We start from the raw sequence: 112,569 nt of genomic DNA on the forward strand, positions 1-112,569 counted from the left end.
CGCGCCGGGCAGGCCCGCGGCTTTCACCCGGTCATCAAGATCCTCCAGCCCGCCAACGGTGCGCGCGACCGCCACCACATGCCAGCCGCGCAAGGCCAGCTGTTCGGCCATGGCGGAACCCAGACCGCGCGAGGCGCCGGTGATGAGGGCGATTTTCTGGGACATGGACGGCTCCGCTGGCTGGTGTCGGAAGCGGGGGTTTCACACCCCCGCACCCCCGTGGGATATTTTTGCCAAGATAAAGGGGGGCAGGGTCGGGGCGGTTATTCTGCCGCTTTCATCTCGAAGCCCTCGGCGATCTTGTCAGAGGGGGTGACAGGGTAGTCGCCGGAGAAGCAGGCATCGCAGAATTTCGGGGCAAGCGGGTCGCGGCCCGCCGCCTCACCGGCGGCGCGGTAGAGGCCGTCGAGCGAGATGAATTTGAGGCTGTCGACGCCGATCCAGTCGCGCATCTCATCCTCGGACATGGTGGCGGCGAGGAGTTTCGAGCGTTCGGGCGTGTCGACGCCGTAAAAGCACGGCCAGGCGGTGGGGGGCGAGGCGATGCGGAAGTGAACCTCGGCGGCCCCCGCATCAAGGATCATGTCCTTGATCTTGCGGCTGGTGGTGCCGCGCACCACCGAATCGTCAACCAGGATCACCCGCTTGCCCTTGATCAGCGCGCGGTTGACGTTGAGCTTCAGGCGCACACCCATGTTGCGGATCGATTCCGTGGGTTCGATGAAGGTGCGGCCCATGTACTGGTTGCGGATGATGCCCATGGCATAGGGGATGCCGGATTGCTGCGAGTAGCCGATGGCGGCGGGCGTGCCGGAATCGGGGACCGGGCAGACCAGATCGGCATCAACAGGAGCCTCGATCGCCAGTTCCATGCCAATGCGGTGGCGGGTCTCATAGACCGACTGGCCGCCGATGATGCTGTCGGGGCGGGAGAAATAGACCTTCTCGAAGATGCAGAACCGCGATTGCGCCGGGTGGAACGGGCGGGACGAGATCACCTTGTTGCCCTCGATCACCACCATTTCGCCGGGGTCGATCTCGCGCACGAAATCGGCGCCGATGATGTCGAGCGCGCAGGTTTCCGACGACAGCGCCCAGCCGGAATCGCCAATGCGGCCCAGCACCAGCGGGCGCACGCCGAGGCTGTCGCGCACGCCGATCAGCTTGGTGCGGGTCATGGCGACGACGGAAAACGCGCCTTCGCAGGCGCGCAGGGCGTCTTTGATCCGCTCGGACAGGTTCTTCTGGATCGAGCGCGCCATCAGGTGGATGATGCATTCGGAATCGGAGGAGGACTGGAAGATCGAGCCGCGCTCGATCAGCTCTTTGCGCAGCGCCGCCGCGTTGGTGAGGTTGCCGTTGTGCGCGATGGCGCAGCCGCCCATCGAGAATTCGCCGAAGAACGGCTGCACGTCGCGGATCGCGGTCGCGCCCTTGGACCCGGCGGTGGAATAGCGGACATGACCGATGGCGAGCTGGCCGGGGAGCGTGTCCATCACGTCGGCCTTGGTGAAGTTGTCACGCACATAGCCGAAGCGGCGGGCCGAGTTGAAACCGTGTTCGGGGTGGTAGGCGACAATGCCGCCCGCCTCTTGCCCGCGATGTTGCAGGGCGTGCAGGCCAAGCGCGGTGAAGTTTGCCGCATCGGAGACGCCGATGACGCCAAAGATCCCGCATTCCTCCTTCAACTTGTCATCATCAAAGGGGTGGGACAGGAAGGGACGCATGGGGCTGCTCCATCTGGGTCAGATGCGCCACCCTTTACGGCATGGTCACGCCAGTGTCACGTGCATTGCAGCAGATTGACGGTGCCAATTTGCTGCAATGCGGCGTCAGGCGTGGCCGGATCAGTTTCCGGCAGGGGTCGGTTCGGCGGTGGGCGTGGTGGCAGGCACGGCGCAAGCGGCGGTCAGGTCGTTGTAGCGCGAGACGATCCAGCCCGGAGCGTCGGCGGGGATGGTGCTGTCGATATTGGCCTGAAAGCTGGCGAAGACCTTGGCAGAGCGGGAATTATCGACCATCGGGATGGTGTTGGCGGCCACCGCGCGGTCGTAGACGATGAAGGCCACCGCCACCAGAATCACGCCCCGCGCCACGCCGAACAGAAAGCCGAGCGCCTGGTCGATGCCGCCGATGGCAGAGCGTTGCACGACGCTGGAAAACAATGGCGTGAACAGCGCCGCGATGACCAGACCGACCGCGAAGACGAGCGCGAAGGCCCCGATGATCGACAGCTCACAACTGTCGCCGAGGAAGTCGCCGACCACCGGCAGTTCCTTGATCAGCGGCTGGGCTGCGGGCGCGAAGATGAAGGCCAGCACGGCGGCCCCGATCCAGCCCGCGATAGCCATCGCCTCGCGCACAAGGCCGCGTGAATAGGCAAGGATCGCAGACAGGACAATTACGCCCGCCACGATTCCGTCTACCAGAGTAAAGCCTTCCATTCATCCGCTCCTTTGTGCCGCGTCAGCCTGCGCCGAACATCTCGCCGACAAAGGCGGTCAGGTCGGGCATCTGACGCAGACGCATATCTGTTCCGCCCACGGTTTTCGACCCCGTGGGCAGGGTGGCCTGCTGAAAACCAAGTTTCGAGGCTTCTTTCAACCTGTTTTCGGTCTGCCCCACCGGACGCAGCGCGCCCGACAGCGAGATTTCCCCGAAAAGCACCATGTCTGGCGGAATTGCCACATCCTCACGCGCGGAAAGCAGCGCACCGGCGACGGCCAGATCGGCGGCGGGCTCGTTGACGCGCAGGCCCCCGGCGACATTGAGGAACACATCAAGGCCGGTAAACGGGATACCGCAGCGCGCCTCCAGCACCGCGAGAATCGTCGACAGCCGCCCCGAATCAAGCCCGACCACGGTGCGGCGCGGGGTGCCGAGGGTGGAGGGCGCGACCAGCGCCTGAATTTCGGTCAGCACCGGCCTTGTGCCCTCGATGCCCGCGAATACGGCAGAGCCGGGGGCCGGGCGGTCGCGGTCGGACAGGAACAGCGCCGAAGGATTGGTCACCTGTGCCAGACCATTGCCGGTCATCTCGAACACGCCGATTTCATCGGCGGGGCCAAAGCGGTTTTTCACCGCGCGCAGGATGCGGAACTGATGGCCGCGCTCGCCCTCGAAATAGAGCACGGTGTCGACCATGTGTTCGACCACGCGCGGGCCGGCGATCTGGCCATCCTTGGTGACATGGCCCACCAGAATGACCGCCACGCCGCGCTTTTTGGCGAAGGTCACCAGCTCGTGTGCTGCGGCGCGGACCTGAGACACCGAACCGGGGGCGGCCTCGACCGTATCAAGCCACATGGTCTGGATCGAATCGATGATCGCAAGGGCGGGGCGTTCGGCATCCAGCGTGGTCAGGATGTCGCGCAGGTTGGTTTCGGCGCCAAGGCCGACCGGGGCATCCTGCAGGCCAAGACGCTGGGCCCGCATGCGGACCTGTGCCGCCGCCTCTTCGCCGGAAATATACAGGACTTTCAGGCCGGTACGGGCAAAACTTGCGGCGGCCTGCAACAGCAGCGTGGATTTGCCGATGCCGGGGTCGCCACCGACGAGGATGGCAGAGGCGGGCACCAGCCCGCCGCCAAGCACGCGGTCCAGCTCGTCTATGCCCGATGAGGCGCGCGGCGGCGGGTCTTCTTCGGTGGCAAGGTCGGTGAGGTGGATGGCGCGGCCCTTGTGCCCCAGCGATTTGGGGCCAGCGGAAAGCGGGGCCTCCTCAACGATGGTGTTCCATGCACCGCAGGCGTCGCAGCGGCCCTGCCATTTCTTGGAACTGGCGCCGCAGGCGGTGCAGGTGAAGCTGGAGGAGGATTTGCTCATGCGTCTGACTAGCGCGGAACCGGGGCGGTCTTCAAGCCTGCTGGGCCGGGTCAGCGTGGCCGGTCAGCTCCGGTCCGGACGATGGGACAGAAACAGACTGAGCAGAATGCAGGCCGTGAACAGATAGAGGCCCCAGGCCGCCTCGACCGTGGCCAGCCCGACGCCTTTGACCACGACGATGTAAAGCGCGATCAGGAAGACCTCGGCCATGGCCAGTTTTCCCAGAAGCCGCAGGCCGGGCAGGGCGCGGGAAGACATCAGCCCGAAATCAATCAGCGCCAGCCCGAGCGTCTTGGCCATCGGTGCCACGATCGCCATGACCGTGACCACCAGCGCCAGTGCCACATCACTGGCCCAGAGCGATTGCAGCCCCGTGATCACGGAAATCTCGTCCAGCCCGAACAGCGGCAACAGGCCCGCGCGCAACAGTGGCGCAAACCACGACAGCGGGAACAGGATCAGCAAGCTGAGGTTGAGCCATTTCATGGCCTGTCGTCATGGTCTTGTGTCGCGCGGTCAAGCCTCTTTCTGCGGTTTGGGCAGGCTGACCACGTTGACGTCGCGCGCGTCTTCGATATCGAAATCATAGCCGAGGGTGGGGAGAATCTCTTTGAGATCGGCCTCCAGCCGGCGCAGCTGGGTTTGCGCCTGGCGTTCCTCGCGGTCGACATCCTGCATCCAGCGGCGCAACTCGTCACAGGTGAGGCGGGCCGCGGCGAGACGGTCGGTCAGCGCATGCACCTCTTCCTGACGCTGGCGCAGGAACAGGCGGGCGCGGGCGACCTTTTCGTCGGAATAGGCGCGCGCCAGGTCGCGGGTCTCATGGCTCATCTGCGCCGCCATCTGCAGCAATTCGGGTTCCAGATGCCCAAGATCGGGGTGGTTGCGCAGATGCTCCATCCGGGCGCGGACCGAGTCGAATTCGGCAGACAGCGCAAAGACACCGGCGCGGTCGGAGGCATGGGCGAGCCGGTAGGCGCGGGCGACATCCTCGATCCCCATGGCAAAGCTGCGGTGCGAGCGTTCAAGCCGGGCCATCCGGGCATTCGCGGGCAGGTAGATCAGCAACAGCAGCGCCAGCAGCGTCAGCGTGAGCTGCGCCCACATGCCCGCCTGTGCAACCGGGGTGCCGCCAAGCGAGACCGCGATCTGTGGCCAGGGCATCCAGCCGATGGCAGCGATGACGCTGGCCCCGACGAGGCCGACAGCTACGGCCAGCACCACGGCCTGCGCCAGATTTTGCAGCACAGACAGAAAAAGCGGCCAGAACCCCGCACGATCACCAAACATTCACACCACCCCTGAGACGCGGCGTTAACTATGCAACGGCCTGCGTGAGTGGCAAATGATTTTGGTTTTGCCTGAGACGGCCGCCAACAAAAACAGGTGGATAGAGAGCATTGTTTCCGCGTTGGAAACTTGTGCGCTCAGAGCGGGGCATCAAAGCCGAGGGCATCGCGGATCAGCGCAACGGCTGTGGTCAGGATGAGTGTGATCAGGAAGGTGACCACAACGCTGTTGGCGGCCAGCAGGAAAGGCTCATGCCATCTGGCCTGCCGCCCCCAGGCAGCGACCAGCCAGAACCAGCCGATCACCGACACCACCCGCCCCGGCAACACCAGTTCGGGAGCGAGGAGCTGCGGCCAGAGCATCCAGAGCGTATAGAGCACGACAGCAGCGATCAGCAGCAGCCCCCGGCGGTCACCGATGCGCCATGTGGCATAGCCCGACAGCGCAATGGCAAGCGGGGTGATGAGGATCAGGGTCTGGACCAAGGTGCGCCAGATCGAGGCCTGTTCAAAGACGAAGGACAGATCAACCTGAAACAGCGGGTCCATGGCGCGCGCCTACCGGATTGCGTTGATCGGGCCGGTGGCCCGGCCATGGATGAACTGCTGCACGTAAGGGTCCGGGCAATCATCCATTTCCGCGACGGGGCCGGTCCATTTTATGGTGCCTTCGTGCAGCATTGCCACCTCATCCGCGATGGCGCGGACCGAGGACATGTCATGCGTGATGGTCATGGCAGTGGCCCCCATCTCGACCACGATCTCGCGGATCAGGTCGTTGATGACGCCGGCCATGATCGGGTCCAGCCCGGTGGTGGGCTCGTCGAAAAAGATGATCTCGGGCTCGGCGGCGATGGCGCGGGCGAGCCCGACGCGTTTCTGCATGCCGCCCGACAGCTCGGCGGGGTAAAGGTCCGCCACCTGCGGGCCAAGGCCGACGCGGCGCAGCTTTTCCAGCGCGATGGCGCGGGCCTCATCCTTGGGGCGGCGGGCAGCACCGCGCATCAGGCGGAAGGCGACGTTTTCCCAGACCCGGAGCGAGTCGAACAGCGCCCCCCCCTGAAACAGCATGCCGAACCGGGCGAGAAAGGCATCACGTTCAGCGCGGCGCACGTCTTGCCCATCCAGCGCGATGGTGCCGCTGTCAGGCGTGACCAGACCCAGCACGGATTTGAGCAACACCGATTTGCCGGTGCCGGAGCCGCCGATGATCACCATGCTTTTGGCGGTGGGGATCGTCAGATTAACCCCGCGCAATACGTGGTTGGGTCCAAAGGATTTTCTGACATCTGACAGGGTGATCATGAGGTAAAGAACACCTCGGTTAGCAGGTAATTGGCGGCGAGGATCAGGACCGATGCGGCGACGACGGCGGATTTGGTGGCTTTGCCCACGCCTTGCGCGCCGCGACCGGAGGTCATGCCGTGGTAGCAGCCCAGAAGCGCCACGATAAAGCCGAAGGCCGCCCCCTTGACGAGGCCGGAGCCGACATCCCAGACCTCCAGAAAGTCGATGGTGTTCTTGAGGTAGGTGACCGAGTTGAAGTCCAGCCGGGTCACGCCGACCAGCCAGCCGCCCATGATGCCGATGGCATCGCCGACGCCGACCAGCACCGGCACCGCAAGGGTGGCCGCCAGCACGCGCGGCACGACAAGGTATTTCATCGGGTTGGTCGACAGGGTGGTCAGCGCGTCGATTTGCTCGGTCACCTTCATCGTGCCAAGCTCGGCTGCGATGGACGAGGCAACGCGCGCGGCGACCATCAGCCCGCCCAGCACGGGCCCAAGTTCGCGCACCATGCCGATGGCAACGATCGAGGGCACCACGGCCTCGGCATTGAAGCGCGCGCCGCCCGAGTAGATCTGCAGCGCCAGCGCGCCGCCGGTGAACAGCGCGGTCAGGCCGACGACGGGCAGGCTGTACCAGCCGATCTGCAGCACCTGCGCGCCGAATTCGCGCCAGTAGAATGGCGGGCGCACCAGATGGCCAAGGGTCGAGGCGGCAAACAGCACCACGCGCCCGATGGCCGCCAGCGCGCCAAGGGTAGACCGCCCGATGCTGCGCAGGGCGAGGCCAAGGTGGCCCAGGCGCCGCGGGTCCGGGGCTGCGCTCACGCGCTGCCCTCCTGATAGCGGCGGGTATAGCGGGAGCCGAGCGAGGTCAGGATCTCATAGCCGATGGTGCCGGCGATATCGGCCAGATCGTCCACCGTCTGATGCGGGCCGAGAATGTCGAGGCTGCGCGGCACATAGGACAGATGGCTGATGTCAACCGTGATCAGGTCCATCGAGACCCGGCCCACCAGCGGGCAGGGGGTGTCGCCATCCCAGAGCACGGCATTGTTGGACAGCGCGCGCAGCAGACCGTCGGCATAGCCGCCGGAGACGGTGGCGATCATGCTGGGCACGTCGGCGGTCCAGCCACAGGCATAGCCGACCGATTCCCCGGCTTGCACCACCCGGGTCTGGATCACCGGCAGCGACAGGCCGACCACGCGGGAGGCCCCTTCATAGGGCCGTCCGCCATAAAGGCCGATGCCGGGGCGGGTCAGGTCGAAATGGTATTTCGGCCCCAAAAGGATGCCGCCCGTGGCCGCCAGCGAGCGCGGCACGCCGGTGCCATCGGTCATGGCGTGAAAGGTGGCAAGCTGCAGCTCGTTGAGCGCATGATCCGGCTCATCGGCGCAGGCCAGATGCGACATGATCAGTTCCGGCCCGGCCTCCAGCACGAAGGGGGCCACCGCCTCCCATTCCGCCTCTTCCATGCCGAGCCGGTTCATGCCGGTGTCGAGCTGCACGCCGAACGGCAGGCCGGGCAGCGATTCAAGATGGCGGGTGACCTGATCAATGCTGTTCAGCATCGGGCACAGGTCGAGGTCGTGCACCATTTCGGTGTCGCCCGCCATATGGCCCGACATCACGCAGATCTGCGGCCCCGGCCCAAGGGCCTGGCGCAGGGCCGCGCCTTCCTCGGACACGGCGACGAAAAACCGCCGCGCCCCGGCCTGCGCCAGTGCGCGGGCGACGCGGGTGATGCCAAGGCCGTAGGCGTCAGCCTTGACCACGGCCGCAGTCTGCACGCCGGAGGACGAGGCACGGTCCAGCGCGCGCCAGTTGGCGGCGATGGCATCAAGATCAATGGAGAGGGTCGCTGTTGTCATGGGGGTTTGTTGTCGGATCAGGGGTTACGGTCAAGCGGAAAACGGGGTTTCGGCGGAAAGGGGCGGGCTTGGGGGCATCGAGCCCCCCGCGCCCGCTGCTGCCGCAGGATAGGTCTGAGGTGTGGCGTGGCGGGAAGGGCGGAGCCTCCGGCGGGAGTATTTGGAAAAGCTGCAATGCAACGGGTCGTGCGCGGTCGTGGGGCCGGATCAGTAGCCGGGGCCGTCGCCCTGCCAGGGTTTGGCGAGGTTGCCGAAGCGGGTGAAGCGGCCCTCGAAGCTGAGATCGACCGAGCCGATCGGGCCGTGGCGCTGTTTGCCGATGATCACCTCGGCCTTGCCATGGACCTGTTCCATCACCGTCTGCCAGGCGGCCATCTTTTCCAGCTCGTGATCGCCGGGCTTTTCGCGTTCTTTGTAATACTCATCCCGGTAGACGAACATCACCACATCGGCATCCTGCTCGATCGAGCCGGATTCGCGCAGGTCCGACAGTTGCGGGCGTTTGTCTTCACGGCTTTCCACCTGACGCGAAAGCTGCGACAGGGCGATGACCGGGATGTTGAGCTCTTTGGCGATGGCTTTCAGCCCTTGGGTGATTTCCGAGACTTCCTGCACGCGGTTGCCTTCGGAGCTTTTGGCCGAGCCTTTGAGAAGCTGCAGGTAGTCGATCATCAGCACGTCAAGGCCATGGGTCCGCTTGAGGCGGCGCGCGCGGGCGGCGACCTGGCTGATCGGCAGGGCGGGCGTGTCGTCAATGTAGAGCGGGCAGGATTCGAGCTGTTTGGCAGCCTCGACAAAACGGCGGAACTCGGTTTCGGTCATGTCGCCGCGCCGGATCTGTTCGGAGGGCACCTCAGACGCCTCGGAGAGAATCCGCGCGGCGAGCTGTTCGGCGCTCATCTCGAGGCTGAAGAAGCCGACGACGCCGCCTTCGACAGCACCCTCATGGCCATCGGGTTTGCGGCCGCGCTTGTAGGCTTTCGCGATGTTGAAGGCGATGTTGGTGGCGAGCGAGGTTTTGCCCATCGACGGACGGCCCGCGAGGATCAGCAGGTCGGATTCGTGCAGGCCGCCGAGTTTCTTGTCGAGATCGGTGAGGCCGGTGGAAATGCCGGCAAGGCCGCCGCCGCGCTGATAGGCGGCGTTGGCCACGTTCACCGCATCGGTGACCGCCTTGAGGAACGATTGAAAGCCGCGTTCGGCCACGCCCTGTTCGCCCAGTTTGTACAGCCGCTGTTCGGCCTCGACGATCTGTTCGCGCGGCTCGGAGGCCATGTCGACCTTGGCCGCCTTGGCGCTGATGTCTTTGCCAAGCGCGATCAACTCGCGGCGCACGGCGAGGTCATAGATCATCTGCGCGTAATCGCGGGCGGCATAGGCCGAAATCGCGGCCCCGGCCAGACGCACGAGGTAGGCCGGGCCGCCGAGTTCCTTGAGCCCGTCGTCATCCTCGAAGAACGGCTTCAGCGTGACCGGGCTGGCGAGGGCGTTCTTCTGGATGCGGGCGGCGGATTTCTCATAAATGCGCTGGTGGACCGGATCGTAGAAATGCTCGGATTTCAAGGTGCTGGCGATGCGGTCATAGACATCATTGTTGGTCAGGATCGCACCCAGAAGCTGCTGCTCGGCCTCGATGTTGTGCGGCAAGGTATCGGCATCGGGCGAGGTGGCGGGAAGGTCAGTTCTGATCTTGGCTACTTCGTTCATGTCCTGCCCTTGCCCCCCGGATGAAGTATGCGGTTTAAACTGTCAGGGCGGGCCGGGGCAAGCCGGGACAAATCTGTGTATAACCCTGTGCGTGGTCCTTGGCGGAGACCGCAGATCGTGTCAGGCCACAGGACTGCCCCAAGATGTAGCGGTTGATGGGTCAGACTAGCAGGGCTTTTCGATTCTGGCGACAGGTTGTCCACATGCTGTGCACAGGGTTTTCCACCGGCGCGTCACAGCGCCGGCGGAAAATGGCGCAGGTGCCGTAGCGTCAGCTTTTGCGGGCGTCCTGCCAGGCGCGGGGGGCTTTGAGGAATGCCTCGACCTCGGTGAGGGTGGCTTCGTCAAAGATGGCCTGATCGCGGGCTTCGGCCAGCACATCCCACCAGGTGCACAGATGGTGGAGGGCGACGCCGTGGTCGGCCAGACGTTCGGTGGTGCCGTCAAAGATGCCGTAGTAAAAGATCACCGCCGTGTGGGCGCAGGTGGCCCCGGTCTCGCGGATGGCATCGACGAAGGACAGCTTTGATCCGCCGTCGGTGGTCAGATCCTCGACCAGAAGCACGCGCTGGCCCTCGGTCATCGCGCCCTCGATGCGGGCGTTGCGGCCGTAGCCTTTGGGCTTTTTGCGCACATAGGTCATCGGCAGCGCAAGGCGCTCGGCCACCAGCGCGGCAAAGGGGATGCCTGCGGTCTCGCCGCCCGCGATGTTGTCAAACGCCTCGAAGCCTGCGTCGCGCATTACGGTGACGGCCATGAAATCCATCAGCATCGCGCGGATGCGCGGGTAAGAGATCAGCTTGCGGCAGTCGATATAGGTCGGCGAGGGCAGGCCGGAGGCGAGGGTAAAGGGCGTCTCGGCGTTGAAATGCACCGCCTTGATTTCCAGCAGCGCGCGGGCGGTCAGGCGGGCGATTTCTTCGCGGGGGGGGAAAGAGGTGGGGATCATCGGATCATCCTTTTGACGCGTCGGGATTGCAGCTTTTCCAAATACTCCCGCCGGAGGCTCCTGCCGCTGCCGTCGACGCCTCCGGCGGGAGTATTTGAAGAAAGGTGCAAATCAGGCCTCTACGGTCCAATGGACCGGATAGCCGGGGTTGAAGACGGTGACCGGGCCAGCCTCGGTGTAGATCTTTTCGGGCCAGGTTTGCGGGGTGTCGTGCTTGACCAGCCGCAGGCGGGCCTCATTGACGGGCAGGCGGTAGAAGGCCGGGCCGCTGAGGCTGGTGAACGCTTCCAGCCGGTCGAGGGCGGTGTCTTCTTCAAACACATGCGCGAGCAGCGGCATGGTGTTGGTGGCGGTGAAGCAGCCCGCGCAGCCGCAGGCCTGTTCCTTGGCCGCATCGACATGCGGGGCGGAATCGGTGCCGAGAAAGAAGCGGCCCGCGCCAGAGGTGGCGGCGGCGCGCAGGGCGAGGCGGTGACGCTCGCGCTTGGCGACCGGCAGGCAGTAGTAGTGCGGCTTGATGCCGCCAACCAGGATATGGTTGCGGTTGATGATCAGATGATGCGTGGTGATCGTGGCCGCCAGATCCGGGCCACCGGAGAGCGCGTAATCCACCCCGTCCTGCGTGGTGATATGTTCCATCACCACGCGCAACCCCGGCAGGCGGCGGCGCAGCGGGTCGAGCACGGTGTCGATGAACACGGCCTCGCGGTCAAAGATGTCGACCTCGGGCGTTGTCACCTCACCATGCACGCAGAGCGGCAGGCCGATTTCGGCCATTTTCTCCAGCACCGGCATGACTTTATCGACGTCATGCACACCACCGTGCGAATTGGTGGTGGCCCCGGCGGGGTAGAGCTTGACCGCCTTGACCAGACCGGAGGCATGGGCGGCGGCCACATCGTCGGCATCGGTCGTCTCGGTCAGATAGAGCGTCATCAGCGGCTCGAACGCCGCACCCGCAGGCAGGGCTGCGAGGATGCGGTCGCGGTAGGCGGCGGCCTGTGCGCCGGTGACGACCGGCGGCACCAGATTGGGCATGATGATGGCGCGGGCAAAGTGGCGCGCGGTTTCGGGCAGCACCCCTTGCAACATCGCGCCGTCGCGCAGGTGCAGGTGCCAGTCATCGGGGCGGCGGAGCGTGAGGGAATGGGTCATGCCGCTCGGGTTACCGCAAACTCTGCGCGGTTTCCAGTAGGGAGTTCGGCGGTCGGGGCGGGGCGTGTGCACCCGGTTCTTGCCCCCTTGCCAGCCGGAAATCTTCGGTCTAGCGTTGGGGCACAACCGTTGGGGTGCCCTGTCATGGGGCTGAGAGGCGTTCAGCCAACCCATCGAACCTGATCCGGGTCATACCGGCGTAGGGAACGGTGCATCGAGGGCGCAGAGCGCCCGGACTCCGTCTCCTTGCGATTTTGATGAAGCAAGGAGGGGAGCATGGTTCCCATCGCGTTGACGATTGCAGGCTCTGATTCCGGGGGTGGCGCCGGGATACAGGCCGATCTGAAGACCTTTTCGGCTTTGGGCGTCTATGGCGCCTCGGTGATCACTGCGCTGACGGCGCAGAACACCCGCAGCGTGCGCGGGATCGAGGCTGTCAGCCCGGCGATGATTGCGGCGCAGATGGCGGCGGTGTTTGACGATCTGGCGGTGCGCGCGGTCAAGCTGGGGATGCTGGGCGGGGCGGAGGCGATTGCGGCGGTGGCGGCAGGGCTGTCGGGCTGTGCGGTGCCGGTGGTGCTGGATCCGGTGATGGTGGCGAAATCCGGCGACCGGCTGTTGCCTGAGGAGGCGCTGGCCGCACTGCGCGCGCTGCTGCTGCCGATGGCCACGGTGCTGACCCCCAACCTGCCCGAAGCCGCCGATCTGCTGGGCTGTGCCCCGGCCCGGTCCGAGGCCGAGATGGGGGAGCAGGGGCAGGCGCTGCGCGCGCTGGGGCCGCAAGCGGTGCTGATGAAAGGCGGGCATGGCGCGGGCGCGGAGTGTGTCGATCTGCTGATCACGGCGGAGGGTATCATCCGGCTGAGCGCGCCCCGGCAGGTCACCCGCAACACCCATGGCACCGGCTGCACCCTGTCGGCGGCGATTGCCGCCGGGCTGGCGCGGGGTCTGGCGCTGCCCGAGGCGGTGGCGCGGGCGCATGGCTATCTGCAGGGCGCGATTGCCGCTGCGGATGGGTTGGGCGTGGGCACCGGGCAGGGGCCGGTGCATCATTTTCATGCGGTGTGGGCGAATGGCTGATCGCATGGCCGATGTCACCGTGATCGGGGCCGGGGTGGCGGGGCTGTGGGCGGCGCATGCGCTGTGTCTGGCTGGACTGACCCCGCGTCTGATCGACGGCGCTGGCGCACCCGGCCCGCATGGCTGTTCGTGGTGGGCGGGCGGTATGCTCGCGCCCTGGTGCGAGGGGGCTGTGGCCGAGCCGGTGATCACCCGGCACGGCGCGCAGGCCGCAGCGCATTGGGCCGGGGTGACGGAGGTTGCGCAGCGCGGCACGCTGGTCGTGGCGATGCAGCGCGACAAGGGGGAACTTGCGCGCTTTGCCCGCCGGACCACGGGGCACCGGGCGGTGGCGGATCTGGCGGAGCTGGAGCCGGATCTGGCCGGCGCGGGGCAGGGGCTGTTCTTTGACGCCGAGGCGCATCTGGACCCGCGCGCGGCGCTGGGCGGTCTGGTCGCTGCGCTGGCGGCGCGGGGCGTGGGGATCACCCAGGCTGAGGCCACGCCGGACACCATAACCGGCCCGGTGATTGATGCGCGGGGGATGGCGGCGGGCCTGCCCGGCTTGCGCGGGGTGCGCGGCGAGATGCTGGTGCTGCGCGCGCCCGAGATCCGGCTGTCGCGGCCGGTGCGGCTGCTGCATCCGCGCCACCCACTCTACATCGTGCCACGGGCGGGTGGCGTGTTCATGCTGGGGGCCACGCAGATCGAAAGCGAGGACCGGCGCGGGGTGTCGGCGCGGTCGATGCTGGAGCTGCTGAGTGCCGCCTATGCGCTGGACCCGCGCTTTGCCGAGGCCGAGGTGCTGGAGACCGGCGCCGATCTGCGCCCGGCTTTTGCCGACAATGTGCCGCGTGTGCAGGTGCGGGGACGGGTTTTGCAGCTGAACGGCTTGTTCCGGCACGGCTATCTGATGGCCCCGGCGCTGGCGTTGCAGGCGGTGGAGTATCTGACCAAGGGCATCAAGGGGGATCTTGTTCATGAAGATTGAGGTGAATGGCGCTGTGCGTGATGTGCAGGGCGCAACTGTGGCCGGGGTGCTGGCCGAGCTGGGCTGGGGCGAGGCGCGGGTGGCGATAGCACTGAACGGCGCGTTCGTGCCAAAGGCCGCGCGCGCGACGATGGCGGTAACCGAGGGGGATCGGCTGGAAGTGCTGGCCCCGATGCAGGGGGGCTGAGCGATGCGCAGATTTTACGGGGTGAGGCTGGAGACGCCGCTCATGCTGGGCACGGCGCAATATCCGTCGCCTGCGGTTCTGGAGGCGGCGTTTCGCGGCTCAAAGGCCTCGGTGGCCACGGTGTCGCTGCGGCGCGAGGCGGGCAAGGGGCAGGCGTTCTGGCAGATCATCCGCAGCCTGGGGGTGCATGTGCTGCCCAATACCGCCGGGTGCCACAGCGCGCAGGAGGCGGTGACCACGGCCCGCATGGCGCGCGAGATGTTCGAGACCAACTGGATCAAGCTGGAGGTGATCGGCCATGCTGACACCTTGCAGCCCGATCCGTTCGGGCTGCTGGAGGCGACCGAGACTCTGGCGGCGGACGGGTTCGAGGTGTTTCCCTATACCACCGAAGATCAGGTGCTGGCCGGGCGCTTGCTGGCGGCGGGGGCACAGGTGCTGATGCCCTGGGGCGCGCCCATCGGCTCAGGCCTTGGGCTGAACAACCGCTATGGGCTCAAGATGCTGCGCGCGGCCTTTCCCGATGTGCCGATGGTGATTGATGCAGGGCTGGGTCTGCCCAGCCATGCGGCGGATGCGATGGAGCTGGGGTTTGACGCGGTACTCCTGAACACGGCGGTGGCGCAGGCCGGTGATCCGGTGGCCATGGCGCGGGCCTTTGGGCTGGCGGTGCAGGCGGGGGCGCTGGCGCGGGGGGCGGACCCGATGGAGCCGCGCGAGATGGCGGTGCCCTCCACCCCCGTTCTGGGAAAGGCATGGCTATGACTTTGGCGCGATTTTATCCGGTGTTTGACTCGCTGGCCTGGCTGGAGCGCGCTTTGCCGTTGGGCGTGGGGCTGGTGCAGCTGCGGATCAAGGACCGCCCGCCCGAGGCGCTGCGCGCCGAGATCCGCGCCGGGGTGGCACTGGCGCGGCAGCATGGCGCGGCGCTGGTGATCAATGACCACTGGCAGCTGGCGATCGACGAAGGGGCAGAGTGGCTGCATCTGGGGCAAGAGGATCTGGACAGCGCCGATCTGCCCGCGATCCGCCGCGCTGGGCTGCGGCTGGGGATTTCGACCCATGATCATGCCGAACTGGAGCGTGCCTTGGCGCTGGCCCCGGATTACATCGCGCTGGGCCCGGTGTACCCGACAATCCTGAAGCAGATGAAATGGCATCAGCAGGGGCTGGAGCGGGTGACCGAGTGGAAACGGCTGGTGGGCGACATCCCGCTCTGCGCCATCGGCGGCCTGTCGGTCGAGCGCGCACCGGGGGCGTTCGCGGCGGGGGCGGATCTGGTGGCGGCGGTCACCGACATCACGCTGCACCCCGATCCGGACGCACGGATGCGCGACTGGCTGAGGGTCTGCGCATGACCCGCTATGCACGCCAGACCGTATTGCCGCAGGTCGGGGCCGCAGGGCAGGCGCGGTTGGCCCGGGCGCATGTGCTGGTGGTGGGGGCCGGGGGGCTGGGGGGGCCGGTGTTGCAGTATCTGACCGGGGCCGGGGTGGGGCAGATCACGCTGGTGGATGGCGATGTGGTGGCAGAGCACAACCTGCACCGCCAGCCGCTGTACCGGATGGACCAGATCGGCGAACCCAAGGCGCGGGCGGCGGCCACCGTTTTGGCCGCGCTGAACCCGCAGGTGCAGGTCACGCCGCTGGTGGGGTATCTGGACCCCGCCAATGCGCCGGGGCTGGTGGCCTTGGTCGATGTGGTGCTGGATTGTGCTGATACCTTTGCCGCCAGTCTGACGCTGTCGGACGCCTGCCGCGACAATGGTGTGCCGCTGATCACCGCCTCGGCGCTGGCGCTGTCGGGCTATGTGGCGGGCTGCTGTGGCCCGGCCCCCAGCCTGCGCGCGGTCTTTCCCGACCTGCCCGAGCGCGGTGCGACCTGTGCCACGGCGGGGGTGATGGGGCCGGTGGTGGGCGCGGTGGGGGCGTTGCAGGCGCAGATGGCGCTGGCGGTGCTGCTGGGGCTGGAGCCGTCGCCGCTGGGCCGTCTGATCAGTCTGGATGCGCTGGGCTGGCGGATGGGCGGGTTTGGCTTTGACGCCGCGCCTGAGCCTTTGCGGCCGCTGGCCTTCATCGGGCGCAGCCAGATCCGCGCTGATGATCTGCTGATCGATTTGCGCGCCGAGGCCGCGCCGTTCAGCCCGCAGGCCCGCCATATCCCGCCCGAGGCGATGCCCGATCTGACCCCGCCCGACGGGCGGCGTGTGGTGCTGGCCTGTGCCACCGGCCTGCGCGCCCACAATGCCGGGCAAACCCTGCAAACCCGTTGGCCGGGCGAGATTGCCTTGCTGGCCGTTCATGACTGAGAGGACTCCCATGCGACCCCTTATCGCCGCCCTTGCGCTCAGCCTGTCGCTGTCAGCGCCCGCCGCCGCTCAGGACCGGATCAGTCTGATGCTGGACTGGTTCGTGAACCCCGACCACGGCCCGGTCATTCTAGCACAAGAGCTGGGGTATTTTGCCGAGGCCGGGTTGGAGGTGGAGATCCTCACGCCATCGGACCCGAATGATCCGCCGCGGATGGCGGCGGCGGGGCGGGTCGATCTGGCGGTCACCTATCAGCCGCAGCTGCATCTGAGCCGCCACAATGACCTGCCGCTGCGCCGGGTCGGCACGTTGATTGCCACACCGCTGACCTGTCTGGTGGTGCTGGCCGATGGCCCGGTGCAGACCATCCCCGATCTGCGCGGCGGCAAGGTGGGCTTTGCCGTGGCCGGGGTGCAGGAGGGCATTCTGAACGCGATGCTGGCGCATCATGGGCTGAAGCCTGCGGATGTGGAACAGATCAACATCGGCTTTTCGATCTCGCCCGCGCTGATGTCGGGGCAGGTGGATGCGGTGATCGGGGCGTATCGGAATTTCGAGCTGCACCAGTTGCAGCTGGAGGGGATGAAAGGCCGCTGCTTTTACCCCGAGGAAGAGGGCGTGCCGGCCTATGACGAGCTGATCTATGTCGCCAACCCCGACACGATGGACCGGGCGGTGATTGCGCGGTTTCTGGAGGCGACGGAGCGGGCGACCGGGTATATCCTGAACCAGCCGGAAGCCGCGTGGGAGATCTTTGCCGCCACCGCGCCGGAATTGCGCACCGAGTTGAACCGGCGGGCCTGGGCCGACACCTGGCCACGCTTTGCCAGCCGCCCGGCGGCGATGGATGCGGGGCGCTACCATAGGTTCGAGGCGTTTCTGGCCGCGCAGGGGGCGACGCCCGGCGGCTTGCCGGTCTCGGCGTTGGCGATTGATGTCACCGCAGAGGTTGCGCCATGAGCGGGCCGGAGTATGGCCGGGCCTTTGCCCTGTGGCGCGCGGCGGCACCGGCGTGGCAGGATTATACCCATCACGCCTTTGTCGAGGGGTTGGGCCGGGGGGATCTGCCGCGCGCGAACTTCCTGCACTATTTGCGGCAGGATTATGTGTTCCTGATCCATTTCGCGCGCGCCTGGGCACTGGCGGCGGCCAAGGCCGATACGCTGGCGGAACTACAGGCGGCCTCGGCCACGGTGCAGGCGCTGGTGCATGTTGAGATGCCGCTGCATGTGCAGATCTGTGCTGACGCAGGTATTGATGCCGCGATGCTGGAGGCGACCGAGGAAGCACCCGCCAACCTCGCCTATACCCGCTATGTGCTGGAGGCGGGGTATTCGGGCGATTTTCTCGACCTGTTGGCGGCACTTGCGCCTTGTGTGCTGGGCTATGGCGAGATCGGCGCGCGGCTGGCGGGCCGGGGCGGGGCCTATGCGGATTGGATCGAGACCTATGGCGGGCCGGAGTATCAGGCGCTGTGCCGCGATGTCGGCGCGCTGATCGACGGCGCGCTGCTGCACCGGCTGGGACCGGACTGGGCCGGGATGCCGCGCTTTGCCCGGCTGACGCAGCGCTTTGCCACCGCGACCCGGCTGGAGGCCGGGTTCTGGCAGATGGGGCTGGACGGCGCATGACGGGGGTACAGCTGCAAGGCAATCTGTGGATCGGGGCCAAGCCCCTGATCCGGGGTCTGGCGCTGGGCTTTGCGGCGGGCCAGTGGTCTTGCCTCTTGGGGCCATCTGGGGTGGGCAAATCGACGATTGCGCGGCTGATTGCCGGGTTGCCGGGGCCGTACCGGCTGGAGGGCGCCTTGACGGCGGCAGACGGGCTGGCGCTGGCCGGGCGGGTGGCCATGCTGGCGCAAGAGCCGCAGCTGCTGCCCTGGGCCGATCTGGTGCAGAACGTGACCATCGGCGCGCGGTTGCGCGGGGCGCGGCCCGACAGCGCCCGCGCCCGCGCGCTGCTGGCCGGGGTCGGGCTGGCGGGGATGGAGGCGCGCCGCCCCGCCGCGCTGTCGGGCGGGCAGCGGCAGCGGGTGGCGCTGGCGCGGGTGCTGATCGAAGAGTGCCCGGTGGTGGTGCTGGATGAGCCGTTTTCGGCGCTGGATACGGTGACGCGGCTGGCGATGCAGGATCTGGCGGCGCGGCTGCTCTGCGGGCGCACGGTGATCCTGATCACCCATGACCCGCTGGAGGCGATCCGGCTGGCGGATCTGGGCTGGCTGCTGGGGCCGGGCGGGGCGCAGGCGCTGGATCTGCCCGCAGGCCCAACCCCCCGCGATTTTCGCGCGGCTGACACGCTGGCCGCGCAAGCGCGTCTGCTGGCGCGGCTGCACGATCAGAGTGTGAAAACCGACCGGAAGGAGCCTTGCCATGCGGCCCACTGACCACCTTTTATCCCTGTGCGCGGCGGATTGGGCGGCGGCGACCCGCCATGCCTTTACCGACGCCTTGGTCGATGGCACGCTGCCCCAGCCCTTGATGCTGGGCTATCTGCGGCAGGATTACCTGTTTGTCGAAGACTTCACCCGCCTCTTGGGCGCGATGATTGCCCATGCGCCCAGTTTGGCCGACGCGGTGCCGGCGGGGCAGTTCATGGGGCTGATCTGCGGCGCGGAGAACACCTATTTCCAGCGCGCGATTGCGGCTTTGGGCGGCGACCCCGCGAAACCTGCGCCGCCGCATCCGGTGACGGTCGAGTTTCAGAGCCTGATGCGCGCGGCGGTGGGGTCCGGGCGGTATGAGCAGATGCTGGCGGTGCTGGTGGTGGCAGAGGGCAGCTATCTGGACTGGGCCAGCCCGCATGCGGCCAAAGCCCCGCACCTGCCATTCTGGTTCGGCGACTGGATCGACCTGCACGCCGGGCCGGGGTTTGGAGGGTTTGTGGCCTATCTGCGCGGTCAGCTGGATACGGTCTGGCCCGGGCTGACCCCGGCGCAGCAGCGCGCGGTGGAAGAGCGCTTCACCACGGCGGCGCGGCTGGAGCGGGCGTTTTTCGATGCTGCACTGGCCGGGTTTGCGGCGGCGTGAAGCGGGTTGTGGCAGCCCTTGCCGCGCCGCTGCTGGCGCTGGGGCTTTGGCAGGCGCTGGTGGTGCTGACGGCGCTGCCGCCGTTCATCCTGCCGGGGCCGGGGCGGGTGGCGAGCAGCCTGTGGGCCAATGCACCGCTGCTCTGGGAGCATGCGCAGTTCACGGCGGTCAATCTGCTGAGCGGGCTGGCGGCGGGCGTGGCGCTGGGGGTGGTGACCGCGCTCAATCTGGCGCTGTCGCCCGGCGCGCGGCTGTTGCTGCGCCCGATGCTGATCTTTGCGCAGGCGGTGCCGGTGTTTGCGCTGGCCCCGGTGCTGACGCTGTGGCTGGGTTACGGCGCGGCGTCCAAGGTGGTGATCGTGATGCTGGTGGTCTATTTCCCGGTCACTTCGGCGTTCTTTGACGGGCTGATGCGGCTGCCTGCACCGCTGGCCGATCTGGCACAGATGATGCGGGCCACGCCGCTGCGCCGGTTGGTCCTGCTGCAGGTGCCGCAGGCCTTGCCCGCGCTGGGGTCTGGCCTGCGGCTGGCGGTGGTCTATGCGCCCTTTGCCGTGGTGATCGGCGAATGGGTCGGCTCATCGCGGGGCCTGGGCTATCTGATGCTGATGGCGAATGGCCGGGGGCAGACCGACCTGATGTTTGCAGCCCTGCTGGTGCTGGCGGCACAGAGCCTGATCCTGTTTGCGCTGCTGGAGACGGTTGCCGGACGGGGCGAGCGGCCTGCGTGAGAGGGCTTGCCGGGGGGAGGCGTGGCCATGCCTTTCGCCCTGATCCCCGCCGCACCGAGATTCCGGGGCGCAACGTCGTCACTTCGTAAAACTGTCACAAACGTGTTGTAAAACTGTAGCAGGCACGGATTAGCAGAACCCGTGGGGCCGAACGAGAGCTGGCCCGAGAAATCCACTGGAGAGTGACATGAATCTCATGAAAATCACCGTGTCGGCACTGGCCGTTGCGGCTGTGTCGGCATCCGCAGCCGCCGCCCGCGACAACGTGCAGGTCACCGGTTCCTCGACCGTACTGCCCTATTCGACCATCGTTGCCGAAGCCTTCGGCGAAAACTTCGACTTCCCGACCCCGGTCGTGGAAGGTGGCGGTTCGGGCGCTGGCCGTGCGAAACTGTGTGAAGGCGTTGGCCCCAACACCGTGGACATCGCCAACTCGTCGTCGCGCATCACCCAGAAAGACATCGACGCCTGCGCCGCCAACGGCGTGACCGAAGTCATGGAAGTCCGTTTCGGCTATGACGGGATCGTGTTCGCCTCTGACGTGAACGGCCCGGAGTTCGCCTTCACCGCCGCCGACATCTACAACGCTGTCGCTGGTCAGGTGGTCAAGGACGGCGCTGTGGTTGCCAACACCTACACCCAGTGGGCTGAATTCAACCCGGCTCTGCCCGCTCAGGACATCCTGGTTCTGTCGCCCGGCACCAAGCATGGCACCCGCGAAGTGTTCGACCAGCGCGTTGTTCTGAAGGGTTGTGAAGACTCGGGCGCTCTGGCCGCGTTCATGGCAGCTGGCATGGATGAAGATGCAGCCGAAGACGAGTGCACCAAGCTGCGCACCGATGGCCGCAACGTCGACATCGACGGCGACTACACCGAGACCTTGCAGCGTCTGGAAAACGACAAGAACGCCATCGGCGTGTTCGGTCTGTCGTTCTATCAGAACAACACCGACAAGCTGCGCGTTGCCACCATGGGTGGCGTGGTTCCTTCGACAGAGTCGATCGCTTCGGGTGACTATCCGGTGTCGCGTCCGCTCTACTTCTACGTCAAGAACGCCCACCTCGACGTGATCCCCGGCCTGAAAGAATATGTCGAGTTCTTCGTGTCGAACGACATGGCTGGCCCCGATGGCCCGCTGGCCCAGTACGGTCTGGTGTCCGACCCGGAACTGGCTGCGACCCAGGCAATGGTTGCCGCGCGCACCCCGATGGGTCCGCTGAACTGATCCAACCGACCCGGGGGCGGCACGCAAGTGCCGCCCTCACCCCTTTTGCGCGCAGGATCGCCCATGACCGTCGCCCTGATTCTCACAATCCTTCTTGTACTGGCCATCGCGGGCTATGTGGTCGGGCGCCAGCGCGCCGTAGCCTCTGCCCAGGGCAATATCCGCGTCCTTCATTCGCTGCCGAATTATTACGGCTGGCATGGGGCGATCATGGCGGCTGTGCCGGCCCTGCTGATCCTCGCCGTCTGGCTGATCGCCCAGCCCCTTGTGGTCGAGCGTCAGCTTGTCAGCTATTTTCCCTCTGAAACTGTCGAAAGCGATGCCGCCCGCACGCTGATCATGTCCGATGTGCGCCGGGTCGCCGAAGGGCTTGATGTCGCCGTCAGCCGTGGTGCGCTGACCGAAGATCAGGCCAGAGACATCCGCACCGAATTCGGCTCTGTCCGCGACCGTCTGGCATCGGTCGGCGTGGCGCTCGGCTCTGAGGTGTCACCGCAGGTCTTGCAGGCCGCACAGCGCAGCCGCGAGCTGAACACATCGGGCGCCTTGTGGCGCACTGTGCTGACACTGGCCGCGGCGTTTGCCGGGCTCGCCTATGCGATCAAGGTGACGGACAAGGATTTCCGCGCCCGCAACCGGGTCGAACAGGTGGTTCTGGCGTTGCTGATGGCCGCCTCTACCATTGCCATTCTGACCACCATCGGCATCGTCTTTTCGATGCTGAGCGAGAGCATGCGTTTTTTCACCATGTATCCGTGGCAGGACTTCTTCTTCAACCTGACCTGGTCGCCCAATTTCCGGGGCAACAGTGAGCTTGGTCTTGCGCCGCTGCTGTGGGGCACGCTCTATATCAGTGCCGTGTCGATGATCGTGGCGGTGCCGATGGGCCTGTTCACTGCGGTCTATCTGGCCGAATACGCCTCTCCGGCGGTGCGCGCGGTGGTCAAGCCGCTGATCGAGGTGATCGCGGGTATCCCGACCGTGGTGTTCGGCCTGTTCGCGCTGGTCACCGTCGGCCCGTTCCTGCGGGACTGGTTCGCCCAGCCGCTTGGGCTTGGCAATTCCGGCTCGTCGGTGATGACCGCCGGTATCGTGATCGGCATCCTGAACATCCCGTTCATCTCGTCGCTCGCCGATGACATCATCAACGCCGTGCCGCAGTCGATGCGCGACGGCTCCTATGGCCTTGGTGCGACCAAATCCGAAACCATCCGTCAGGTCATTCTGCCTGCGGCCCTGCCGGGGATCGTCGGGGCCATCCTGCTGGCCGCCAGCCGCGCCATCGGTGAGACCATGATCGTGACCATGGGGGCAGGGGCCTCTGCCAGGCTTGACCTCAACCCGTTCGAGGCCATGACCACCATCACGGTGAAGATCGTCAGCCAGCTGACCGGCGACGGTGAATTCAACTCGCCTGAAACGCTGGTGGCCTTTGCCCTTGGGATGACGCTGTTCGTCATCACCCTCGGGCTCAACGTCTTTGCCCTCTTCATCGTCCGCAAGTACCGGGAGCAGTACGAATGACCGACGCCACCTCCTCTGGCATCCCTGCCCAGTCTCACGCGCCGGGTTCGTCTCTGCTCAGGCAGGACAAGCTGATGAAACGCCGCAACGCCACCGAGGCACGGTTCAAATACTACGGTGTGGCCGCGATTTCGGTCAGCCTCGCGATGCTGGCGATCACCCTGTGGTCGATCTTTTCGGACGGCGTGTCGGCCTTCCGTCAGGCCAGTCTGGAACTGACGGTGACGCTGGACCCGGCGCGGCTGGACCCCGATGGCGACCGCAGCCTGGCCTCGGTCACCAAGGTCACGACCATCGGCTATGGCAACCTGCTGTCATCTGCGCTCAACGAGTACATGACCGAGCGCAATATCTCGGTCGAGGGCGTGACCGAGCGGCAGGTCGGCGAGTTCATCTCGCGCGATGCCCCGGCGCGTCTGCGCAACATGGTGCTGGCCGATCCCGAACTGCTGGGCCAGACCATCCGCTTTGGCGCCTTTGCCTCGGGCCGGATCGACGGCTACATCAAGGGTCGGGTGACGATGGCCTCGGCGGAGCTCGACAGCAACATCACGCCCGCACAGCTGCAGCTGGCCGACCGGCTGATCGAGGCGGGGGTGCTGAAATCCGCCTTCAACTGGCGGTTCCTGACCAACCCCGACGCCTCGGACCAGCGCCCCGAATCTGCGGGTCTGGGCATCGCGATCATCGGCTCGCTTTACATGATGTTTCTGGTGGCGATCATGGTCTTGCCGATCGGGGTCGCAGCCTCGATCTATCTCGAAGAATTTGCGCCCAAGAACAAATGGACCGATGTGATCGAGGTCAATATCTCGAACCTCGCCGCCGTGCCGTCCATTGTCTACGGGATCCTTGGCCTTGCGATCTTCATCAACTTTGCCAAACTGCCGGCGTCCGCGCCGATTGTCGGCGCGTTGGTGCTGACGCTGATGACCCTGCCCACGATCATCATCGCCACCCGCGCCTCGTTGCGTGCCGTGCCGCCATCGATCCGCGATGCGGCGCTGGGGGTGGGGGCGTCGAAGATGCAGACCGTGTTCCATCACGTGCTGCCCCTGGCCGCGCCGGGCATCCTGACCGGCACCATTCTGGGCCTTGCCTCGGCTCTGGGCGAAACCGCGCCGCTCTTACTGATTGGCATGGTGGCCTTTGTCGCCAACTACCCGGCCAGCCCGCTGGACGGCGGCTTTTTTGACCCTGCGACCGCGCTGCCGGTGCAGGTCTATTCCTGGGCCTCGCGCTCGGACCCCGCCTTTATCGAGCGGTCGTCGGGCGCCATCATCGTGCTGCTGGCCTTTCTTCTGGTCATGAACATCATTGCCATCATCCTGCGCCGTCGCTTTGAGCGGCGCTGGTAAGAACGGGCTGAAAAAGGTCAGATCCAGATGAACAACATGCGGATTGCGGAGAGTCAGGTGGAGAGCCACAAGAACAAGATCACGGCGCGGGGGGTGCAGGTGCATTATGGCACCACGCATGCGCTGAAGGATGTCGATGTCGATATCCTCGACAACACCGTGACCGCGTTCATCGGTCCGTCGGGTTGCGGCAAATCCACGTTTCTGCGCTGTCTGAACCGGATGAACGACACCGTGGCCTCGGCCCGGGTGACGGGCGAGATCCTGATCGACGGCGAGAACATCTATGACAAGCGGGTGGATCCGGTGCAGCTGCGCGCCAAGGTGGGCATGGTGTTTCAAAAGCCCAACCCGTTCCCCAAGTCGATCTATGACAACGTGGCGTATGGGCCGAAAATCCACGGCCTGACCCGGCACAAGGCCGATCTGGACGAGATCGTCGAGGCCTGCCTGCGCAAGGCCGCGCTGTGGAACGAGGTCAAGGACCGGCTCGACAGCCCCGGCACCGGGTTGTCGGGCGGCCAGCAGCAGCGGCTGTGCATCGCGCGGGCCATCGCCACCTCGCCCGAGGTGTTGCTGATGGACGAGCCGTGCTCGGCGCTGGACCCGATCGCCACCGCCCAGGTCGAAGAGCTGATCGACGGGCTGCGCACCCAGTTCTCGGTGGTGATCGTGACCCACTCGATGCAACAGGCCGCCCGCGTGTCACAGCGCACGGCCTTTTTCCACCTCGGCCATCTGGTGGAATACGGCGAGACCGGCACGATCTTTACCAACCCGGTCGATCCGCGCACGGAATCATACATATCCGGCCGGATCGGCTGACGGGGGCAACCATGATCAATTCTGAGCCGCATATCATGCGGGCGTTTGACCGCGATCTTGAAACGGTACAGGCGATGCTGATGAGAATGGGCAGCCTTGTCGAGGATGCCATCGTCCGCGCCGCCGAAGCGCTGGATGCGCGCGACAATGATCTGGCGGGCCGCGTGGTGCGGGGCGATGCTGTGATTGATGCGCTGGAAGAACAGGTGAACCTTGAATGCGCCCGCATCATTGCCCTGCGCTCGCCCACCGCCACCGATCTGCGCACCGTGCTGACCGTGATGAAGATCGCCGCCTATCTGGAGCGCTGTGGCGATTATGCCAAGAACCTGGCCAAGCGGTCGACGGTGCTGAACCAGACAGCGCCGATCGGGGACTCTGCCGGTTCGGTGATGCGCATGGCAAAGCTGGTGCAACAGCTGATCCGGGATGCGCTTGACGCCTATATCAAACGCGATGCCACGCTGGCCATCGAGGTGCGTCAGCGCGACACCGAAGTGGACCAGATGTACAACGCGCTGTTCCGCGAATTCCTGACCCATATGATGGAAGACCCGCGCAACATCACGGCCTGCATGCATCTGCATTTCATCGCCAAGAACATCGAACGGGTGGGCGACCATGCGACCGGAATTGCCGAACAGGTGATCTATCTGGTCACCGGCACGCTGCCTGCCGAGCAACGACCCAAAGGCGACACGACCGCCTATGACCGGGGCGCCTGACCGGGCGCTGCCGGGCTGACCGGGGCCTGTGTGATGCCCGCAGCATGCGGCTCAGCACCGCTGATCCGGTTCAACGGGTTCACAAGGCGGCCCCTTTCCCCTAACGGTTGGGTCATATCCAGCGGCAAGGGGCACGTCTTGGTACCGTTCCGGGCGATATCGGTGTTCTATCAGGTGGCGACGCTGAATTCAGTGGCGGCGGCGGCCGAACATCTGGGCGTCACGCCGTCGGCGGTGACCCAGCAACTGCGGGCGCTGGAACAGCAGATCGGCACCTCGCTGGTGACAAAGGTGGGGCGCAAGATCCGGCTGACCGAGGCAGGCGAGCGTTATTTTGAAATGATCGCCGAACAGGTTGAAGGCATCATTGCCTCAACGCAGTTGATTCAGGGCGCGAAACCTTCGACCCTGCTGACGATCCGGGCCACCCCGACCATCTCGACCAAGTGGCTGTTGCCGCGTCTGCCCACGTTTCTGGACGCCAATCCCGACATCGACATCCGGCTGGATGGCACCAATGAACCGACCGATTTCGCCCGTGATCTGGTGGATGTTGAAATCCGGCATGGCACCGGCAAATGGACCGGGCTGCACATAGAGCCGCTGGTCGAAGAACGGTTCGTGCCAGTCTGTGCGCCGTCGCTTGCGGGGCAGGGCGCGCTGCAAGTGGGGGATCTGGCGGGCTTTCGGCTGATCCATTCGGTCAAGGCGCAGGTGCAGTGGAACACGCTGTTCCAGAAGGCTGGCATCGGCGATCAGGGCGTGATGAAGCGGCTGTATTTTGACCGCTCGCACATGGCGGTGGATGCGGCGGTTCTGGGGTTGGGCGTTGCATTGGAAAGCACCCTGATGATGGAGCGCGAATTGCAGACCGGGCAGCTGGTGGTGCCGTTGCGCGAGGTGCCGGAAATGCGGGTGACGACGCAATGGCTGGTCTGCCCCCATGCCAACCTGCGGCGCAGGCGGGTAAAGCGGTTTCTGGACTGGGTGCGTGAACAGGCACGTGACTGGCAGCGCATTGGCGCGAACGCTTAGAATTTCTAATCAAAGAGTGAGAAAGAATAAATTGTTCTCACGCCTCAGGTGCGGGACAGTCACAGCATCGGTGATGGCGCAGTCATGGCCGATCAGGGGGAAAACCAGACCGACACTGATGTGACCCGCCCCGCTTTGGGCGCGCGCGGCTGTGCTTTCCTCGTGTGCGCAATATTCCGGGTCTGACGCAGATGTCGGCCTGTTTCTGGAGATGACCCATGAATCTGTACTCGATGCTGTCAGCCCGCAACGACTCTGGCCGCCCGATCCGCGTTGGTCTGATCGGCGCCGGTAAATTCGGCTCGATGGTGCTGGCACAGGCGCGCAAGATTGCGGGCTATCACATCGTCGGCGTGGCTGATCTGGATGCAGGCAAGGCCCGGGCGTCGCTGGTGCGCACCGGCTGGCAACCCGAAGAATACGCGGCGAAGTCGCTGGGCGATGCGATGGACACCGGGCGCACGTTTGTGACCGACGATGCCGCAGCCCTGTGTGCGTTTGACGGCATCGAATGCATCATCGAAGCCACCGGCCATCCGATTGCCGGGGTGCGCCACGCGCTGATGGCCATCGACGGAATGAAGCATATCGTGATGGTGAACGTCGAGGCCGATGTGATGTGCGGCCCGATCCTTGGCCGGATGGCGCGGGACAAGGGTCTGGTCTATTCGATGGCCTATGGCGATCAGCCTGCCTTCATCTGCGAGCTGGTCGATTGGGTGCGCTCTTGCGGGTTCGAGCTGACCTCGGCCGGCAAGGGCATGAACTTCCGTCCCGAATTCCGCTATTCGACGCCGGATACCGTCTGGGGCTATTTCGGCTGGAGCGAGGAATTCGTCGCCAAGGGCGATTTTAATCCGAAGATGTACAACTCTTTCACCGATGGCACCAAGGCCGCGATCGAAATGGCGGCGGTGGCCAATGGCACCGGCCTCGATTGCCCGGATGACGGATTGGCGTTTTATCCCACCGGCTTGCACGATCTGGCGCAGGTGTTCAAACCCGCATCCGAAGGCGGTCGCCTGCCATCAAACGGGTTGGTTGATATTGCCGCCAGCGTCGAACCCGATGGCCGCAAGGTGGTGAACAACATTCAGTATGGCATGTTCGTCACCTTCCGCGCGCCGGACGAGTACACCAAGGGCTGCTTTGAGCAATATGGCCTGCTGACCGACAAATCGGGCTGGTATGGCTCGATGTGGCGTCCGTTCCATCTGATCGGGCTGGAAACCTCGGTTTCGGTGCTTTCGGCGGTGCTGCGCCATGAGCCGACAGGCTCTTCGAAAGAGTTCCGGGGCGATGCGGTTGCGACCGCCAAGTCAGACCTGAAGGCGGGATCCTATCTGGATGGCGAGGGTGGTTTTGCGACATGGGCCAAAGCCATTCCGGCGACGATTTCTACCGCCATTGACGCATTGCCAATGGGGTTGGCACATCATGTGAAGCTGAAGAACGACATTGCACGCGACCAGATCGTGCGGATGTCGGATGTGGAATTTGTCGATGATCTGGACGTGGTTGCCTTGCGCCGCGAACAGGTGGTGACGATGGGGCCAAAGGCGGAGAAAGCGGCATGAGCTTTGTCGTCCTGCCAGAATTCCATGTCGCGCCCGACAAGCTGACCGCCTTTCTGGCGGCAGCACGGGCCGATGCCGAGGCGTCACTGGCCGATGAACCCGGCTGCCTGCAATTCGATGTGGTGGTGCAGCAGGGCGAGGGCGTGGCGCGCGTGCTGTTCTACGAGGTGTATACCGACCGCGCAGCCTTTGACGCGCATCTGCAAACCCCGCATCTGGCAGCGTTCCGCGATGCACTGGTGCTGTGCGACGAACAGCCGGTGCGGTTTCTGGACCGCGTTGTGCCATGAGCACGGGGTGGACAGTCGCAGTTCTGGGCACCGGGCTGATGGGCGGCCCGATGGCCGCCAATCTGGCCGCCGCCGGGCACAGTCTGCGGGTCTGGAACCGGACGCTTGAAAAGGCCAAAACCGCAGGCGACGGCGTGACGGTCTGCACAACGGCGGAACAGGCGGTCCGCGGGGCGCGGGCGGTGGTCGTCATGCTGTCCTCTGGCCCGGTCTGTGAGGCGGTGCTGTTCGGGTCAGGCGGTGCTGCGGCTGCGATGGACAGGGGTGCAAGCCTGATCGTCATGTCCTCTGTCTCGCTTGACGAGGCACAGGCGATGGCCCGCACGGCGCGGAACATGGGACTGGTCTGGATGGATGCGCCGGTTTCGGGCGGAACGGTCGCGGCAAAAGCGGGCACGCTGTCGATCATGGCGGGGGGTGACGCGGATGAGATTGCCGCCGTGCATCCGGTTCTGTCGGCGATGGGCACGGTCACCCATGTCGGGCCGGACGGATCGGGCGCGCTGACCAAGCTGGTCAATCAGCTGCTGGTCGCGTCCACGATCTGTGCCGTATCCGAAGCGCTGCTGCTGGCGCGTCAAGGCGGGGCGGACCCCGCACGGGTGCGTCAGGCGCTGATGGGGGGCTTTGCCGGGTCGCGCATCCTTGAGCTGCATGGTGCGCGGATGATCGCGGGTGACTTTACGCCCGGCGGACCCGCGAAATACCAGATCAAGGACACCGGGGCGGCCAGAACACTGGCGCAATCGCTGGGGCTGGACCTGCCGCTGCTGGAACTGGCGGATCAGCTGTTCACCGATCTGGTCGCGCATGGCGGCGGCGATCTGGACCATTCGGCCCTGATCCTTGAACTTGAACGACGCAACGGTCTGCGCCCCAAGGCGCTGATCTGAAATAATAACCTAAGTCACATGGGAGGAAACCTGATGACATATCACCTGACCCGCCGCACCCTGATGCAGGGGGCTGCTGCCGTGGCCCTGATGCTTGCCGGGATGATGGCCCCCAACCCCGCTTTGGCCGAAACCCAGTTGCGCATGGCCGTGCCGGACCCGGCCGAAAGCTCGGTCGGTCGTGCCGCCACCCGTTTTGCTGCATTGGTCGCAGAGAAAACCAGCGGCGAGGTGGTCATCCAGGTGTTCCCCGATGGCATCCTCTATGGCAAGGATCAGAACGCCGCGATCAACCAGCTGGGGTCCGGCGCGCTGGACGGGCTTATTCTGGCCACATCGGTCTATGCGTCGTTCGAGCCAAAGATGAACGCGATTTCGCTGCCCTATCTGTTTTCCGACTATGACCAGCTGCAAGCCTATCTGGCGGGCGCACCGGGGCAGGAGCTGCTGACCTCGATGGAGCGGCTGAACATCAAGGGGCTTGGCTTTTTCCTGCGCACCTTCCGCAACGTGACCACGCGCGAAACCGCAATCACCACCGCCGAAGGCTTTGCCGGTCTGAACCTGCGCACGCCGAACAACCCCTTGTTCGTCAGCCTGTTTCAGGCGCTTGGCGCAAACCCGACACCGATGGCGTTTTCCGAAGTCTATTCCGCCCTGCAACTCAAGGCGATCGACGGACAGGAAAACCCGGTCGAAGTGCCGTTCAACAACCGGCTTTACGAGGTGCAGGGGCATCTGAACATCACCCAGCATCTGGCCGACAGCTTCCTTGTCGCGCTGTCGTCTGCGGCGTGGCAGAAGATTCCGGCTGACCACCATGCTGCGGTTCAGGCGGCAGCCACCGAAATGATTGCGGAACAGGACGCGCAGGAAATTGCGCAAGAGGCCGAAATCATCGAAAAGCTGAAAGCGGCGGGCATGCAGGTGAACCAGTTGGCCGACGGCGAGCTGGAAAAGATCCAGACCGTCGCGCGGGGCATCTATCCGCAGTTCGAAGCGCAGATCACACCCGAGTTCATGCAAAAAAGCATCGACTTCGTGTCACAGTGACAGGGTGACGCTTTGGGTGGGGCGCGTACAGACTGCCCCACCCTTTGCCTGACGCCTGCCGGTGGCGGCAAAAGCCGGAAAGATTGGGGGGAGTGAAGATGAAAACCATCGACCGATGGATCTGGCGGCTTGTCGATGCCGTGCTGCTGATCGCCATCACCGGGATGATCGGGCTGATTGCCCTGCAGGTGGTGTCGCGTCTTTGGGGCAGTTCCGTTCCATGGACCGAAGAGCTGTCGCGCTTTTTGTTCATCTGGACAATCTGGTTCGGGGTGGCCGCAAGTTTCCGGACCGGGCAGCACCCCGCCGTGACCCTGCTGTCTGATCTGGTCACCGATCCGGCAAGCCGCCGGGTGATCGACCTGATCCCGGCTGTGGCCGCAGCCGCCCTGTTCACCATTGTCGCCTATTACGGCTGGAGCCTTCTGGCCCAGCAGATCCGCTTTGGCGAAACCTCTCCGATCCTGCGGGTCGGCATGTGGCTGGCCACGCTGCCGCTGGTGCTTGGCTCTGCTCTGGCCGTCATCGGTGCGCTGATCCATGGCGTGCAAGGCAGCGACTATAGCCATGCCATCAAGGAGACCCGCAAATGAGCCTGATGCTTTTGTTGTGCTTTGCCATTCTGGCCGCACTGGGCGTGCCGCTGGCGGTGGCTCTGGGGCTTGGGACGGTCATCACCCTGCAGATTTACGGACTACCGCTGTCGATGATCACCCAGACCCTTGCCACCTCGATCAATTCCTTTCTGCTGATCGCCGTTCCGCTGTTCATTCTTGCCGGTCAGATCATGGAGCGTGGCGGGCTGTCCGAGCGTATCTTTGACGCGGCCGAAGCCATGGTCGGGCGGTTTCGCGGCGGGCTTGGTCACGTCAATATCGCATCATCCTTTGTGTTCGGCGGTATCTCCGGTTCTTCGGTGGCCGACATTGCCAGTCTGGGGCCGATCACCATCAAGTCGATGACATCACGCGGGTATCCGCTGCCGTATGCGGCGGCGCTGACGCTGATCACGGCCACACTTGCCACGCTGGTGCCGCCGTCGATCCTGATCATCGTTGCTGCCGCAGCGGCGGGCCAGTCGGTTGGCGCGGCCCTGGCCGGGGGGCTTGGGCCGGGTATCCTTCTTGCGGTGTCGCTGGCTGTCTACAACTATGTGGTGTCGCGCCAGCGCGGCTATGGCACGGTGGTGCCGTTTGACCGCGCCCGGTTTGCCCGGTCGATCCTGCGGGCGCTGCCCTCTGTCGGCGCGCCGGTCATCATCCTGACCGGCATGTTTTCCGGCATCGTGACACCAACCGAGGGCGCGGGGCTTGCGGTGATCTACACCCTGCTTGTCGGCGGGATTGTTCACCGCGAAATCGGCTGGCGCGATTTCATCGAGCTTGCGATCAAGGCCGGGCAACTGGCGGGGACCGTGCTGTTGATCCTGATGGTGGCCTCGGCTGCGACCTTTATCTTTACCGTGGATCTGCTGCCGCAAAAGGCATCCGGCCTGCTGTCGCTGATCAGCGGATCGCCCTTTGTGACGCTGCTGATGATGGGGGTGATCTTTCTGATCGTCGGCATGCTGATGGATATCGTGGCGGCGGCGCTGATGCTGATCCCGGTGCTGATGCCCGCGGCGGTTGCCGCCGGGGTCGATCCGATGCATTTCCTGATCTTCATGGTCACCTGCCTTGCCATCGGTTTAGCCACGCCCCCGGTCGGCACCTGCCTGTTTGCCACGGCTTATGTCGCCAAAATACCGACCGAACGGCTGGTGGTCGCAAGTCTGCCGTTCTACGCGATCAATCTGGCGGCGGCGGTTATGGTTGCGGCATTCCCGCAGATCGTGATGTGGCCCATAGCCTTGCTGACATGACACCGGCCATCATTGTCCTGATGCGTGGCACTGGATCAAGGTGCCCCGAAGCGGAAGCGGGCGCAAAGATATGCCTGAAATTCAACCGAATAGAGACTTGCCGGATGTTTCAGCCCGCCCCATAGTTCGCCTGACCAGAACTTTTCAGGTGTTTTTTTTGGCCTTTCGTTTCATCCATACCGCCGATCTTCATCTTGATGCACCGTTGAAGGCCATTGCGCTGAGGGATCCTGATCTGGCGCAGCAGGTCGGGGTGGCGTCGCGCACCGCCTTTTCGCGCATTGTGGATCTGTGCATCGAAGAGGCGGTCGCATTCTTGCTGATCTCGGGTGATTTGTGGGATGGGGCCTACAGTTCGACCAAGACCCCCCGGTTCATGAAACAGGAATTGCAGCGGCTGCAGGGCGCCGGCATCCGATGCTTCATCATCCGTGGCAACCATGATGCCCTCGCCCGCCAGACGGGCGAGCTGGAGTTGCCGGACAATACCTTTCTTTTCGGGGGCAGAGCATCGACCGAAACGCTGGAGAGGGACGGCCACCTTATTGCCATCCACGGGCTGAGCTTTCGTGATCCTCATGCCCCGGAAAGCCTGTTGCCGCGCTATCCGGCGCCACGACCCGGCGCGTTCAACATTGGCATGATGCACACCAGCCTGAACGGCAGCCCCGGCCATGATAACTACGCGCCCTGCAGCGTCGCCGAGCTGGAGGCGCATGGCTATGACTACTGGGCGCTTGGCCATATTCATCGCCGTGCAGAATACGTCGGGCGCGCCACGATCGTCATGCCCGGTATTCCACAGGGCCGCGACATCGGCGAGGCGGGGCCGGCATCGGTGACTCTGGTCACTGTGGCGGATGACAATACGGTCACGCTGGAACAGCGCCCGGTGGCCTGCCTGCGTTTCGACCGGCTCGACCTCGATTGTACCGGGGTTGCCGACTGGGCGGAGCTGCTGACAGCGCTTGAGCGTGCAATCCGCCATGCGGGGCAGGGCGTACGCAGCGCGGATCATCTCGTGATCCGCCCTGTCCTGCGGGGTGCCATGCCGCTGGTCTGGCGGATGGCCCGCGACCTGGATCGCCTGACCGAAGAAGCGCGCATCATGGCCGCCGCTGCCGGGGTCTGGATCGACAAGCTGGAATTGCGCGTGACCGGCGATGTCACAGCCACCGCAGACAGCCATCTGCCTGCCGATCTGGTCCGGACGGTTCTGGAAGACCTGCCACAGGATCCCGCGCTGGTGACCGCGCTTCAGGTGGCCGCGCAGGAGCTGCTCCGCGATCTTCCGCCGGATCTGCGCGACATTCTGGGGCAGGATGAGGCCGCGCTGGCACAACGGTGCCGTGACCTTCTGGCCCAAGGCGCTCCGCGTATTCTGGCCGGGCTGACCCCGGACACGGCCGCCTGATGCGGCTCGATTGCCTGAACCTGACGCGCTATGGCCGCTTTACCGACCGCAGCCTGTCCTTTGCATCCCCTAGCCCCGGCGCGCCTGATCTGCACATCGTCTACGGCCCGAATGAGGCCGGAAAATCCACGCTGTTCGCGGCCTGGCTCGACCTGTTGTTCGGAATCCCCACCCGCACCAGATATGATTTTCTTCATCCGGGTCCGACACTGCAGATCGGTGCAGAGCTGACCCATGCCGGATCCGGGCTGCATTTCAAACGGCTCAAACGCAACACCGCCAGCCTGCTGGACCGGCACGATGCCCCGATCCCCGAAGCCGTGCTGCAAGGCGCATTGGGCGGGCTGTCGCGTGAGGGGTATTCGGCCATGTTCTCGCTGGATGACGAGACGCTGGAACGGGGGGGCGACAGTATTCTCGCCAGCCGTGGCGATCTGGGCGAGATGCTGTTTTCGGCAAGCGCCGGTCTGTCCAGCCTTGCCCCACAGCTTGAAACCCTGCGCGCCGGTCTTGACGGGTTCCACCGCAGCGGCAAGCGCAGTGGCTGGCTCTATGACGCCAAAAAGCAACTCGCGGAACTGGACACGCAGCGCCGGGGGCTGGAGGTATCTTCCGGTGCCCTGCAAAAACTGCTGCGTGAGGCGACAGCCGCCGAACAGGACTGGCGAGACGCCCGCGCGCGCGAAGACGCGGTGCAGGCAGATCTTGACCACTTGCAGGAAATTGCAGGAACACTGCCGCTGCTGGCCCAACTGGCGGGGCTGGAAATGCGGCTCGCCCCCTTGCAGCACCTGCCCGATGCCGCACCCGAGGTGCAGGAGCAGTTCGGGCGGATCGACACCGACAGGCGGGATCTGACCAACCGCATCCGCGACCGGGCATTGCGATTAAAGGGGCTGGAGGAGCAGCTTGCCGCGCTGGCCGTTGATCCTGACGCTCTGGCGCAGGCCGCTGCGATTGAAGCGGCCGAAGCCCTGCGGCCTGAACATGACACTGCAATCAAGGATCTGCCCCGCCGCCGGGAGGAGGCGCAGGAGGCCAATGCCTGCGTGCAGTCGCTGGTGGCACAGCTGGGCCATGCGGGTGCCGACGCCTCCGGTCTGTGTCTGCCGGGTGCGCAGATTTCTGCGCTGCGGACACTTCTGACGGCGCGCTCGGGTCTGCAAGGCAGGGTTTCCGCCAGCGCCGAAGAAACCCGCAAAGCCGCCGTGCTGCTGGAGCGTGAGCGTGAGCGGCTGGGCGATCCCGGCCCCGCCGAAGACGAGGCTGCGCTTGCAGCGCTTCTCACCCGGCTGCGCGCGCAGGACCCGGTTGATGCCTTGGCCCGCGCGCGGCGGGACCGGGATCAGGCCCTTGGCAGGTTGCAAAGCGCCCTCGGCGCATTGGCGCCCTGGGCAGGGGATGGCGACAGCCTGGCGGCACTCACCGTCCCTCCGGGCTGGCAGATTGAAGCATGGGATCAAGCGCAGGAAACTGCCCGCCAGCAAGAGCTTGACGCTCGGCGTGACGTGACAGCCCTGCGCGATGAGTTGAACAGACTGCAATCCGGGGCGTCCGGGCGCACGGCGGCGCAATCGGCCAGTGGCATGACCCTTGCCGATGCCGCACGCGCCCGCAGCATGCGCGAAGCGCTTTGGGCGGCGCATCTGGCAGACTTGTCTGCGGACAGCGCGCGCCAGTTCGAACAGGCCCTGCGCGAGGACGACCGGATTGCTGCGGTGCTTGCCGAAGCCATGGCCGACGCACGGCGTGAGGCGCTGGATCAGGTCACACAAAAAGCCTTAGCGGCCCGGCTGGCAGAGGCCGAGGCCCGGCTCGCCGCCGCTTTGGCCGATCAGACCCACACCCGGGCCGCAATCGGGGCCGCCTGTTCGGCCCTGACTCTGCAAGGGGAATCGCTGTCTGGCCTGAAGACATGGCTTGATCTGCGGATTGCCGCGCTGACTGAGCGCCGGGCGCTGCGGGATGCTGAAACCGCCGTCAGTCGTTGTGAAGACGCGCTGGAGGCTGCAATCCGCGCCCTCAGCACCGCGCTGCAAAGACCAGCCACCGAAGGCCCCGCTGGGTTTGAGGCTCTGCTGGCCGAGGCCGTGGCCCGGACCGAGGCGTCGGAACGCCGCCGCGAAGCGCGGCAACGGTTGGTGACGCTGGGCTCTGACCTGCGTGAACGCAGGCAGGCCGAAACCGACGCCCGCACCGCATTGGAGGGCTGGCGGCTGGAGTGGAGTGCTGCCAGCCGTGGCAGCATCCTTGCGGGATATTCCGACGAAGACACCGGCCTTGGGACCGCTCTGGAGCTGCTGGCCCAACTGAACGTCGCGGATCAGACTGCCACCGGGCTGAACGACCGTATCGACAAGATGGAGGCCAATCGCCACCGCTTTGCCGAAGCCAGAGCCAGCATTCTGGCCGGGCTGGCTCTGGATCAGACTGTGCCCTGGGCCGATGTCCTGACCCGTCTGCGGCGCGCGCAGGACGCAGCGCGCGACCACGACACACTCGCCGGTCAGATCGCCCGGGAGCAGCAGCAAGAGACCGGGGATCGCCGCGCCCTGGACGCCTGCACTGCCGCGGCCGAGGCGCTTGGCGCGACCCTTGGCTGGTCCGCAGCGGATGGCAGCCTCGGCGATCATATCGCGCGTTGCTGCGAGGCAGCCACCCTGCGCCGGACCATCGAAAGCCTGCGCAACGATCTGCTTGACCGTCCGGCCCCGGCAGAGGGAGAGGATATCGGATCCATCCGGCAACAGATGGCCCGCCTGAAAACCGATCAGCAGCTTCTGCGCAGTGAAACCGAAGCGCGATACGGCACCTGTCAGGAGGCAAAGCGCAAGATCGAGGCGGTGGGCGGCGATGACACGCTGGCCCGCATTGCAGCCACGCGTGAAAACCTTTTGCTCGACATCCGCGAACGGGCCGAGGCCCATCTGGCCGGTCGCTTTGGCCTGATTGCCTTTGAGGCCGGTCTGCGCCGCTACCGGGACCAGCATCGCAGCGCCATGCTGACACGGGCGTCAGAGGCCTTCAGCCGGCTCAGCCAAGGCGCTTATTCGGGCCTCGCCGCGCAACCCGATGGTCAGCAAGAGGTTCTGGTCGCTCTCGCTGCCGGGGGCGGCGCAAAACTTGCGGTTGATCTGTCAAAGGGCACCCGGTTCCAGCTTTACCTCGCGCTGCGCATCGCAGGCTATCACGAGCTGGCCCAGAGCCGCCCCACGGTGCCCTTTGTCGCCGATGATATCATGGAGACCTTTGACGACGCGCGCTCGGCCGCCGCTTTTGCGCTGCTGGCCGAAATGTCGCGCGTCGGTCAGGTGATCTATCTGACGCACCACCGCCACCTTTGCGACATTGCCAGATCCGTCTGCCCGGAAGCAAATGTGATTGACCTGTGAGTCCTTTGAAAACTGTCACGTTGCCGGATGACACGCCCCCCGCCCATGCTGTCTGCGCGTGGTATTGAATAGCGTCAATGTTGATGCCCCGCGCTACGTGACCGGCCGCGCTTCGGCGTCGCGAGAGTGGTTGCGGTGCTTCTGCAGGGAGGTTTCCCTACGGCGCATATATCGGCTATAGACACGTCAAACAGGTCGCCACAACTGTGCAGGCGGGGCAGGACGCGGTTGGTCGGCAGCCCCTGATATATCAATGTCCCGGTGTGCGCCCACTTGGGGGTGTCGTCACGGCGTGAGGGACCGCACGGGTCAACGGATTGAAGATACGATGAAAATGACTGAAACTCAAACGCACAGACTGTCCGTGGCGCCCATGATGGACTGGACTGACCGTCATTGCCGCGTCTTTCACCGCATGATGACGCGGCGCGCGATGCTGTATACCGAGATGGTGACGGCCCCGGCGATCCTGCACGGGCCGCGCCCGAAGCTGCTGGATTTCAGCGCGGTGGAGCATCCGGTGGCGTTGCAGCTGGGTGGCTCGGACCCGCGCGAGCTGGCGCAGGCGGTGCGGATCGCGCGCGACTGGGGCTATGACGAGATCAACCTGAACGTCGGCTGCCCGTCGGACCGGGTGCAATCGGGCTGTTTCGGCGCGGTGCTGATGGAACGTCCGGCGCTGGTGGCCGACTGTGTGGCCGCGATGATCGCGGAATCTGCGGTGCCGGTGACGGTGAAGTGCCGGATCGGGGTCGATGACCAGATCCCGGAGGAGGTGCTGCCGGGGTTCATCGAAACCGTTGCGCAGGCCGGGGTGAGCCATTTCGTGATCCACGCCCGCAAGGCCTGGCTGAAGGGGCTGTCACCCAAGGAAAACCGCGAGATCCCGCCGCTGGATTATCCGCTGGTGCTGCGGATGAAGCGGCAGTTTCCCGAGCTGACCATTTGCATCAACGGCGGGGTGTCCACCTTGGCACAGGCCAAAGATCTGCTGGATCAGGGGCTTGACGGGGTGATGCTGGGGCGGGCGGCCTATCACGACCCGGCGGCCACGCTGATCGGGGCCGATGCGCTGTGGGGCAGCGATTATGCGCCCGATGCCCACCGCGTGGTGTTGGACATGAAGCCCTATATCGCCGCCCATCTGGCGGCGGGCGGGCGGCTGCACCAGATCACCCGGCATATGCTGGGCCTGTTCACCGGCCGCCCCGGCGCGCGCGGCTGGCGGCGGGTGCTGTCCGAAGGGGCCACGCGTGAGGGCGCAGGGCTGGACCTGCTGGACCACGCTCTGGCGCAGGTTCAGGCCACCGCGGCCTGAGTCCGGACCAGCCGCGACAGCGCCAGGGCAATCGCCCCGCAGATGGCAATCGCCGCCAGCATCGGTAGTGCTGTGCCGTCAAAGAACGGAGCGGTCACCGCGATCATCACGCCCCCCGCCAGCATCTGCAGCGTGCCGCCGAGCGAGGACGCCAGACCCGCGATGTCGCCATGATCCTCCAGCGCCAGCACCATCACGGTGGGAATGACCAGCCCGAGGAAGGCATTGGCGACAAACAGCCCGGCCATCACTACCGCAAGATTGGCGAACCCCATGGCTCCGATCAGCGCCAGACAGACCGTGCTGGCAAAGAACCCCACCACCGCCACCCGCACCACCCGTGTCGCCCCAAAGCGCTGACCAAAGCCGGCGGCGAGTTGCGAGGCCGAGAAAAACCCGATCGCATTGACCGCAAAGGCCAGCGAGAACCCGGTCGGCGACAGGCCAAAGGCTTGCGTGTAGACAAAGGGGCCAGAGGCGATGAAGACAAAGAAACTCGCCATGGCAAAGCCGCCCAGAAAGGTCAGCGCCATGAAAGTCCGGTCGTTGAACAGCCGTCTTGCGCCGCGCAGGGTGTCGGCCATGTCAAACCGCTGCCGCTGCGCCATCGGCAAGGTTTCGGTCAGCACAAAGCGGATCATCAAGAGCGACAGCAGCGCCGCGATGGCCAGCACGCCAAAAATCCAGCGCCAGTCGGCGATGGCCATCACCCCGGCCCCCGCCAGCGGGGCCAGCATCGGCGAGACCGAGATCACCAGCATGATCGCCGCCATCAGCCGCGTGGCCTGATGCCCGGTGGCCATGTCGCGGATGATCGCGCGCGGCACCACCATCACGGCCGCGCCGCCCAGCCCTTGCACAAACCGCCCGGCGGTCAGCCAGCCAATCGTCGGAGCCAACGCACAGATCAGCGTGCCCAGCAGGAACACCGCCAGCCCGGCATAGAGCGGGGCCTTGCGCCCGGCCTGATCGGCCCAGGGGCCGTAAAACAGCTGCGCCACGCCAAAGGCCAGAAAATACGCGGTGATCGTGCCCTGCATCGCCGCAACACTGGTGCCGAGATCGGCCCCGATATCGGGCATCGCCGGCAGATACATGTCGATGGCAAAGGGACCAACGCAGGACAACAGCCCCAGCACAAGCGCGGGGCGCAACAACGAAGAGGACATGGGGAACGACTCGCATCGGGGGAATGGTGTGACAGGACTACACCTTTTGCGCGGCCGCAGTAACCCTGCACTGGCCCCGGCCAAGGCAGAGCGCTATGACGGTTGCACACGCGCCCTGCACCGTTGCCATAGGAATTGCCGATGCCAGACCTGAGCCTTCTTTTGCCGATGATCGGTCTGCTGGCCGTGATCGGCCTGTTTGCGGGCGTCATCGCCGGGCTGCTGGGGGTCGGGGGCGGTATCGTGCTGGTGCCGGCCTTTTTCTATGCCTTCGGCTATCTGGGCTTTGGCGGCCCGCAGCTGATGCAGGTCTGTCTGGCAACCTCGCTCGCCACCATCGTGGTGACCTCGGCGCGCTCGGTCATGGCGCATCACAAACGCGGCGCGGTGGACTGGGAGATCTTGCGCAGCTGGGCCCCCTATATCGGCGTGGGCGCGGTGATCGGGGTGTTCACGGCGGCGGCGCTGAAATCGGTGACCTTGCAGGCGATCTTTGGCGTGTTGGGCATTATCGTCGGCCTCTACATGGCCTTTGGCCGGTCAGACTGGCGGCTTGGGGCAGGGATGCCAAAGGGCGCAAAGCGCGCGGGGTTTGGCAGCATGATCGGGTTCTTGTCGGTGCTGATGGGCATCGGCGGCGGCAGCTTTGGCGTGCCGCTGATGAGCCTTTACAACACGCCGATCCACCGCGCCGTCGCCACCGCTTCTGGCTTTGGCATGACAATCGCGGTGCCTTCGGTGCTGGTGTTCCTGTTCCTGCCGGTGACAGGTGCGCCGCCCTATACGCTGGGCGCGGTCAACCTGCCGGCCTTTGCGCTGATCTTTGCGATGACCATGATTTCAACGCCCTGGGGGGTAAAGCTCGCGCATGCGATGGACCCCAAGCCGCTGAAACGGGTGTTTGCGGTGTTCATCACGCTGGTCGCGCTGAACATGCTGCGCAAGGTGCTGGGCTATTGACCGATCCGGGGTGGTGCAGGATCGGGCCAGATCCGGCGATTGCCGACTGGGCGCGCGCGGCGCTGCCGGTGGCAGAGCAGGCAATCGCGGACAGTGCAGAGCCCTGGCGCTGTGGCGGGACATGGTTTGTCGGCGTCGATGCGCTGCCAAATGGCCCTGATGGCGCGGTTGCGGGCGCGGCGTTCCCCTGGGCCGCGCTGCCGCTGACCCCGGTGCCGCTGCATCCGGCGCAGCTTTCGGTGATCCGCCCCGGCTATCCGCAACCGTCCCCTGACGAATCGGCCAGCGCCTTGCGCTTTCGCCAGACCCGTGACGCCGCCCATCTGGACGGTCTGTTGCCGGTCGGCCCCGCCCGCCGCCGGATGATCCGCGAGCCGCATGCGTGGATCCTGGGCCTGCCGCTGACCGACATCCGCGCCGCCCCTCTGGTGGTGTGGGAGGGCAGCCACCGGATCATGGCGCAAGCGCTGCAAGACGCGCTGCGCCCGCATCCACCACAGCATTGGGGCGATATCGACGTGACCGCTGCCTATCAGGCGGCCCGTGCCGAGGTGTTCCGATCCTGCCCGCGCAGAGAGCTGCCCGCAGGCATAGGCGAGGCCACGCTGCTGCACCGTCTGACCGTGCATGGCGTCGCCCCGTGGCAGGGCGCGGAAGCGGGCGACCGGATCATCGCCTATCTCCGCCCGATGCTGGCCAGCGTGGCCGAATGGATCACGGCACCGTAGGTCTGTGCGCCGAAGGCTGCGCCGGCTGTGAGGGCGGAGCCTCCGGCGGGAGTATTTCAGAAAGGTGCAATCCACCTGTCCGCTCTTGATATTGCACCTTTCTGAAATACTCCCCGCGGAGCGGTCGCGATGTCCGCCCGTGCTCAGCCTTGCAGGCGGGCGGCGCGGCCGCCGCGGCGTTTGGCGATCAGGGGCGCGCGGGCGGGCAGTTCGGCCATGATGGCGCGGCGGGTGTCGGGGGTCATGCGGGACCACATCGTGATCTCGTCGATGCTGCGCAGGCAACCGACGCAGAGCCGGGCTTCGGGGTGGACCACGCAGAGTTTGACGCAAGGCGACTCGATCTCGTCGCGTTTCCAGATCTCGTCACTCACGGATCATCCTGCCTTGCTGCCATATATGCCATGCGGTCCAGTGCTCCTTGCAGGATATAACCAGCGGCGACCTTGTCGATCACCTCTTTGCGACCTTTACGCGACGTATCCGCCTCCAAGAGCGCGCGGGTCGCGGCAACGGTGGACAGACGCTCATCCCAGAAGGTGATCGGCAGGGCGGTGAGCTTTTCCAGATTGCGGGCAAAGGCGCGGGTGGATTGCACGCGCGGCCCCTCGGATCCGTCCATGTTCAGCGGCAGGCCGAGGATGATGCCGGTGGCCCCGCGCGCGGTCAGGAGGGTCAGAAGCCGGGTGGCATCCAGCGTGAACTTCTCGCGCCGGATCACCTCGACCGGCGTGGCAACCATGCGACGCAGGTCAGAGACCGCGACGCCGATGGTCTTGTCCCCCAGATCAAGGCCCGCGATGCCGCCGGAGCGGGGCAGGAGGGTGACGAAGGCGGCGATGTCAGGCAGGATCATAGTGTCTCCATCATTCCGCGACCCCCGCCTCGACTGCGGCCTGCCGCAGGCCGGACAATTCCACCGTGCGCCCGGCAAAGCGGGTCTGTGCCTCGGCATAGATCGCGCGGGCCTGATCGGTGCGGCCGATCCGGGCCAGTGTGGTGATCAGACGGGCCCAGTCTTCGGCCGGGCCGCCCTCTTGCGCCAGGCGCGCGCCGAGCTGGTCGACCATGCCTTCGATCATCGCCTGCCGGTCTTCGGGCGTCATCTCTGCGGCGGCGGCAATGTCGCCAGCGGTGGGGCCGGGGGCGGCGTTGACCGGGGGCAAGGTATAGTTGACCCCGGCGCGGGCGGCGATGTCAGGGATCTGGCTGCGGATTGGCGCGACCCAGGGGGCGTCGGGCGGGCTTTCGGTCAGCAGGCGGTTCCACAGGGTAAAGGTGCGGTCAAAACGGCCGATCTGGGCGAACATCGTGCCGGTGTAATAACGGGCGGTGCCGTTGGGCGGGTCAGCCTCCAGCGCGCGGACCAGCGCCTGCTCGGCCTCGGGCGAGACATAACCGCCGGCGGACATGATCAGCAGCTCGGCATGGGCGGCGTGGTCTTCCGCGGTGGCCGTGTCGCCTTTGAGTGTCACGATGGCCTGTTGCGCGGCGGTGGCCGCCACCAGATTGCCCATCGCCGCCTCATTGCGGGCCAGAAGTTCCAGCCCGCGCAGATCGTCGGGGCGGTCCTGCACGGCCTGGCGCAATTTCCCCATCAGCTCCAGAAACGCGGGGTCAATGTCGTCGCGCACCGGGGCGGCGGGAGCCTGCGCCAGAGCTTCGGCCTGCGACGGGCGATCGGCGCGGATCTGTTCCGACAGGGCAAAGCGGTCGGCCAGAGGCAGGTCCGGGTAGCCCGGCGCACCCAGATGCCAGTAGCCCGCCACACCAGCCAGCAGGGTGGCGATGATCAGCATGGCGTAGCCGCGTCCGGCCCGGCTCTCGCCCGAGGGCACAGCAGCGCGCGCGGCGCGGTCGGCATCCAGCAACCGGCGCTGGATCTCGGTGCGCAGGCGTGCGCCCTCATCTGCCGGGATGGTGCCACGGGCGATGTCGCGCTCGATCTCGGTCAGCTGGTCGCGGTAGACGGCAAGGTCAAAGCTGCCCGGAGCACGCTCTTCGCTGCGCGCGCGGGTCATGGCACGCAGCAGCGTGGCCCCGATGCCCACGACCAGCAGCGCCGCCGCTGCCCAGAATCCCCATACTCCCATCGTCACGCCCTCGTTTGCCCTGTTCCCCATGTAAGGCCTGTACGCCCCCGACAAAAGGCGGGAATTGGCCGCAGGCCGATCTGGCCCGGAACCGGCCTGACAGACCCTGCGACAGCAGGGCGCGGGGCAATCGGCGGCGATGTCGCAAATTTCCCTGTTGTGCCGCTTGGGGCTGCGGCGCAAGCGCGCTATGGGTTCAGTAAGAGCGTCAGACAGACGCGGCAGCCCGGAGACAGGTCAGATGAAACGCTATTCGGTCTTTGCCATCGCCCGTGAGGCCATGACCCACCATCAGGGGTGGGAGCGGGCGTGGAAATCGCCGGTGCCGAAAGCGTCCTATGACGCAGTGATCATCGGGGCAGGCGGGCACGGGCTGGCCACCGCCTATTACCTTGGCAAGAACCATGGCATCCGCAATGTCGCGATCATTGAAAAGGGGTGGCTGGGCGGCGGCAATACCGGGCGCAACACCACGATCATCCGGTCGAACTATCTGCAGGACCCGTCTGCCGCGATCTATGAAAAGGCGCGCAGCCTGTACGAGACGCTTTCGCAGGAGCTGAACTACAACATCATGTTCAGCCCGCGCGGGCTGTTGATGCTGGCGCAGACCCATCATGAGGTGCGTGGCTATCTGCGCACGGTACATGCCAACAACCTGCAAGGTGTGGTGACCGAATGGATCACGCCCGAACGGGTAAAGCAGCTGGTGCCGATCATGAATATTGACGGGCCGCGCTATCCGGTTCTGGGGGCGCTGTATCAGGCGCGCGGCGGCACGGCGCGGCATGATGCGGTGGCCTGGGGCTATGCGCGGGCCTGTTCCGACATGGGAATGGACATCATTCAGCAATGTGAGGTCACCGGGGTCCGGTCCGAGAACGGGCAGGTGACGGGGGTGGAAACCACCAAAGGATACATCGGCACGAAAAAGCTGGGCATCGTGGTGGCGGGGCACTCGGGCCAGGTGGCCGAAATGGCGGGCTTCCGCCTGCCGGTGGAATCGCTGGCGCTGCAGGCGCTGGTGTCAGAGCCGATCAAGCCCTGCATGGATGTGGTGGTGATGGCCAACACCGTGCATGGCTACATGAGCCAGTCCGACAAGGGCGAGATGGTGATCGGCGGCGGCACCGACGGGTTCAACAACTATACCCAGCGCGGGTCATTCCACCATATCGAGGAAACGCTGCGGGCACTGGTTGAGACTTTCCCCATGATTTCAAGGCTCAAGATGCTGCGGCAATGGGGCGGGATCGTGGATATGACGGGTGACCGCTCGCCTATCATCAGCAAAACCCCGCTGGGGAACTGCTTTATCAACTGCGGCTGGGGCACCGGCGGGTTCAAGGCCATTCCCGGTTCCGGCTGGGCGATGGCCGATCTGATGGCGCGCGGTGAGCCGGGGCCACTGGCGGCGGAATTCGACATGTGGCGGTTCCGTGAGGGCCGGTTCATCGACGAGTCGGTGGCAGCCGGGGTAGCGCATTGATGTTTTCCGGGAACCAAATCGCGGTGCGCCGGGTTTGTCCTGCAATAACGTATTGCATGGAGGACCAGTCATGGCCGACCCGCACATTCCACCAAAGAACCCGACCTATACCACAACCACCCCGCCCAACGTTCCGCCCCATTCAAGCAACACCAGCACGACCCATATTCACGAAACCAGATCAACCAACTGGTTTGTGTATCTGCTGGGCGGGGCTGTCATTGCGGTCGGTATCGTGGCCTGGCTCATGTCGGGTGACGACACCCAGCCAACAACCGGCAACAACGTCACCATTGAATCCCCGGCAACCGCGCCTGAGGGTGGTCCGGTCAGCCCGGTCCCTGATGGCACGGCTCCCAGCGATCCGATCGCACCGGCACCTGCCGATCCTGTTGCTCCGGCACCAGCCGATCCGGTCGCCCCTGCTCCGGCAGATCCGGCACCAGCCGATCCTGTCGCTCCGGCTCCGGCTGATCCAGCTGCTCCGGCTCCGGCCAACTGACACCTTTTCTTCTCTCTCTCTGTCCTTGCAAGGCGGGCGCTTCACGGTGCCCGCCTCATTCATGTCTACAGGTGCCCCATGCTGATCCTGGACTGCCCCTATTGCGGCGTGCGCGCCGAAGAAACCGAACTGACCCCCGGCGGTGAAGCGCATCTGAAGCGGTTCGGGCCGGGGTCGGATGATGATGACTTTGAGGCCTATATGTTCGCCCGCAAGAACCCCAAAGGTGTGCATTTCGAACGCTGGCGGCATGCCTATGGCTGCGGCAAATGGTTTCTGGCCGCGCGCTGCACCGCCACGCTGGAGGTGTTCGGCACCTATCCCGCCCAGACCCCGGAACCACCTGCGGACATCATTGACAAAATCAAGGCCAAGCGCCCTGATTGGAAGGGCTATTCATGAGCACCCGCCTGAAAACCGGCGGTCGGTTGATCGACCGCTCTGCCACAGTCGAATTCACCTTTAACGGCAAGCGGTTGCGCGGCTGTACCGGCGATACGCTGGCCTCGGCGCTGCTCGCCAATGACCAGATGCTGGTCGGCCGCTCGTTCAAGTATCACCGCCCGCGCGGGATTGTCGCCAGCGGGGCCGAAGAGCCGAATGCGCTGGTCAATCTGGGGCAGGGCACACGGCTGGAGCCGAACCAGCGAACCACCACCACAGAGCTGTTCGACGGGCTGGAGGCGCGGAGCCAGAACCACTGGCCGTCGCTGGAGTATGATGTCGGGGTGGTGAACAACTACGCCGCGCGGTTCCTGCCGGGCGGGTTCTATTACAAGACCTTCATCCACCCGCGCGCGGCGTGGAAACATGTGTTTGAACCCATCATCCGGCACTCGGCGGGCCTCGGCTCTGCGCCAAAAGACCGCGATGCGGACCGGTATGAGCAGGCTTATGGCTTTTGCGATCTGCTGATCGTCGGCGGCGGTGTCGCTGGTTTGCAGGCCGCGCTGGTGGCGGGCCGTGCGGGCGCGCGGGTCTGGCTGATCGAGCAGACCGCGCATTGGGGCGGGCGCGCCCCGGTGGATGGCGATGTGATCGACGGCACGGCGGCAGAGGCCTGGGTTTCGGCCGCCGTGACCGAACTGGCGGCGATGGATCAGGTGACGCTGCGCCTTCGCTGCATGGCGGCGGGGTCTTATGATCACGGCTATGTGCTGCTGGACGAAAAGCTCGCCGATCACACCCCCGGCGACGGGCGGCCAAAGCATCGGCTGTGGCGGATGCGGGTGGGCAAGATCATCGCAGCGACCGGCGCAATCGAGCGGCCGTTGTCCTTTGCCGGCAATGATATTCCCGGCGTGATGCTGGCCGGGGCGGTGCGCGATTATGCGGTGAACTGGGCGGTGTCGCCCGGCGACCGCACGGTGGTGGTGACCAACAACGACGACGCTTACCGCACGGCCATCGCGCTGCATCAGGCGGGGCTGGAGGTGGCGGCGGTGATTGACGCGCGCCCCATCGCCACTGGCGCTTTGCCCGAACGGGCGCGCGCGCTTGGCATCCGGGTAGAAACCGGGCGGGCGATTGCGCGGGTCAAGGGCGGCAAGCGGGTGGAGGCGGTGGAGATCTGCCTGCAGGCGGGCGAGGGTGCGGCCAGCACCACGCTGCCCTGCGACGCCGTTGCCATGTCCGGCGGCTGGTCACCGGTGGTGCATCTGTGGAGCCATTGCGGCGGCAAGCTGATCTGGGATGAGTCGGGCGCAATGTTCCGCCCCGACCCGGCCCGCCCGCCGCTGCATGAAGACGGCTCGGCGATGGTTATGGCCGCCGGGGCGGCCAATGGGGCCTTGCGGGAGGCTGTCGCGGATGCGGATGCTCAGGTAAGGATCGCGCTGCAAGCGCTTGGCTATAAAGCCGAAAAGGCTTCGGCTCCGGTTCACGATGTGCCGGCAGAGTCGCCGCTGGAGCCGGTCTGGATCATGCCGCAAGGGGCTTCGATTGCCCTGCGCTCAAAGATGTGGCTGGATTTCCAGAACGATGTCAAAGTGTCGGACGTGCAGCTCGCCGCGCGTGAAGGCTATGAGAGTGTCGAACATACCAAGCGCTATACCACGCTGGGGATGGCGACCGATCAGGGCAAGCTGAGCAATATCAACGGTCTGGCCATTCTGGCCGACAGTCTGAACGCGGCGATCCCGCAGGTTGGCACCACCACCTTCCGCCCGCCCTATACGCCGGTGCCGCTTGGGGCTTTGGCCGGGGAAGCGCGGGGCGAGATATTTCAGCCGCTGCGCAAGACGCCGATGCATGACTGGCATCAGCAGCACGGGGCCTATTTCGAACCCGTGGGCCACTGGCGGCGACCCTATTGCTTCCAGCGCGCCGGTGAAACCGCCGAGCAAGCGGTGCACCGCGAGGTGAAGAACACCCGCGAAGCCCTTGGTTTGCTTGACGCGTCCACCCTTGGCAAGATCATCGTCAAGGGGCCGGATGCCGGGCGGTTCCTCGACATGCTCTACACAGGCGTGATGAGCACCCTGCCCATCGGCAAATGCCGATACGGGCTGATGTGCAACGAACAGGGCTTCTTGTCCGATGACGGCGTGGTGGCGCGGATCGACGCCGACACCTGGCTGTGCCACACCACATCGGGCGGGGCTGACCGCATCCACGCGTGGATGGAAGACTGGCTGCAATGCGAGTGGTGGGACTGGCAGGTCTATACCGCCAATGTGACCGAGCAATATGCACAGGTCGCAGTGGTCGGACCGAATGCCCGCAAGCTCTTGGAATCGCTCGGCGGTATGGACGTGTCAAAAGAGGCGCTGCCGTTCATGCAATGGGCGGATGGCACCTTGGGCGGGTTCCCGTGCCGGGTGTACCGGATCAGTTTCTCGGGCGAGCTCAGCTATGAAATCGCAGTGCCCGCCAGCCATGGGGCTGCGTTCTGGGCGCTGCTGCATGAGGCCGGGGCAGCGCTTGGCGCGATGCCTTATGGTACCGAGGCGCTGCATGTGATGCGGGCCGAAAAGGGCTTTATCATGATCGGCGACGAGACCGACGGCACCATCATCCCGCAGGATCTGGGGCTGGATTGGGCGATCTCGAAGAAAAAGGCCGATTACCTCGGCAAACGCGGGCAGGAGCGTACCTTCCTCGCCAACCCCGACCGCTGGAAGCTGGTGGGGTTCGAGACGCTGGACGGATCGGTGATCGAGGATGGCGCCTATATTCCCGAGCATGGGGTGAATGCCAACGGTCAGCGCCGCGTGCAGGGGCGGGTGACCTCGACCTACCACTCGCCGACTTTGGGGCGCGGCATTGCCATGGGCCTGCTGCGGCAGGGTCCGCAGCGGATGGGTGAAGTGGTGACATTTACCAAAATGAACGGCGGCGAGACGCAGGCCCGGGTGGTCAACTCGGTGTTCTTTGACAAGGACGGAGAGAAGCAGAATGTCTGATCCGGTCAGCGCGCTTTCGGGCGCAAGCTATGACGGCTTTGCCGCGGTGCGCGAGATCGGGCCGCTTGGCATGATCACCCTGCGCGCCAAGACCGGCACCCCGGGGCTGGAGGCGGCAGTTCAGGCCGCCACCGGCTGCGGCTTGCCTGCGGTGCGCCGCATTGTCCGGCAAGGCGATTGTGCAGCCGGCTGGATGAGCCCGGATGAGCTGCTGCTGGTGGTGCCCTATGCCGATGTGGCGGCGGCCTTGGCCAGCATTGCCGCGGCGTTGCAGGGCCAGCACCATCTGGCGGTCGATGTGTCGGACGCGCGCGCGGTGTTCCGGATCGAGGGCGCAAAGGCCGATCAGGTGCTGCGCAAGCTGTCGCCGGTGGATTTCGACCGGCTGGAGCCGGGCGAGCTGCGCCGCAGCCGCGCCGCACAGGTTGCCGCCGCGTTCTGGGCCGAAGACGGCGGCTTCACGCTGGTGTGCTTCCGGTCGGTGGCGGGGTACGTGATGGGGCTGTTGAGCACATCAGCCCGGCCGGGGTCTGAGTTGTAGGCGGTGCACTGGGGGTTTTCCACCCCCAGACCCCCGGAGGATATTTAAGCCAAGATAAAGTTTAAGATAAAGTTAAAGGCCGACCATGCGGCGGATATCCTGCGGCGTGGCCCCTTCGGCGCGGTATTTTGAGAGGGCGCGGGCGTCGTCGCGTTTGGCGAGGCGTTTGCCAGTTTCATCGCGGATCAGGCGGTGGTGTTGGTAGGTGGGCGTCGGCAGGCCCAGCAGGTGTTGCAGGATGACCTGAACCGGGGTGAAGTCGAACAGGTCTTCGCCCCTGATTACATGGGTGACGCCATGGTCGGCATCATCCAGCGCCGAGGCGAGGAAATAGGCCACGATATCCTCGCCCTTGCGCGACAGCACCACATCGCCGATGCGCGTAGTGGCCGCGGCGGGGTCGATGCGGTGCTGACCGGCATGGGCCGCGCCGGTTTCGGTAAAGCTGAGGTCGGGGGCAAGGGCGAGGGCGGCGGCAAGGTCGAGGCGCAGCGCATCGCCGGGTTGGCGGCTTGCCATCGGGCGCCCGCGACAGGTGCCCGGGTAATGCGGGTGAATGGTGCCCTCTTGCGGGGCGGCCAGCGCGGCGCGGATGTCGGACCGGGTGCAGGAGCAGGGGTAGAGCAGACCGCGCGCAGCCAGCGGCTCCAGCCGGGCGGTGTAATCGGCAATATGCTCGGACTGGCGGTGCACCGGGCCGTCCCAGGTCAGGCCGAGCCAGGACAGGTCATCCAGAATCTGCGCCTCATAGGCGTATTTGCTGCGCTCGGTGTCGGTGTCCTCCATCCGGAGCAGGAACCGGCCCTGCGCCGCCCGCGCCATGTCATGCGCGAGAATCGCGGAATACGCATGACCCAGATGCAGCGGGCCGGTGGGCGAGGGCGCGAAGCGGGTGATGAACGCCCGCTGCGCGGTCTGGGTCAGGCCAACCATGCCGTAAAGGCGGCTTTGGCCCGGTCGGTATAGGCCTTGTAGCGGTCTTTGCGGCCCCGCCGCCCGCCTTTTGCGTCGATCGGGGGGAACAGGCCGAAGTTGACGTTCATCGGCTGAAACGTTTTCGCCTCCGCGCCGCCGGTGATATGGGTGATCAGCGCGCCGGTGGCGGTTTCCGGTGGCGGTGGTGGCAGGGTTTCGCCCTTGATCTCAGCCGCGGCCATGCGACCGGCCAAGAGACCCATTGCAGCGCTTTCGACATAGCCCTCGACCCCGGTGATCTGCCCGGCAAAGCGGATATGCGGATGCGATTTCAGCCGCATCTGATTGTCCAGAAGCGTGGGGGAATTGATGAAGGTGTTGCGGTGGATGCCACCCAGCCGGGCAAAGCTGGCATTGGTCAGGCCGGGAATCCGTTTGAATACCTGCGCTTGCGCGCCGTATTTCATCTTGGTCTGAAAGCCGACCATGTTGAACAGCGTGCCCAGCTTGTTGTCGCGGCGCAGCTGCACCACGGCATAGGCTTTGACATCGGGTGCATGCGGGTTGGTCAGACCGACCGGCTTCATCGGGCCAAAGCGCAGGGTTTCGCGGCCACGTTCTGCCATCACCTCGATCGGCAGGCAGCCGTCGAAATAGCCCGCTGTCTCGCCTTCTTTGAATTCGGTCTTTTCCGCCGCCAGCAGCGCGTCGATGAAATCTTCATATTGTTCGCGCGTGAGGGGGCAGTTGATATAGGCGGACTGTTCCTCGGCCGTTTCGCCCTTGTCATAGCGCGACTGCATCCAGGCCACCGACATATCGACGGTATCGGCATAGACGATGGGGGCGATGGCATCGAAAAACGCCAGCGCCTCGGCCCCGGTGGCCGTGCGGATGCTTTCGGCCAGCGCGCCAGAGGTCAGTGGGCCGGTGGCGATGATCCAGTGGCCATCCTCGGGCAGCTCGGTGATTTCCTCATAGGACACGGAAATCAGCGGATGCGCCTTGATCCGGGCGGTGACGCTTTCGGCAAAGGGGTCGCGGTCCACCGCCAGCGCGCCGCCTGCGGGCAGACGGTGGACGGCCGCCTGTTCCATGATCAACCCGCCTGCAGCGCGCATTTCCCAATGCAACAGACCCACGGCATTGCTTTCGTGGTCATCGGAGCGGAAAGAGTTGGAGCAGACCATTTCGGCCAGATGCCCGGTGCGATGGGCAAAGGTGCCGACCTGCGGGCGCATCTCATGGATCACGACCTGCACGCCCTGATTGGCGGCCTGCCATGCCGCCTCTGATCCGGCCATGCCGCCGCCGATGATGTGGAGTGTTTTGTTCATGAACGGGAGATATCCCGCCGCCCTGCCGCTTTCAAGCCATGGCTTTGGCCGGGTCAGACCAGAGCGATGCGTTCGCGTTGGCTGCTATCGGGGTAGGGGCGGTAGAGGCCGGTATCGACCCGTGCGATCAGCTGGTGCATCAGGTCATAGCGGCGGCTTGCCTCATCGTCTGCAGCGGCGAGGGCAGAAAAGGCATCATCCAGCGCGGCCATGCCCGGCACCTCGATCTCCAGCAGGAAATCGGGGTGCGCGCCCGAGGCGAGGCCGAATTTGCGCCGCATCAACCGCCAGCCGGTGATCAGGCCCTGGCCCTTGAGATAGCTCATCCAGCCATCGGTGGCCTTGGCAAAGGCCAGCGCGCGGCTGTCTTGCCGCAATTCGATCATGCAGTGATACAGGTTCATCCGTGCCGTCTCCCTTTGGCACAGGATAGGGTCGGGATCCTTTCAGAGCTCTTAACCGGGATCAGAAAGTCTGCGCCGCTGATCTGCCACGAAAGCGGCGGGGTCGGAGACATCAAACCCAAGCGCTGCCGCCGTGTCGAAAAATCCCCGCGCGGGCAGGCCGTTGCCAAGCCGCGCCTCACACAGCGACGCGCGCAAGGGGACCCCCGTGCGCGCGTCTGTCGCCATCAGCGCCTCAAGTGCTGCTGTCAGCTGCCCCATCCGCCAGCCCAGATCACGGGCCAACGCGCCGTAAGTTATGGTCTGACCGGCAGCGGCAAGCGCCGCCAGCCGGTCCTCAAGCTCACTCATCGCCCTGTTCGGCGACGCGGGCGACCGAGACCACCACCTCGTCCTTGCCGACGTTGAACACCCGGACCCCGCCCGCGGAGCGCGAGCGGAAGCTGATCTGATCGACCGGCACCCGAATCGACTGGCCGGTGGAGGTGGCCAGCATGATCTGATCCGACGGATCGACCGGGAACGAGGCGACCAGCCGGCCGCCGCGCATCGCCTTGTCCATCGCCATCACGCCCATGCCGCCGCGCCCGCGCACCGGATAGCCGTGGCTCGACGACAGCTTGCCGGCGCCACCGGCAGTGATGGTCAGGATCAGGTCTTCGAGCGCTGACATTTCGGCATAGCGTTCGGGGCTAAGCTGCCCGGCCTGCACGGTTTCTTCCTCGTCATCCGCTTCGGCCTCGTCTTCGACAGCGCCGGCCATCAGGCGGCGTTGCTTGAGGTAAGCCTCACGCTCTTCCGGGGTGGCCTCGAAGTGGCGGATGATCGCCATTGAGACCACTTTATCGCCCTCGGCCAGACGGATGCCGCGCACGCCGGTCGATCCGCGCGATTTGAACACGCGGATGTCGGTGGTGGAGAACCGGATCGCGCGACCCAGTGCTGTGACCAGCATCACATCGTCATTTTCATCGGCAATCGCGGCGTTCACCAGCAACACGCCTTCGGGCAGGTTCATCGCGATCTTGCCGTTGCGTTTGACATTGGTGAAGTCGGACAGATCGTTCTGCCGCACATCGCCATCAGAGGTGGCAAACACGATCTGCAGGGTGGCCCATTCCTCTTCGGGCACATCGACCGGCATCAGGGCGGCAATGGACACGCCCGGCTGGATCGGCAGGATGTTGACAATCGCCTTGCCCTTGGCGGTGCGGCCCGCCAGCGGCAGGCGCCAGGTTTTCAGCTTGTAGACCATGCCGTCGGTGGTGAAGAACAAGAGCCAAGTGTGCGTATTGGCGACGAAAAGTGTCGTCACCACATCGTCTTCCTTGGTCGCCATCGACGACAGGCCCTTGCCGCCGCGGTTCTGCTGGCGGAATTCGGCCAGCGGCGTGCGCTTGATGTAACCGCCGGAGGTGATCGTCACGACCATGTCTTCACGCTCAATCAGGTCTTCGTCTTCCATATCGCCGGCCCAGTCGACGATTTCGGTGCGGCGCGGCACGGCGAACAGCTGTTTCACCTCACGCAGCTCGTCCGAGATGATCGCCATGATCCGGTCGCGTGATCCCAGAATTTCCAGGTATTCCTTGATCTTGCGGGCCAGTTCTTCCAGCTCGTCCGTCACTTCCTTGACGCCGATGGCGGTCAGGCGTTGCAGACGCAGTTCCAGAATGGCGCGGGCCTGAACCTCGGACAGGTTATAGGTGCCATCGTCATTCATGGTGTGGCTTGGGTCGTCGATCAGCAGGATATAGGGCGCGATATCGGCGGCGGGCCAACGGCGCGTCATCAGCTTTTCGCGCGCTTCCGCCGCGTCGGCCGAGGCGCGGATGGTGCGGACCACCTCATCGACGTTGGACACGGCGACGGCCAGACCGCAGAGGATATGGCTGCGCTCCCGCGCCTTGCGCAGCTCAAACGCGGTGCGGCGCGCCACAACTTCTTCGCGGAAGGTGATGAAATGGGTGAGGAAATCGCGCAGCGTCAGCTGTTCGGGGCGACCACCGTTCAGGGCCAGCATATTGCAGCCGAACGAGGTCTGCATCGGGGTGAAGCGGAACAGCTGGTTCAGCACCACATCGGGCGTCGCATCGCGTTTGAGTTCAATCACAACGCGGATGCCGATGCGGTCGGATTCGTCGGCGACGGCAGAGATGCCTTCGATCCGCTTGTCGCGGACCAGTTCGGCGATTTTCTCGATCATCGTGGCTTTGTTGACCTGATACGGCACCTCATCAATGATGATGGCGTAGCGGTCTTTGCGGACCTCTTCGATATGGGTTTTCGAGCGGATGATGACCGAGCCGCGCCCCTCAAGATAGGCTTTGCGCGCGCCGGCGCGGCCAAGGATGGTGGCGCCGGTCGGGAAGTCGGGGGCGGGGATGATCTCCATCAGCGCCTCGGACGACAGATCGGGGTTTTCAATCAGCGCCAGCGTGCCGTCGATGACCTCGCCAAGGTTGTGCGGCGGAATGTTGGTCGCCATGCCGACAGCGATACCGCCCGCGCCATTGACCAGCATGTTGGGGAACCGGGCGGGCAGGACCGTGGGTTCGCGGTCTTTGCCGTCGTAATTGTCCTGAAAATCAACGGTTTCCTTGTCGATGTCCGCCAGCAGAAAGGCAGACGGCTTGTCCATCCGCACTTCAGTATAACGCATCGCCGCCGCAGAATCGCCGTCCATCGAGCCAAAGTTGCCCTGACCGTCCAAGAGCTTCAAAGACATCGAAAACGGCTGCGCCATCCGCACCAGCGCGTCATAGATCGCCGAGTCGCCGTGGGGGTGGTATTTCCCCATGGTATCGCCCACCGGACGGGCGGATTTGCGATAGGGCTTGTCGTGGCTGTTGCCCGATTCACTCATCGCGAAAAGAATGCGGCGGTGCACGGGTTTGAGCCCGTCGCGCAGATCAGGGATCGCCCGGCTGACGATCACGCTCATCGCGTAATCCAGATAGGCGGTCTTCATCTCGGCACTGATGTCGATCTGCGGGCCGGAATGAACCGGCTTTTGCGGCATTTCGTCTTTGGTATCAGTATCTTCGGGCGTGTCGCTCATGTGCTCGGTGCCTTCCTTGCGGGGGGGCTATATCTTGTTGCAGCAACCTTACACCAAGCAAGGGATGGGGTGCAATGCCGCCCCGCCGGGGGAATTGGCAGCCAGCGAATGACAGTGCCAACAAATTGAAATCATTGATTTTTAATCTGTCTTTGGCATGATTCTATTCGGGGGAGGCCGAACAGGAGACTCATATGGAAAGATCTGAAACCGAGCTGATGCTGAAGGGCTATGGCCTGACCACGGCGGAAATGTTCTATCGCCTGCCGGATTATCGCAATGTTCTCAATACATTCGTCTGGCAGGACTATGATCTTGCGCCCGACTATCCGCGTTTGTTCAAGTTCATTGAATACTGGCAGGAAAAGATCGAGGGGCCGCTGCATTCGGTGCGTTTCAGCCACAAACGGCTGATCGGCCCGAATGAATGGCGCAATGTGGTGGGGGAATTCCGGCTGCATTGAACGGCGGTCTGGCCCCCGTGCAGATCGCCCGTTAAGCTTTCCTTCTTGAACAGAAGGAGGGACCATCATGCAGCGCAGCATTCTGATCACCGGGGCGGGGTCTGGCATTGGGCGGGCCACAGCGCGCGGCTTTATCGCGGCGGGCTGGCAGGTGGCACTGGCCGGGCGGCGTGAAGCGGCGCTGCGCGAAACGGCGGGTACGCATGAGGCGTTGATCCTGCCGATGGATGTGACCGATGAGGCGCAGGTCGATGCGGGTTTTGCGCAGATCGAGTCGGCGTTCGGGCGGCTGGACGTTTTGTTCAACAATGCGGGCATGTCGCTGCCCGGCAAGCCGATTGACGAGATTGCGGTGGCAGATTGGCTGGCGCTGTCGAATGTGAACATCACCGGCATGTTTCTGTGTGCCCGCGCCGCCTTTGGTCTGATGCGGCGGCAAAGCCCGCAGGGCGGGCGGATCATCAACAACGGCTCGATCAGCGCCGATCGTCCGCGCCCCGGATCGACCCCCTATACCATGTCGAAACATGCGGTCAGCGGGCTGACCAAGACGCTTGCGGTGGATGGGCGGCGGTTTGACATTGCCTGCGGTCAGATCGACATCGGCAACGCCGCCAGCGAGATGACGGCCGGGTTTTCCAGCGGCATGCCGCAAGCCAGCGGCGAGATGCGGCCCGAGCCGCTGATGCCGGTGGTGCATGTGGCCGAGGCGGTGCTGCACATGGCCAACCTGCCACTGGATGTGAATGTGCCGTTCATGACCATCATGGCGCGCGACATGCCCTATCTGGGGCGTGGCTGAGCGCTCTGCGCCGGGTCAGGGCTGTTTCAGCCCTGACCCGGCTTGCAGAACATCTCATACATCAGCGCGATGGTGCGGCTGACCTTGGGATCCTGAATCGCGTAATGGATCGCCTTGCCCTCACGCCGGCACGACACCAGCCCGTCAAGCCGCAGGCGTGACAGTTGCTGGCTGACGGCGGCCTGCCGGCTGTCAAGCAGGCGCTCCAGTTCCGTCACCGTCTTTTCGCCGGTGGACAGGTGGCACAGGATCATCAGCCGGCCCTCGTGGCTGAGTGCTTTCAGAAAGCTGGCGGCGGTCGCGGCCTGCACCTCCATCGCAGAAGGTGGCAGGGCATTGCCGCCCGGCGTAACCTGCACGGAGGGGGAGGCGTCGCTCTGGTCTGTCAGCCGGTCAAGAGACATCGCTTGGTCCTGCATGAGATGCGTTTACCAATATGTAATGCACGTGACCGGCGCGAAACAAGGGCGTGCCCGGCGACATCCCGGCCGACAAGCGGTTTGTCGCGTCAGCGCCCCCTGATCCGCGGGTCGAGCGCATCGCGCAGACCATCGCCGATGTAATTCACCGACAGCACGGTCAGTGAAATGGCGATGCCCGGCCACATGACCCGCTGTGGGTATTGCTGGATGTAGTCCACCCCGTCGAACAACAGCCGCCCCCATGTCGGGAAATCGGGAGGAAATCCAAGGCCAAGGAAGGACAAGGCACTTTCGGTGATGATGGCGCTTGCAATGCCGAGGGTGGCTGAGACCATGATCGGGCTGACCACATTGGGCAGGATATGGCGCAGGATCATCCGGCGTGACGGTGTGCCGATCGACCGGGCGGCCAGCACGAATTCACGCTCTTTCAGCGCCAGCACATCGCCGCGCACGATGCGGGCAGCCTGCATCCAGCTGGTGACGCCGATGGCAAAGACGATCAGCAGGAAGGTGCCGGCCTCTGGTCCCATGGCACGCGCGAGGGGGTCGCGGAACAGCATGACCATCACCAGCAGCAGGGGCAGCAGCGGCAGGGCGAGGAACAGATCGGTCAGCCGCATCAGCGGCCCGTCAAGCCGTCTGAAATAGCCCGCCGTCACCCCCACCAGCGTGCCCAGCAGGATCGAGATCGCCATCGCCACCAGTCCCACCGCGATGGAGACCTGGCCCCCCTTCATCATCCGGGCCAGCATGTCGCGGCCCAGCTGATCGGTGCCCAAGGGAAACTGCCAGCTGGGTGGCTTGTTGCGGGTGCGGATCATCTCGGCCGCGTTGGGGTTAATATAGGTCGGATCGACCGTCCAGATGAACGGGCCGATTGTGACGAACAGGATCAGTGCCACAAACACCGTCAGGCCCGCCACCGCGCCCTTGTGGGTCTTGAACTGCGCCCAGACATCCGCCCATTGGCTGCGGGGCTTTTCGATGAGGGTGGTGTCAGTCATAGCGGATCCTCGGGTCGAGCATGCCATAGAGCACGTCGGCGATCAGGTTGAACATCACGATGAGCACCGCGAAGATGAAGGTCAGGGTCTGCACCATCGGCAGGTCAGAGCCATGGATGGCGTTGATCAACAGAGCGCCAAGCCCGTTCACCTTGAACACCTGTTCGGTGATGATGGCGCCGCCAAAGATGGTGGGAATGCCAAGCGCGATTACGGTCACCACCGGAATCAGCGAGTTGCGCAGCACGTGTTTGAGCACCACCACCCGTTCGGCCATGCCCTTGGCGCGGGCGGTGCGGACATAATCCTGCGCCAGATTGTCCAGCATCGACGAGCGCATGTAGCGGCTGATCTGCGCCGCGTTATACAGCGCCAGCACCGCGACCGGCATCGCCATCTGTTTGACCTGTTTCAGAAAACTCTCCCAATCCGTGACCCGCAGGCTGGTGTCATAGATCGACGGGAACCAGCCCAGATAGACCGAGAACACCAAAATCAGCACCACGCCGGTAAAGAAGGTCGGCACCGAAAACCCGATCATGGCAATGAAGGTGCCCAGCTGGTCAAACCACGAATACTGGCGGTAGGCGGAATAGATCCCGATCGGCAGCGCGATCAGCACCCCGATCACGTAGGCAGAGCCCACGACCGACAGGGTCTGCGGCAGGCGCTGCCAGATGATGTCCATCACCGGGCTGCGCGACTGCCAGCTGACAATACGCTGCATGCCCTCGGAATAGGTCGTGCCGAACAGGCCGTCGATCATCACCAAAGGCTCGACCCAGAAGAACTGCTTGAGCCAGAGCAGATAGCGCACGAACAACGGGTCATTCGCCCCCATGGCCTCGATGATTTTCAGCCGGACTTCGGGGGGGACGGTCAGGGGGATCTGACTCATCGGCGATCCGGGGGCGAAATCGACCAGCAGGAAGATTACCAGACTGATGAACAGAAGCGTCGGTATGGCCATCAGCAACCGACGGATCGTAAAGGTGAGCATGGGGCAACGCCTCGGGTCAACAGTCGGGCGGGCACGAATTTTCTGCGAAAATTCAGGCCGGCGCGGGGGTGAGAAAAGGAAAAGGGCGCGTTCGGGAATTTTCGCAGAAAATTCGTGCCGGACGCGCCCTGAGGTCAGATCACTGGATGCGGAACCAGTCGCTGGCGTTCCACAGCTCGGAATCCCAGGTGTTCAGCACAACACCGCCCAAGGTGTTGGAATGCGCCGACAGACGGCCACGGTCGACCAGCGGCACGATGACATAGCTGTCTTTCGTCAGCATCTCGTTCAGGCGGATGGCGATTTCGCCGCGCTTGTCCATTTCGCGGGTGGTGGCCAGTTCTTCGACCAGCGCATCATAGGCCGGGTCGCAGAACCGGTTGACGTTTTCACCCTGCCAGCCGTTTTCCGGCTTGGGCGCCTTGTCGCACAGGTATTGCGCGAGGTAAGGCTCGGGATCGGTGCCGTCGAAGTTGTTGGCGTACATTTCCACGTCGGCATAGAACTTCTGGAAGGTATCGGGCGAGCCCGGATCGCCGCCAAAGAACACGCCGCCGTCAACCGACTTCAGCTCGACCTCGACGCCGAGTTCATTCCACCAGCCCTTGATCAGCGCCTGAAAGTCCTGACGCACGGCGTTGACCGAGCTTTGATACAGGATTTTCATCGGCTTGCCGTCTTTTTCGCGGATGCCATTGGCGCCCACGGTCCAGCCTGCCTCATCCAGCAGGGCCTTTGCGCCTTCCATGTCCTGCGCGATGCAGTCGGTGTTGGGCGAGGCGTATTGCGCAGGGGCAGGCACCAGATTGCAGGTGGCGCGGCCGGCATTGCCATAGCCGACTTCGATCAGCAATTCGCGGTCAATCGCCATCGACAGCGCCTTGCGCACGCGGATATCCGACAACATCGGGTGCGGGTGCATCGCGGTCGACCGCTCGCCTTCGGGCAGGTCGGGCGAGGGGTCGGTCAGGTTCATCTCGATCCGCTCGACCAGCGTGCCGAAGGCAGAGACGAACACGCCCTTGCCGCCGGCTTCCATCTGGGATTGCAGCTCGGGGTTGATCTGGGTGTTCCAGGCGTAGTCGAATTCGCCGGTTTCCATCACGGCGCGGGCGGCCCCGGCGGCGTCGCCGCCGCCCTTGACGGTCATGGTAGCAAAGGCCGGTTTGGCCGGGTCACGGTAATTCGGGTTGGCGGCCAGTTCGACCACGTCATTCACCTTGAAATCGGTGACCATGAACGGGCCGGTGCCGATCGGCTTGAAGTTCTGCTCGGTGCAGGTCGGGGCGGCGGTGCCAAGGCAGTTGGCAAATTGCGCGGCCTGCAGGATCGGCGAGGTCGCGCCGACAAAGGCGGTGAACGGGTTCGGTTTCGGCGCGGTCCAGGTGATCTTGACCGTCAGCTCATCGACCGCTTCGACCTTTTCGATGCCCTCGTACCGCGCGGCCTGCGCGCAGCCGCCTTCGGGATGGGTGCAGTATTCATAGGAAAACACCGCATCGGCCGAGGTGACCGGCGTGCCATCCGACCACAAGAGGCCAGGGGTGAGTTTCCAGGTGATCGTGGTCAGATCCTCTGAAATGCCGCCGTTTTCCACGGAGGGGATTTCGGTGACCAGACGCGGGATCACGTTGCCTTCGTTGTCGAAACCGGCCAGCGGCTCCAGCACCAGACTGCCGACTTCGACATCCTTGGTGCCCGAGGACAGATAGGCGTTCATGATCGACACGGCCTGCGAATACAGGACCTTGACGTTGCCATCGGCCCCGCGTTCCGCAAAGGCGGCGGGCGCAAAGGCGAAGCTGGCGGCAGCGCCCAGAAGGGCGGTTTTCAGTTTCATTGAGTGACTCCTTGTTGGTTGTGCTCTTTGGCCTCGGATGCGCCGGTTGATCCGGCGGCTCTGGTATCGGAAAAGGCGGCAGTATCGGAAAACAGGTGACAGGCGACAAAGCGGCCCGGCTCCACCTCGGCCAGTTCGGGTTTGATCTGGCGGCACAGATCAAACGCCTTGGGGCAGCGGGTGCAGAAGTTGCAGCCCTTGGGCGGATTGGCGGGCGAGGGCACATCGCCTTGCAGGATGATGCGCTGACGCGCGCGGGCAAGCGTCGGGTCAGGCTCCGGCACGGCAGACAGCAGCGCCTCGGCATAAGGATGCAGCGGGCGGGCATAAAGCGCATCGCGGGGCGACAGCTCGGCGATCCGGCCCAGATACATCACCGCCACCCGGTCCGCGATATGGCGCACCATCGACAGATCATGGCTGATGAACAGATAGGTCAGGCCCAGCTTGTCCTGCAGATCCTCCAGCAGGTTGACGACCTGCGCCTGAATCGACACGTCCAATGCGGCAATCGGCTCGTCACAGACGATAAAGCGCGGGTTCAGCGGAAGCGCGCGGGCAATGCCGATGCGCTGCCGCTGGCCGCCGGAAAACTCGTGCGGGAAGCGGTTGGCAAAGCGGCGGTTCAGACCGACCGCATCCATCAGCTCGTAGACCCGGGCGAGTTTGCGGGCGCTGTCCCAGTCGGTGTGTTCCTCCAGCGGCTCGCCGATGATATCGGCGAGGGTCATGCGGGGGTTGAGGCTGGCCTGCGGGTCCTGAAACACCATCTGCATCTGCGGGCGCGCCTTGCGCAGCGCCTCTGGCCCCAGCGTGGCCACATCGGTGCCGTTGATCACCACATTGCCGCCGGTGATCTCATAGAGCCGCAGCAAGGCGCGGCCCACGGTGGATTTGCCGCAGCCGGATTCGCCGACCAGCCCAAGGGTTTCGCCCGGCATGATGTCAAAACTGACGCCATCGACCGCTTTGACATCGCCGGTGTGACGCCGCAACAGGCCGGTGTAGATCGGGAAATACATCTTGAGCCCGCGCACCTGCACCAGCGGCGTGATCGGTTTGGGGGCGTCAAACATGGCGGCCTCCTCGCTCGCTGGCGCGCGCTTGTCGGTGGGTGGCCAGCGATGACGACTGTAAAGGCGGAAGAGCGCGCGGGTCAAACATGCGCCACCTCCGCTGACCAGTGGCAGGCCACATCATGGCCTTGCCCCACAGGGCGACCGTCAATGGCGCGGCGCTCGGGGTTTTCCACCTCGCAGCGGGCAAAGGCATGGGCGCAGCGGGCGCGGAACGGGCAGGCGGTCGGCTCTCCGACCATGATCGGTGGCTGGCCTTCGATCACCTGCAACCGCGCTTCGCGCTCGCCGGTCAGCGATGGAATGGTTTTCAGCAAGGCGCGAGTATAGGGGTGCTGCGGATTGGCAAACAGCTCTTTGACCGGGGCCTGTTCCACCACCTGACCGCCGTACATTACCATCACCCGGTCGGCGATGCCCGCGATCACGCCCAGATCATGGGTGATCCAGACAATCGCCATTCCCAGTTTCTGCCGCAGGTCTTTCACCAGCTCCAGAATCTGCGCCTGAATCGTCACATCCAGCGCCGTGGTCGGCTCGTCGGCGATCAGCACATCCGGGTCGCAGGCCAGAGCGATGGCGATCATCACCCGCTGCCGCATGCCGCCGGAGAACTGGTGGGGATAGGATTTCAGCCTGGCTGCCGCATCGGGGATGCCGACCAGCGCCAGCAGTTCCGCCGCGCGGATCTGCGCCTCACGTTTGGTCAGCCCCATGTGGCGGATCAGCGGCTCCATGATCTGATTGCCGACGGTGAATACCGGGTTCAGGCTGGTCATCGGGTCCTGAAACACGAAACCGACCTTTGCACCGCGCACATCGCGCAGGTCATCGGCGCTCATTTTCAGCAGATCGCGACCGTCCAGCATCACCGTTCCGGCCCGCACATCGGCAGGCGGCGAGGGCAGCAAACCGATCAGCGACATCATCGTTACAGACTTGCCCGAACCGCTTTCGCCGACAACGCCCAAAAGTTCACCGGGGTTCAGATGAAAGCTTACGGAATTGACGGCATGCACTTCACCGCCGCGGGTGCGGAATACGGTTTTCAACCCCCGGACATCAAGGACGGGCGCGGCCCCATCGGCCATATGGTAACCCCCAAGTCGTTCTTTTTCTTTGTTTTTCCGGTGTCATAGCAAAGGCTCGCCCGGTGATTTGACCAAGTGTTAGATATTTTTATCCATCCCGCAAGCGGCATGTTTGCACTGCCCTTGCGTCAGCGGGTGCAGGCTTGACCTTGCCTGTTTAAGCGGCGCACCTTGGTTCCGAACGCATCAAGGACGACCCGATGACAAACCCGCTTTCCTCCCGCCAGATCCTTGACCAGCTTGTGGCTTTTCCAACCGTCAGCCGTGACACCAACCTGCCGCTGGTCGATTGGGTGGAGGCGTATCTGGCCAGCCATGGCATCCCCACGCACCGCCACTGGAATGAAGACCGCAGCAAGGCGGCGCTCTTTGCCCATGTCGGGCCGAAGGTGGCGGGCGGGGTGATTCTGTCGGGGCATACCGATGTGGTGCCGGTGGACGGGCAGGCGTGGACCTCGGACCCTTGGGTGGTGACCGAACGGGGTGGCAGGCTTTACGGGCGCGGCACCTGCGACATGAAGGGGTTTGACGCGCTGGCGATCTGGGCCTTGGTCGAAGGGCACCAGCGCGGCCTGCGCCGCCCGTTGCAGATTGCGCTGTCCTATGACGAGGAAACCGGCTGCATGGGCGCGCCACCGCTGATCGCCGCGATGCAGGCCGTGCTGCCAAAGGCCGAGCTTGCGATCATCGGCGAACCCAGCCGGATGAAGGCGGTGAACGGCCACAAGGGCGGGGCGGGCTACCGCGTGCATGTGCGCGGGTTCGAGGTGCATTCCTCGCTGCTGCCCCAAGGTGTCAGCGCCATCATGGAGGCGGCCCGGCTGATCATGTGGGCCAACGACCGCAACACTGAGAACCGGGCGAAGCCTGCAACAGCGGTGGCCGCCCTGTTCGATCCGCCCTTTACCACGCTGCACACCGGCATGATCTCGGGCGGCACCGCGCACAACATCACCGCCGCCGATTGCCGCTATGTGATGGAGTTCCGGGTGGTGCCGGGAGAGTCCCCGGAAGACTGGTGTCAGGCCTTCGAGGCCGAGGTGGCGGGTTTGCGCGCGGCGATGCAGGCGGTGCGCCCCGAGGCGGATGTGGTCCTGGAGCGGTTCTTTGACGTGCCGTCGCTGGTCCCCGAAGATCAGGGCGCGGCCGAGGCGCTGGTGCGCCGTCTGACCGGCGACAATGCCACCCATGTCGTCAGCTACGGCACCGAGGCCGGGCATTTTCAGGCCGGTGGCTATTCGTCTGTGGTCTGCGGCCCGGGTGATATTGCGCAGGCGCATCAGGCGGATGAATATCTGGAACTGTCCGAATTTCACGCCGGTCAGGCCTTCATGGAAAACCTGCTGGCGGATCTGTCATGAGCTTTCCGATCACCCTTCACTCACCGATCCGCTTTCCCGGCCCGCTGCCACAGGCTGCCGATGTGGTGGTGCTGGGCGGCGGCATCATAGGGGTGATGACCGCCTATTATCTGGCTCTGGCCGGGCAAAAGGTGGTCCTGTGCGAAAAGGGCCGGATCGCCGGCGAGCAAAGCAGCCGCAACTGGGGCTGGATCCGGCAACAGGGCCGCGACAAGGACGAATTGCCGATCGTGGTCGAATCGATGCGGCTGTGGCAGGGCTTTGCGCAGCGCTTTGGCGACGCGCTCGGGTTTCGCCAGACTGGCGTGGTTTATCTCGCCAATACCGACAAAGCGCTGGAGGGGTACGAGGCGTTTCTGCCGCATGCGCAGGCCAACGGGGTCGATACCCGCATGATGGCGCGCCACGAGATCGAGGCGCTGCTGGGCACATCCGCCCAGTGGAAAGGCGGGATGATCACGCCGTCGGATGCGCGGGCCGAACCCTTTGTCGCAGTGCCGTTGCTGGCGGACCTCGCGGCAGAGGCGGGGGTGTGCATCGTGGAGAATTGCGCCGTGCGGGCGCTGGATGTGCAGGCGGGCGCTGTCGTGGGCGTGGTGACCGAACAGGGCCGGGTGCGCGCCGCGCGCGTGATGGTGGCGGGTGGTGCGTGGTCGCGGTTGTTTCTGGCGGCTCATGGTGTGGCGATCCCGCAGCTGTCGGTGCTGGCGAGTGTCGCGCAATCCGAACCGATGCCCGAGATCTTCCCCGGTGCCGCTGCGGATGACCATTTCGCCTTTCGCCGCCGGATGGATGGCGGCTACACGCTGGCACCGGGGGCGGAGCATGACTTTTTCATCGGCCCCGATGCCTTTGGCAGCTTTGGCCGGTATCTGCCGGTTCTGAAACAGGATTTCCGCTCGACCCACTTCCGCGCCCTTGCCCCAAAGGGCTATCCCGACGCCTGGACCACACCGCGCCGCTGGGGCGATGGCCCCAGCCCGTTCGAGGCGATGCGCATCCTCAACCCCGCACCCAACCGGGCCAGCCTGTCCCGCGTGCAGGACCGTTTTGCCGCCGCCTTTCCCGGTCTGGGCCGCCCGAAGCTCAGATCCGCCTGGGCCGGGATGATCGATACCATGCCCGATGTGGTGCCCATTGTCGGTCACGCGCCCATCCCCGGCCTGACCATCGCCACCGGGATGAGCGGGCATGGCTTTGGCATCGGCCCCGGCATCGGGCGGGTGGTCGCCGATCTGGTGATGGGGCGGGCGACGGGGCATGATCTGTCCCGGTTCCGCCTGTCGCGGTTCAGCGATGGGAGCGCGCCACAGGTCGGCCCGGCCCTCGCCTTGATCAAAAGGTCAGATTAGCCTCGCGCGCCTCTTGATGCTGTCCGCTTTCCGGACCACCATCCCCGCACCCTGACCGAGAGGAGGCCGTTATGCCCGTCAAGAACCGTTTCGCCGAAATGCTCCCCGAAATCACCGAGTGGCGGCGCGATTTTCACGCGCATCCGGAGCTGTTGTTCGAGGTGCATCGCACGGCGGCGAAGGTGGCTGACCTGCTGCGCGCGTTCGGCTGTGACGAGGTGGTGACGGGCATCGGCCGCACCGGGGTGGTCGGCGTGATCCATGGCAAGACCGATACGGCGGGCCGGGTCATCGGCTTGCGCGCCGATATGGACGCGCTGCCGATCATCGAGCAGACCGGTGTCGATTACGCTTCCACCACGCCCGGCGTGATGCATGCCTGCGGCCATGACGGCCACACCGCGATGCTGCTGGGGGCGGCGAAATATCTGGCGGAAACGCGGAATTTCGACGGCAAAGCGGTGGTGATCTTCCAGCCTGCGGAAGAAGGCGGCGGCGGCGGGCGGGAAATGGTCGATGACGGCATGATGGACCGGTTTGGCGTGCAGGAGGTTTATGGCATGCACAACATGCCCGGCATTCCGCTGGGCACCTTTGCCATCCGCCCGGGCGCAATCATGGCGGCGGCGGACCAGTTCGAGCTGACCGTGACCGGCAAGGGTGGCCATGCCGCCAAGCCGCATGACTGTATTGATACCACCGTGGTTGCCGCCCATATCATCGTGGCGCTGCAGACCATCGCCTCGCGCGGGGTCGATCCGATGAAACAGGTGGTGGTCAGTGTCTGCACCGTGCAGACCGATTCCACCGCGCATAACGTGATCCCGCAGGTGGTCAAGCTCAAGGGCACCGTCCGTACCATGGACCCGTCAGTGCAGGATTATGTCGAGCGGCGGATCACCGAGATCGTGACCGGCACCGCCACGGCTTTGGGCGCGAAAGCCGAAGTCAATTATCAGCGCGGCTATCCGGTGACGGTGAATGCCGAGGAAAACACCCGCCACGCGGTCGCGGTGGCGCAATCCGTTTCCGGGCAGGTTGATGACAACACAGCACCCCTGATGGGGGCCGAGGATTTCAGCTTCATGCTGAACGCGCGCCCGGGGGCCTATATCTTCCTTGGCAATGGCGACACGGCCATGGTCCATCACCCGGCCTATAACTTTGACGACAATGCCATCCCGTTTGGCTCCAGCTGGTATGCCGGCATGGTCGAGGCGCGGATGCCCTCGGCCTGACAGACCCTGCCGCCGGGGTTTCATCTTAGCAAAAATACTCTCGGGGGGCGCGAAGCGCGGGGGGCAGACAGCCCCCCTCAACGGCTCAGTCATAGCTCAGGCTGGTCGCCTTGCCCCGGAACACGGTGTAGGACAGCACGGTATAGCCGATGATCATCGGCAGCACGATCAGCGCGCCGAACAGGATGATCTTCAGGCTTTCCGGGCTGGAGGCCGCCTCATAGATCGTCAGCCGCTCGGGCACGATATAGGGGTAAAAGCTGTAGCCCATGCCGAAAAATCCCAGCACCATCAGCGTTGTCGCCCCGGCAAAGGGAAACCATGCAAAATGGTCGTTTTTCGTCGGCAGATGCCGCAACGCGACCCAGACCAGCACGATCAGCGCGACAGACATCAGCGGCAGCGGCGCCAGAAGCACCACTTCGGGAAAGCTGAACCAGCGCTCGAAGATCCGGGTGCTGATAAAGGGGGTCGCCAGGGACACCGCCCCCAGACCCAAGCCCATGCCCCAGATTCCGCCGCGCGCCCAAGCCACCGCCTTGATCTGCAACGCGCCATCGGTTTTCAGAATGACCCAGCCCGCGCCGATAAAACTGTAGGCCACGGTCAGCGCACCTGCCGTCAAAAGCGCAAAGCCTGCATGAAACAGCGTCCATTCCAGCCCCATCACATACATGCCCAGCATGAACCCCTGCGCGGCCGAGGTCATCAGGCTGCCGGTAAAGAACGCCCGGTCCCACGACCGTTTGTGCGCTAGCGGGGCCTTGGCGCGGAATTCGAACGCAACGCCGCGCAGGATCAGCCCGATCAGCATGATGGCAACCGGCAAATAGAGCGCGGTCAGGATCGTGCCATGCGCGGTGGGAAAGGCGACCAGCAGGATGCCGATCGCCAGCACCAGCCAGGTTTCATTCGCATCCCAGAACGGCCCGATCGAGGCGATCATCCGGTCGCGTTCCTCGGTCCCGGCAAAGGGGAACAGCAGCCCCACCCCCAGATCAAAGCCGTCGAGAATGACATAAAGCAGGATCGACACCCCCATCAGGGCGGCAAAGATCACGGGCAGGGTGGTGGCATCAAGGGTCATGGGATTACTCCGCAGGAACGGTGATCGGGTCGTCGCGCACTTCTTCGCGGACCGGGCGCTTGCCCTCGGCGGCGCGGCGCGCAAGGTGCAGGATGACGCCGATATAGGCGATCATCAGCGCCAGATAGACGGCAAGATAGGTCATCAGCGTCGCCATCACCATCGGGGCGGCGACATCGCCGACGGCGGCTTTGGTGGTCAGCACTCCGGTCACCAGCCAGGGCTGGCGGCCGATTTCGGTGACATACCAACCCGCCAGCGTGGCAACCCAACCCGAGAACGCCATCGCGGTCGCAGCCATCAGGAAGGGCCGGGGCAGGGCCTCGGCCCCGCGCCGCCAGATCAGCGCGACACCCAGCCAGGACAGCGCCAGCATCGCCATGCCGGTGCCTACCATCACCCGGAACCCCCAGAACACCGGGGCGACCGGCGGGTGCATCACCGTGCCGTCTTCGGCGACAAAGTCATTCAACCCCGGCACCACGCCATCCACCGAATGCTTCAGGATCAGGCTTGCGCCATTGGGCACCGCGATTTCGGCGCGGTTGATGCGGGCGGCCTCGTCGGGGATTGCGAACAGCAGCAGCGGCACATTCGGGCCGGTGTCCCAGTTGCCTTCCATCGCGGCGACCTTGGCGGGCTGATGCTCCAGCGTGTTCAGCCCGTGCATGTCGCCCATCAGGATCTGAGCCGGGATCAGCATCGCGCCCAGGATCAGACCAAAGCGCAGCTGGGTCAGGGTCGCCTCTTGCCGGTCACCGATCAGACGGCGGAAGGCCGCGATGCCCGCGATCAGAAAGGCCACGGTCAGACCCGAGGCCAGCAGCATATGGCCCAGACGATACGGCAGCGACGGGTTGAACACGATGGCAAACCAGTCGGTTGCATGCACCACACCGTCGCGCAGCTCATAGCCCTGCGGTGTGTGCATCCACGAGTTCAGCACCAGAATCCAGAACGCGCTCATCGTGGTGCCAAAGGCGACCAGGAAGGTGGCCAGGATATGCAGCCAGGGCGGCACCCGGCGCGCGCCAAACAGCATGATGCCCAGAAACACCGCCTCAAGGAAAAACGCCGTCATCACCTCGTAGGCGAGCAGCGGGCCCGCCACATTGCCGACCGTCTCCATAAAGCCCGGCCAGTTGGTGCCGAACTGGAAAGACATGGTGATGCCCGACACAACGCCAAGCGCAAAGGACAGGGCGAACACCTTGACCCAGAACATGTAGGCGTCCATCCATTTGCCGTCGCCGGTGCGGGCAAAGCGATATCGGAAAAACAACAGCACCCAGCCGAGGGCGATCGTGATTGTCGGAAACAGGATGTGAAAACTGATGTTTGCCGCGAACTGGATGCGCGAAAGTAAAAACGTGTCCATCATACACCTTTGCTGTTGACCCCAATCTAGGGCCAGTCAGTCAGGTGGAAAACCCGGTGCGACCAGCGGTCACGGGTGGGTGGGTCAGCCGCCGGCAAGCCGCGGCTTAGCCGCCGGTGTGGCTCATGTGGCGGGTCATCTGGCCGGTGACGCCGGTGCGCGAATAGTCGAAATCATGGCCTTTGGGCTTGTGGCTGATGGCGGTGCGGATGGCGGTTTCCAGCGCCGCATCATCGGTGCTGGCGCGCAACGGCGCGCGCAGATCGGCCATGTCTTCCTGACCCAGACACATATACAACTCGCCGGTGCAGGTCAGCCGCACCCGGTTGCAGCTTTCGCAGAAATTATGCGTCAGCGGCGTGATGAAGCCGATCTTCTGTCCGGTTTCCTCCAGCCGGACATAGCGCGCCGGGCCGCCGGAGCGTTCGGCCAGATCGGTCACGGTGAAACGGTCAGCGTAGCGGGCGCGCAGATCCTTCAGGCTCCAATACTGGTCCAGCCGGTTTTCATTGCCCAGATCGCCCATCGGCATGACCTCGATCCAGGTCAGATCGTGGCCATTTCGCGCGCACCAGTCGGTAATGCTGAACTGTTCATCCTCATTGAAACCTTTCAGCGCTACCGCGTTGATCTTGACCCGCAACCCCGCCGCCTGTGCCGCCGCGATCCCATCCAGCACCTGCGGCAGGCGGCCCCAGCGGGTGATGTCGGCGAATTTCTTCGTATCCAGCGTGTCCAGCGACACGTTGATCCGCCGGACCCCGCATTCGGCAAGCTCGGCCGCATATTTTGCAAGCTGACTGCCGTTGGTGGTCAGCGTCAGCTCTTTCAGCGCGCCGGAGTCCAGATGGCGTTTCATGCCGCGGAAAAACGTCATGATGCCCTTGCGCACCAAAGGCTCGCCGCCGGTGATGCGCAGCTTTTCCACCCCCATGCGGATAAAGGTGGAACACATCCGGTCCAGCTCTTCCAGCGTCAGCAGATCGGCCTTGGGCAGAAAGGTCATGTTCTCGGCCATGCAATAGACACAGCGGAAATCGCAGCGATCGGTGACCGAGACGCGCAGATAAGAGATCGCACGCGCAAAGGGGTCGATCAGGGGGGCGGTGGCTTGGGTCATCAGGGGAAGGTAAGACTCCGCTCACGCTCTGACAAGCTGTGATCGCGGCATTGCAGGCGCGGCGGGGGCATACTATCGTCCTGGCATGCGCAATATCATTTTCCTGAGCCTCGCCCTGACCGCCATTTCCGGATGCGCGGTGCTGGACCGTCTGAAACCCGCATCCGAGGCACCTGCCGCCGCTGAGCCGGGGGCAGCTGCCCCGGCCCCGGTCATGGGCGCGGGCGCGACCGCCACCGCGCTCGACACCACGACCGAGGCGCAAAAGCAGGCGGCCCTTGCCGCGCCCGCCGCCAGCGGCGAGCGGTCTCTGGGCAAGGTCGCGGTCAGCCTTGGCAGTCCGGCAGAACCCGGTATCTGGTTGCGCAGCTCACTGGTCAGCGCGCCCGGAAAAGGCCGCGTTCTCACCGCCTCGGGCCAGTCGGTTGCGGTCGATCTGCTGCCGGGGCAGGGGGCGGCGCAACTGTCTTTGCCGGCCTATGTGGCGCTTGGCCTGTCGCTGACGGCCCTGCCGGAAGTGACCGTTTTTGCGAACTGACGATGGGGCCTGACCTTGCTTTGCGGCGGGTCGGACCCGCAACCATGCCTTGTGTGCCGGGCAGAAGAATGACTGGAGCGGAGAGATGCGGATTTTGACGGTGGCGGCGGTGGTCTTTGCTGCGGGCTTTGCCGGTGCAGCGCACGCGCAAAGCGTGGATTGCGACAACGCCATGACCCAGATGGATATGAACGCCTGCGCCGCGAACGCCTTTGATGCCGCCGACAAGGATCTGAATGCCGCCTATGCGCGGGCGCGCGCTGCCATGCGACGGATTGATGGCGAACTCGACGCAAGTCAGGCCGGCGGTGAGACCGCGTTGCGCGATGCGCAACGGGCCTGGATCACGTTCCGCGACAATGCCTGCCTGACCGAAGGCTTTCAGATGCGCGGCGGATCGGCAGAACCCTTGCTGGTTTTTGGCTGCAAGGCGCGCCTGACCGAACAGCGCGCGCAGGATCTGTGGACACTTGCCGCCGGGATCGAGGGCTGAGGGCGGCTTTGCCGCGCCGGGGTCACTCTTTGAGGGATTGCTCCGCTTCAGCCGCCAGAATATCCGCCAGACGCTTGCGGAACCGGGGTGCATTGACCCGCGATGTCACGTTCTGGCAGATCATCTTTTCCAGTTTCAACCGGCCCCCGGCCTGGGTCTGCGTCAGCAAAACCCGCAGGTAGGGGCCGAAATTGCGCCGCCCGCGCCAAAGCTGCGCAAAGCTGTGCCGGGTCAGCGTCCCCGCCATTGCCGCCTGTGCCAGCCGTGGCACGATCTGCATATGGGCAAAGGCCACGTCCAGACGGCTGCCAAGCCGGGGGCAGCGCAGATGGATGACATGCTCGCCCCGGAACAGGGCGGCGTGCATGGCATCCTCCGGCACGTCCGGGTCATGCAGGATGAACACCCGGCCCGCCCCATCCACCATATCGGGCGCATAGCCGTAGCGGCTGGTGAAATCCAGCTTGCGCGATTTCATCGCCCGCTTGTCCCAGCCGGCGGTGTCGGGCGACAGGGTGGCGCGCGGGCTCAACGCCAGAACCGTGGCACCGGGGGCCGCGACGGAATAGGCCGCCGCAGCATAGCCCTGCACGCCCGCGCCCATGAACAAGACCGAATCGAAATCCTCAAAAAACGCGTCATCGACCAGACGGTCGAAATAGCCATACACCCGCGGGTCGCGATACCAGGTGTCGCCATCGGCGATCAGGCACAGATGCGACCAGCCGTTATCCTTGGCAATGTCATGGCCCAAAGGCATTTGCCCGGGACGGGCGCGGATGTCATCGGCCTGCTCAAAGCTGACCAGCAGGGTCGGTTTTTCGTCAATGAAAAACGCCCAGTGCCGGGAACCAAGCGGCTCGAAATAACCGGCATCTTCACCAATCTGATCCAGCAGGGCCAGCCAGCTTTCACGCGAGTCGGGCGCGGTCGCCGACACTTCGGATGCTGGCGTTGCGGCCACATCCGCCGTGCGGGGCGGGGAAAGCGTATCCGACATGATCATCTCCGTAGGGGACGCGTGAGTGGGGGAGGCGCTCGCGCAGGGTTGTGGCAGGGATCTTTATCAGTAGTCTCTGACTTTGGCAGATTTGAGGCAAGGCTTGTCGCCGCGACAGACTGTTTCCCGCCGGCTGCTGTCTGCGTGACCGGCAAAACTCTGCCGCTTGTCAGATCACGACGATCTTTCTGCGAAAGATCAACAGATCAAACTTTCTGCGAAAGTTTCGCGCAGCGCAGGGCAAGGTTTTCGCAGAAAATCTGAAAAGCAGAATTTTCGCAGAAAATTCGTGGGGTCAGTGCTCCGCTTCGCCGCTATGCTCGACGGTAAAGAAGAAATCAGGTGGCAGATCGCGCTCGTGCAGATCGGGCGGGATCACACCCGGACCGGCATTGAACACCGCCGATCCGAAATGATGCTGCAACCGGCACAGCCTTTTCATCCGCGCCCCCGTCAGTTCGGCATAAAACGCCTGATAGTTTTCCGTCTGCCTCAGCTCGGTGATCTTTGCCCGGTGGCAGGCCACCGAATGCGCGTGGGCGGCCCGGATCTCCGGATCGGCCAGCAGCCGGTCGTATTCCGCCCGCAGTACCGGGATCATCCGCTGGATCGAGGTGTCGCGGTCGGCGTTGTGGTTCATGCGGAACCAGTAATTCAGCCCCTGATCCCGGTCGACATGATTGACCCGGCCCCGGTCACGCTTGACCAGAAAGCTTTCGGCCGAGCGCACCGCATAATGGTTCAACTGCACCCAGTCATAGCCATAGGTTTCCAGCGTTGATCGCCAGCCGTTGCGGAACAGCTCTTTGGGCATCGGCCGGCCTGATCCGTTCAGCCATCTGACCTGATCCCACAGATCGGGCCTCAACCCTTTTGGCCGGTGAACCCCCAGTTTCTTGTAGATGTCGATGTTGCGGAACAGCGTCTTGAAACCCCAGGCCTGATGCGGCTTGCGGATCACCTCGGGGGCGCAGTCGGTGAACTGCTCCAGCAAAAACCGGTCGTGGTATTCGGCCACATCGGAATTGCCGATCAGCCGCCAGGTCAGGCTGATCATGTTGGCCGCGCCCATGGCGGCATAAAGCGCGCGCAAGGTGCCGTCGCCAATCTTGATGTTGATGAACTCATCCACATCCATGCAGATGCCCCAGCCGCAATTCTGCATCACCGGCTCGGATTCCGCCGCCTGAAGGGCCGCGTGCTGCGGCTTCAGATCGCCCCCGGGCACCCAGGGGTTGACCCGGTGCTGGCACACCCCCTTCGCCTGCAACAGCTCCAGCATCGTGTCGGTGCCATCGGTGCAGTCATTGGTGTAGATCAGGAAGTCATCAACCCCGATGGCCCGGTGATAGGCGATCCATTCCAGAATGAACGGCCCCTCGTTCTTCATCGTGGTCACAATCGCTGTGCGCCCGCCAAGCGAAGCGGCCTGCGGGGCCCTGCGCGGGGCCGAGTTGGGCGGGCGCACCGGCTTGTGCCTGAAAATCTGTTCCGACATTGCGATCAGCGCCGGGTCTTCGATCAGCGAGGTCTTGGGGGCCAGCTCCCCCGGCTGCCGCCCCGGCACCCGGATCGACATGGCGCGCAGAAACGGCACCGCCTCTGCCGGGTCCGGCTTGGCATAAGCCACCCGCACCATGCGCCAGGTGTTTTCCAGCCCCGCAACCGCCGGGGCCACGCCCCAGCGTGCGATGCCGCGCCGCGCGTCGAACTGGCGGCAGATGTGGTCGCCAAAGCGCGGCTCGCCCTTTGGTCGCACCCGCCAAGGGTAGATCCGCCGGCCGGCCAGCAGGATCACGCCATGCCGGGCCGCAAGGCACAGATCAAAGGCGTTGGGGGCATCGGGGGCCAGAATATCGGTCACATCCAGCGTCAGCACGGCGCGCGCCTGCGACAGGAACCGCCATTTCAACGCCTCGAACAGGATCTGTTCCGACAGACCCGATCGCCACGGGTCGGGGGCGGGCGGCTCCATCCGGTCCTTGCCGGGGGCATCGGGGGCAAACCACGGGTGGTTGACCGGGCCTTCATCCGGCTTGCCCAACGGCAGCGGGCTGTCGAGCACCACAACGGTCAGCGCGGTTTGCCCCAGCGCCTTGGCCAGGGCTTTGGCAAACCCGGCCCCGTCCGGCGTGCGGCTGACAATCAGCGCGGCGTGCAGCCGGTGGTGCAGGGCGTGATAGATCAGGCCTTCGGCCACCTGCGCCGGGGTTTCGTCGATGCGAAAGCCAAAGATGGTGTTCAGCCCGGCGAAAATCTCGGGTTCGGCGGAAACGGGGGCCATGGCCAGCGTGGTCCCGCTGGTCAGCGCCAAAGGACCAGTGCCCCCGGTCACCACCAGAGCCCCGCCGGATATCTCGCGCAGATCAAGCGGCGTGGCACAGCCCGGTGCGCCATCGGGCAGAAACGCCGAAGGGTGGGTGCCGGTGCCAAAGGTGGAAAACACCCGGCCATCGGGCAGTTGCACGCAATCCAGCAGCCGTGTCAGACCATCATGGCCCAGCTCGCGCGCCGAAAGGCTGCGATGGAGGACGATTGCCCCTGATCCCTTTGGCCGGCCTGCCATGCCCTGTCACCTTGTCCCGCTGCGGTCTGTTGCCGCCCTTGGCCGATGCCATAGCATGACGGCAGGATCACGGCAAAGATATGACGGCCAGATCTGCGCCATTCCCTTGGCAAAGCGCCGTAATTTCGCCAGACTGCTTCTTTATGGCCCGCAATGAGCGGTCGGTTGAAGGTTGGTTGCAGGCATGGGCAGGGTCAGGGAAGTCGGCACGCTGTGGATCGGCGGCAGCCTGTCATGGATGGAGCAGCTGTGCCTGAAGTCCTTTGTCGACCGGGGCCAGCAGATCACCCTGTTTTCTTATGAACCGATCCCCAACGTGCCCGAAGGCGTGATCCGCCGCGACGGGCGCGAGGTTCTGGATACCGATAACTTCCTGAAATATGAGAAAAAAGACAGCTTCGCGCTGTTTGCCGATCTGTTCCGCCTGCACATGATCGCGCGCAATCCCGGCATGATCTGGGTCGATACCGATGTCTATTGCCTGCGCCCGATGGGGTATGACACCGATCACGTCCTGGGGTTTGAGCTGCCGGGTGGCGCGCGCGTGAACAACGCGGTGCTGGGCCTGCCAGCGGATGGGCCGCTGTTGCGGGCGATGCTAGACTATACCTCGGATGTTCACGGCATTCCGCCCTTTGTAAAGGGCAGGCTGCAGGATCAGTATCGCGCGGCAGCCGCAGCGGGCGCTCCGGTGCATGTCAGCCAGCAGCCCTGGGGGGTCTGGGGGCCGATGATGGTCACCCATTTCACCCATGCACTCGGGCTGGCAGATCAGGTGCAGCCGCTGGACGCTTTTTATCCGGTGACCTTTCCCGACCGGCTGAAATTGCTGCGCCCCGCAGCGGTGACCGAGGGCATGATCACGCCGCACACCACGGCGCTGCATCTGTGGGCGTCGAACAAGCGCGAGCTGGGCCTGCGCCACCACGGGGTGCCGCCTGCGGGAAGTTATCTCGACAAGCTGCTGAGATTGCATGACATTCAGCCCGATTCCGCGCCGATCAAGGGGCGTGGCAAGCATGTGTTTGATGCCGGTCTGGTGGACCGTCTGGACCTTGCCGATGCGGAAACATTCGCCGATCTGGGCGGCAATGCGCAATCCCTCGCGCTCGCGGCGTGGAGCAAGTGGGATTGCGACATTCACCTGATCGACCTGGATCACAAGGGCAACTGGCCCGAGACACCATCCCCCTGGGTCGCGCCCTACACCGCGTTTCTGACCGCGCATGGCGTGCCAGAGGCAAAGATCGCCCGCATTTCCCATGCCGGAGCTTTGCGACCCGTGGATGTGATCGCCAATCTGTCAGGCTTTGGAGATATCAATAAAGTCAAGCATCTGGAGGTGGTTCTTAAAGCATCACTTCATGCACAGACCCAGATGCTGACCGACATCCGCAAAGGCTCGGGGGCCTATCCGCTGCTCAATGCCTATGGCAGCTGCGAGACGGTGACGACGCGCGACGCCGATGGCGTGACCATCACCCGCGCGCTGTTCCGCGCCGGACCGCAGGCGGTTGTGCAAGAGGCTCCCAAGCCATTGGAAGAGGGCAGTTGGGCCGATATAGCGACCACCCTCGCCGGGCAGGAAGGCTTCTTCCGCGACGGCCCGGAACATTCTTTCCTGTTCATCAAACGCTCCGACACGCTGGTCGTGACCTTTGACAACCTCGACATCGCGATGGGCAAACGCGAAGATCGCCGCCCCTGGGGATTTTCCTTCATCGAAAAGCAGGGCTGGTCGATGCTGGGGGTGATGGCGAACGGCTGGACCTGGTATCGCGACCCCTGGGTCTGGCAGCAGTTTGATGACCTGCGCGACTCGGGTTTTTTCAAGCAATTCAAACGGGTGGTGTTTTACGGCGCCTCGATGGGCGGCTATGCCGCCTGTGCGTTTGTCGCGGCCTGTCCGGGGGCGGATGTGGTGGCGATCTCGCCGCAATCGACGCTGGACAAGGCGCTGGTGCCTTGGGAAACCCGCTATCACACCGCCTGGGGGCGGGATTATTTGGGCGCCTACGGCGATGCGGCGCAGGTCAGCCGGGCGGCGGGGCGGGTGTTTCTGCTCTATGATCCCTATGAGCCGCTGGATACCGGCCACGCCGACCGTTTCACCGGTGCGAATGTTGTCAAACTGCGCACCCCGCTGTTGGGTCACCGGCTGGGGTCGAGCCTGCAACAGATGGGCATTCTGGCCCCGATCACGCTGGCCGCACTGAACGGCACGCTGACCGAGGCCGAGTTCTATCGCACCTTGCGCGCCCGCAAGACCTTTCCGCGCTATCAGCGCGAGCTGTTCAAGCGCGCGCTGGACCGGGGGCGGCCCGGCCTTGCGCGCAAGCTGGGCCGCTGGGTGCTGACGCGGGGGGACAACAGGTATATCCGGCAGGGGATGTTGAGCCTGTAAGCCCTGCACCCGGCTGGGGCGGAGGAGCCTCCGGCGGGAGTATTTGGCAAGCAGCAATGCAAAGAGGGCGGTCTAGTGCCTTGGTCGTAGCTGCGCGCATGTCGGCTTGACCCTGCCGCGGCTTGTGACCAGCATGGCCGGGTTCAGGGGAGGATGCTGGGTGAGTGCTGTTCCGGCCACGATAGACGCGACCGAAATCCTGTTGGCAGGGCAGGGCTACGTCGCCAGCCGGGCGCTGGCGACGGTGGTGTTCCTGTCGCTGAAGCTGGGCCGCCCGCTGTTTCTGGAAGGTGAAGCCGGGGTCGGCAAGACCGAGATCGCCAAGACCCTTGCCACAGCACTGGGGCGGCGGCTGATCCGGCTGCAATGCTATGAGGGGTTGGATGCCGCCTCGGCGGTGGCGGAATGGAACTTTGCCGCGCAGATGGTGGCGATCCGGGCGGCAGAGGCGACAGGGGGTGGCACCGCCAAGGCGGATCTGTTTACCGAAGAGTTCCTGATCGAACGCCCGCTGCTGGCCGCGATGCGGCCGCAGCCGGGCGGCGCGCCGGTCTTGCTCATCGACGAGATCGACCGCACCGATGCCCCGTTTGAGGCGTTTTTGCTGGAGGCTTTGTCTGAGGCGCAGGTGACGATCCCCGAACTGGGCACCATCCGCGCGCCCGAGCCTCCGATCGTGATCCTGACCTCGAACCGCACGCGTGAGGTGCATGACGCGCTCAAGCGGCGCTGTCTGTATCATTGGGTGGATTACCCCGGCTTCGCGCGCGAGATGGAGATCCTGCATGCCCGCGCGCCGGAGGCGCAAGAGGTGCTGAGCCGCGAGATTGTCGGTTTTGTTCAGCGCCTGCGGCGTGAGGATCTGTTCAAGAAACCGGGGGTGGCGGAAACCATTGACTGGGCCAAGTGCCTGCTGGCGCTGGATGTGATCGCGCTGTCGCCCGAGGTGATCGCCGATACGCTGGGGGCAATCCTGAAATATCAGGATGACATCCAGAAGATCAGCGGTGCGGAGGCCAGAAGGCTGCTGGAGCAGGTCCGCCAGGAACTGATCCCGGCATGATCCTGCGGCACTCTTCCCTGTTCCTTTATCTTGGTAAAAATATCCCACGGGGGGGCCGGGGGGTGTGAAACCCCCCGGTGCAACGATGGCAACCTACGCTCCGCTTGACATTCCTGATGACGGCAAGCTGGCGCAGAACATCGCCCATTTCGCCCGCGCACTGCGCAAGGCAGGGCTGCCGGTCGGGCCGGGGCGGGTGCTCGATGCGATCCGCGCGGTGGAGGTGGCGGGGTTTTCCGAGCGGGTGGATTTCTACTGGACCCTGCACGCCTGTTTTGTCAGCCGTCCCGAAGAGCGGGTGGTTTTTGAGCAGGTGTTCCGGCTGTTCTGGCGCGATCCTAAGTATCTGGATCACATGATGAGCCTGCTGTTGCCGCAGGTTCAGGGGCTGCAGGAGGACCGGGCGGCGGCGGCGGCGGAAAAGCGGGCGGCAGAGGCGCTGCTCGACGGGGTGGAGCGGGATCTGCCGGAGCGGGACGACGCCCCGGAGGAGGACGCCGAAATCGACATCGACGCATCCGCCACCATGAGCCATGAGGAGCGGCTGAAGACGCTGGATTTCGAGCAGATGTCGGTGGATGAGGTGGCCGAGGCCAAGCGGATGCTGGCGCGGCTGTCGCTGCCGGTCAAACCGCTGATCACCCGGCGCTATCGCGCGGCGCATTCAGGCACGCAGGTCGATCTGCGCCGCACCCTGCGCGCCAGCCTGCGGCAGGGCGGCGAGATTACCCGGCTGGCATTAAAAGCCCCACGCCTGCGTTGGCCCAATCTGGTGGTGTTGTGCGATATCTCTGGCTCGATGAGCCAGTATTCTCGGCTGGTGCTGCATTTTGTGCATGCGGTGGCGAACCGGCAGGGGCAGGGCTGGGCGCAGGTGCATGGCTTTACTTTTGGCACACGGCTGACCAACATCACCCGGCATCTGAAGACCCGTGATGTCGATGCCGCGTTGCGGGCCGCCGGGGCCGAGGCACAGGACTGGTCGGGCGGCACGCGGATCGGGGCCTGCCTTGCGGATTTCAACCGCGACTGGTCGCGGCGGGTATTGGGGCAGGGGGCGGTGGTCCTGCTGATCACCGACGGGCTGGACCGCGACGATACCGGCCAGCTTGCGCGCCAGATGGAGCGGCTGCATCTGTCCTGTCGCCGGCTGATCTGGCTGAACCCGCTGCTGCGGTGGGATGGTTTTGCGCCAAAGGCGCAAGGTATCCGCGCGATGCTGCCGCATTGTGATGCGTTTCGCGCCGGGCATTCGGTGGCCTCGCTGGAGGCCTTGGGCGCGGTGATCTCGGATCCCGGCGACGGCGGTGAGAAACAACGGCTGTTGCGCATGATGTCGGGAACCTGACCGCAGGCTTGCGCGTTAGCGGGCGTAAGTTGGTGTGGTTCCCGGCTGTTCCGGGGCTTGTTATCGCATAGCAAAGCCCTGCGCCCTAGGGTCCGTCCACGCTTAACGGCGGTCCGAGTCGCGGGTGCGATACGGGCTGGATCCACGCGAAAGGAAGACCATGAAACGATTGCTCTCGACCACCACGGTTCTGTCACTTGCCCTGACCCCGATCACGCCCTGGCCGCTGATGGCGCAGGGCTTTGGGGACGAGCTGACCGTTGCCGAAGATGGCTCCATTCTGACGCAGGACGGATCGGTGCTGTGTTCGGTGCCGGCCGGTCAGGTCTGCAACATGGACCAGATTGCTATACAGTTTCTGGCAGGGAATGCAGAACAGCTGAAAGCCGAAGCGGCAGCGGCGCTGGATGCCGCGCGCGCCGGGGCGGAGGCTGCGGTCGCAGCCGATGTGGCGGATGTGGCCAATGATGAGGCGGCGGCAGCTGCGGCGGTAGCGGCTGAAGAAGCCGCCGCTGCAGAGGCGGCCCGCGCGGCCGAAGATGCAGCAGCGGCTGAACAGGCGGCCGTAGCCGAAGCCGCAGCGGCAGAAGCTGCACTGGCGGCAGAACAGGCCGCAGCGGCAGAGGCCGAGGCTGCACAGGCGGCACAAGCCGCAGCCGAGGCGGAAGCCGCTGCGGCAGAGCAAACCGCCGCAGATGAGGCCGCAACGGCAGAGCAGTCTGCGGCAGAGCAGGCGGCGGAGGCAGAGCGCCTGGCCGCCGAGCAAGCCGCAGCGGCAGAGGCGGAAGCCGCTGCGGCCGAGGCGGAAGCGGTCGCACCCGAGGCTCCGGCAGAGCCTGCGGCACCGGAGGCGACAGCAGAAACCGCGCCGGACGCAGCACCTGCGCCCGCCGAGGCCGCACCAGCCGCGCCAGCACCTGTCGCGGAAGCTGCCCCCGAACCTGCACCCGCTCCGGTCGACGCGCCGGTTGTGACCGAAGCGGAAAACGAGTCGCTGTTCCAGCTTCTGACGGCTCCGGATGGCAGCGGAGAGCCGGGGGCACCTGTGAACAACCTTGCAGCGGCGATTTCCGCTCTGGGTCAGCAAGCTGGCGACGGGGCCGCTCCTGCTGCTGCGCCGGAACCGGAAAACGTGACGGTCACAACCGTGACCGAAGACACCACCCGGTCTTCTGCCGAAGAATTCACCGCCGCCCCGACAGCGGTGGGTGAGAACAAGAAATCCGGCCTGTCCAATCTGGAAAAGGTCGGTCTGCTGGCGCTTGGCGCGCTGGTGGTCGGTAAAGTGCTGAGCGACGGGCGCGAAGTGGTGGAAAACACCGGCGACCGCGTGGTGGTGCGTGATCCGCAGGGCAATTTCCAGGTCTACAAGGATGACGACACGCTGCTGCGCCGTCCGGGTGCCACCGTGCGGACTGAAACCTTCAACGATGGCTCGACGCGTTCCACCGTTGACCGTGAAGATGGGGTGCAGGTTGTGACGATCCGCGATGCATCAGGCCGGGTTCTGCGCCGGGCCACCTATGATGACCGGGGCAATGAGGTGGTGCTGATCGACGATCTGGAGCGCGAAGAGCAGATCGACGTGTCGACCCTGCCGCGTCCGCGCCCGGACCGGGTGACGATCTCGACCAATGACAGCAACGCGGCGATGAAGGCAGCCCTTGCCCGCGAAGAGGCCCGCGCCCTGGGCCGGACCTTCAGCCTGCGCCAGATCCGCGAGATTCCGCAGGTGCGGGATCTGGCGGCGACGATTGATGTCGATAACATCACCTTTGACTCCGGCTCGGCGGTCATCCGCCCGACCGAGGCGCGCAAGCTGGCCTCGATTGGCCGGATCATTGACGACATCCTGCTGGACAATCCCGGTGAGGTGTTCCTGATCGAAGGGCACACCGATGCCGTGGGGGCCGGGTCTTACAACCTTACCCTGTCGGACCGTCGCGCGGAATCGGTGGCTCTGGCACTGACCGAATATTACGGCATCCCGCCGGAAAACATGGTGGTGCAGGGCTATGGCGAGTCGGAACTGCGGGTTGATACGCAGGCAGACGAGCGGCGCAACCGCCGCGCGGTGGTACGGGTGATCACGCCGCTGATGCGGACGGCCGCGCTGCGTTAAAGGCGCGCTGGATAGGACAAACCGATTGAGCGCCGCGGGCTTTGTGCCCGCGGCGTTTTACTGAGCCACTGTGGTGTGTCCGCTCCCGGCCCTGCGGCGCATGCCACCTTTTGGCAGTGGCACAGCGCAAACCTCTGGCCCATACTCGGGCAAAGCCCGCCTGCCTGCGGAGTGAGGATGACCATGACCGCCCTTGACCACGACCGTATTCCCGAGATTGCGCTGGACTGGCATCGCGCCGGGCGCGGAGCGGCGCTTGCCACCGTGGTCGAGACCTGGGGTTCTGCCCCGCGACAGGCGGGCAGTCAGCTGGCGATCTCGGGCGCGGGCGATATCATGGGCTCGGTCTCTGGCGGCTGCGTCGAGGGCGCGGTGGTGACCGAGGCGCTGGAGGCGATGGCGGATGGCGTGCCGCGTCTGCTGACCTTTGGTGTCAGCGATGACAGCGCCTTTGCGGTCGGGCTGGCCTGTGGCGGCACGATCCGGGTTCTGGTGGAGCCGGTAGGCGACGGCGGCGACCGCCTGCCGCCGGAGCTTTTGGAGGCGCTGGTGGCGGCGCGCGCAGAGCGTCTGGCGCGGGGCTATGTTGTTGCGCTGGAGAGCTGGTCGCGCAGGCTGGTGGAACCGGGGCAGGAGGCTGCGGTGGATGCCCGGTTGCGGTCAGACAAATCCGGGATGGAGGAGGACGGGCGCTTTATCGCGGTGCAGAATCCGCCCCTGCGGCTGATCGTGGTGGGGGCGGTGCATATTGCCCAGCCCCTCCTGATCATGGCGCGGGCCTGCGGCTATGCGCCCACCCTGATCGACCCGCGCGCGGCCTTTGGCAGCGCCGCGCGGTTTCCGGGCGAACAGATCGTGGAGGATTGGCCCGATGAGGCGATGACAGCGCTTGCCCCCGATGCGCGGACAGCGGTTGTGACGCTGACCCATGATGCCAAGCTGGACGACCCCGCCATTCTGGCCGCGCTGGACAGCCCGTGCTTTTACCTCGGCTGCCTCGGCTCCACCCGCACCCATGCCAAGCGGCTGGAGCGGTTGCGGGCGGCGGGGGTGACGGAGGCTGCCATCGCGCGCATCCATGCGCCGGTGGGGCTGGATATCGGCGCCAAGACCCCGGCGGAAATCGCGGTGTCGGTGCTGGCGCAGATCACCCTGACCCTGCGGAGGGGCGCATGATCTTTGCCGAAGTGGCGCTGGATCAGGCGGAGGGCGGGGTGTTGGCGCATTCGGTGATGGAAGGCGGCGGACGGCTGCGCAAGGGCGTGGTGCTGGGCGCGGTTGATCTGGCGCAGCTGCGGGCGGCAGGTGTCGCGCGGGTGATGGTGGCACGGCTGGAACCCGGCGATGTCGATGAGAACAGCGCCGCGACCCGGCTGGCGCAGGCGCTGGTGCCGGACCCGGTGGCCGCAGGCCTGACACTGACCGCCGCCTTTACCGGACGGGTCAATCTGAACGCGGCAGGGCCGGGCGTGGTGGAGCTGGATGTCGCAGCGATCCATGCGCTGAATGCGGTTGATCCGTCGATCACGCTGGCGACACTGGCGCCCTTTACGCGGGTGGAGCCGGGAACGCTGGCGGGGACCGTCAAGATCATCAGCTATGCCGTTTCGGGCGCCGATCTGGCGCGGGCCTGCGATCTGGCGCGGGCGGCAATCCGGGTGCGCCCGGTGGTCTTGCCCGATGCCAGCCTGATCCTGACCGAGGTGCCGGGACTGCCGGACAAGCTGGCCAGCAAAGGGCGCGCGGCGGTAGAAGCGCGGCTGCAAGCGCTGGGAATGCGTCTGGCGGAGTCTGTGACGGTGCCGCATGACGAGGCGGCGATTGCCGCAGCACTTGCCGCGAGCACAGGTGTTATGGTGCTGATCCTGACCGGATCGGCCACGTCAGACCTGTTTGATACCGCCCCGCAAGGGCTGCGCCGTGCGGGTGGGCGTGTCGCGCGGTTCGGCATGCCGGTGGATCCGGGCAATCTGCTGTTTCACGGAACGCTGGGCCTGCGCCCGGTGATCGGCCTGCCGGGATGCGCGCGCAGCCCGGCGCTGAACGGGGCCGACTGGGTGCTGGAACGGCTGGCCTGCGGGCTGGTGCTGACGGACGCCGATGTTGCGGCGATGGGGGTGGGGGGACTGTTGAAGGAGATCCCGATCCGCCCGCACCCGCGTGAGGCCCGCGCGCGGACATGAAAACGGGGGCCTTGGCCCCCGCGTTCCGATACGAATTTTCTGCGAAAATTCGAGGCCTTACTTCGGACCGATCATCATGACCATCTGCCGGCCTTCGAGCCGGGGGAAGGATTCGACCTTGCCCGCCTCGGCCTCGGCGACATCGGCGGCGACGCGGTTCAACAGTTCCAGCCCGAGATCCTGGTGGGCCATCTCGCGGCCCCGAAAGCGCAGGGTCACCTTGACCTTGTCACCCTCGCTCAGGAATTTCAGCACCGAGCGCATCTTGACATCATAGTCATGCGTGTCGGTGCCGGGACGGAACTTGATTTCCTTGATCTCGATGATGTGCTGTTTCTTGCGCGCTTCGGCTTCGCGCTTTTGCGTCTCATACTTGAACTTGCCGAAATCCATGATCTTGCAGACCGGCGGCTCGGCATTGGGGCTGATTTCGACCAGATCGAGGCCAGCCTCTTCCGCCATGGCCATGGCGCGGGCGGGCGTCACGACGCCGACGTTTTCGCCATCCGCACCGATCAGGCGGATTTCCGGGCTGCGGATCCGATCATTGATACGCGGGCCGGTGTCACGTTGTGGCGGGGCGTTATGGGGTCTGCGGGCTATGGTGTGCGTCCTTTTGTGGTTTGCTCAAGCGCAGGCAAGATAGTCTTCCCTTGCTTTGGGTTCAATGCGATTCATTGCCGAACTGCCCCGGAAACGCATGGAAATTCGGTCCAATCGCCCAAAGACAGGGGGGAATCGATGCCGCATTGCGGCAAGTGGCTTTTCAACGGGGGTGTCAAATGCCATATGAACCGCACAACCGGGCGGGACACCCGGGGATGGGAGTACGGAATATGAATAACAATGACATCAACAAGGTTGAAGCAGAGAAGAAGGCTGGATTCAACAAAAGCGTAATCATCGGCGCGGTGGTTATCTTGCTGGCGGCAGGCGGATATTATCAGTTCAGCTACCTGCCGGCACAACAGGCCGCCGAACAGGCTGCCGCGACCGCCGCGGCCGAAGCGCGCGCCGCTGAGGACGCTGCCGCCGCTGCCGCAGTAGAGGCCGAAGCCGCCGCTGCCGCCGCCGCCGAAGAGGCCGCCACCGCTCTGGCCGCTGCAGAAGCCGAGGCCGCCGCCGAGGCCGAGGCTGCCACCGCCGCCGCCGAAGCCGAAGCCGCCGCAGCCACCCAAGCGGTTGAAGAAGCCGCCGCTGCCGCCGAAGCGGCTGCTGCCGCCGCCGCCGAGGCCGCCCAAGGCGCTGCTGCTGCTGCGGCTCAGGCTGTCGAGGGTGCATCAGACGCAGCCACTGACGGGGCCGCTGCTGCTGCGAATGCGGCGTCTGAAGCTGCCGAAGGCGCCGCCGATGCGGCTGATGAGGCGGCGACCAGTGCCGCCACCGCAGGCGCTGCCGCGCTTGACCCGGACAACTTCAACGCTGATGCGGTGAAGGGTCTGATTGATGGCTCGTCGCTGGATGCTACCACCAAGACCACGCTGAAATCGGCCGTGGATGCGGCGGCGTCGAACCCGGCGCTGCTGCAGGGTGTGATCACACAGGTCAAAGCCGCCCTCGGCCTCTGATACGAACCGACGGAAACGAAAAAGGCCGCGCAGGTTGCGCGGCCTTTTTCATTGCAGCATTGGTGACAGGCTCAGATGCCGTCGCCGACAAAGGCCTTTTCCACCACATATTCCTGCGGGTCGGAATTGGCGCCTTCGCGCAGGCCAAAGCTCTCGAGAATGGCTTTGACATCGACGTTGAACGCGAGGCTGCCGCAGACCATGGCGCGGTCGGTGGCGCGGTCCATCGGCGGCAGGCCGAGGTCGGCAAACACCTTGCCCGACGACAGGTTGTCGGTGACCCGGCCCATGCGCGCAAAGGGTTCGCGGGTGGTGGTGGGGTAATACAACAGCTTGTCGCCCACCATCTCGCCGATCAGCGGATCGTCTTTCAGGCTGTCGACCAGCTGGCGGCCATACTCCAGCTCTGCCACTTCGCGGCAGGTGTGCATCATGATGATCTGGTCGTATTTCTCATAGGTGTCCGGTTCGCGCATCAGGCTGGCAAACGGTGCGATGCCGGTGCCGGTGGCCAGAAACCACAGCCGCTTGCCGGGCAACAGCGCGTCATGCACCAGCGTGCCGACCGGTTTGGGGCGCAGGATAATCTCGTCGCCGACCTTGATGTGCTGCAAGCGGCTGGTCAGCGGGCCATCGGGCACCTTGATCGAATAGAACTCCAGCTCTTCGTCCCAGGCGGGGGAGGCGATGGAATAGGCGCGCAACAGGGGTTTGCCGGTGTCACCCAAGAGGCCGATCATCACGAACTCACCCGAGCGGAAGCGCAGGGTGCGCGGACGCTCGACGCGGAAGGAAAACAGCCGGTCGGTCCAATGGGTCACCGAAGTCACCTTGGCCGCGTCGGGCAGATGCGGTTTGACGGGGGCGGCGGCGGGGCTTGCATCGGTCATCAGGGTCACTTCGGTCATGAGAGTTGTGTCCGGCGATACACCGGCATCTTCCTTTTAGCTATGATCCGGATCAGAGGAAAGCGGCGGGGTGTCTCAGGGCAGGTTCAGGCGCGCAGGCGGGCCTGATAGTTGTGGGCCTGCCAGTCGGCGCGGAACACCCATTGCTCGGCGGGCTGGCGCGCGGCCAGATCGTCGGGGATTTCCACCGAGTCAAAGCCGACACGCCGGGCCATCGCGTATTGGTCGGCGATCACCGGGCCGGTGGCGCGCATCTCGCCGGTGTAGCCCAGCATCCGCAACCGGCGGGCAACGGTAAAGGCGCGGCCATCGCTGAAGGCGGGGAAGGAGATGCGGATCAGCGACAGCGCAGACAGCCAGGGCCCGACCGCCACCGGATCATCGGTGTGGGTCAGGTCCAGCGCGCCCTGATGGGCGGCGATCTGGTCCAGCGTGACGCTGCTGACGGGTGCGGCGGGCGCAAAGCCCGTATCGGTGACGATCACGCTCATGCGGCGGTGTCCTTTGTGATGCGAACCGGCTTGCCATCAATGAAATGGATGCCGCATTCGGTTTTTTCGGTTCCGCGCCAACGGCCTGCGCGCGGGTCTTCACCCGGTTTCACCGGGCTGGTGCAGGGCGCGCAGCCGATGGAGGGATAGCCCTTTGCCACCAGCGGATGCCGTGGCAGGCGGTTGTTGACGATGTATTCCTCAAGATCTTCGCGGCCCCAATGCGCGAGGGGGTTGACCTTGATGCGGGTGTCGCCTTCGGCTTCAAAGAAATCGACCGTGGTGCGGGTGTCGGCCTGATAGCGCTTGCGCCCGGTGATCCAGCCATCGAATTTTGACAGCGCCCGTTCCAGCGGCTCCACCTTGCGCACCGCGCAGCAGGCGTCGGTGTTGAACTGGTGCAGCGTGCCGTCGGGGTCTTCAAAGTTCACCCGCACCGGATTGGCGCGGATGGTGCGCACGTCGCACAGGTGCAGCTTTTCCGCCAGCTCGCGCTGATATTCCAGCGTCTCGGCAAACAGCATCCGGGTGTCGATGAACAAAACCGGAGTTTCCGGGGCGATCACCGAGACCAGATGCAGCAGCACCACCGATTCCGCCCCAAAGGACGACACCAGTGCCACGCGGCCCAGATCCGCATCGCGCAGAGAGTGTTCCAGCACGGCGGTTGCGGAATGGTGCTTGTAGCGCGCGTTCAGCGCCTGCACCCGTTCCGCCACCGGGCCGGTGTGCAGATCACGCGGCATCCTGAGCGCTTTCGTGATCGTAAAGTGCTGCCTTGAACGGGTCCATGCCCAGACGGCGGAAGGTTTCGAGGAACGACTCTTCGGGCGCTGCACGCACCGTCAGATAGGCGCGCACGATGCGTTCCACCGCAGGCACGATCTCGTCATAGGCAAAGCCCGGCCCGGTCTTGTCGCCGATGGCAGCGGTTTCCGACCCGTCGCCGCCAAGGGTGATCTGGTAATTCTCCACCCCCGCCCGGTCCAGCCCCAGAATGCCGATATGGCCGACATGGTGGTGGCCGCAGGCGTTGATGCAGCCCGAGATCTTGATCTTCAGCGGCCCGACCTCATGCTCCAGATCCAGCGCCTTGAAGCGCTCGGCGATCTGGGTGGCGATGGGAATCGAGCGGGCGGTGGCGAGGGCGCAGTAATCCATGCCGGGGCAGGCGATGATGTCCGAAATCAACCCGACATTGGCGGTGGCCAGCCCGACCTGCGCCAAAGCGGCATGCACGGCAGGCAGGTCTGATTTATGCACATGCGGCAGGATCACGTTCTGCTCATGGCTGATGCGCAGATCGCCATGGCCATAGCGCTCGGCCAGATCGGCCATGGCGCGCATCTGATCGGATGACGCATCGCCGGGGGTCTGGCCATGGGCTTTGACGCTGATGGTGACGATGGCATATTGGTCGTTGCGATGCGCGGCCAGGTTGGTGTCAGCCCAGGACCGGAACACCGGATCGGCCTTGTAGAACTGATCATAGGCATCAACCGGCGCATTGCGGAAGGCGGGCGGCGCAAATGCGGCGCGGATGTCGTCCAGCAGCTCCTGATCATGGCCGCCGAACAGCGGGCGCAGCTCGGCAAACCGCTCTTCGATCATGCGGGTGATCTCTTCGCGCCCGGTCTCATGCACGGTGATCTTGATGCGGGCCTTGTACTTGTTGTCGCGCCGTCCCAGCGTGTTGTAGACCGACAGCACCGCCTCGACATACGGCAGCAGATCGGCCACGGGCAGGAACTCCCGCACGGTGTGCGCAATCATCGGCGTGCGGCCCAGACCTCCGCCGACCATCACCTCGAAGCCGGACTCACCTGCAGCGTTCTTCACCATCCGCAACCCGATGTCATGCGCGCGGGTCACGGCGCGGTCATTCGGCGCGCCGGTGATGGCGATCTTGAACTTGCGCGGCAGGAACTGGAACTCCGGATGGTCGGTGGACCATTGCCGCAGCAATTCGGCATAGGGGCGGGGATCTTCGATCTCATCCGCAGCCGCCCCGGCGAAATGGTCAGCGGTCACGTTGCGCACGCAGTTGCCCGAGGTCTGGATCGCGTGCATCTCTACATCAGCCAAAGCCGACAGGATCGCGGGCACGTCGGGCAGTTTGGGCCAGTTGAACTGGATGTTCTGCCGGGTGGTAAAGTGGCCGTAGCCCTTGTCATATGTGTCGGCAATATAGGCCAGCTGGCGCATCTGATGCGGGCTGATGGTGCCGTAAGGGATCGCCACCCGCAGCATATAGGCGTGGAGTTGCAGATAGAGGCCGTTCATCAGGCGCAGCGGGCGGAACTCTTCTTCGGTCAGCGAGCCATCGAGCCGGCGTTCGACCTGTTGGGTGAATTGCGCGACGCGGGCGCGGACGAAGGATTCGTCGAAATCGGAATAGGAATACATCTCAAACCCCCAGATCTGCAGGGAAATCGGCTTGCTTGCCGTGGTCATAGTTTGACGGGCCACGGGTACGGAACGCCTCACGGAAATGCACCGGCTCCGGCCCGTTCGGGCCTGACTTCGCATCGGCCAGATAGGGGCCGACGATCAGCAACTTCTGGCTCGATGCATGCAGCAGGCGCAGTTGCGCATGCGCCTCATCGTCGATCAGCTCCGCCTCATGGTGAAATAGCGACCATTGGTCATCGGCGGTAAGGTAGACCACATCGCCTTCGCGCAGGCGGTTGGCGGTGACGACTTTGGGCGTGAAACGGCGGCTCATGCTTTGGCTTCTTTCAGCTGGGCAAGGGAATGACCGGCCTCACGCGGGGCGAGACCGAAAAGGATGACGGCAGGCCCGTCGCAGTCGGCAATGGCCTCGGGCAGTTGGGCCAATGTGGTGCCGATGATGCGCTGATCGGGGCGGCTGACGTTTTCGACGATGCTGATGGCGGTGCCGGGCGCGGTGCCGTGCATCATCAGCCTGCCTTGGATGAAGCGGGCGGATTTCTTGCCCATATAGATCGCCGCAACCTCACCCGCACGGGCCAGACCGCGCCAGTCCTGTTCGGCAAAGCCCGCCATGTCGTGCCCGGTCAGGATGCGCAGGCTGGCATTGCGCCCGCGCCGGGTCAGGCTTTGACCGATGGTGGCGGCAGCCACGCTGGCCGAGGTCAGGCCGGGCAGGATGCGGAACGCAAGGCCCGCCGCACTCAGCGCGTCCATCTCTTCGTCCAGGCGCCCGAAAATCCCGCAATCGCCGCCCTTGAGCCGCACCACCCGCGCGCCGGTCATCGCCTGCGCGACCAGCGTGGCGTTGATGGTGGCTTGCGGGGTCGAGGGACCAAAGCCGTGCTTGCCGACATCAATCCGGGTCACATGCGGCGGGATCAGCGCCAGAACCTCGTCGCCGACCAGCCGGTCATGGATCACCACCTCGGCCTCTTGCAGCGCCCGCAAGGCCCCCAGTGTCAGATGCTCTGCCGCACCCGGACCAGCACCGGCAAAGGTGACAGCGGGCAGCAAGGGCTGGTGCAACGGGGTCATGGCGGAATCCTGTGGGTTGTCACCGCTCAATATAGGATATTTTCCCTGCTCAAGGCCATGCCCTCTTGCAGATAAGGAAACCTGTTCCGATACTGCGGCAAAGCGGGGCAGGGGTTCCGCAAAACGGGGGAAATGGTGAATGGCGGCCCAACTGGACGAACTGGACCGGAAAATCCTTGGCGAATTGCAGCTGGATGCCAGCCAGTCGCTGGATGAAATCGCCCGCAAGGTGGGGTCGTCAAAGACCCCGGTCTGGAACCGCATCCGCCGGATGCGCGAACAGGGCGTGATCACCCGCCAGACCGCCATTCTGGATGCCGAGGCGCTTGGGCTGGAGGCGTGTTTCTTCGTGCTGATCCGCACATCAGAGCATGAGGCCGAATGGCAGCGCAAATTCCTGAAAACCCTGCGCGAGCGCCCCGAAGTGCTGGAGGCGCACCGGCTGGCGGGCGACATCGACTATATCCTGAAAGTCCGGGTAAAAAACGCCCGCGCCTATGACCAGTTCTATCAGGCGCTGATTTCCGAGGTGAAGATCTACAACGTCACGGCGCTTCTGAGCATGGAAGAGATCAAGTCGACCACCGTCCTGCCGCTGTAAGTCACGCCTTAACCGCGACGGTGCTGAAAAATCCCGCATTGCTGCTTGCCAAATACTCCCGCCGGAGGCTCCGACAGCGCCGCATGTGGCCGGCCTGCCCGTCACGCGCCTCCCTCCCCCCTTGTGGGGGAGGGCTGGGGTGGGGGGGATGGCGCAGACCTCACCGGGTCAGCATCAACCGTTCCAGCCCGTGGAAGTGATACACATCCGCATAACGCGGCACCCCGGCCAGACGCAGGCCGGGAAGGCGGCGGAACAGGATCGGCAGGGCGATCTGCAATTCCAGCCGGGCCAGCGGGGCGCCGACGCAGAAATGCAGGCCCGCGCCAAAGCTCAGGTTGGGTTTGGCGGGACGTCGGGGCAGGAACTGGTCCGGCCGGTCCCAGACCTGCGGGTCGCGGTTGGTGGCCCCCAAGAGCAGTGCCACCTGATCGCCGCGCTGAAAGGTGTGGCCCATCACCTCGACCGTTTCATAGGCGGTGCGGGTAAACATGTGCAGCGCCGGGTCAAAGCGCAGGATCTCTTCCACCGTGCCGGGCACTGTGTCGGGGGACAGGATCTGCGAGACCGTGCCGGTTTGCAGCAGGGTTTTCACGCCATTGCCGATGGTGTGCACCGTGGCCTCATGGCCTGCGTTGAGCAGCAGGATGCAGGTGGTGATCAGCTCGTCGGTCGACAGCCGCTCGCCCTCGCTTTCCGCTGCAATCAACTGGGTGATCAGGTCATCGGCGGGGGCTTTGCGGCGCTCATCGACATAGCCGCGCAGGAAATCGGAAAAGGCGCGGGCGGCGTCGCTGGCGGCCACTTCCATAGCCTGCGTCCGGCGGGCCTGATACATGCCGACCATGGCATTCGACCAGCGGAGCAGTTGCCCCGCCATCGTCTCGGGCACGCCCAGCAGGCGGGCGATGATGATCACCGGCAGCGGTTGGGCAAAGCCGGCGATCAGGTCAAACTCGCCCTCGGGCAGCGTGTCGATCAGGCTGTGGCTCAGGCTCTCGACATCGCCGTGCAGGCTGGCGATCCGGCGCGAGGTAAAGGCGCGCAGCACGAGGCTGCGCAGGCGGGTGTGGCGCGGCGGCTCCAGCTCCAGCATCGAATGCGCCTCGACCGCGTAGAAAGGTGCTGTGTGCGGCGCGATGGGGCGGGCCAGCTCGGGCGGCACCTCGCGGCCAAAGCGGCGGTCGCGAAAGATCGCGTTGGCCGCTGCCGCACTCGGCGTGCAGATCAGGTCATAGTCCTGCCAGTGAAAGAACGGGCCCCCCGCGCGGGCACGTTTGTAAAACGGATAGGGATTCTGGACAAAATCCGGCGCGGTCGGGGATTGGGCAAGGGTCTGCATGGCCAAAGGCTTAGCCCCGGGCGCGGGCCGGGTGCAAGAGGCCTTGTGCCACCATCACCCCCAGCGCCACCAACGCCGCGCCCAGCACCTGATGCCAAAGCCACGGGCCGCCGACGGCAAACAGGATCAGCATCACATAGAACGGTGTGGCGTTGATGTGCAGCGAGGCGAGGCCAATGCCCAGCCGTCCGACCGAGACGATCCACAACAGCTGCGACAGCGCCAGCCCGGCAAAGGCGTAGACCATCAGCGCCCCCGCCTCGGTCGCGCCAAGCGCCGACCAGTCGGGGGCGGGAAGGCCGGACAGGCTGGCCAGACCCGCCAACACTCCCGCGCTCAGCGCGCCACCGCAGAGCGTGATCGTGGTGCGCCCCAGCGGCGACAGGCCGGGAAAGGCGGTGACGGTCAGACGCGAGCCAAAGGTAAAGACGACCACCGAGGCAAGGCACAACAGCGCCCCCAGCAGCGTGCCGCCGCCTGCACTCCCTCCGCCCTCCAGCGCGATCAGCCCGCCCAGCAGGCTCAGCCCCATGCCCAGGATCAGCGCGGGGGTGATCCGGCGGCCATCGAACACCACCTCGATCCCCATGCCGACGATCGGCATCGCGGCGGAAACGATGGCAACCGTCACCGCATCTGACCGCGCCTGCCCGAGGATCAGGCCAAAGGCGCCCAGACAGGTGACCGCGCCGATCAGCAACCCGGTGCCCCAGGCCGCGCCCAGCACCGCGCGCCGCCCGTCGATCAGAAGCCACAGCGGCAAGAGGACCATCGCCGCCAGCCCCATGCGGGCGGTGGTCAGGGTAATGGCGGGCACATGCGGGATCAGCAGATCAGCGGCGGGCAACCCTGCCGCCCAGACCAGCATTGAGGCCGCACAGGCCAGATGGGCCAGCGGCAGCGACGAAGGGGGCAGGAGGGCAGGGGCATGCGTCATGCGCTCAGTGATGCCCCGCCAATCCGGCGCGGGCTTGTCAGCCCGCGACAGACCGGTGGTGCAATCAGGCCGCTGACAGCGCCGCGACGATGGCCCCGAAATCGGCGGCCTTCAGGCTGGCGCCGCCGACCAGTGCGCCATCGACATGTGGCACCGCGAAAATCTCGGCGGCATTCGAGGGCTTGACCGAGCCGCCGTACAGCAGCCGCACGCCCTCCGCCTGCGCGCCGATGCGGGCGGTCAGGCGGGCGCGGATAAAGGCATGCACCTCGGCAATCTCGGCCAGCGTGGGCGTGCGCCCGGTGCCGATGGCCCAGACCGGCTCATAGGCCAGCACCAGCGTGGCAGAGCTGGATTCTTCGGGCACCGAGCCCACCAGTTGGCGGCCGATCACATCCAGCGTGTCGCCCGCATCGCGCTGACTTTCGGTCTCGCCGATGCAGACCACCGCGACCAGACCGGCCACCTGTGCCGCCTTGGCCTTGGCCATGACCTGCGCATCGGTCTCGGCATGGTCGGTGCGGCGTTCGGAATGGCCGACGATCACATGCGTGGCCCCGGCCTCTGCCAGCATGCCCGCCGACAGATCGCCGGTATGCGCGCCGCTGGTATTGGCATGGCAATCCTGCCCGCCGACCAGAAGGGCAGTGCCCTTGGCCAGATCCGCCATCCGCGCCAGCAGTGTGGCGGGCGGGCAGAGCAGCATCTCGCACTCCGGGGAGGGATGCGCGTTCAGCAGCGTCACCACCTCTGACAGGCTGGCGCCCGTGCCATTCATTTTCCAGTTTCCAGCCGCCAGCTTGCGCATGTCGTGTTCTCCCACAGGTCACTCAGTCGCGGCGATCATAGTCGCCGACCTGTGTGACACAAGCGACAAAACCCCTGATGGAGTTGTGCAGACGGGCGGCCCGTTACGCCGCCGATAGCGGCAAGGTCATGTCATACTGATCCAGCCCCGCCGCGAACCCGTCGGGCACGATGCGCGTGGTGACAAAGCCAAAGCGCTGATAGAACGCCGTGCTGTGCTGGCTGGTAGACAGGTGCAGCCGGGTGATGCCGGGGCAGGCCAGCGCCAGATCGATCCGCGCGCGTGTCAGAACCGTGCCGACCCCCTGCCGGTGCAGCCGCCGGTCCACCATGCCCCAGACCATCGTGGCCTGACCCGCCGCAGGGTCAAGCATCAGCCCACCGCAGGCTATGTCTGTGCCATTCTGCGACATCACAAGATAGGGGCGGTCGGAGCGGGGCAGGCTTTGCAGCCAGCTGTCAAAGTCGTGGCGTTCGGACGGCGCGAAATACTGCGGCACATTGCTGTCGAACAGCGCCAAGCAGGCGGGGTGATCTGCGGCTGTATAGGGGCGGGCAATCGGTGGAGTCATGGCGTTTTGATAGCGGGGCTGCTGCGGAATGCCCAGCCTTTGCTGCCTTTCCGTGCCTGACAGCCGGGGCCGGGCCGGGCGGACTCCCGGCCCGGAAAAAATGTAAAAATGTTTTACATCGCATCTTGAACCCGGGGCGGATGATGCGCATCTTGGGTCATGTGAAAGACATTCACATTGAACCGGAGGCACACCAAGTGCCGAACGGGACCGTAGCCGCCGAGATGGAGAGACGCCGATGACCTATTCCTCTGAGACCACCGCCAAAGCGTCCGCGCTCGGCGGCCTGATGGACCGACTGCGCAGTGCCGAAGACTGGATGGATTCCCGGGGCCGGGGGGCGTGGATCGCCGCCATGGTGCTGGGCTTTGTCTTTGTCTGGCCGGTCGGCCTCGCCCTTCTGATCTATATGACCTACGCCAACAAATGGAGCAAAAGCATGTTCAAAGGCAAGTTCTGCGGCAGCCGCCGTGACGCATCCATGGGCCGCCATGGGGCCTGGCGGTCTTCGGGCAACAGCGCTTTTGACGCCTACAAGGCCGATACGCTGCGCCGTCTGGAAGATGAGCAGGGCGCGTTCGAATCCTTCCTGCAGCGTCTGCGTGACGCCAAGGACAAGCAGGAATTCGACTCGTTCATGGAAGACCGCGCCAAGGGGGCTGCCCGTCCGGCCGCCACCACGGAAGACTCGCCGCGCGGCGAATACTGATACCTGACGCACGGCGGCCCCTGACGGGGCCGCTGATGCGCCGGTTTTTCCCGCCTTGTTGATCACGCCCAGTTGTTTCCGGGCCCCTTGTTTCAGGACCACGCCCATGCGTACAGTTTCCCCCATGATGATGTCAGATATGCAGCCCGACCCCGAACGCCACGCCGCTTTTTACGAAGGTGTTTTGCCCAAGCGGCTTCTGGCCTGGCTGATCGACCTGGTGCTGATCGGTCTGGTGACCGCGCTGATCGTGCCGTTCACCGCCTTTACCGCGCTGTTTTTCCTGCCGTTCCTGTTTCTGGTGGTGGGGTTTGTCTATCGCTGGGCCACCTTGACCGGGCGCTCGGCGACCTGGGGCATGCGGCTGATGAACATCGAGTTTCTCGACCGCAACGGTCAGCGTTTTGATGGCGCGACCGCGCTGCTGCACACGCTGGGCTATACGCTGTCGATGGCATTCGTGATGCCGCAGGTGGTGTCGGTGGTCTTGATGCTGACCTCGTCGCGCGGGCAGGGCCTGAGCGATCTGGTTCTGGGCTCGGTGGCGATCAACAGCCCCTCGGCGCGCTGACAGGGTTGTCATCGGCAAGTGATTGCGCGCGCGAAATGCCGTCTTGGCGTCTGGCGCGCGCCTTGCTAACGTGACGCATCCTTTCCCAACCAGTCAGCCATGCGCCACACCCTTCCCATTGCGCCCCAGTTCTATGTGACGGCACCGCAGCCCTGCCCGTATCTTGACGGGCGGATGGAGCGGAAGCTGTTTACTGCGCTGCAGGGCGAACATGCGCAGCGGTTGAATGACACGCTGTCAAAGCAGGGGTTCCGTCGCAGCCAGAACGTGCTGTACCGCCCGTCCTGTTCCGAATGTTCGGCCTGTCTGTCCGCCCGGATCCGGGTGGCCGATTTCCAGCCCAGCCGCACCCAGCGCCGGATCATGCGCCGCGCCGCCCATCTGCGCCGCAATGCCACCAGCCCCTGGGCCACCGAAGACCAGTTCACCCTGTTCCGCCGCTATCTGGATGCCCGCCACGCCGATGGTGGCATGGCCGACATGGATATTTTCGAATTCGCCGCGATGATTGAGGAGACCCCGATCAAGAGCCGGGTGATCGAGTATTCGCGTCCCGCCGGTCCGGGGGAGCGTGGCCACGTGCTGTCTGCGGTCTGCCTGACCGATGTGTTCGACGACGGGCTGTCGATGGTCTACAGCTTTTACGATCCCGATCTGGTGGATCTGTCGCTTGGCACCCACATCATCCTTGACCATATCGCCATCGCGCGGGAGGCGGGGTTGCCTTACGTCTATCTGGGCTATTGGGTGCCCGGCAGCCGCAAGATGGGCTACAAGGCCGGGTTTTCCGCGCTGGAGATTTACAAGGGCGGCGAATGGCAGGATCTGGGCGATCCCGCCGCGCACCGGGCCGAGTTGCATCCGCTGTCGATGGACCCGATTGCCGAACAGGTCGCCCGCATCAACCTGCCCGAAGCCCGCCCGCACCGGGACTGAGCGATGACCATTGGTGCGGTGCTGGCCGCAGTTTCCCTGATCGTGCCCGGGTATGACGCAGGCATCGCGTTTTACTGCGGTGCGCTGGGGTTCCGCCTGACCGAAGACATTGATCAGGGCCGCAAACGCTGGGTCACGGTGGAGCCGCCGGGGGGCGGCGCGCGGCTGGTGCTGGCACAGGCCGATGGCCCGGTGCAACAGGCCGCCATCGGCGCACAGGGCGGCGGCCGGGTCTGGCTGTTCCTGCGCACCGATGATTTTGACCGCGACCATCAGGCGATGCTGCGCGCGGGCGTGGTGTTTGAAGAGCCTCCCCGCGATGAGGTTTACGGCCGGGTGGCGGTCTGGCGCGACCCGTTCGGCAACCGCTGGGATCTGATCGGCCCCCCACTTGCCGACCCCGCTGCTGCGGCTGGCTGACGCGAGTTGGGGAACCCCACTGGACGGGGCGGGCGCGATTTCCTATATAATCTCTCAACAACCCCTGATGAGGCCGGAATGAACAGCGAAGCAAAAGTCGAGGGCACCCCGCTCATCAAGCCATCGAGCACCGATCATCCGTTGTATGACTCGGTGGTCGATGCCTGCCGTACGGTGTTTGACCCGGAAATCCCGGTCAATATCTTTGATCTCGGCCTGATCTACACCATTGAGATTGATCCCGAAAACGCCGTCAACGTGACCATGACGCTGACCGCCCCCGGCTGCCCGGTGGCGGGCGAGATGCCGGGCTGGGTCGCTGATGCGGTGGAACCGCTGGCCGGGGTCAAGCAGGTCGAGGTGCAGATGACCTTTGACCCCCCCTGGGGAATGGAAATGATGAGCGACGAGGCCCGGCTGGAACTGGGCTTTATGTAAGCGTTCCCTCCTTGGTCAACCTTTGAATGCAAGCCATCCGGCTTGCATTTTTCATTTGCAAGCCGTTTGACTTGCGTCTGATGAATGCAACCCATTTGGCTTGCTTTTCCTGAATGCAAGCCGTATGACTTGCGGCATGGCGCAACACTTTGCTGTTCTGACAGGAGATCTGATCGACTCGACACGTGCTTCACGTGCCGAGGTGGACTCCAGCTTGGACCGGATCGCCAAACTCTATGGTGCAGACCATGGGTTTTCCCGATTCAGAGGCGATGGGTGGCAAATTCTTTTGAACCACCCTGGAAAGGGCTTATGGGCAATGGTCAGAATAGCCGCGGAGCTGCGTTCGTCTGGTGGTTTGGAAAGCCGGATTGCACTTGGTCTGGGTCCCGTGACCCATTTCGATCTGGATGATCTTTCTTCGGCAAGTGGCCCGGCTTTTATCGCATCGGGCAGGACGTTGTCTGGAATGCCGAAGCGGGAAAGATTAGGCCTTGCAGGAACAGGTGTGGATATCCTTCATTCCAGACTGGTCATGATGATAGATGAGCGCATGTCAAAATGGTCAATCGAGCAGGCGACAGCGGTTGCCATCGCCATGGAGACCTTTCCGATGCGGACACAGGCAGAAATAGCCGACATGCTGGGCATTTCGCGCCAGGCAGTAGCCGCGCGTCATGCATCTTCAGGTTTTTCCCAGATTATCGCGGCAACGTGGGATTTCTTTAAACTGTTCGGGCAAGGGATGAGTTGGGATGGCTGAAACCCTCGCCCTGCTGCTGCTGGCACATGTGCTGGCCGATTTCGTGCTGCAACCGGGCCGCATGGCGCAGGCCAAGGCCGGGGGGCACGTGGGCTGGATGCCGGCACATATCGGGATCGTGGGCGGAGTCACGGCGCTGGTGATGGGCGTGCAGACGCCGCAGGCGGCGGCCGTGGTGGCGGGGCTGAGTCTGGCGCATCTGGCGATTGATGTGGCCAAGGTGGCGACAGGCGCGCGGCTGTCTGCGATCACCGCCTTTCTGGCGGATCAGGCGGCGCATCTGGCCACGCTGGTGCTGGTCGCCTCGCTGGCCCCGCACCTCTGGGCCCAAGGTCTGTGGGCCACCCATACTCCGCTCTGGCTGCCCGCAGCCGCCACGGTGATCGCAGGGGCGGTGCTGGCCACCCGGGCCGGGGGTTTTGCCCTTGGCCTGCTGATGCGGCCCTTTGGCGACATCGGGCTCGACGGCCTGCCCGGCGGCGGCCGGATCATCGGGATGCTGGAGCGCGGGATCATCTTTCTGTTGATCCTCGGCGGCGAGCCGGGCGGCATCGGCTTTCTGATCGCGGCCAAATCGGTGCTGCGCTTTGGCTCGGTCAAAGAGGAGTCGCGGCTGTCGGAATACGTGATCATCGGCACGCTTGCGTCGTTCGGCTGGGCGATGCTGATGGCAATCGGCACGGTGATGCTGCTTTCCGCACTGCCGCCGCTTGGAATTCCTGACCTTTCCCCCTAGATTGGGAAAAGACCAAAGGAGCACCACATGTTTGGCATCCCCGGCAAAGCCGCCGTCACCCTGACCCCGATTGCCGCAAAGCAGATTGCCCGGCTGATGGCGAAAGACGACCGCAAGGGCCTGCGCATCGGCGTCAAGAAAGGCGGCTGTGCGGGTATGGAGTACACCATGGACTATGTGTCCGAGGTGAACCCGCTGGACGAAGTGGTCGAACAGGACGGCGCCCGGGTGATGATCGCGCCGATGGCACAGATGTTCCTGATCGGCACCGAGATCGACTATGAGGTTGATCTGCTGCAGGCCGGCTTCAAATTCCGCAACCCCAACGTGGCCGAGGCCTGCGGCTGCGGCGAGTCGATCAAGTTCAAGGACGCGCCTTCCGCCTGAGCTTGCCTTTAAGAAAATGGAGCGGCTGCGCCGCGTTGTTTTTCAGTCGCCTCTGGCCTGCGGCCAACCGGCTCCGGCCTGCGCTCCGCGCGGGGAGTATTTGGGAAAGCTGCAAATCCGGGTTTCGGCTTTCATCTTGGCAAAAATACTCCGGGGCGCGCGCAGCGCGGGGGCAGAGCCCCATCCACCGCTCGGCCTCGTGCCGCGCGTCAGGAATTGACCCTGCCGCATCCTTGGTCAAAGCTGCGCATATGATGACCGATTTCTCAGCACGGCTGACCCGCTCTCCGCATCCTTATGACCGCAGCTCCGGCGAGGATGTGCGGGCCGCGTTTGCCGATCTGGGACCGGATGTGGCCGGGCTGATGGCCGGGACGGCGGGGTGCAGCCCCTATCTCAAGAGCCTGATGACGCGGGAGGCGGACTGGTTGCGCCCGGCGCTCGCCGGGGGGCCGGAAGCGGCGGTGGCGGCGGAGTTTGACCGCATCGCCGCGCTGTCGCTGGAGGATCTGGGGCCGGGTCTGCGGCAGGCCAAGCGCCGGATCGCGCTGCTGACGGCGCTGTGTGATCTGGGCGGGGTCTGGCCGCTGGAGGCGGTGACGGGTGCCTTGACGGGGCTGGCCGACCGGGCGGTGCATCTGGCGATGGTGCGGCTGGTGGCGGAAGAGATCCGGCGTGGCAAGATCCCCGGGGCCATGCCTGAGGATGCCGACACGGCGGCGGGCATGGTCAGCCTTGCCATGGGCAAGATGGGTGCGGGGGAGCTGAACTATTCGTCCGACATCGACCTGATCTGCCTGTTCGACGAGAGCCGCTATCCGGGCGTGGAGCAGGAGGCGCGGGCGGCGTTCATCCGCGTCACCCGCAAGATGACGGCGCTGTTGTCGGATCTGACCGGCGAGGGCTATGTGTTTCGCACCGATCTGCGCCTGCGCCCTGATGCGAGCGTCACCCCGGTTTGCCTGTCGATGGCGGCAGCGGAGAGTTATTACGAAAGCGTGGGCCGGACCTGGGAGCGGGCGGCCTATATCAAGGCGCGGCCCTGTGGCGGCGATCTGGCGGCGGGGGAGCGGTTTCTGAAAACCCTCACCCCCTTTGTCTGGCGCAAGCATCTGGATTTCGCCGCGATTCAGGACGCCCATGACATGCGGCTGCGGATCCGCGAGCATCGCGGGCTGAACGGCCGGGTCACGGTTGAAGGCCACAACATGAAGCTCGGGCAGGGCGGCATCCGCGAGATCGAGTTCTTCACCCAGACCCGCCAGCTGATCGCGGGCGGGCGCGACCCCGATTTGCGCGACCGGACCACGGTGGGCGGGCTTGCGGTGCTGGCGCAAAAGGGCTGGGTGCCACCGGATGTGGCGGCGGAGCTGTCCACTCTGTACCGCGCGCACCGCGAGCTGGAGCACCGGCTGCAGATGGTGGGCGATGCCCAGACCCATGACATGCCGGTCACGGCAGAGGGGGTGGCGCGGATCGCGGCGTTTTGCGGGCAGGACGAAGCCGCGTTCCGCGCCGGGCTGCTGGAGCGGATTGCGCGGGTGGATACCCTGACCGATGCGTTCTTTGCCCCCGGTGAGGCCGAGACCGGGCCCGAGCTGTCAGAGGCGGCGGGCAAGATCGTGGGGGCATGGATTCACTATCCCGCGCTGCGGTCGGAGCGGGCGCAGGCGATTTTCCGGCGGCTGCGGCCGCAGCTTCTCAAGCAGCTGCACCGCGCCGCCAATCCGGATGAGGCGCTGCGCGCTCTGGATGGTTTTCTGGCCGGTCTGCCGGCGGGGGTGCAGATCTTTTCGCTGTTCGATTCCAACCCGACGCTGATTGAGCTGATCATCGACATCGCCGGCACCTCGCCGTCGCTGGCGCGACATCTGTCGCGCAATGCGGGCGTGCTGGATGCGGTGATCGGCGGCAGTTTCTGGACTGCCTGGCCGGGGACGGCGGCGCTGCGCGCCGATCTGGCGCAAGTGCTGGAGGCGGTGCCGGATTATGAGAAAAAGCTCGATACCGCCCGGCGCTGGATGAAGGAATGGCATTTCCGGGTCGGTGTGCACCATCTGCGCGGCCTCAAGGATGCGTTCGAGGCGGGTAAGGCTTACGCCGATCTGGCCGATGCGGTGGTGGGTGCGCTCTGGCCGGTGGTGACAGCCGAGTTTGCCCGCAGGCACGGGCCGATGCCCGGGCGGGGGGCGGTGCTGATCGGCATGGGCTCGATGGGGGCGCAGCGGCTGAACGCGGGGTCGGATCTGGACCTGATCATGATCTATGATGCGGCGGGGGTGGAGGAGTCCTCCGGGCCGAAACCGCTTGCCACGCGGCCCTATTATGCGCGGCTGACGCAAGGCATGGTGACGGCGCTGACCGCGCAGATGCCGGAAGGGCGGCTCTATGAGGTCGATATGCGGCTGCGGCCGTCGGGGCGGCAGGGGCCGGTGGCGACGGGCTGGCAGAGTTTCACCGGCTATCAGGAGGATGAGGCCTGGACCTGGGAGCATCTGGCGCTGACCCGCGCGCGGGTGCTGGCGGGGGATGCGGGGCTGGCGGCGGAGGTGGAGGCGTTTCGCCGCGACCTGCTGGCGCGCAAGGGCAAGGGCGATACGGTGCGCGCCGACGTGGCCGCCATGCGCGAGCGGTTGCAGGCGGCCAAGCCGGCCAAGGGCAGCTGGGAGGCCAAGAATGGCGCCGGGCGGCTGATGGATGTGGAGCTCTGCGCGCAGATGCTGGCGCTGATCGGCGGCAGCCCGGCGCGCGGGGTGGAGCGGCAGATTGGGGCGGGAGAAGCGGCTGGGGTGTCGCAACCGGATCAGACGGCGCTCCTGGATGCCTACAGGTTGCTCTGGCGGCTGCAATGCGGCACCCGGCTTTTGACCGAGGGGCCGCTGGTGATGGATGAGCTTGGGATCGGCGGGCGGGCGTTCCTGCTGCGCGAGACCGGCGAGGCCAGCGCCGAGGCGCTGACGGCGCGGCTGGAGACGGTGACGGCGCTTGCGGACCGGGTGATCTCGGGGCTGATGGAGGCATGATTGGGGAGGCGTGTGATGCGGATGGATGAGGCGGACCCCAAGGGTCTGGTGCGGGAGAGCTACCGGATCGAGGGGATCAGCGGGCCGGAATGCCGGTCGATCTTCATCGACTGGGCGCTGAGCCTGCAGCCGGGGGTGGAGGTCGACGAGGCGTTGCGGGCGGTGCTGGCCGAATATGCGCTGGCCGCCCCGGAGCATCCGATGAGTGCGGTGCTGACCGAGGCGCTGGTCGCGCCGGAGCCGCCCCGCCGCAAGGGCGGCCGCGCGGCACGGCTGGGGGTGTGACCATGGCTTCCCCCTGTGTTACAGGGGAAGGAAGTGTGTGTTATCAGGGGGTTGTCTGTGTGGAGTTAAGGGGTTGTTAAGGTTTGGGGATGGGGTACGGGAAGATTCGGGGCGTTGAGGGGTCGACCGCAGAGGGAGATAGTAAAGCTGGTGATTTGAGGGTGCTTTGAGCCCATTGCGGTCATTGCTTGGTGCTGCCATCGCTCCTCTACCACGTTACAGCAGCTTTCTCCTCTGGCGATCAAAGGTCTTGATGATAACTTTAGCATTCGTTTCCGGGGCATTGGCGCTACTCCTTGCGCCTGGCCCCACCAACACCCTTATGGGATTGGCAGGTGCTCAAGGAGGGCTTTCCCGAGTTATCCGGCTTATCCCTGCAGAACTGGCGGGATATGCCACGGCGATCCTGCCGCTATCATTTCTGGGAGCGGCCCTTCTTCAGGCAATTCCGGGCTTTGGACTGGTCCTCAAAGGTGCAGCCGCGATCTGGATCGCTGTTCTTGCCATCAAGCTATGGAGGTCGTTATCCACGGGCGGGAAGGGTAAGGAGATCAGCGCGCGGCGGGTCTTCATCACAACATGCCTGAACCCAAAGGCACTTGTCTTCAGCCTTGTCCTGCTTCCTTCCCCCCAAACCGAAGGCTTTGTGCCGCATCTTGCTTTGTTTGCTGTGATGGTGATCGGTGTCGCTCTGGTATGGGGCGGCCTCGGCGTGATGACGCAGATATCGGCTGCTGGGACCAAAAGGCTGATGATCCTTCAACGCGTAGCGTCGGCATGGCTGATGTTTGTGTCAGTCTCACTCCTGGTTAACATCAGTCTGGGCTGACCGTCTGCTTCGTCCGCAATGCTGACATTCGATGCCAGCCATTCGTCAAAACGGTGGGCTGGTCGGTGACTGGGCGCGGTGCCGGTGGCTGACACCCGCATAAGCCCCTGCGCCTGTCGCTCTGCGTCAGACAGGTGTTTATTCGCAGCGCCATGGCGCCGATGCCGGAACCGCTTTTCCCCAGCCACGTTGATCTTTCACCCCACGGAGTATTCCCCCAAGTGACCCAACCCCAGATGCTTCTGTTTGCGCTGTTTGCGGCCATTGTCGGGCTGATGATCTGGGGGCGGTTGCGGCATGATATTGTGGCCTTTGCCGGGGTGATTGTCGGCACTCTGCTGGGGTTGGTGCCGATGGAGGAGACGTTTTCGGGCTTTGCGCATCCGGCGGTGATCACGGTGGCTTTGGTGCTGGTAGTCTCGGCGGGGTTGATCCGGACCGGGGCGATCAATGCGCTGGCGCGGGTGCTGTCTGATCCCGCGCTGCCGGTGTCCCTGCATGTGCTGCGGTTGGGCGCGGTGGGGGCGCTGTTGTCGGCGGTGATGAACAATGTGACCGCTTTGGCGCTGCTGATGCCGGTGGATGTGGCGACCGCGCGCAAGGCGGGGCGCGGGGCGGGGCTGACGCTGATGGCGCTGGCCTTTGCCACCATTCTGGGGGGCATGCTGACGCTGATCGGGACACCGCCCAACCTGATCGTGTCGAGCTTCCGGCGCGAAGCGCTGGGGGAGCCGTTCGGGTTTTTCGACTTTGCCTATGCGGGCGGGATCGTGGCGGTGGCGGGGCTGCTGTTCGTGGCCTTTGTCGGCTGGCGGTTGGTGCCGCAGCGCGACGACGGGCCGGTGGCCGAGGATGCCGAGGCGCGGATGCGCGATTATGTGACCGAGCTGGTGGTGCCCGAGGAGTCGGGCAGCATCGGCGAGACCAAGGCAGAGCTGCTTGCCGCTTGCGAAAAGCTGGGGGCAAGTCTGATCGCGGTGAAGCGGCGGGGGCGGCGGGTCTATGGCGCGCCGGGCGGTATCGTGCTGGAAGTGGGGGATATTCTGCTGATCGAGGCATCGCCCACGCTGCTGGAAGAGGTGCGGGTAGAGCTGAAGCTGGCCTATCCCGACGGGCTGGCGGCGGATGCGCCCCGGATCTCGCTGGCGGGCGAGGTGATGGCAGAGTTCGTGGTCACCAATACCTCGCGCATTGTCGGGCGCACGGCGCGGCAGGCGCGGCTGGCGGTGGATCACGACTCGGTGCTGCTGGGGATTTTCCGGCGCGACCGGACCTTGCACGACAATCTGCGCGACACGCGGATATTGGCAGGGGATATTCTGCTGGTGCTGATCCCCGAGACCCAGGCCGAGGCGATTGCCGATGCGCTGCGCCTGCTGCCGCTGAGCCGGCGCGAGTCGGTGACGATGGAGCGGCGCGCGGTGGCGGCGGTGGTGATGTTTGCGCTGGCGATTGCGGCGGTCAGTCTGGGGCTGGTCACGATGCCGGTGGCCTTGGGCGCGGTGGTGATCGGCTATGTGCTGGCGCGGGTGCTGGGGGTGGAGGATCTGTACGAACATATCGACTGGCCGGTGATCGTGCTGCTGGCCTCGCTGATCCCGCTGGGGGTGGCGATGGATACCACGGGGGCCTCGGGTCTGGTGGCCGAGGCCTTGGCAACAGCGACGGCGGGGCTGCCCGCGTGGGTCGGGTTGTTGGTGCTGATGGTTTCGACAATGTTCATCTCGGACGTGCTGAACAACAATGCGACCGCCATTCTGGCGGTGCCGGTGGGCATCCGGCTGGCCGAGACGACGGGGACCAACCCGGACTCCTACCTGATGGCGGTGGCGATTGCGGCGTCTTGCGCGTTTCTGACGCCGATCGGGCATCAGAACAACACCATCGTGCTGGGGCCGGGGTCGTACCGGTTTTCGGACTACTGGCGGATGGGATTGCCGCTGGAGGTGATCGTGACGGTGGTAGGGGTGCCTGCGATCCTGCTCTTCTGGCCGCTGTAGAGGGGGCCGGGGCTGCGCGCGTGTGTGGCGGGTGCTGTCGGGCAGAAATCTGGGGTCGGGTGCAGATTTCCATGAAACCGTTCAGGGGTTTGCGGCGTTGTGGTGCAGATGTCCGAACGGACCGGTGCGCTCTGCCCGCACTCGTGCCCCTTTCCCCCTTTTTGCCCGGAGTTCCGCAAAATGGCCGATCATGTGTCTGATGTGACTGATCCTGTTCTGGCGACCAAAGGTGCGCCTGTCGCCATCCTGCTGGCCGGGGGGCGCGGGTCGCGGCTGTATGAGCTGACCGACCGGACCTGCAAACCGGCGCTGCCGTTTGTGCGGCGGCGGCGGATTGTGGATTTTACCATGGAAAACATCGTGCAGTCAGGGTTGAGCCGGGTGATCGTGGCCAGCCAGTACCGGCCCGAGACGCTGGAGGCGCATCTGGATACGGCCTGGTCGGGGCGGATCGGGGCATCGGGGATGATCCTGCGGCGGGGCGCGGATGGCGCAGATCTGACGGCGGCCCAACCGGGTTATCTGGGCACCGCAGATGCGGTCTGGAAGAACGCGGCGCAGATTGATGCGCTCGGGGCGCGTGAGGTGCTGATCCTGTCGGCGGATCATGTCTATGAGATGGATTACCGGCCGCTGATCGCGGCGCATCGTGCCTCGGACGCCAGGATCACGCTCGCTGCCAAGGTGGTGGACCGGTATGAGGCGCGCGGCTTTGGCGTGATCACGGCCAGCGGCACCGGGATGGTGACGGATTTCGTGGAAAAGCCCGATATTCCGCCGACCCTGCCGGGCGATACCGAGCATGCTTTGGCCAGCATGGGGATCTATATCTGTGACTGGCACTGGCTGCGGCAGATCCTGGCCGAGGATGCAACGACAGAGGGCAGCAGCCATGACTTCGGCCATGACATCATGCCCCGCGCGGTGCTCGCCGGTGAGGCGCATGTCTGGAACTGGGAGGCGGCAGCCGGGCGTCCGGTGTTCTGGCGCGATGTCGGCACGCTGGATGCGCTGCGCGAGACCTGGTTGCAGTTTGAAACCGGCGATGCCCCCTGCGCTTTGCCTGCGCCCGACCTGGGCGATGTGGCTCCGGCGCTGTCGCGGTTTGGCATGTCAACCTCGATCGGGGGATTGCGGCTGTTTGCGCCGCTGCGCAGCCGGATCGGGCATCCGGGCTGGGGGATGATGGAGGCGTCGGTGCTGATGGAGGGCGCGCGGCTGTCGCCGGGCTGCAGGTTGACCCGGGCGCTGATCGCGCCGGGGGTGACGCTGCCCGAAGGTCTGGTGGTGGGCGAAGACCCGGCGGAAGACCGGCGCTGGTTCCGGGTGACCGCGGGCGGCACGACGCTGGTGACCACGCAGATGCTGTCGCGCCGGGCCGCGCGGATGCCGCGCAGCCATCGCGGCATTGGCCGGCCGCTGTTTCAGCAGGCGGTGTCGTGATGCTGAAGGTGGCCCCGAAGGGGTTGGCATTTGACCGCAGTTCGGCCCGGCCTTCGGTGCTGGGCGCGGAATATGATGGCAGTGGCGTGAATTTCGCGCTGTTTTCCGATCATGCCGAGCGGGTGGAGCTGTGCCTGTTCGACGAGGACGGCGCGACCGAGACCGCCCGGCTGGATCTGCCCGAGATGGAGGGCGGGATCTGGCATGGCTATCTGCCCGGTCTGGCACCGGGGCAGGCTTACGGCTACCGTGTGCATGGGGCCTATGCGCCGGAACAGGGGCACCGGTTCAACCCCAACAAGCTGCTGCTGGACCCTTATGCGCGGCAGCTGACCGGGGCGCTGGACTGGGATGACAGCCTGTTCGGCTATGAGATCGGCACCGATGATCTGAGCTTTGATGACCGGGATTCAGCGGCGTACATGCCGAAAGCGCTGGTGGTGGACCCGGCCTATGACTGGTCGGCGGACCGCGCGCTTCTGCGCCCGTGGGAAGAGACGGTGATCTATGAGGCGCATGTCAAAGGGCTGACCATGCGGCATGACGGCGTGGTGCAGGCCGATCGTGGCACCTTTGCCGGTCTGGCATCGCGCCCGGTTCTGGACCATCTGAAAGCGCTCGGGATCACGGCGGTGGAGCTGTTGCCGGTGCAGAGCTTTGTGCAGGACCGGCATCTGCTGGAGCAGGGGCTGTCGAATTACTGGGGCTATAACACCCTGTCGTTCTTTGCGCCCAATGCGCCTTACCTCAAAACCGGGCAGTTGTCGGAAATCAAGGATGCGATCCGGCGGTTTCATGAGGCGGGCATCGAGGTGTTGCTGGATGTGGTCTATAACCACACCGCCGAGGGCAATGAGAGGGGGCCGACCCTGTCGTTCCGGGGAATCGACAACGCGTCCTATTACCTGCTGTCGCCGGAAAATCCGCGCCACAGCTTTGACACCACCGGCTGCGGCAATACGCTGAACGTGGCGCATCCGATGGTGCTGCGCATGGTGCTCGACAGCCTGCGTTATTGGGTGCAGGTGATGCATGTGGATGGGTTCCGCTTTGACCTTGCCTCGACGCTGGGACGCGAGAGTGCGGGGTTCGAGCGCGAAAGCGCGTTTTTCAATGCAATCCGGCAAGACCCGGTGCTGGCCCATGTCAAGCTGATCGCCGAGCCTTGGGATATTGGCGAGGGCGGCTATCAGGTCGGCGGCTTTCCGTGGCCGTTCCGCGAATGGAACGACAAGGCGCGCGACGATCTGCGCGCCTTCTGGCGGCGCGATGGCGGCGTGCGCGGGTCGGTGGCGGAGCGGCTGCTGGGTTCGCCGGTGCAGTTCCACCATTCGCGGCGGCCTGCGACCACCTCGGTCAACTTTCTGGCGGCGCATGACGGGTTCACGCTGTGGGACTGTCTGTCCTATGACCACAAGCACAACGAGGCCAATGGCGAAGACAATGCCGATGGCCATGACAACAACCTGTCGCACAACATGGGGGCCGAAGGGCCGACTGACGATGCCGGCATTCTGCATGGCCGGACGCGCCGGGCGCGGGCGATGCTGGCGTCTCTGCTGATGTCGCAGGGCGTGCCGATGATTTTGGCGGGTGATGAGATGGGAAACAGCCAGCACGGCAACAACAACGCCTATTGTCAGGATAATGAGCTGGCCTGGATCGACTGGCCAGAGGCCGATGCGGGGCTGATCCGCGCGACGGCGCAGATGATCGCGCTGCGGCAACAGCTGGGTCTGGCCAACCGGCGCTTTGCCGCCGGGGCGGGCGATGGCGACGGCGTGGCGGATGAGGCGGTCTGGCTGCATGCCGACGGCCGCGAGATGGGTGAGGACGACTGGGATCAGGAGGGGCCGCTCGGCCTGCTGCTGCGCCGGCCTGCGCGCGACGATGTGCTGGTGATCCTGAACGCCGGCGATGATGCCGGGTTTGTGCTGCCCGAGGGGGCATGGCTGCGGCGGCTTTGCAGCGCGGACGAGGGCGAGACCGGGCCGGAGGTGATGCAGGGCCAGATCACGGCTGCGGGTCAGGCGGTGCTGGTGCTAAGCGAAAGCGCGGATGGATGGAGGAACTTTTCGGGGCAGGGCGGCGTTGACACAGCAGAGGCCGCTTTCGCGGCCGCGTGACCCCCGGATCCCCCCGGAGCCTTTCATCAAAGGAGTTTCCATGCTGACCCCGACCACAGCTGCGATGATGCTTGACACCGAAACGGGCGAGTCGCCCGAGGCGGCCCCGGATGCCGCTGACGCGCTGCTGGCGCTGCAACGCCGGACGGCGGATGCGCTGGCGGGCTATGTGACGATGGTGGACAAGGCCGAACCGGCGTTCCGCCCGGTGGCAGAGCGCTACCGCGCGATCCACGACCGCCACAATGCCGCACTGACCGCGATGCTGATCCGCCAGGGTGTGGAGCCGGATGCGGATGGCAGTTTCATGGGCACCGTGAACAAGGCAGTGGTATCGCTGCGCGCACTGTTCGATGACATCGACTCCGATGTGATGGACAGTATCCGCAACGGCGAAAACTATGTGCTGGAGGCGTTTGACGATGCCATCGGCTCTGCCGGCATGCCGCCCGCCGATGTGACCCTGCTGCGCGACATGCGCGACGAGCTGGTGGTGCTGCTGCAGGACACGCGTCATCTGGACTGACCGCGATCAGGACAAATGACAGAACCGCCGGGGCAGGGAATGGCCCCGGCGGTTTGCTGTTCTGGGTGCCGGAGCGCGCCGCGCGGGAGTATTTTTGCCAAGTTGAAAGGCGGGGTGCCCTAACCGCGCAGGGCGCGGGCCTCGGCGGCGAGTTTGGTGATCGCGGCCCAGTCGCCGCGCTCCATCGCGTCTTTTGGCGCGACCCAGGAGCCGCCGACGCAGAGGATGTTTTTCAGCGACAGATAATCAAGGGCATTTTTCAGGCTGATGCCGCCGGTCGGGCAGAAGCTGACCTGCGGGATCGGCGAGCCGATGGATTTGAGGAAGGCCGCACCGCCCGATTGTTCGGCGGGGAAGAATTTCTGCACCGTGTAGCCCTTTTCCAGCAGGCGCATCACCTCGGACGCGGTGACGGCACCGGGCAAGAGCGGCAGCTCATATTCGGCGCAGGCGTCAAGCAGGGCGTCGGTGGCGCCGGGCGAGACGCCGAAGGTGGCCCCGGCGGCCTTGGCGGCCTTGACATCGGCGCGGGTCAGCAGGGTGCCTGCGCCCACCACACCGCCCGGAACCTCGGCCATGGCGCGGATGGCATCCAAAGCGCAGGGCGTGCGCAGGGTGACTTCCAGTGCGGGCAGGCCGCCGGCAACAAGGGCTTGCGCCAGGGGTTTGGCATGGGCCAGATCGTCGATCACCAGCACGGGGACAACGGGGGCCAGGCGGCAGACTTCGAGCGCGCGGGCGGATTGTTCGGAGGGGGTCATGGAAATCGTCCTTTGGGCGGAGGGGAGGCTGTGGGGGAGGGAGCCTCCGGCGGGAGTATTTTTGCCAAGATGAAGGGCAAAGGTCCAGAGATGGTTTTGCGCGCGGCGGGAGGGCGCGCCGCGCGGAGGGGGGCGGTTGGTGTTCCGGTCAGATCACCACGCCCGCGCCGGTATCTGAGGTGCCGACGGTCTGGCGGAAGACGTTGAACAGTTCGCGCCCGATGCCATGGCTGTTGGCCGAAAGATCAGCGGTGATGGCGGGGCGCGCGTCAAAATCATCGGCCAGCACGGTGAGGGTGCCTGCAACCGCATCGAGCCGGATCACGTCGCCGTCGCGCAGGCGGGCGAGGGGGCCGCCCTTGGCCGCCTCGGGGGAGACGTGGATGGCGGCGGGCACTTTGCCGGAGGCCCCCGACATGCGGCCATCGGTGACGAGGGCCACCTTCAACCCGCGATCCTGCAGGATCATCAGGGTGGGGGTGAGCGAGTGCAGCTCTGGCATGCCATTGGCGCTGGGGCCCTGAAAGCGCACGACAACGATGGTGTCAGAGGTGAACTCACCGGCCTTGAACGCGGCTTTGACCGCATCTTGCGTGTGGAAGATCCGGGCCGGGGCTTCGACAATGTGCCGCTCTGGCGCGACGGCAGAGACCTTGATCACGCCGCGGCCCAGATTGCCGGAGAGTTGTTTCAGCCCGCCGGTGATGGCGAAGGGGTCGGCGGCGGGGCGCACGATTTTCTCGTTGAGGCTGTCGCGCGGGCCATCCTGCCAGCCGAGCTTGCCATCCTTGAGCGTGGGTTCCTGACGGTAGGCGTTGAGACCTTCGCCGGAAATGGTCTTGGCGTCTTCGTGCAGCAGCCCCGCATCCAGCAGCTGGTTGATCAGGAATTGCAAACCCCCGGCGGCGTGGAAATGGTTCACGTCGGCCAGACCGTTGGGGTAGACCTTGGCCATCAAGGGCACCACATCGGACAGATCGGCAAAATCCTGCAGATCGAGGATCACGCCGGAGGCGCGGGCCATGGCGGGCAGGTGCAGCACCAGGTTGGTCGAGCCGCCGGTCGCCATCAACCCGACGAGGCCGTTGACATAGGCGCGTTCATCCAGGATCTCGCCCGCCGGGCGGAAATCATTGCCAAGGGCGGTGATCTGCGCGGCGCGTTCCACCGCTGCCGTGGTCAACGCGTCGCGCAGGGGCGTGCCGGGGTTGACGAAGCTGGAGCCGGGCAGGTGCAGGCCCATGAATTCCATCAGCATCTGGTTGGTGTTGGCAGTGCCGTAAAAGGTGCAGGTGCCGGCGCCATGGTAGCTGGCCATTTCCGCCGCCATCAGCTCGTCGCGCGAGGCCTTGCCTTCGGCATAGGCGTTGCGGACGGCGGATTTCTGATCGTTGGGGATGCCGGAGGTCATCGGCCCGGCGGGGACGAACACCGCCGGGATATGGCCGAAGCTGGCGGCGGCGAT

The 112,569-nt window shown here is 65.0% G+C and carries 109 protein-coding genes and 1 riboswitch (2 of these 110 only partly in view); of the genes, 63 read left to right on the top strand and 46 right to left on the bottom strand.

Annotation, left to right across the window (positions count from 1 at the left end):
- The 13 genes from J2X53_RS08790 to pyrC all read right to left on the bottom strand — a co-directional run.
- Positions 1-165, bottom strand: partial view of an SDR family oxidoreductase gene (locus tag J2X53_RS08790; protein WP_349037114.1) — the start only. It extends 492 nt beyond the left edge of the window; 165 of the gene's 657 nt are visible here — the first part of the coding sequence; the start codon lies at positions 163-165; its stop codon lies beyond the left edge, outside the window.
- 98 nt (positions 166-263) lie between these two features.
- On the bottom strand, positions 264-1,727 hold the full coding sequence (gene purF / locus J2X53_RS08795) for an amidophosphoribosyltransferase (protein ID WP_349037115.1): 1,464 nt from the start codon (positions 1,725-1,727) through the stop codon (positions 264-266).
- A gap of 120 nt (positions 1,728-1,847) precedes the next feature.
- Positions 1,848-2,444: a CvpA family protein gene (locus J2X53_RS08800; protein ID WP_349037116.1), complete on the bottom strand. Its 597-nt coding sequence runs from the start codon at positions 2,442-2,444 to the stop codon at positions 1,848-1,850.
- A 22-nt stretch (positions 2,445-2,466) separates the two neighbouring features.
- Positions 2,467-3,825, bottom strand: coding sequence for a DNA repair protein RadA (radA, locus tag J2X53_RS08805; RefSeq protein ID WP_349037117.1), 1,359 nt, complete (start codon positions 3,823-3,825; stop codon positions 2,467-2,469).
- 63 nt (positions 3,826-3,888) lie between these two features.
- Positions 3,889-4,311: a paraquat-inducible protein A gene (locus tag J2X53_RS08810; protein ID WP_349037118.1), complete on the bottom strand. Its 423-nt coding sequence runs from the start codon at positions 4,309-4,311 to the stop codon at positions 3,889-3,891.
- A 30-nt stretch (positions 4,312-4,341) separates the two neighbouring features.
- Positions 4,342-5,115, bottom strand: coding sequence for a DNA repair protein (locus J2X53_RS08815; RefSeq protein ID WP_349037119.1), 774 nt, complete (start codon positions 5,113-5,115; stop codon positions 4,342-4,344).
- 137 nt (positions 5,116-5,252) lie between these two features.
- Complete coding sequence (locus tag J2X53_RS08820; RefSeq protein ID WP_349037120.1) at positions 5,253-5,663, bottom strand: hypothetical protein; 411 nt, start codon at positions 5,661-5,663, stop codon at positions 5,253-5,255.
- 9 nt (positions 5,664-5,672) lie between these two features.
- On the bottom strand, positions 5,673-6,419 hold the full coding sequence (locus J2X53_RS08825) for an ATP-binding cassette domain-containing protein (protein WP_349037121.1): 747 nt from the start codon (positions 6,417-6,419) through the stop codon (positions 5,673-5,675).
- Positions 6,416-7,228, bottom strand: a complete 813-nt coding sequence (locus J2X53_RS08830) for an ABC transporter permease (protein ID WP_349037122.1) — start codon at positions 7,226-7,228, stop codon at positions 6,416-6,418. The genes J2X53_RS08825 and J2X53_RS08830 overlap by 4 nt, the downstream gene beginning before the upstream one ends.
- Positions 7,225-8,274: an alanine racemase gene (gene alr / locus J2X53_RS08835; RefSeq protein ID WP_349037123.1), complete on the bottom strand. Its 1,050-nt coding sequence runs from the start codon at positions 8,272-8,274 to the stop codon at positions 7,225-7,227. Before alr ends, J2X53_RS08830 begins: the two co-directional genes overlap by 4 nt.
- 207 nt (positions 8,275-8,481) lie before the next feature.
- Positions 8,482-9,981: a replicative DNA helicase gene (locus J2X53_RS08840; protein WP_349037124.1), complete on the bottom strand. Its 1,500-nt coding sequence runs from the start codon at positions 9,979-9,981 to the stop codon at positions 8,482-8,484.
- A gap of 271 nt (positions 9,982-10,252) precedes the next feature.
- The gene (locus J2X53_RS08845; RefSeq protein ID WP_349037125.1) at positions 10,253-10,930 is read right to left on the bottom strand and encodes an orotate phosphoribosyltransferase; all 678 of its coding nucleotides are present in this window, start codon (positions 10,928-10,930) and stop codon (positions 10,253-10,255) included.
- Positions 10,931-11,041: 111 nt separating this feature from the next.
- Positions 11,042-12,085 (bottom strand): dihydroorotase, encoded by a 1,044-nt coding sequence (pyrC, locus tag J2X53_RS08850; RefSeq protein ID WP_349037126.1) that lies wholly within the window; start codon positions 12,083-12,085, stop codon positions 11,042-11,044.
- 120 nt (positions 12,086-12,205) lie between these two features.
- Positions 12,206-12,308, top strand: a riboswitch (TPP riboswitch).
- A gap of 53 nt (positions 12,309-12,361) precedes the next feature.
- Here pyrC and thiD point away from each other — a divergent pair.
- From thiD to dusA, 26 genes are all read left to right on the top strand, one after another.
- Positions 12,362-13,165: a bifunctional hydroxymethylpyrimidine kinase/phosphomethylpyrimidine kinase gene (gene thiD / locus J2X53_RS08855; RefSeq protein ID WP_349037127.1), complete on the top strand. Its 804-nt coding sequence runs from the start codon at positions 12,362-12,364 to the stop codon at positions 13,163-13,165.
- A complete protein-coding gene (locus tag J2X53_RS08860; protein ID WP_349037128.1) occupies positions 13,158-14,135 on the top strand; it encodes an FAD-dependent oxidoreductase in 978 nt (325 codons plus the stop codon). The genes thiD and J2X53_RS08860 overlap by 8 nt, the downstream gene beginning before the upstream one ends.
- A complete protein-coding gene (thiS, locus tag J2X53_RS08865; RefSeq protein ID WP_349037129.1) occupies positions 14,125-14,322 on the top strand; it encodes a sulfur carrier protein ThiS in 198 nt (65 codons plus the stop codon). Before J2X53_RS08860 ends, thiS begins: the two co-directional genes overlap by 11 nt.
- Before the next feature lie 3 nt (positions 14,323-14,325).
- Positions 14,326-15,087: a thiazole synthase gene (locus tag J2X53_RS08870; RefSeq protein ID WP_349037130.1), complete on the top strand. Its 762-nt coding sequence runs from the start codon at positions 14,326-14,328 to the stop codon at positions 15,085-15,087.
- Positions 15,084-15,680 (top strand): thiamine phosphate synthase, encoded by a 597-nt coding sequence (locus J2X53_RS08875; RefSeq protein ID WP_349037375.1) that lies wholly within the window; start codon positions 15,084-15,086, stop codon positions 15,678-15,680. Before J2X53_RS08870 ends, J2X53_RS08875 begins: the two co-directional genes overlap by 4 nt.
- A complete protein-coding gene (locus J2X53_RS08880; protein WP_349037131.1) occupies positions 15,677-16,630 on the top strand; it encodes a HesA/MoeB/ThiF family protein in 954 nt (317 codons plus the stop codon). The genes J2X53_RS08875 and J2X53_RS08880 overlap by 4 nt, the downstream gene beginning before the upstream one ends.
- 10 nt (positions 16,631-16,640) lie before the next feature.
- On the top strand, positions 16,641-17,591 hold the full coding sequence (locus J2X53_RS08885; protein WP_349037132.1) for an ABC transporter substrate-binding protein: 951 nt from the start codon (positions 16,641-16,643) through the stop codon (positions 17,589-17,591).
- Positions 17,588-18,262: a thiaminase II gene (gene tenA, locus J2X53_RS08890; RefSeq protein ID WP_349037133.1), complete on the top strand. Its 675-nt coding sequence runs from the start codon at positions 17,588-17,590 to the stop codon at positions 18,260-18,262. Before J2X53_RS08885 ends, tenA begins: the two co-directional genes overlap by 4 nt.
- The gene (locus tag J2X53_RS08895; RefSeq protein ID WP_349037134.1) at positions 18,259-19,014 is read left to right on the top strand and encodes an ATP-binding cassette domain-containing protein; all 756 of its coding nucleotides are present in this window, start codon (positions 18,259-18,261) and stop codon (positions 19,012-19,014) included. Before tenA ends, J2X53_RS08895 begins: the two co-directional genes overlap by 4 nt.
- On the top strand, positions 19,001-19,657 hold the full coding sequence (locus J2X53_RS08900; RefSeq protein ID WP_349037135.1) for a TenA family protein: 657 nt from the start codon (positions 19,001-19,003) through the stop codon (positions 19,655-19,657). The genes J2X53_RS08895 and J2X53_RS08900 overlap by 14 nt, the downstream gene beginning before the upstream one ends.
- Positions 19,654-20,388 (top strand): ABC transporter permease, encoded by a 735-nt coding sequence (locus J2X53_RS08905; protein ID WP_349037136.1) that lies wholly within the window; start codon positions 19,654-19,656, stop codon positions 20,386-20,388. Before J2X53_RS08900 ends, J2X53_RS08905 begins: the two co-directional genes overlap by 4 nt.
- A 187-nt stretch (positions 20,389-20,575) precedes the next feature.
- Complete coding sequence (locus tag J2X53_RS08910; RefSeq protein ID WP_349037137.1) at positions 20,576-21,613, top strand: substrate-binding domain-containing protein; 1,038 nt, start codon at positions 20,576-20,578, stop codon at positions 21,611-21,613.
- Between the two features lie 63 nt (positions 21,614-21,676).
- Positions 21,677-23,137 (top strand): phosphate ABC transporter permease subunit PstC, encoded by a 1,461-nt coding sequence (pstC, locus tag J2X53_RS08915; protein ID WP_349037138.1) that lies wholly within the window; start codon positions 21,677-21,679, stop codon positions 23,135-23,137.
- Positions 23,134-24,495, top strand: coding sequence for a phosphate ABC transporter permease PstA (gene pstA, locus J2X53_RS08920; RefSeq protein ID WP_349037139.1), 1,362 nt, complete (start codon positions 23,134-23,136; stop codon positions 24,493-24,495). Before pstC ends, pstA begins: the two co-directional genes overlap by 4 nt.
- A gap of 27 nt (positions 24,496-24,522) precedes the next feature.
- Positions 24,523-25,320 (top strand): phosphate ABC transporter ATP-binding protein PstB, encoded by a 798-nt coding sequence (pstB, locus tag J2X53_RS08925; RefSeq protein ID WP_349037140.1) that lies wholly within the window; start codon positions 24,523-24,525, stop codon positions 25,318-25,320.
- A gap of 14 nt (positions 25,321-25,334) precedes the next feature.
- Complete coding sequence (gene phoU, locus J2X53_RS08930; RefSeq protein ID WP_349037376.1) at positions 25,335-26,045, top strand: phosphate signaling complex protein PhoU; 711 nt, start codon at positions 25,335-25,337, stop codon at positions 26,043-26,045.
- A 138-nt stretch (positions 26,046-26,183) separates the two neighbouring features.
- Entirely contained in the window at positions 26,184-27,080 is an 897-nt protein-coding gene (locus J2X53_RS08935) for a LysR substrate-binding domain-containing protein (protein WP_349037141.1), read from the top strand.
- 218 nt (positions 27,081-27,298) lie between these two features.
- Positions 27,299-28,657: a flagellar biosynthesis protein FlgA gene (locus J2X53_RS08940; RefSeq protein ID WP_349037142.1), complete on the top strand. Its 1,359-nt coding sequence runs from the start codon at positions 27,299-27,301 to the stop codon at positions 28,655-28,657.
- Complete coding sequence (locus J2X53_RS08945) at positions 28,654-28,947, top strand: putative quinol monooxygenase (RefSeq protein ID WP_349037143.1); 294 nt, start codon at positions 28,654-28,656, stop codon at positions 28,945-28,947. Before J2X53_RS08940 ends, J2X53_RS08945 begins: the two co-directional genes overlap by 4 nt.
- Positions 28,944-29,840, top strand: coding sequence for an NAD(P)-dependent oxidoreductase (locus tag J2X53_RS08950; RefSeq protein WP_349037144.1), 897 nt, complete (start codon positions 28,944-28,946; stop codon positions 29,838-29,840). Before J2X53_RS08945 ends, J2X53_RS08950 begins: the two co-directional genes overlap by 4 nt.
- Before the next feature lie 33 nt (positions 29,841-29,873).
- Positions 29,874-30,893, top strand: a complete 1,020-nt coding sequence (locus J2X53_RS08955) for a DctP family TRAP transporter solute-binding subunit (protein ID WP_349037145.1) — start codon at positions 29,874-29,876, stop codon at positions 30,891-30,893.
- 98 nt (positions 30,894-30,991) lie between these two features.
- Positions 30,992-31,486 carry a TRAP transporter small permease gene (locus J2X53_RS08960; protein ID WP_349037146.1) on the top strand — a complete coding sequence of 165 codons (495 nt, stop codon included), beginning with the start codon at positions 30,992-30,994 and terminating at the stop codon, positions 31,484-31,486.
- Entirely contained in the window at positions 31,483-32,754 is a 1,272-nt protein-coding gene (locus J2X53_RS08965; RefSeq protein ID WP_349037147.1) for a TRAP transporter large permease, read from the top strand. The genes J2X53_RS08960 and J2X53_RS08965 overlap by 4 nt, the downstream gene beginning before the upstream one ends.
- Positions 32,755-32,911: 157 nt before the next feature.
- Complete coding sequence (locus J2X53_RS08970; protein WP_349037148.1) at positions 32,912-34,168, top strand: DNA repair exonuclease; 1,257 nt, start codon at positions 32,912-32,914, stop codon at positions 34,166-34,168.
- Positions 34,168-37,560 carry an AAA family ATPase gene (locus J2X53_RS08975; RefSeq protein ID WP_349037149.1) on the top strand — a complete coding sequence of 1,131 codons (3,393 nt, stop codon included), beginning with the start codon at positions 34,168-34,170 and terminating at the stop codon, positions 37,558-37,560. Before J2X53_RS08970 ends, J2X53_RS08975 begins: the two co-directional genes overlap by 1 nt.
- Positions 37,561-37,894: 334 nt before the next feature.
- Complete coding sequence (gene dusA / locus J2X53_RS08980) at positions 37,895-38,878, top strand: tRNA dihydrouridine(20/20a) synthase DusA (protein WP_349037150.1); 984 nt, start codon at positions 37,895-37,897, stop codon at positions 38,876-38,878.
- Here the strand turns inward: dusA and J2X53_RS08985 are convergent.
- Positions 38,860-40,047 (bottom strand): multidrug effflux MFS transporter, encoded by a 1,188-nt coding sequence (locus tag J2X53_RS08985; RefSeq protein ID WP_349037151.1) that lies wholly within the window; start codon positions 40,045-40,047, stop codon positions 38,860-38,862. The two genes, dusA and J2X53_RS08985, sit on opposite strands and share 19 nt — an antisense overlap.
- Positions 40,048-40,188: 141 nt before the next feature.
- Between J2X53_RS08985 and J2X53_RS08990 the strand changes: the two genes are divergently transcribed.
- Positions 40,189-41,007 carry a sulfite exporter TauE/SafE family protein gene (locus tag J2X53_RS08990; protein WP_349037152.1) on the top strand — a complete coding sequence of 273 codons (819 nt, stop codon included), beginning with the start codon at positions 40,189-40,191 and terminating at the stop codon, positions 41,005-41,007.
- A complete protein-coding gene (locus J2X53_RS08995; protein WP_349037153.1) occupies positions 41,004-41,735 on the top strand; it encodes a hypothetical protein in 732 nt (243 codons plus the stop codon). The genes J2X53_RS08990 and J2X53_RS08995 overlap by 4 nt, the downstream gene beginning before the upstream one ends.
- Positions 41,736-41,878: 143 nt before the next feature.
- Here the strand turns inward: J2X53_RS08995 and J2X53_RS09000 are convergent, their stop codons facing one another.
- From J2X53_RS09000 to ccmI, 3 genes are read right to left on the bottom strand one after another with little or no spacing between them, the layout of a single operon-like run.
- Positions 41,879-42,109 carry a DUF1289 domain-containing protein gene (locus J2X53_RS09000; RefSeq protein ID WP_349037154.1) on the bottom strand — a complete coding sequence of 77 codons (231 nt, stop codon included), beginning with the start codon at positions 42,107-42,109 and terminating at the stop codon, positions 41,879-41,881.
- Positions 42,106-42,591, bottom strand: coding sequence for a Holliday junction resolvase RuvX (gene ruvX / locus J2X53_RS09005; RefSeq protein ID WP_349037155.1), 486 nt, complete (start codon positions 42,589-42,591; stop codon positions 42,106-42,108). Before ruvX ends, J2X53_RS09000 begins: the two co-directional genes overlap by 4 nt.
- A 10-nt stretch (positions 42,592-42,601) precedes the next feature.
- Positions 42,602-43,828, bottom strand: a complete 1,227-nt coding sequence (ccmI, locus tag J2X53_RS09010; RefSeq protein ID WP_349037156.1) for a c-type cytochrome biogenesis protein CcmI — start codon at positions 43,826-43,828, stop codon at positions 42,602-42,604.
- A 241-nt stretch (positions 43,829-44,069) separates the two neighbouring features.
- Here ccmI and J2X53_RS09015 point away from each other — a divergent pair, with 241 nt between their 5' ends.
- From J2X53_RS09015 to J2X53_RS09035, 5 genes are all read left to right on the top strand, one after another.
- On the top strand, positions 44,070-45,317 hold the full coding sequence (locus J2X53_RS09015) for a sarcosine oxidase subunit beta family protein (RefSeq protein WP_349037157.1): 1,248 nt from the start codon (positions 44,070-44,072) through the stop codon (positions 45,315-45,317).
- A gap of 70 nt (positions 45,318-45,387) precedes the next feature.
- Positions 45,388-45,819, top strand: coding sequence for a hypothetical protein (locus J2X53_RS09020; RefSeq protein ID WP_349037158.1), 432 nt, complete (start codon positions 45,388-45,390; stop codon positions 45,817-45,819).
- 78 nt (positions 45,820-45,897) lie between these two features.
- Entirely contained in the window at positions 45,898-46,221 is a 324-nt protein-coding gene (locus J2X53_RS09025) for a sarcosine oxidase subunit delta (RefSeq protein WP_349037159.1), read from the top strand.
- Positions 46,218-49,223: a sarcosine oxidase subunit alpha family protein gene (locus J2X53_RS09030; RefSeq protein ID WP_349037160.1), complete on the top strand. Its 3,006-nt coding sequence runs from the start codon at positions 46,218-46,220 to the stop codon at positions 49,221-49,223. Before J2X53_RS09025 ends, J2X53_RS09030 begins: the two co-directional genes overlap by 4 nt.
- Entirely contained in the window at positions 49,216-49,764 is a 549-nt protein-coding gene (locus tag J2X53_RS09035; protein WP_349037161.1) for a sarcosine oxidase subunit gamma family protein, read from the top strand. Before J2X53_RS09030 ends, J2X53_RS09035 begins: the two co-directional genes overlap by 8 nt.
- Positions 49,765-49,836: 72 nt before the next feature.
- Here the strand turns inward: J2X53_RS09035 and gluQRS are convergent, their stop codons facing one another.
- From gluQRS to gyrA, 5 genes are read right to left on the bottom strand one after another with little or no spacing between them, the layout of a single operon-like run.
- Positions 49,837-50,697, bottom strand: a complete 861-nt coding sequence (gluQRS, locus tag J2X53_RS09040; protein ID WP_349037162.1) for a tRNA glutamyl-Q(34) synthetase GluQRS — start codon at positions 50,695-50,697, stop codon at positions 49,837-49,839.
- Positions 50,685-52,016 (bottom strand): methylenetetrahydrofolate--tRNA-(uracil(54)-C(5))-methyltransferase (FADH(2)-oxidizing) TrmFO, encoded by a 1,332-nt coding sequence (trmFO, locus tag J2X53_RS09045; RefSeq protein WP_349037163.1) that lies wholly within the window; start codon positions 52,014-52,016, stop codon positions 50,685-50,687. The genes gluQRS and trmFO overlap by 13 nt, the downstream gene beginning before the upstream one ends.
- Positions 52,017-52,069: 53 nt before the next feature.
- Positions 52,070-52,420, bottom strand: a complete 351-nt coding sequence (locus J2X53_RS09050; protein ID WP_349037164.1) for a DUF6614 family protein — start codon at positions 52,418-52,420, stop codon at positions 52,070-52,072.
- Between the two features lie 51 nt (positions 52,421-52,471).
- Entirely contained in the window at positions 52,472-52,771 is a 300-nt protein-coding gene (locus J2X53_RS09055) for a hypothetical protein (RefSeq protein WP_349037165.1), read from the bottom strand.
- Positions 52,764-55,481, bottom strand: coding sequence for a DNA gyrase subunit A (gyrA, locus tag J2X53_RS09060; RefSeq protein WP_349037166.1), 2,718 nt, complete (start codon positions 55,479-55,481; stop codon positions 52,764-52,766). Before gyrA ends, J2X53_RS09055 begins: the two co-directional genes overlap by 8 nt.
- 194 nt (positions 55,482-55,675) lie before the next feature.
- Here gyrA and J2X53_RS09065 point away from each other — a divergent pair, with 194 nt between their 5' ends.
- Both J2X53_RS09065 and J2X53_RS09070 read left to right on the top strand, forming a co-directional pair.
- Positions 55,676-55,945 carry an usg protein gene (locus J2X53_RS09065; protein ID WP_349037167.1) on the top strand — a complete coding sequence of 90 codons (270 nt, stop codon included), beginning with the start codon at positions 55,676-55,678 and terminating at the stop codon, positions 55,943-55,945.
- Positions 55,946-56,012: 67 nt separating this feature from the next.
- Positions 56,013-56,747, top strand: coding sequence for an SDR family oxidoreductase (locus J2X53_RS09070; protein WP_349037168.1), 735 nt, complete (start codon positions 56,013-56,015; stop codon positions 56,745-56,747).
- A 26-nt stretch (positions 56,748-56,773) separates the two neighbouring features.
- Here the strand turns inward: J2X53_RS09070 and J2X53_RS09075 are convergent, their stop codons facing one another.
- The 6 genes from J2X53_RS09075 to J2X53_RS09100 all read right to left on the bottom strand — a co-directional run bounded on the left by J2X53_RS09075 (position 56,774) and on the right by J2X53_RS09100 (position 63,183).
- Positions 56,774-57,064, bottom strand: a complete 291-nt coding sequence (locus tag J2X53_RS09075; RefSeq protein ID WP_349037377.1) for a metalloregulator ArsR/SmtB family transcription factor — start codon at positions 57,062-57,064, stop codon at positions 56,774-56,776.
- A 191-nt stretch (positions 57,065-57,255) separates the two neighbouring features.
- Positions 57,256-58,176, bottom strand: coding sequence for an ABC transporter permease (locus J2X53_RS09080; protein ID WP_349037169.1), 921 nt, complete (start codon positions 58,174-58,176; stop codon positions 57,256-57,258).
- The gene (locus J2X53_RS09085; protein ID WP_349037170.1) at positions 58,169-59,176 is read right to left on the bottom strand and encodes an ABC transporter permease; all 1,008 of its coding nucleotides are present in this window, start codon (positions 59,174-59,176) and stop codon (positions 58,169-58,171) included. The genes J2X53_RS09080 and J2X53_RS09085 overlap by 8 nt, the downstream gene beginning before the upstream one ends.
- 139 nt (positions 59,177-59,315) lie before the next feature.
- The gene (locus tag J2X53_RS09090) at positions 59,316-61,016 is read right to left on the bottom strand and encodes a peptide ABC transporter substrate-binding protein (protein WP_349037171.1); all 1,701 of its coding nucleotides are present in this window, start codon (positions 61,014-61,016) and stop codon (positions 59,316-59,318) included.
- Positions 61,013-62,092: an oligopeptide/dipeptide ABC transporter ATP-binding protein gene (locus J2X53_RS09095; RefSeq protein ID WP_349037172.1), complete on the bottom strand. Its 1,080-nt coding sequence runs from the start codon at positions 62,090-62,092 to the stop codon at positions 61,013-61,015. The genes J2X53_RS09090 and J2X53_RS09095 overlap by 4 nt, the downstream gene beginning before the upstream one ends.
- An 80-nt stretch (positions 62,093-62,172) precedes the next feature.
- Positions 62,173-63,183: an ABC transporter ATP-binding protein gene (locus tag J2X53_RS09100; RefSeq protein WP_349037173.1), complete on the bottom strand. Its 1,011-nt coding sequence runs from the start codon at positions 63,181-63,183 to the stop codon at positions 62,173-62,175.
- A gap of 200 nt (positions 63,184-63,383) precedes the next feature.
- Between J2X53_RS09100 and argE the strand changes: the two genes are divergently transcribed.
- From argE to J2X53_RS09115, 3 genes are all read left to right on the top strand, one after another.
- Positions 63,384-64,544 carry an acetylornithine deacetylase gene (gene argE / locus J2X53_RS09105; protein ID WP_349037174.1) on the top strand — a complete coding sequence of 387 codons (1,161 nt, stop codon included), beginning with the start codon at positions 63,384-63,386 and terminating at the stop codon, positions 64,542-64,544.
- Entirely contained in the window at positions 64,541-65,896 is a 1,356-nt protein-coding gene (locus tag J2X53_RS09110) for an FAD-dependent oxidoreductase (protein ID WP_349037175.1), read from the top strand. Before argE ends, J2X53_RS09110 begins: the two co-directional genes overlap by 4 nt.
- 71 nt (positions 65,897-65,967) lie before the next feature.
- Entirely contained in the window at positions 65,968-67,134 is a 1,167-nt protein-coding gene (locus tag J2X53_RS09115; RefSeq protein WP_349037176.1) for a M20 aminoacylase family protein, read from the top strand.
- Positions 67,135-67,219: 85 nt separating this feature from the next.
- Here the strand turns inward: J2X53_RS09115 and J2X53_RS09120 are convergent, their stop codons facing one another.
- From J2X53_RS09120 to moaA, 3 genes are all read right to left on the bottom strand, one after another.
- Positions 67,220-68,221 (bottom strand): cytochrome d ubiquinol oxidase subunit II, encoded by a 1,002-nt coding sequence (locus J2X53_RS09120; protein ID WP_349037177.1) that lies wholly within the window; start codon positions 68,219-68,221, stop codon positions 67,220-67,222.
- Positions 68,222-68,225: 4 nt separating this feature from the next.
- Positions 68,226-69,602: a cytochrome ubiquinol oxidase subunit I gene (locus J2X53_RS09125; RefSeq protein WP_349037178.1), complete on the bottom strand. Its 1,377-nt coding sequence runs from the start codon at positions 69,600-69,602 to the stop codon at positions 68,226-68,228.
- A gap of 103 nt (positions 69,603-69,705) precedes the next feature.
- Positions 69,706-70,719: a GTP 3',8-cyclase MoaA gene (gene moaA / locus J2X53_RS09130; RefSeq protein ID WP_349037179.1), complete on the bottom strand. Its 1,014-nt coding sequence runs from the start codon at positions 70,717-70,719 to the stop codon at positions 69,706-69,708.
- Between the two features lie 85 nt (positions 70,720-70,804).
- On the opposite strand from moaA, the gene J2X53_RS09135 reads away from it, so the two are divergent.
- Together J2X53_RS09135 and J2X53_RS09140 are read left to right on the top strand one after the other, a co-directional pair.
- The gene (locus J2X53_RS09135) at positions 70,805-71,257 is read left to right on the top strand and encodes a hypothetical protein (RefSeq protein ID WP_349037180.1); all 453 of its coding nucleotides are present in this window, start codon (positions 70,805-70,807) and stop codon (positions 71,255-71,257) included.
- Between the two features lie 85 nt (positions 71,258-71,342).
- A complete protein-coding gene (locus tag J2X53_RS09140) occupies positions 71,343-71,750 on the top strand; it encodes a lysozyme inhibitor LprI family protein (protein ID WP_349037181.1) in 408 nt (135 codons plus the stop codon).
- A 22-nt stretch (positions 71,751-71,772) separates the two neighbouring features.
- Here J2X53_RS09140 and J2X53_RS09145 read toward each other — a convergent pair whose 3' ends face one another.
- Together J2X53_RS09145 and J2X53_RS09150 are read right to left on the bottom strand one after the other, a co-directional pair.
- Entirely contained in the window at positions 71,773-72,750 is a 978-nt protein-coding gene (locus J2X53_RS09145; protein WP_349037182.1) for a phosphoadenosine phosphosulfate reductase, read from the bottom strand.
- Positions 72,751-73,045: 295 nt separating this feature from the next.
- Positions 73,046-75,316 (bottom strand): glycosyltransferase family 2 protein, encoded by a 2,271-nt coding sequence (locus J2X53_RS09150; protein WP_349037183.1) that lies wholly within the window; start codon positions 75,314-75,316, stop codon positions 73,046-73,048.
- Between the two features lie 184 nt (positions 75,317-75,500).
- Between J2X53_RS09150 and J2X53_RS09155 the strand changes: the two genes are divergently transcribed.
- From J2X53_RS09155 to J2X53_RS09180, 6 genes are all read left to right on the top strand, one after another.
- A complete protein-coding gene (locus J2X53_RS09155; RefSeq protein WP_349037184.1) occupies positions 75,501-77,720 on the top strand; it encodes a hypothetical protein in 2,220 nt (739 codons plus the stop codon).
- A 160-nt stretch (positions 77,721-77,880) separates the two neighbouring features.
- Positions 77,881-78,783: a MoxR family ATPase gene (locus J2X53_RS09160; protein WP_349037185.1), complete on the top strand. Its 903-nt coding sequence runs from the start codon at positions 77,881-77,883 to the stop codon at positions 78,781-78,783.
- Positions 78,784-78,868: 85 nt separating this feature from the next.
- Positions 78,869-80,131, top strand: coding sequence for a VWA domain-containing protein (locus tag J2X53_RS09165; protein WP_349037186.1), 1,263 nt, complete (start codon positions 78,869-78,871; stop codon positions 80,129-80,131).
- A gap of 160 nt (positions 80,132-80,291) precedes the next feature.
- A complete protein-coding gene (locus tag J2X53_RS09170; protein WP_349037187.1) occupies positions 80,292-82,253 on the top strand; it encodes an OmpA family protein in 1,962 nt (653 codons plus the stop codon).
- Between the two features lie 183 nt (positions 82,254-82,436).
- Positions 82,437-83,429, top strand: coding sequence for an XdhC/CoxI family protein (locus J2X53_RS09175; protein WP_349037378.1), 993 nt, complete (start codon positions 82,437-82,439; stop codon positions 83,427-83,429).
- On the top strand, positions 83,426-84,436 hold the full coding sequence (locus J2X53_RS09180) for a molybdopterin-binding protein (RefSeq protein WP_349037188.1): 1,011 nt from the start codon (positions 83,426-83,428) through the stop codon (positions 84,434-84,436). Before J2X53_RS09175 ends, J2X53_RS09180 begins: the two co-directional genes overlap by 4 nt.
- Before the next feature lie 57 nt (positions 84,437-84,493).
- Here the strand turns inward: J2X53_RS09180 and infC are convergent, their stop codons facing one another.
- Positions 84,494-85,039, bottom strand: a complete 546-nt coding sequence (infC, locus tag J2X53_RS09185) for a translation initiation factor IF-3 (protein WP_118150984.1) — start codon at positions 85,037-85,039, stop codon at positions 84,494-84,496.
- 233 nt (positions 85,040-85,272) lie between these two features.
- On the opposite strand from infC, the gene J2X53_RS09190 reads away from it, so the two are divergent.
- Positions 85,273-86,004 carry a hypothetical protein gene (locus J2X53_RS09190; protein WP_349037189.1) on the top strand — a complete coding sequence of 244 codons (732 nt, stop codon included), beginning with the start codon at positions 85,273-85,275 and terminating at the stop codon, positions 86,002-86,004.
- 71 nt (positions 86,005-86,075) lie between these two features.
- Here J2X53_RS09190 and J2X53_RS09195 read toward each other — a convergent pair whose 3' ends face one another.
- From J2X53_RS09195 to cobA, 6 genes are all read right to left on the bottom strand, one after another.
- Entirely contained in the window at positions 86,076-86,912 is an 837-nt protein-coding gene (locus tag J2X53_RS09195) for a ferredoxin--NADP reductase (protein ID WP_349037190.1), read from the bottom strand.
- An 86-nt stretch (positions 86,913-86,998) separates the two neighbouring features.
- Complete coding sequence (locus J2X53_RS09200) at positions 86,999-87,403, bottom strand: DUF934 domain-containing protein (RefSeq protein ID WP_349037191.1); 405 nt, start codon at positions 87,401-87,403, stop codon at positions 86,999-87,001.
- On the bottom strand, positions 87,400-88,149 hold the full coding sequence (locus J2X53_RS09205) for a phosphoadenylyl-sulfate reductase (RefSeq protein WP_349037192.1): 750 nt from the start codon (positions 88,147-88,149) through the stop codon (positions 87,400-87,402). Before J2X53_RS09205 ends, J2X53_RS09200 begins: the two co-directional genes overlap by 4 nt.
- Positions 88,139-89,809 (bottom strand): nitrite/sulfite reductase, encoded by a 1,671-nt coding sequence (locus J2X53_RS09210; protein WP_349037379.1) that lies wholly within the window; start codon positions 89,807-89,809, stop codon positions 88,139-88,141. The genes J2X53_RS09205 and J2X53_RS09210 overlap by 11 nt, the downstream gene beginning before the upstream one ends.
- A gap of 1 nt (position 89,810) precedes the next feature.
- Complete coding sequence (locus J2X53_RS09215; protein WP_349037193.1) at positions 89,811-90,128, bottom strand: DUF2849 domain-containing protein; 318 nt, start codon at positions 90,126-90,128, stop codon at positions 89,811-89,813.
- Positions 90,125-90,892 (bottom strand): uroporphyrinogen-III C-methyltransferase, encoded by a 768-nt coding sequence (cobA, locus tag J2X53_RS09220; RefSeq protein WP_349037194.1) that lies wholly within the window; start codon positions 90,890-90,892, stop codon positions 90,125-90,127. Before cobA ends, J2X53_RS09215 begins: the two co-directional genes overlap by 4 nt.
- 139 nt (positions 90,893-91,031) lie before the next feature.
- Here cobA and J2X53_RS09225 point away from each other — a divergent pair, with 139 nt between their 5' ends.
- Complete coding sequence (locus J2X53_RS09225) at positions 91,032-91,493, top strand: Lrp/AsnC family transcriptional regulator (RefSeq protein WP_349037195.1); 462 nt, start codon at positions 91,032-91,034, stop codon at positions 91,491-91,493.
- A 160-nt stretch (positions 91,494-91,653) separates the two neighbouring features.
- Here the strand turns inward: J2X53_RS09225 and J2X53_RS09230 are convergent, their stop codons facing one another.
- The 4 genes from J2X53_RS09230 to J2X53_RS09245 all read right to left on the bottom strand — a co-directional run bounded on the left by J2X53_RS09230 (position 91,654) and on the right by J2X53_RS09245 (position 95,151).
- Positions 91,654-92,835 carry a cytochrome P450 gene (locus J2X53_RS09230; protein WP_349037196.1) on the bottom strand — a complete coding sequence of 394 codons (1,182 nt, stop codon included), beginning with the start codon at positions 92,833-92,835 and terminating at the stop codon, positions 91,654-91,656.
- Between the two features lie 10 nt (positions 92,836-92,845).
- Positions 92,846-93,772 (bottom strand): DMT family transporter, encoded by a 927-nt coding sequence (locus J2X53_RS09235; RefSeq protein ID WP_349037197.1) that lies wholly within the window; start codon positions 93,770-93,772, stop codon positions 92,846-92,848.
- A gap of 64 nt (positions 93,773-93,836) precedes the next feature.
- A complete protein-coding gene (gene tpiA / locus J2X53_RS09240) occupies positions 93,837-94,580 on the bottom strand; it encodes a triose-phosphate isomerase (RefSeq protein WP_349037198.1) in 744 nt (247 codons plus the stop codon).
- A 103-nt stretch (positions 94,581-94,683) separates the two neighbouring features.
- Positions 94,684-95,151 (bottom strand): GNAT family N-acetyltransferase, encoded by a 468-nt coding sequence (locus tag J2X53_RS09245; protein ID WP_349037199.1) that lies wholly within the window; start codon positions 95,149-95,151, stop codon positions 94,684-94,686.
- Positions 95,152-95,440: 289 nt separating this feature from the next.
- Between J2X53_RS09245 and J2X53_RS09250 the strand changes: the two genes are divergently transcribed.
- The 15 genes from J2X53_RS09250 to J2X53_RS09320 all read left to right on the top strand — a co-directional run bounded on the left by J2X53_RS09250 (position 95,441) and on the right by J2X53_RS09320 (position 110,343).
- Positions 95,441-95,860, top strand: a complete 420-nt coding sequence (locus J2X53_RS09250; RefSeq protein WP_349037380.1) for a DUF2852 domain-containing protein — start codon at positions 95,441-95,443, stop codon at positions 95,858-95,860.
- 106 nt (positions 95,861-95,966) lie between these two features.
- Positions 95,967-96,431 (top strand): RDD family protein, encoded by a 465-nt coding sequence (locus J2X53_RS09255; RefSeq protein WP_349037200.1) that lies wholly within the window; start codon positions 95,967-95,969, stop codon positions 96,429-96,431.
- A 99-nt stretch (positions 96,432-96,530) separates the two neighbouring features.
- The gene (locus J2X53_RS09260) at positions 96,531-97,367 is read left to right on the top strand and encodes an arginyltransferase (RefSeq protein WP_349037201.1); all 837 of its coding nucleotides are present in this window, start codon (positions 96,531-96,533) and stop codon (positions 97,365-97,367) included.
- Positions 97,368-97,370: 3 nt separating this feature from the next.
- Positions 97,371-97,787 (top strand): VOC family protein, encoded by a 417-nt coding sequence (locus tag J2X53_RS09265; protein ID WP_349037202.1) that lies wholly within the window; start codon positions 97,371-97,373, stop codon positions 97,785-97,787.
- A gap of 78 nt (positions 97,788-97,865) precedes the next feature.
- Entirely contained in the window at positions 97,866-98,225 is a 360-nt protein-coding gene (locus tag J2X53_RS09270) for an SUF system Fe-S cluster assembly protein (protein ID WP_349037203.1), read from the top strand.
- 136 nt (positions 98,226-98,361) lie between these two features.
- Complete coding sequence (locus J2X53_RS09275) at positions 98,362-98,988, top strand: hypothetical protein (RefSeq protein ID WP_349037204.1); 627 nt, start codon at positions 98,362-98,364, stop codon at positions 98,986-98,988.
- Positions 98,981-99,724, top strand: a complete 744-nt coding sequence (locus tag J2X53_RS09280) for a DUF3307 domain-containing protein (protein ID WP_349037205.1) — start codon at positions 98,981-98,983, stop codon at positions 99,722-99,724. The genes J2X53_RS09275 and J2X53_RS09280 overlap by 8 nt, the downstream gene beginning before the upstream one ends.
- A gap of 27 nt (positions 99,725-99,751) precedes the next feature.
- On the top strand, positions 99,752-100,111 hold the full coding sequence (locus J2X53_RS09285) for an iron-sulfur cluster assembly accessory protein (RefSeq protein ID WP_349037206.1): 360 nt from the start codon (positions 99,752-99,754) through the stop codon (positions 100,109-100,111).
- 254 nt (positions 100,112-100,365) lie between these two features.
- The gene (locus tag J2X53_RS09290) at positions 100,366-103,134 is read left to right on the top strand and encodes a glutamine-synthetase adenylyltransferase (RefSeq protein WP_349037207.1); all 2,769 of its coding nucleotides are present in this window, start codon (positions 100,366-100,368) and stop codon (positions 103,132-103,134) included.
- Between the two features lie 15 nt (positions 103,135-103,149).
- Positions 103,150-103,419 carry a hypothetical protein gene (locus J2X53_RS09295; RefSeq protein ID WP_349037208.1) on the top strand — a complete coding sequence of 90 codons (270 nt, stop codon included), beginning with the start codon at positions 103,150-103,152 and terminating at the stop codon, positions 103,417-103,419.
- Positions 103,420-103,672: 253 nt separating this feature from the next.
- Complete coding sequence (locus J2X53_RS09300; RefSeq protein ID WP_349037209.1) at positions 103,673-104,248, top strand: hypothetical protein; 576 nt, start codon at positions 103,673-103,675, stop codon at positions 104,246-104,248.
- A 221-nt stretch (positions 104,249-104,469) separates the two neighbouring features.
- Entirely contained in the window at positions 104,470-106,248 is a 1,779-nt protein-coding gene (locus tag J2X53_RS09305) for an SLC13 family permease (RefSeq protein WP_349037210.1), read from the top strand.
- A gap of 180 nt (positions 106,249-106,428) precedes the next feature.
- Positions 106,429-107,691, top strand: a complete 1,263-nt coding sequence (locus J2X53_RS09310; protein ID WP_349037211.1) for a sugar phosphate nucleotidyltransferase — start codon at positions 106,429-106,431, stop codon at positions 107,689-107,691.
- Complete coding sequence (gene glgX / locus J2X53_RS09315) at positions 107,691-109,817, top strand: glycogen debranching protein GlgX (RefSeq protein WP_349037212.1); 2,127 nt, start codon at positions 107,691-107,693, stop codon at positions 109,815-109,817. Before J2X53_RS09310 ends, glgX begins: the two co-directional genes overlap by 1 nt.
- 40 nt (positions 109,818-109,857) lie before the next feature.
- Entirely contained in the window at positions 109,858-110,343 is a 486-nt protein-coding gene (locus J2X53_RS09320; protein ID WP_349037213.1) for a DUF2383 domain-containing protein, read from the top strand.
- Positions 110,344-110,462: 119 nt separating this feature from the next.
- On the opposite strand, the gene J2X53_RS09325 is transcribed toward J2X53_RS09320, so the two are convergent.
- Both J2X53_RS09325 and edd read right to left on the bottom strand, forming a co-directional pair.
- Complete coding sequence (locus J2X53_RS09325; RefSeq protein WP_349037214.1) at positions 110,463-111,104, bottom strand: bifunctional 4-hydroxy-2-oxoglutarate aldolase/2-dehydro-3-deoxy-phosphogluconate aldolase; 642 nt, start codon at positions 111,102-111,104, stop codon at positions 110,463-110,465.
- A 148-nt stretch (positions 111,105-111,252) separates the two neighbouring features.
- A protein-coding gene (edd, locus tag J2X53_RS09330; RefSeq protein WP_349037215.1) for a phosphogluconate dehydratase crosses the window boundary here: on the bottom strand, positions 111,253-112,569 show its 3' portion. The gene runs 489 nt beyond the window's last position; 1,317 of the gene's 1,806 nt are visible here — the last part of the coding sequence; its start codon lies off the right edge, out of view; the stop codon is at positions 111,253-111,255.

Origin of the sequence: Pseudotabrizicola sp. 4114 (genome assembly GCF_031457365.1) — a bacterium.
In the GTDB taxonomy this organism is placed as follows: domain Bacteria; phylum Pseudomonadota; class Alphaproteobacteria; order Rhodobacterales; family Rhodobacteraceae; genus Pseudotabrizicola.

Coding starts and splice junctions, on each gene's coding strand:
- purF (WP_349037115.1), bottom strand. CDS start 1,727: ATGCGTCCCTTCCTGTCCCACCCCTTTGATGATGACAAGTTGAAGGAG.
- J2X53_RS08800 (WP_349037116.1), bottom strand. CDS start 2,444: ATGGAAGGCTTTACTCTGGTAGACGGAATCGTGGCGGGCGTAATTGTC.
- radA (WP_349037117.1), bottom strand. CDS start 3,825: ATGAGCAAATCCTCCTCCAGCTTCACCTGCACCGCCTGCGGCGCCAGT.
- J2X53_RS08810 (WP_349037118.1), bottom strand. CDS start 4,311: ATGAAATGGCTCAACCTCAGCTTGCTGATCCTGTTCCCGCTGTCGTGG.
- J2X53_RS08815 (WP_349037119.1), bottom strand. CDS start 5,115: ATGTTTGGTGATCGTGCGGGGTTCTGGCCGCTTTTTCTGTCTGTGCTG.
- J2X53_RS08820 (WP_349037120.1), bottom strand. CDS start 5,663: ATGGACCCGCTGTTTCAGGTTGATCTGTCCTTCGTCTTTGAACAGGCC.
- J2X53_RS08825 (WP_349037121.1), bottom strand. CDS start 6,419: ATGATCACCCTGTCAGATGTCAGAAAATCCTTTGGACCCAACCACGTA.
- alr (WP_349037123.1), bottom strand. CDS start 8,274: ATGACAACAGCGACCCTCTCCATTGATCTTGATGCCATCGCCGCCAAC.
- J2X53_RS08840 (WP_349037124.1), bottom strand. CDS start 9,981: ATGAACGAAGTAGCCAAGATCAGAACTGACCTTCCCGCCACCTCGCCC.
- J2X53_RS08845 (WP_349037125.1), bottom strand. CDS start 10,930: ATGATCCCCACCTCTTTCCCCCCCCGCGAAGAAATCGCCCGCCTGACC.
- pyrC (WP_349037126.1), bottom strand. CDS start 12,085: ATGACCCATTCCCTCACGCTCCGCCGCCCCGATGACTGGCACCTGCAC.
- thiD (WP_349037127.1), top strand. CDS start 12,362: ATGGTTCCCATCGCGTTGACGATTGCAGGCTCTGATTCCGGGGGTGGC.
- J2X53_RS08860 (WP_349037128.1), top strand. CDS start 13,158: ATGGCTGATCGCATGGCCGATGTCACCGTGATCGGGGCCGGGGTGGCG.
- thiS (WP_349037129.1), top strand. CDS start 14,125: ATGAAGATTGAGGTGAATGGCGCTGTGCGTGATGTGCAGGGCGCAACT.
- J2X53_RS08870 (WP_349037130.1), top strand. CDS start 14,326: ATGCGCAGATTTTACGGGGTGAGGCTGGAGACGCCGCTCATGCTGGGC.
- J2X53_RS08875 (WP_349037375.1), top strand. CDS start 15,084: ATGACTTTGGCGCGATTTTATCCGGTGTTTGACTCGCTGGCCTGGCTG.
- J2X53_RS08880 (WP_349037131.1), top strand. CDS start 15,677: ATGACCCGCTATGCACGCCAGACCGTATTGCCGCAGGTCGGGGCCGCA.
- J2X53_RS08885 (WP_349037132.1), top strand. CDS start 16,641: ATGCGACCCCTTATCGCCGCCCTTGCGCTCAGCCTGTCGCTGTCAGCG.
- tenA (WP_349037133.1), top strand. CDS start 17,588: ATGAGCGGGCCGGAGTATGGCCGGGCCTTTGCCCTGTGGCGCGCGGCG.
- J2X53_RS08895 (WP_349037134.1), top strand. CDS start 18,259: ATGACGGGGGTACAGCTGCAAGGCAATCTGTGGATCGGGGCCAAGCCC.
- J2X53_RS08900 (WP_349037135.1), top strand. CDS start 19,001: ATGCGGCCCACTGACCACCTTTTATCCCTGTGCGCGGCGGATTGGGCG.
- J2X53_RS08910 (WP_349037137.1), top strand. CDS start 20,576: ATGAATCTCATGAAAATCACCGTGTCGGCACTGGCCGTTGCGGCTGTG.
- pstC (WP_349037138.1), top strand. CDS start 21,677: ATGACCGTCGCCCTGATTCTCACAATCCTTCTTGTACTGGCCATCGCG.
- pstA (WP_349037139.1), top strand. CDS start 23,134: ATGACCGACGCCACCTCCTCTGGCATCCCTGCCCAGTCTCACGCGCCG.
- pstB (WP_349037140.1), top strand. CDS start 24,523: ATGAACAACATGCGGATTGCGGAGAGTCAGGTGGAGAGCCACAAGAAC.
- J2X53_RS08940 (WP_349037142.1), top strand. CDS start 27,299: ATGAATCTGTACTCGATGCTGTCAGCCCGCAACGACTCTGGCCGCCCG.
- J2X53_RS08945 (WP_349037143.1), top strand. CDS start 28,654: ATGAGCTTTGTCGTCCTGCCAGAATTCCATGTCGCGCCCGACAAGCTG.
- J2X53_RS08950 (WP_349037144.1), top strand. CDS start 28,944: ATGAGCACGGGGTGGACAGTCGCAGTTCTGGGCACCGGGCTGATGGGC.
- J2X53_RS08955 (WP_349037145.1), top strand. CDS start 29,874: ATGACATATCACCTGACCCGCCGCACCCTGATGCAGGGGGCTGCTGCC.
- J2X53_RS08960 (WP_349037146.1), top strand. CDS start 30,992: ATGAAAACCATCGACCGATGGATCTGGCGGCTTGTCGATGCCGTGCTG.
- J2X53_RS08965 (WP_349037147.1), top strand. CDS start 31,483: ATGAGCCTGATGCTTTTGTTGTGCTTTGCCATTCTGGCCGCACTGGGC.
- J2X53_RS08975 (WP_349037149.1), top strand. CDS start 34,168: ATGCGGCTCGATTGCCTGAACCTGACGCGCTATGGCCGCTTTACCGAC.
- dusA (WP_349037150.1), top strand. CDS start 37,895: ATGACTGAAACTCAAACGCACAGACTGTCCGTGGCGCCCATGATGGAC.
- J2X53_RS08985 (WP_349037151.1), bottom strand. CDS start 40,047: ATGTCCTCTTCGTTGTTGCGCCCCGCGCTTGTGCTGGGGCTGTTGTCC.
- J2X53_RS08990 (WP_349037152.1), top strand. CDS start 40,189: ATGCCAGACCTGAGCCTTCTTTTGCCGATGATCGGTCTGCTGGCCGTG.
- ruvX (WP_349037155.1), bottom strand. CDS start 42,591: ATGATCCTGCCTGACATCGCCGCCTTCGTCACCCTCCTGCCCCGCTCC.
- ccmI (WP_349037156.1), bottom strand. CDS start 43,828: ATGGGAGTATGGGGATTCTGGGCAGCGGCGGCGCTGCTGGTCGTGGGC.
- J2X53_RS09015 (WP_349037157.1), top strand. CDS start 44,070: ATGAAACGCTATTCGGTCTTTGCCATCGCCCGTGAGGCCATGACCCAC.
- J2X53_RS09020 (WP_349037158.1), top strand. CDS start 45,388: ATGGCCGACCCGCACATTCCACCAAAGAACCCGACCTATACCACAACC.
- J2X53_RS09025 (WP_349037159.1), top strand. CDS start 45,898: ATGCTGATCCTGGACTGCCCCTATTGCGGCGTGCGCGCCGAAGAAACC.
- J2X53_RS09030 (WP_349037160.1), top strand. CDS start 46,218: ATGAGCACCCGCCTGAAAACCGGCGGTCGGTTGATCGACCGCTCTGCC.
- J2X53_RS09035 (WP_349037161.1), top strand. CDS start 49,216: ATGTCTGATCCGGTCAGCGCGCTTTCGGGCGCAAGCTATGACGGCTTT.
- gluQRS (WP_349037162.1), bottom strand. CDS start 50,697: ATGGTTGGCCTGACCCAGACCGCGCAGCGGGCGTTCATCACCCGCTTC.
- trmFO (WP_349037163.1), bottom strand. CDS start 52,016: ATGAACAAAACACTCCACATCATCGGCGGCGGCATGGCCGGATCAGAG.
- J2X53_RS09050 (WP_349037164.1), bottom strand. CDS start 52,420: ATGAACCTGTATCACTGCATGATCGAATTGCGGCAAGACAGCCGCGCG.
- J2X53_RS09055 (WP_349037165.1), bottom strand. CDS start 52,771: ATGAGTGAGCTTGAGGACCGGCTGGCGGCGCTTGCCGCTGCCGGTCAG.
- gyrA (WP_349037166.1), bottom strand. CDS start 55,481: ATGAGCGACACGCCCGAAGATACTGATACCAAAGACGAAATGCCGCAA.
- J2X53_RS09065 (WP_349037167.1), top strand. CDS start 55,676: ATGGAAAGATCTGAAACCGAGCTGATGCTGAAGGGCTATGGCCTGACC.
- J2X53_RS09070 (WP_349037168.1), top strand. CDS start 56,013: ATGCAGCGCAGCATTCTGATCACCGGGGCGGGGTCTGGCATTGGGCGG.
- J2X53_RS09075 (WP_349037377.1), bottom strand. CDS start 57,064: ATGGAGGTGCAGGCCGCGACCGCCGCCAGCTTTCTGAAAGCACTCAGC.
- J2X53_RS09080 (WP_349037169.1), bottom strand. CDS start 58,176: ATGACTGACACCACCCTCATCGAAAAGCCCCGCAGCCAATGGGCGGAT.
- J2X53_RS09085 (WP_349037170.1), bottom strand. CDS start 59,176: ATGCTCACCTTTACGATCCGTCGGTTGCTGATGGCCATACCGACGCTT.
- J2X53_RS09090 (WP_349037171.1), bottom strand. CDS start 61,016: ATGAAACTGAAAACCGCCCTTCTGGGCGCTGCCGCCAGCTTCGCCTTT.
- J2X53_RS09095 (WP_349037172.1), bottom strand. CDS start 62,092: ATGTTTGACGCCCCCAAACCGATCACGCCGCTGGTGCAGGTGCGCGGG.
- J2X53_RS09100 (WP_349037173.1), bottom strand. CDS start 63,183: ATGGCCGATGGGGCCGCGCCCGTCCTTGATGTCCGGGGGTTGAAAACC.
- argE (WP_349037174.1), top strand. CDS start 63,384: ATGACAAACCCGCTTTCCTCCCGCCAGATCCTTGACCAGCTTGTGGCT.
- J2X53_RS09110 (WP_349037175.1), top strand. CDS start 64,541: ATGAGCTTTCCGATCACCCTTCACTCACCGATCCGCTTTCCCGGCCCG.
- J2X53_RS09115 (WP_349037176.1), top strand. CDS start 65,968: ATGCCCGTCAAGAACCGTTTCGCCGAAATGCTCCCCGAAATCACCGAG.
- J2X53_RS09120 (WP_349037177.1), bottom strand. CDS start 68,221: ATGACCCTTGATGCCACCACCCTGCCCGTGATCTTTGCCGCCCTGATG.
- J2X53_RS09125 (WP_349037178.1), bottom strand. CDS start 69,602: ATGATGGACACGTTTTTACTTTCGCGCATCCAGTTCGCGGCAAACATC.
- moaA (WP_349037179.1), bottom strand. CDS start 70,719: ATGACCCAAGCCACCGCCCCCCTGATCGACCCCTTTGCGCGTGCGATC.
- J2X53_RS09135 (WP_349037180.1), top strand. CDS start 70,805: ATGCGCAATATCATTTTCCTGAGCCTCGCCCTGACCGCCATTTCCGGA.
- J2X53_RS09140 (WP_349037181.1), top strand. CDS start 71,343: ATGCGGATTTTGACGGTGGCGGCGGTGGTCTTTGCTGCGGGCTTTGCC.
- J2X53_RS09145 (WP_349037182.1), bottom strand. CDS start 72,750: ATGTCGGATACGCTTTCCCCGCCCCGCACGGCGGATGTGGCCGCAACG.
- J2X53_RS09150 (WP_349037183.1), bottom strand. CDS start 75,316: ATGGCAGGCCGGCCAAAGGGATCAGGGGCAATCGTCCTCCATCGCAGC.
- J2X53_RS09155 (WP_349037184.1), top strand. CDS start 75,501: ATGGGCAGGGTCAGGGAAGTCGGCACGCTGTGGATCGGCGGCAGCCTG.
- J2X53_RS09165 (WP_349037186.1), top strand. CDS start 78,869: ATGGCAACCTACGCTCCGCTTGACATTCCTGATGACGGCAAGCTGGCG.
- J2X53_RS09170 (WP_349037187.1), top strand. CDS start 80,292: ATGAAACGATTGCTCTCGACCACCACGGTTCTGTCACTTGCCCTGACC.
- J2X53_RS09175 (WP_349037378.1), top strand. CDS start 82,437: ATGACCGCCCTTGACCACGACCGTATTCCCGAGATTGCGCTGGACTGG.
- J2X53_RS09180 (WP_349037188.1), top strand. CDS start 83,426: ATGATCTTTGCCGAAGTGGCGCTGGATCAGGCGGAGGGCGGGGTGTTG.
- J2X53_RS09190 (WP_349037189.1), top strand. CDS start 85,273: ATGAATAACAATGACATCAACAAGGTTGAAGCAGAGAAGAAGGCTGGA.
- J2X53_RS09195 (WP_349037190.1), bottom strand. CDS start 86,912: ATGACCGAAGTGACCCTGATGACCGATGCAAGCCCCGCCGCCGCCCCC.
- J2X53_RS09200 (WP_349037191.1), bottom strand. CDS start 87,403: ATGAGCGTGATCGTCACCGATACGGGCTTTGCGCCCGCCGCACCCGTC.
- J2X53_RS09205 (WP_349037192.1), bottom strand. CDS start 88,149: ATGCCGCGTGATCTGCACACCGGCCCGGTGGCGGAACGGGTGCAGGCG.
- J2X53_RS09210 (WP_349037379.1), bottom strand. CDS start 89,809: ATGTATTCCTATTCCGATTTCGACGAATCCTTCGTCCGCGCCCGCGTC.
- J2X53_RS09215 (WP_349037193.1), bottom strand. CDS start 90,128: ATGAGCCGCCGTTTCACGCCCAAAGTCGTCACCGCCAACCGCCTGCGC.
- cobA (WP_349037194.1), bottom strand. CDS start 90,892: ATGACCCCGTTGCACCAGCCCTTGCTGCCCGCTGTCACCTTTGCCGGT.
- J2X53_RS09225 (WP_349037195.1), top strand. CDS start 91,032: ATGGCGGCCCAACTGGACGAACTGGACCGGAAAATCCTTGGCGAATTG.
- J2X53_RS09230 (WP_349037196.1), bottom strand. CDS start 92,835: ATGCAGACCCTTGCCCAATCCCCGACCGCGCCGGATTTTGTCCAGAAT.
- J2X53_RS09235 (WP_349037197.1), bottom strand. CDS start 93,772: ATGACGCATGCCCCTGCCCTCCTGCCCCCTTCGTCGCTGCCGCTGGCC.
- tpiA (WP_349037198.1), bottom strand. CDS start 94,580: ATGCGCAAGCTGGCGGCTGGAAACTGGAAAATGAATGGCACGGGCGCC.
- J2X53_RS09245 (WP_349037199.1), bottom strand. CDS start 95,151: ATGACTCCACCGATTGCCCGCCCCTATACAGCCGCAGATCACCCCGCC.
- J2X53_RS09250 (WP_349037380.1), top strand. CDS start 95,441: ATGGACCGACTGCGCAGTGCCGAAGACTGGATGGATTCCCGGGGCCGG.
- J2X53_RS09255 (WP_349037200.1), top strand. CDS start 95,967: ATGCGTACAGTTTCCCCCATGATGATGTCAGATATGCAGCCCGACCCC.
- J2X53_RS09260 (WP_349037201.1), top strand. CDS start 96,531: ATGCGCCACACCCTTCCCATTGCGCCCCAGTTCTATGTGACGGCACCG.
- J2X53_RS09265 (WP_349037202.1), top strand. CDS start 97,371: ATGACCATTGGTGCGGTGCTGGCCGCAGTTTCCCTGATCGTGCCCGGG.
- J2X53_RS09270 (WP_349037203.1), top strand. CDS start 97,866: ATGAACAGCGAAGCAAAAGTCGAGGGCACCCCGCTCATCAAGCCATCG.
- J2X53_RS09275 (WP_349037204.1), top strand. CDS start 98,362: ATGGCGCAACACTTTGCTGTTCTGACAGGAGATCTGATCGACTCGACA.
- J2X53_RS09280 (WP_349037205.1), top strand. CDS start 98,981: ATGGCTGAAACCCTCGCCCTGCTGCTGCTGGCACATGTGCTGGCCGAT.
- J2X53_RS09285 (WP_349037206.1), top strand. CDS start 99,752: ATGTTTGGCATCCCCGGCAAAGCCGCCGTCACCCTGACCCCGATTGCC.
- J2X53_RS09290 (WP_349037207.1), top strand. CDS start 100,366: ATGACCGATTTCTCAGCACGGCTGACCCGCTCTCCGCATCCTTATGAC.
- J2X53_RS09295 (WP_349037208.1), top strand. CDS start 103,150: ATGCGGATGGATGAGGCGGACCCCAAGGGTCTGGTGCGGGAGAGCTAC.
- J2X53_RS09300 (WP_349037209.1), top strand. CDS start 103,673: ATGATAACTTTAGCATTCGTTTCCGGGGCATTGGCGCTACTCCTTGCG.
- J2X53_RS09310 (WP_349037211.1), top strand. CDS start 106,429: ATGGCCGATCATGTGTCTGATGTGACTGATCCTGTTCTGGCGACCAAA.
- glgX (WP_349037212.1), top strand. CDS start 107,691: ATGCTGAAGGTGGCCCCGAAGGGGTTGGCATTTGACCGCAGTTCGGCC.
- J2X53_RS09320 (WP_349037213.1), top strand. CDS start 109,858: ATGCTGACCCCGACCACAGCTGCGATGATGCTTGACACCGAAACGGGC.
- J2X53_RS09325 (WP_349037214.1), bottom strand. CDS start 111,104: ATGACCCCCTCCGAACAATCCGCCCGCGCGCTCGAAGTCTGCCGCCTG.